Source organism: Sandaracinaceae bacterium (genome assembly GCA_016706685.1).
Taxonomy (GTDB): domain Bacteria; phylum Myxococcota_A; class Polyangia; order Polyangiales; family Houyiibacteriaceae; genus JADJJE01.
In genome coordinates, this window is record JADJJE010000008.1 from 111,654 (window position 1) to 223,038 (window position 111,385).

Here is a 111,385-nt window from a genome sequence, read left to right on the forward strand (position 1 = left end):
GTCTCGATGACCTTCTCATCGACGTAGATGTCGTGCCAGGGGTGCATGCGGTTGGTCTCGGTTAGGGAAGGGTCCCGCCGCGCACCTGGGTCCACCAGTAGATGGCAGCAGAGACGGTGAGCGATGCCACGGCCACCGCCCAGAGCCAACTGGGAGGCGCTTTGGTGCGCTTCTTCTTGCGCTGGCGCAGCTTGCCGGGGCGGGGATGGCTGGACGTGGTGCCCGCCGACACGCGGCCGCCGCGCGCGCGCTCGCTGTGGCGCGACAGGCCGCTGAGCGTGTCCGGGATGGTGGACGAGCGCCGGGCGCTGGTGGGCGCGGAGTCGAGCGCCACTTGCACGGTCTCCATGGACATGGAGCCGGTGTCGTCCATGCCCGTGGTGACCGCCACGCGCTCGGCCTCGCTGATGACCACCGCCGAGGACGACCCCGTGCGTGAGCGCACCGCGTCGCGGCGCTGCTCGTGGAACGACGCGGGCTCGGCGGGCAGTGCTTCGAGGGCGCGCAGCATGTCGCCGCCATCGGTGAAGCGGCGCGCCGGGTCTTTCTCGAGCGCGCGCAGGATGAGCTTCTCGAGATCCGGGTGCACGTAGAGCCCGGGGCGAATGCGCTCGATGCGCGGCACGGGCTCGAACAGGTGGGCGCGCAGCAGCTGCGAGCGGCGCTCGTAGGAGAAGGGGCGCTGGTCGGCGAGCATCTCGTAGAGCACCACGCCCGCCGCGTAGACGTCGGCGCGCACGTCCAGCGAGACCCCCGTGATCTGCTCGGGCGCCATGTAGGCCGGCGTGCCCACGATGCGGCCCTTGCGCGTGAGCGTGGCGTCCTGGCTGAGCTCGTCCACTTCGAGGAACTTGGCCAGGCCGAAGTCCAGCACCTTCACCACGTCGATGCCGCCGGCCACCTGGCGCAGGAAGATGTTGGCGGGCTTGAGGTCGCGGTGGACGATGCCGTTCTGGTGCGCGAACGCCACGCCCCGCATGGTCTGGAGCGCCACGCCCACGGCGCGCAGCGGGTCGATGGGCGCGCGCTGCAGCACGTCTTCGAGCGTCTCGCCGATGAGCAGCTCCATGGCGATGAACGTGATGTCGTGGTCCACGCCGAAGTCGGTGATGTGCACCACGTGCGGGTGCTTCAGCTTGGCGAGCGCGCGCGCCTCACGCTCGAAGCGCCGCTTGAGCGCGCTGATGTGCCCGAGGTTGTCGTTGAGCACCTTGATGGCGAGCGGGCGGCCCCCGTCGGTGGGGGTGGCCTGATAGACCACGCCCGTGGCCCCCGCTCCGAGACGCTTCTCGATGAGGTAGCCGCCAAGCTTGGTACCCACGAGAGGATCGTGGTCGGACGCGCGATCTCTCGACACTTCGTCAAGAATACACGATTTCGGTCGCCCGATAGCCACTGAACCCTATAACTGCGGGCTGATGTCGATCGTGGAGACCGCCCACTTCGAGGGGCCCGAGAAGAAGCTGAAGGTGACGTTCGCGAAGGACGCGCCCGGGCTCCGCTCGCTGCCGCGCACGGTGTGGGACCAGGTGCTGGGCGCGGCCGGGGCGGCCATCGTGTCGGCGGCCCACGACGAGTACTGGGACGCCTATGTGCTCAGCGAGTCGAGCCTGTTCGTGAGCGACCACTCGTTGACCCTGATCACCTGCGGCCAGACACGCCTGGTGGACGCCGTCGCGCCGTTGCTGTCCCACGCCCCACGAGCCGCGCTGTCGCAGCTGCTCTACGCCCGCAAGAGCGAGCACTTCCCACAGCACCAAGCCAGCACCTTCGACGCGGACGCAAAGCGCCTGCGCGCGCTGCTGGGGCCGAGTGGTCCGTGCGCGCAGCGGCGCCTCGGCGAGGGCGAGCACTTCGTGGACCTCTTCGATTCCGCTGCCAGTGGTCACGCGCGGCGCCCTGACGTCACGCTCGAGGTGCTCATGCACGGTCCGTCGGCCGCGGCCTGCGCGCGCTTCGAGCGCAGCCAGGCTCCCGCGGCGCGCGCTCTGGTGGCGTCACTGGCGCCCGGCTTCGCGCTGCACGAGCACTACTTCGACCCGCAGGGCTACTCCGTGAACGGCCTGGGCGACGGCGCGTACGTGACCCTGCACGTGACCCCCGAGCCGGTGGGCAGCTACGTGAGCTTCGAGCTGCAGGGCCCGCTCGAGCGCGTGTCCGCGGGCGACGCACAGCGCTGCGTGGCCGCGCTGGCCGCCGCGTTCGCGCCCCGCTCCATCGAGGTGCTGGCCTACCACCCGAGCGAGCCGTGGCTGACCGCCGCCGATCTGCGCGCCGCGGTTCGGGGCTACGTCGTGGCCGCGGGCGAGCCACTCCGCGCGGCGGACTACCACCTGGCCTTCACGCAGCTACGGCCGAGCACCGCGCTCTAGAGCGCTGCACCCGGCCGTGCCGAGGACGTGGGGGGCGGCGTGACCCGCCGGACGATCAGAAGGCCTGCGGACGCGGCCCCACCGAAGAACCCTGCGGGTCGGCCTCGCGAATGTGGGCGATGTTCACGGCCTCACCGCCGCGCGCCACGTACTCGCGGTACACGTGCGCGTAGTAGTTGGACATGATGATCATGGCCAGCGGGATGGTGAAGAACATGCCGATGCCGCACGCGATGACGCCCGCCAGGTAGAGCCCGAAGAACACGAAGCTGAGGATGAAGCCGCCCAGCAGCAGCTCCTTCCACATGGTCTTGCCCATGCGGAAGGCAGGCCCGAACTGGAGGCCGACGCTGATGTCGTCGGACAGCTGGGCGCGCACGCCGCCGGAGACCATGCCCAGGCTGAAGGGGATCATGCACGCGATCATCAAGAGACCGCCGAGGCCCGCGAGGACTCCGCTGATGAGGCTGCTCTCGAGCTGAGCGCCCAGGAACGCGCCCGCGCCGATGCAGCCGTAGCAGACCAGCATGATGGGCAGCAGGGCGAGGCCCCACACCAGCTGCACGATGAACACGCGGAAGCCCGAGCCCGCCAGCTTCATGAGGTAGTCGAGGTCGAACTCCATGCGCGGCAGGAGGTCTTCCTGGCCCCGTGCCGTCCGCTGCATCATGGCGGACAGGTAGCCGTTCAGCGCGAACTGACCGAAGAAGGGGATACACATGGCGGACAGCATGAGCACGCCGCAGAGGGCGATCTTCTTGGTCCAGTCGGGGTCGCGCTTGGCGAGTTCGAGGCCGCTCAGGTACTGCACGGTGACACCACTTCGGTTGGGGTTGAAGACACGAGCACGATACACGCGACATACGCGGTGTGGTGCGAAATCTTCCTTGTGGCAGGGCCCCGGCCGCCCGTCAGCGCGCGCGCGTCACACCCAGCTGACGCGATAGGCGATGACGGTGGGCGTCTGCAAGCCGGGCAGCTGCCGCGTGTAGACCTTGCGCGTGACCAGCTCGATGGTGCTCTCGAACATGCCCTCCCAGCCGGCGCGGAAGTAGGCGATGTCCGCGAAGGGCACGCCGTGGCACTCCACGCGCGCCTCCTTGGGACCTAGCCGGTAGACCGCCGACGAGCCCCCTTCCATGAGGCGGCCCCACGCGATGGGGAAGCGCTCGAGCAGCGCCCACACGCTGACCGTGCCGCTGGCCTTGAGCCCGCGGATGATGGTGCCCACGTAGGTGTTCTGGATGCGCTGCGCCACCAGCCGGCCGTTGTCGATCTGCTGCTCCGGCGTGTAGCCCACCGCGTCCATCGCGCGGTAGTGAGCCACCGCCACGTCCACCGGCACCCAGCTGGCCACCACCAGGTTCATGATGGCGTGGTGATACGCCGGGTCCAGCACCTGGTCGTAGCGCTCTTTCATGTGGCTCTCGTTGAGCGCGCGCAGCGAGCCGGCCAGCAGCGTCCCGCGCACGTGGGTGACGGGCGGCACCGCGTGGGGCTCGTGACCGAGGGCGACGACGACCGAGTCGGGCGACATTGGCGAAACCTATCAGGGACGGGACGCATCGGGGGAGTCCATGTCCCAACACACGGGCCCGAACATGGCGCCCAGGCGCTCTTCCATGTGCTCCACGAGCGCGCGCGGCACCACGCCGCCCAGCTTTCCGTAGACCACCAAGAGCTCGCGGTCGCCCACCACGTAGCTGGCCGTGAGCCCCGCGCCCACGCGCAGCTGCACGTGATCGCGCGCCCCGTCCACCAGGGCCGAGAACTCACTCACGCGCACGTCGGCCTCGGGCAGCATGGCCGCGTCGGCCACGGTCAGCGGGCGCGGCGCTTGATAGACCACGCGCAGCCGCGCCGCGCAGTCTCGTCCGAGGCGCGCACGCAGCCGGCCATGCGCTTCCACGTCATCACCCCACGCGCTCGACGCGGAAGCCGGTGACGGCGTCCCCCATCGCGGCGCTCGTGGTTGGCGTGGCCTGGTAGCTCACGTCCGCGCTGAAGACCTTGGTGTAGAAGTCGGCGTCCAGCGTGGGCGCGTCCTCGATGCCCGCCAGGTAGACCAGCGTCATGAGGCCCTCCACGCCGCCCTGCGCCAGGAACGACACGGGCCGCTCCGAGACGCCGTACATGGCGCGGTAGCCCACGCTCTCGTAGTCGTCGTGCAGCACGAACTCGGCGTCCGACTCCGACACGCTGACCACCTGCCAACGGCCCCAGCCGAAGGCGTTCAACACCGCCACCATGCCGTGCACCCAGTCCTCGCGCGAAGCGAGGCTCGGGCGAATGAGCGCGTTCCACTCGGTGGACTGCATGATGCCGCCGAACGTGTTGAACGCGCACACGCGGCCCGCTTCGACCAGCGTCTCGGACGCGGCGGCCAAGCCCTCTTCACCGTACTCGCGGCTCAAGCGGTGCAGGAACTCGAACGAGATGCGGTTGTAGTAGTTGGCGAAGTGCCGCGTGAGGTGCACCCCGAACGCGTCGATGGTGCCGTGCGCGTCGCCCACCAGCGGCAGCCCCGAGACGGCGCCGAGGATGCCGTCGTAGTCCACCGGCGTGGCTGGGATGGGGCGCGGCGCGTGGGTGGTCAGCGCTCCCACGCCTGGGCTCGCGTACAGCTCGTACCCGCCCGCAGCCGGCGTCAGCTCGAAGACACAGGCGGGCGCGTCGCACGCCATGCAGGCGCTGTGGGTCACCCTGAACGTTCCGTCGGGCAGGCCATGGATGGCCGCCAGTGCCCCCGCCAAGAAGCCGGAGGCAAAGAAGCAGACCGGCGCCTTCGACACCCCCTGCTTCGCGCGGCAGCCCAGCGCGTAGTGCGAGTGCTCGGTGCTGAGCCGCCCGCCCTCTGGCCCCAGCCCCGCGAGCGCCAGCGTGCCGAAGCCTGCCCAGCGATAGAGCTCTTCGGCCACCCGAGCGCGCTCTGCCGTGCCGGCCACGCCGCCCTGCGCGAAGAGGCTCGTCAGCTGGGCGTGCGCCACGCTGGCCGCCGCTCCCACCAGCACGGGCTCGAAGTCACCGTAGGCCGCGTCGATGAGGGCCTGCTGGAGCGCCAGATTGTAGTGGTGGCAGTGGAAGATGAGCGGCTCGGCGCCCACGATGCAGCGCCGATGATCCACGTCCACGTCCACCTGAAAGGGCGTCGTCATACTGGGCACTCCCGGCCAACGGTCTCGCGGATGGCGGCGCGAACAGCGCTCAGGTACTCCCGCGACACGGCGGTCTCGGGGGTGACTTTATCGAGAATGATACGCTCGCGCACCGTGAGTGGTAGGACGATGACACGGATGCGCTTGAGGGTGGTGACGTCGCCATTTCGCCGCGCCCACTCGAGCATCCGGAACAGCGTGCCTTCTTCGGTGGTCATCCTTCGGAGCTCCTTTCTATGAGGGACACAGTTCTTGGTCCTCACTGTATACGGAGCAGGTGGGGAGATCAGGCCGAAAATGTCAGACGCGCGTCTTCCGCCTCCACGGGTAAAACACTTCGCCAAGCTGGCGGGCGCTGCGCATGAGCTCGGCGTCGTCCAGCAGCAGCACCTGCAGGCTGACGGCGCCATGGTCGTGGGCGGTGGTCGTGGTGTGCGCCAAGATGACGTCCACGTTCTGGCGGAACGAGTCCAGCACACGCAGCCCCACCGCCGGCTTGGCCGAGCCTGCGCCACGCGCCGCGAGCGAGAACGTGGCCCACTCCACCTCGGGGTAGTCGCGCAGCACCTCGGTGAGCGCCGCCAGCAGGGCGTCGTCGGCAGGGCCGTTGAGCGCCCGGATCTCGATGGGCTCCTCGGCCGGCGGGGGCGGGGTGGCGGGGGCCTCTGGCAGGGCTGGCTGCGGAGGCACCGAGGCCGCGTGGGCGCCGGCCGCCGGGATCTCGGTGTCGGGACCCAGCGGATCGTCCAGGTCCAGCAGGGCTGCGGCCGGCCGCGAGGACATGCGCGGCCGCTCGGTGTCCACGTGGAAGTCGTCGAGCCCGGGCAGCTCGTCGAGCGGCCGGATGCTCACCTGGCTGGGGGGTGGCGCGCCCAGGTCCAGCACGTCCAGCGTGCCGAGGCCGGCGTTCAGATCCATGGCGGACGAGTCCTGACCCTGACGCGGACGCTGGCTGCTCCGCGCTACGGGAGGCGGTTGCGGCAGGTCCAGCTCGAGCGGACCATCGGGCGCCCACGAGCTGCGCCCCAGCTGCACCTCCACGGAGGGGGGTGGCCGCGACGAGCGCGCGAAGGACACCGTGGGGCGCCGCTGGGCGGGGCCACCGTCGTCGCGCGGCGGGGCGAAGGACGCACGGGTGACGCGCGCCGAGAGCTTGGGCGGCGTGGTGGCCGGCTCCACGGGCTGGCGCGTGATGCGCGGCGCCGGGATGGCAGGGCTCGACTGGCGCTCGGCGTCGGGCCGCGTGGCCTCGAGGATGGACGACGAGATGCGCCCCACCCCGGCATACGGCCCGAAGGTGTCGCTGCGGTTCTGGGTGCTGACCAGCGGCTTCAGCTCTTCCCGCGTGGCCTCGAGCGCGTGCGGTGCCACGGCGTCGATGACCATGAAGGCCGCGCCCTCGTTGAGCGCGTAGTGCACCGCGCGGCGCGCGCCCACCTCCTCGGCCAGCACGGTGCGGTCCTGCCGGCGCCAGCCGAACACGTCGGCCGCGGCGTCCAGCTGCTCCTGCGAGGTGAACACCGGCAGCGCCCAGTCCCCGTTTTCGTTCACCAGCGTGGCGAAACCATCGCTGCCATCCACCTTGCGGGGAACGTGCAGCGTGCGCTGCGACAACGCCAGAAGCGCATCGACCTTGGCCTGCCCCCCTGCACGTGCATGCAGCAGGAGCCGGACGAAGGCCGCGAGCGCATGGGTGGCGTTCGGGGTGCTCATCCCGAGATTGTCTCGACTCCTGAAGACGACTGCAAATTCCCGGACTTGACAGCGGGGCCACGGCGGCTAGATTCGCGTCTCGCTCCGGCCCGCCCAGATAGCTCAGTTGGTAGAGCAGTGGATTGAAAATCCACGTGTCGACGGTTCGATTCCGCCTCTGGGCACCTCAGAGACCCCCTGAAAACAGGGGGTTTCGTCATTTCTGGCGTCTGCCCAGCTACGGCGGGCGGCGGAACTGGACCGAACGCGCGAGCCCGCGGTAGCGCGCGGTGACCGTGGCGTGGCCGCGAAACGCGCGGGTCCACACGCCGTCGCCAGCGAGCCGCGCCTGCACCGACTGAACGCGGAAGGTCACGTCTCGGTTCGGCAGCGTCCAGCTCTGCCCGTCGGGGCAGCGCGCGTCCACGGTCAGCGTGCCACGGTAGCCCGGGATGAACCGGCCCTGCGTGAGGCTCACGTCCAGAAGCGCGGCGGGGCAGCGCGGCCCGAAGCCGAAGCGCAGCGCCCGTCGCATGCGGCCCCCCACTTGCTGGGCGGCGTGTGGGCGGCCGGGGGCCTCGTGGTAGCCGAGGGCGCCGCCCAGCTCGAACCCGCGATCGATCAGCACGTCGCGCAGCGCGCGAGCGTCCGAGACCATGGGCGGCACCGCAGCGCGAACGTCACTCTCGGCACCGCCCACGTCCACCCACCAGCGCCCCGGCAGCCGTGGGGCGTCCTGCACCGCACGCAACACGGCCTGCTCGTCGAACCAGAGGCTCGGAGAGTGCGCGAAAACCTGCGCGAAGCGCTGGGGGAACAGGAGACCAGCCCAGACCGCGGCGAGCCCGCCGTAGCTGAAGCCCAGGATGGCGCCCGCGTCACGGAGCGGGACGCGGAGTGCGACGGCGGGCAGCACCACGTCCACCAGGTACGCGGCGAACCCGCGCACGTTGGTGGGGTGGTCCGTGGGCGTGAACTCCTGCGAGCGAGCGACAGAGGGCACGGCGATGACCACGCACGGCTCCACGAGGCCTTCGTGAACGAGGGCCATCAGGTGCGTGTCCACCGCGAAGGTGGGTTCGAACGCCGACTGCCCGTCCATGACGAGGAGAAAGGGCCAGCCACCCTCCGGCGGTGCAACGCCGGTTGGGATGAGCAGCTGCACGTCACGAGGCGCGATCTCGGGTGCGGCGAGGCCCACGATGCGCTCGCGCGTCCAGTGCACCTCGGGGCGCGGGGGCCTCGGGGAGCGGACAGCGGACTGCTTGTCACCCGCGGCGTTGTCTGGCTGCACCTGCGAAGCCTCGCCGCACGCCACGACGGTCAACAAAGCCATCCATCCGCCGGTCATGCGCATCCCGACCGTGTGACGCCATGGGCCACCAGAAGTTCCCGCGACGACTTCGACCGCCTTCCCAGGCGCGCCGACCGCCGGAGACCGCTCTCACTCCGGCTTGCTGCCCAGCCCCGGAAGCACGAACACCGCCCCGCACCCGGGGCACTGGCGCATGCGGCGCATGCGGAGCCACATGGTCACGCCGATGAGGCCGCCCGAGACGGCGCCGACGTAGCTCTGGCCCATGCCGAGACCACCCGAGAGCACACCGAGGATCAGCGTGGTCGCGAAGGCGATGGCCCAGATCCGCCAGTCCTTGAGCAGCGCCTTGACGGACTCGCCGTACGAGGGAGGTGGGAGGGCCGACACCTCGTGGGTGGCGCTGCACTTGGGGCAGTTGAGTGTCTCCATGGGCGCGAGGATACCCACGTCGGGGGTGCCTGGACTACGAACGGCGCCTCTTGGGCTTCGGCTCCGGCTGCAGCGGACCTGTCGACGCGAGTTCGTCTGGCGCCAGCTGGGCGTAGAGTTCGTGGAGCTTCTGCCGAAGCAGCTCCTTCGCAGGCAGCATGATCTGATATTCGGCCACGAGCGTTGGCGACGTGGTGCGGGCCAACGCGTACTCGACGACCTCGTCGTCTCTGCTCGCGCAGAGGAGCACGCCAATCGAGGGGCGCTCGTGGTCCTTCTTCACGTCGCGATCGAGCGCCTCGACGTAGAAGCTGAGCTGGCCGAGGTCGGCGGGCTTGAACTTGTCGACCTTGAGCTCGAAGGCCACCAAGCACTGCAGCGCGCGATGGAAGAACAAGAGGTCGATCGCGAAGTCCTGGTTGCCGACTTGGACGGGGTATTCCGAGCCCACAAAGCAGAAGTCTCGCCCGAGCTCGGTGATGAAGCGGCCGAGGTTGCGGAGCAGCGCGCCATGGAGGTCGGCCTCGGAGTGGTCGCAGTGCAGGGACAGGAACTCGAGGTTGTAGGCGTTCTTCAGCTCATCGAGGGCCGTTGGGTGTGTTTGTGCCACCGCTGGTGACACTTTCTTGGTGCTCGGTGCGCTCCACAGAAGCGCACCAGACTGAATCTGTCGCTCGAGCTCGCGCTTGGGCCACCGCTCCTTGATGGCGGCGAGGACATAGAACTCGCGCTCCTCGACGCGTCGCGTTTGGCTCAGAATGATGATGTGATGGGTCCACGGCAATTGTGTCACCAGCGGTGACACTTTCTTGTGGTGCCGGTAGGCCTCGAAGAACTGCCGCATGCGAAAGAGGTTTCGCCGCGTGAAGCCACGCAAACCGGGGTAGCGGTGGGCAAGCGTCGCAGCCAACTCGTCAACGACGCCGTCGCCCCACTCGGCGTTGTCGATCTTCTCGTTGATGTACTCGCCCAGCTGCCAATAGAGGCCCACGAGTTCGGTGTTGATAGCCTGGTAGGCGCGGCTGCGTGCGGCCTCGATCAGCGTCAGCACCTCGGCGAACCGAGCGTCGCTGTCGTCGGGCGCGGAGACGATCCTGTTCGCCTTTGCTGGCGTTTGTCTCACCACCGCCGAGACTTTCTTGGACCGCGCCTTCGCGGGCTTCTTGCGGGGCTGTTTCGCCGTGGCCATGCGGACGACCCTGCCCCAGAACCCAGGACGAAGCCAAGGAAGTCGCGGGCGTTTCTTGCAGGGTTGCGCAAGCGCCCTCGCAGCCTCACCCCGGCACACGGAACCGCGCGCTGCTCCCGTTCACTCCCTTGCTCACCTCCAGCAGCACGTCCACGCGCTCGCGCAGCTCGGGCACGTGCGAGATGATGCCCACCATGCGGCCGGTGGACTGGAGGCGCAGCAGGGTCTCGATGACCAGGTCGAGGGTCTCGGGGTCGAGGCTGCCGAAGCCCTCGTCGATGAAGACGGTCTCGATGGGCACGCCGCCGAAGTGGGCGCGCACCACGTCGGCCAGGCCGAGCGCGAGGGCCAGCGCCGCCAGGAAGCCCTCGCCGCCGCTGAGGGTGGTGGAGGCGCGCGCCTCGCCGGTGTAGTGGTCGTGCACGTCCAGGTCCAGGCCCTGGGCGCGGCGCGCGTCGCCGCCGGCCGCGCGGCGCACCAGCTCGTAGCGGCCTTGGCTGGTGAGCTGGAGGTGCTGGTTGGCCTGCGTGAGGACCTCTTCCAGGAACGCCGCCAGCACGAAGCGGTGCAGGTTCATCTTGGCGGAGTTGTTGCCACTCGCCACGGCGCTCAGGTGCGCCACGGCGCGGTGCTCGGCTTCTTGGGCCTGGGACTCCGCGAGAGCGCGCTCGAGCTCTTGCACCAGCTCGCGGCCACGGCGGGCGCTGCTCTTCACGTTGGCCTGGTGCTTGGTGGCCGCTTCGTTCGCGGCGGTGGCCGCGGTGGCCGCCTGCTCGAGCGCGGTGAGGTCGGGTGGAACGCGCCCCGTGAGGGCCTCGAGGTGCGTGGCGATGCGCGCGGCCAGCGCGAGGCGCTGGTGGGCGTGCTGCTCCACGCTGGCTTCCAGCCGCGCCGTGTCCGCCGCGGGCAGGCGCGCGGCGGTGAACGTGGCCTCGTCTGGGAAGCTGCTGGCGGCGAGCTGGGCTGCCCACGCGGTGGCCGCTTGGTCACGGTGAGCGGTGGCGGTCTCGCGCTCTTGGGCCGCTGCGGCGGCGGCGCTAGTGGCCGCCGCGTGGGCCTGCTGGGCCTTGGCCAGCTGGGCGCTGGCGTGCTCGTGCGCGGCTTCGGCAGCCGCGATGTCTGACTTCAACGTGGCCGCGCGCGCCGCCGAGGCGTCCACGTCGGCGGGCTCGCCGCCCAGCGCTGCGAGGGCGAGCGCCTCTTCGCGCTTGGCCGCATCGTGATGCGCCGTGGCGTGTGCGTGTGCGTCGCGTGCGACGGTGAGCGCAGCCCCGGCGGCGCTCAGGCTGGCTTCCAGCGTGGCGTGCTGCGCATCGAGCGCGGTCTTGGTGTCCACGCGGGCCTTGGCCTCGGTGAGCGTGGCGCTGGCCAGGGTCACGCTCTGCTCCACCTGCCCGAGGGTCTCGGTGCCGAGCGGCTCGCGCTGCGCGTGCAGCTCGCTGCGCTTGGCGTCGCGCTTGGCCTCGGCCGCAGCCGCGCGTGTGGCCGCGCCCGCGTGCGCCTCTCGAGCCTTCACCGCGCTGCGCTCGGCCGCCGCGTGGGCCACCTCGGTGGGGGTGGACGCAAGGGTCTCCGCAGGCGCCGGGTGCTCGGCCGAGCCACACACGGGGCAGGGCTCGCCCTCGCGCAGCGCACGCGCCAGCACCGCCGCGTGGCCCGCGTGCATGGCGGCCTCGATGGCGCGCAGCGCGGCGCTCGCGTCATCGAGGGCGGCGGCAGCTTCGTGCTGTTGCTGCTGCGCGTTTGTGAGCTCGCCTTCCAGCACGTCGAGCTCGGCCGCGAGGCGCGCCACGTGGCGATGCAGCGCGAGGCGCCCCGTGGCCACGGCGAGATCGGCTTCCGCGCGCGCCAGCTGTGCTGCGGCCTCCGCCACCAGCACGCGCTGCGCGCCCAGCGCATCGAGGTCCTGCGTCATCGCCTGGTGCGCGCGCTCTCTCTCGGCACAAGCCTCCTGCGCACCGGTGCTCGCCACCTCGGCCGCTTCACGGGCCTTCCGGCGCGTGGCCCAGTCGCGCCCCGCCTGCGCCCGCGCCTCGGCGGCAGCCCGCTCGGCCTCACGCTCGGCGCGCAGCTGGTGCTGGGCGGCTGCCTCCCGCGCCGCCTCGGCCGCCTGCTGCTGCCGCGCGCCCACCTCGCGAAGCGCGTCTTGCGCCTGCGCCTCGGCCTCGGCGCGAACGCCAAGCTGCTCCGCCGCCCGCCGCGCGGCATCGAACACCGGCGCAATGGCCTCGGCCGCCCTGGCCTGCCCGAGCTTCACGCGCTCGTGCTGCACCGCCGGTTCACGCGCCTCGAGCTCCGCCTCCTGCGCACGCTCCGAGCGCAATGCCTCGAAGCGCTGCGCCAGCTGCCGCCCGTCCGCCAGGTGCGTCACAGCCTCCTGCGCGCGCTGGCCCGCCTCCTGCGCCTCGCGCGTGAGGTGCGGCAGGGCCCGCTCGTGGCCCTCCACCTTGGCCACCAGCACATCGACCGACGTCTCACCCTGGCTCGCGAGGAGCCCCGCGCGGCGCTGCTCGGCATCGCGGATCACGGAGCCCAGCTTCTTGGCCCGCAGCGCCAGCGCCTCTTCCACGCGCTTGAACGCCACGGTGTCGAACAGCTTCTCCAGCAGCTTCTCGCGCGCCTGGCTGTCAGCCGACAGCAGCTGGCGAAAGTCCCCCTGCGGCAGCACCACCACGCGCCGGAACTGCGCCGCCTCGAGCTTCACCAGGCCCAGCACGCGCGCGTCCACCTCGCGCACCTTGCGCTCGGCCAGCACCTCGGCCACCAGCGCGCCCGGCGCGTCACTGGCCAGCCGCCAGAGCGTGGCGCTCGCGGCCTGCTCCACGTAGCCCTCGCCACGCAGCTTCGCGCGCTGCTGCGCGGGCGTGCGCTCGATGCGGTAGGTGTGCTCGCCCACGCGGAAGTCGAGGCGCAGGGTGGTGGCCACCTTCGGGTCTGCGTGGTCGCTGCGCAGCTGCTGCACCGTGCGCTCGCCACCGGACGACTCGCCATAGAGCGCGGCGCACAGCCCGTCCAAGATGGCGCTCTTGCCGGAGCCCGTCTCGCCGCAGATCAAGAAGAGCTGCGCCGCGCCCAGCTCGCGGAAGTCGATGACCTGCGTGCCGGCAAACGGCCCGAAGGCGGTCATCTCGAGGCACAGCGGCCTCACGCCGGCTCCTCCTCGCGCAGCACCTCGTCGAACACCTCGGTGAGGATGGCGTGCTGCCCATCATCGAGAGTGCCCGCGCCCACCTCGCGGTAGAAGCTGGCAAAGAGTTCCACCCGCCCGCGGCGAATGGCGTCGCGCTGCGGCAGCGCTGGGTTCGCGCCCTGGCTCAGGAAGGTGCGGCGCAGGTCCATGATGTGCGGGTAGACCACGCGCAGCTTGGCGAGGGGGTCCAGCAGCGCGCCCTCGTCGGTGAGCTGCACCTGCACGTAGGCGCTGCGCGCGGAGGCCACCGGCTGGCTGAGCAACGCGTCCAGCGTGCCCTCGATGCGCATCAGGTCGCGGCGCGGCGTGATGGGCAGCGCGGTGACCTGCGCGCTTCCGTCGGCCCCCAGCTCCACCAGCTCCACGGCCTTCGCGTGGTCCAGCTCGGAGAACGAGTACTTGAGCAGCGACCCGCAGTACCGCACGGCCGCGCGCCCCACGGACTGCGGCCGGTGCAGGTGCCCGAGCGCCACGTAGTCGAAGCCGTCGAACACGGTGTGGTCCACCAGCCCGGTGCCGCCCACCGTGAGCGGGCGCTCGGACTCGGACTCGCTGCCGCCGTGCACGAAGGCATGCGCCACGCACACCGCGCGCGCCCCCGCGGGCTTGCTGCCCAGCGCGCGCGCCACCAACGCCTCGGTGGCCCGCTGGTGCGTGCGCGGGTCGTCATACGGGTGCGTGAGCTGGATGGTGGCCGGGTCCGCATACGGCAGCGGGCAGAACACCACCGGGCCGTGCGCGTCGTGCAGCGTGAGCGTGGGCAGCTGCGCGCTCATGGGCCCCGCGATGCACAGGCGGCGCTCGGCCATGAGGCGCGCGCCGAAGCCCAGCCGCTCGGCGCCGTCGTGGTTGCCGGCGATCATGACCACCGGCAACTGGAGGTCCAGCGACACGCGCGAGAGGAAGTCGTCCAACACGCGCACGGCGTCGGCGGGCGGCACCGAGCGGTCGTACACGTCCCCCGCGATGACCAGCGCGTCGGGCCGCGTGTCCACCAGGATCTGGAAGAGCTGCTCGAGCGCGTGCTGCTGGTCTTCGAGCAGCGAGTGCTGGTGCAGCACCTTCCCGAGGTGCCAGTCCGATGTGTGGATGAAGCGCATGGGGGCCGTGGCGAGGACACCTTCTCACGCGAGCCCCGGGTGTCCACCCGTCACACCCGTTCAGTGCGCCACAACGGGCCCACCAGTTGAGTCAGCGTGCCCCGCTAGGTTCGTGAGGCGACGCGGTCGGGCCGTTTGGAGGGGAGCGGCCCGACCGCTGAGCACTCCATTCACGCCGCGACCATGGCGGCCACCCCGCGCTGAAGCGACGTGGCTTGCACGCCGAAGCGCTGGCGGTAGGCGCTGTCGTCCACCAGGTACGGCTGCTCCCACTGCGGCAGCATCTCCACCAGGCCACCGGTGGACGCGTCGAACAGCCCGGCCAGGCGGAGCACGAAGCGCGGGGCCACGCGCGGCGCCACGCTCACCCCCAGCGCCTCGGTCAGCGCACCCACCAGCGCGCGAGGGCTCACGTGCACCACGGGGGCGTGGAACACACGGCCCTCCACGTCCGGCTCGGACAGGGCCAGCTGGATGAGCGCGTCCACCACGTCATCCCGGTACGCGAAGGCGTGCGGCGCGTCGGGGTTGCCCAGCAGCAGCGGGCGCTTGCCGGCGCGCAGCCCCGCCAGCACCTCGGTGGAGATGAGCGCGCTGCGCAGACCCGGGCCCCAGAAGTCCGGGGCGCGCAGCACGGTGGCGCGCAGGCCGGTGCTGCGCTGCGCCTCGCCCAGCATGTCGGCCAGCTGCTTGCGGATGGCGCCCTTCGCGGTGCTGGGCTCCTGCGGCGTGTCGGGTGCCAGCGGGCCGGCATCCATGCGGTAGAGGTAGAGCGCGTCCAAGAGCACCAGCCGGGTGCCCGCGCGGGCCACCCCCGCGAAGAGGCCGGCGTGCAAGGGCGGGAGCTCGCGCGCCCAGACCTTCGCGTCGTAGGTGGCGGGGTTCACCGCCGCGATCACGGCGTGGGCGCCGGCCACGGCCTCGGCGAGCGACCCGGCATCGCGAGCGTCGAGGGCCACGTGCTGCGCGCCCTCGGGCACCTGGGCAGGCCGCGTGCGGCTCAGCCAGGTGACGGGGTGCCCGAGCGCGGTGAGACGTGCCACCAGCGGCGCGCCGATCTGGCCGGCGCCCACCACCGCGATGGGGAGAGAAGCAGGGTTGGTGGAGTGCGTGTCGTGGGTCTGGGTCATGGGGCCTCGCTTTCACCCCCAGCATGGCGGCGCGGAGTACATGCCGAAAATCGATTGATTTGCTATGTGCCATGCATGAGCAACATGCTTTACCAGGCCCCCACCGAGCTGCTCCCAGCGCTGGCCGCGCTGCTCGAGACCGAGAGCGTCACGCTGGCCGCCCGCCGGCTGGGGGTGGGCCAGCCCGCCATGAGCCGCACCCTCGAGAAGCTACGCGAGGCCACGGGGGATGCGCTCCTGGTGCGCAGCGGCCGGCGCCTGGTGCGCACGCGGCGCGCCGCCGAGCTGCTGCCCGAGGTGAGCGGAGTGCTGGAGGGCGCCGCGCGCGTGCTGCGGCCTCAGGAGGCGTTCGTGCCGGCCGAGGCCACCGGCGTGGTGACCTTCGCGCTCGGAGACGACCAGCAAGCCATGCTCGCCAGCAGCCTGCTGGCGCGCGTGCGGACCGAGGCACCGGGTCTCGACCTGCGCGTTCGCCCACTCACGTTCGAGAGCGGCAGCGAGGCCCTGCGCGGCGTGGTGGACGTGGCGGTGCTGCCGGACATGCGCAGGCAGTACCCCATGCCGGACCTCGACGCGCTGGTCATGAGCCCCGAGTACACGCGCCGCTTCGTGTGTGTCTCGCGCCGGCGCAGGAAGCTCACCCTGGACACGTTCCTGGCCGCCGAGCACCTCTTGGTGTCACCCACCGGCACCGAGGGCGGCTACGTGGACGACGCGCTGCGGGCCCTCGGCAAGCGCCGCCGGGTGGCGGTCACGGTGCCCACCTTCCAGGCCGCGCTGGCCATCGTGGCCGAGACCGACCTGGTGGCCACGCTGCCCGAAGACGTCACGCGTGCGCTGGCGCCGCGCCTGCATCGCCAACCCTGCCCGGTGGCCACCCCCGAGCTGCCCATGTGCGTGGCGTGGGCCGCTCGCTTCACGCGTGACCCGCGGCACCGCTGGCTGCGGGGGCACGTGGCGGCCGCGCTGCGCGAGCGCGTGGGCCGAGCCAAGCGCTGAGGTTCAGAGGCGCGTGACCACGAAGCCAACAGCGGTCAGCTGCGCCAACAGCCCCTCGGGCCCGGGCAGGTGCGCGGCGCCCACGGCCACGAACGCGCCGCCGGCGTTGAACGCGCTGCGCAGGCGCGTCATCCACAGGGCGTTGCGCTGCGCGATGAGCATGGTGAAGAACGCCGAGGTGCTCTCGCCCGTGTTGAGCTGGTCCACCAGGGTGGTCATGGCCTCGAGGTCGCCCGCGCGGTAGGCCGTCACCAGCTGGCTCAGCTGCTCGGCGGCGGGGTCGGTGGCATCGGGCGAAACGGGCTCCGCGAACTCCGCGAGCATGGCCAGGTACACCGCCTCGTCCAGGCCCTCGAAGATGTCGGCCAGCTCGTTCATCTGCTCGAGGGGCTGTGGGGTGAGCTCGCGCGCGCGGGTCTGCTGCAAGATCACGGCGTCCATGGCGGGCGTGGCCGGGTCCGTGCCGGCCTCTCTGGCGTGCGCCTGCAGCGACTGTGTGAGGCGCACCGAGAGCACCACGAAGAACGCGGCCCACGGGCGCAGCGTGTCCAGCCGCTCGCGCGGGAACGTGGCCAGCTGCGCCACCAGCGCATCGAAGGTCTGGGCCCCCACCTTCTGGGACAGCGGCACCTCGCTCGGCTGCAGCATGCGCTGCGCGAACGCCATGAGCTGCGCCTGGTCGTCCACCAGCGACTCCACGTACACGGCCTCCGCGGTGCTCAGCAGCCCGTTGTGGGGCGCGGGCAGCGCCTCCTCGAGCGTGACCGCCCCGTGGATGGTCCCCATCAGGTGCGACACCTGCCCTTCGGGGCTCGTAACGCGCCACAAGAAGGGCGCGTGCGCGGGAGCGCTCAGAACGGTGCTGGGCTCGGCGGTGGCCGCCGTGCCACCACAGCCCGCGAGGGCCAGCAGCGCCGGGAGCAAGGTCAGGGTCACGGAGGTGGCGCGGAGCACCGGAGACAGAGAACGCATGCGCACAGGTTACGCCGGGGCCGAGCGGGAGTCCCCCTGCAGGCATGCGAAGGCAGCGCCGTCACCCACGGCCCGCGCGCCTCAGGCCTCGGGCGGACGCGACGCCCGGCTGGCCGCGATGTCCGCCGGGCCGGACACGAACGCCTCGTACAGAGCCTGGAGCGCGCGCTCGTAGTCCTCGGGCACCACGCCCACGATGATGTTCAGCTCGGACGCGCCCTGGTTGATGATGCGCACGTTCACCTTCGCGTCGCGCAGCGCGATGAACACCTTGGCCGCGATGCCGATGGTCTTCGACATGCCCTCGCCCACGATGGCGATGAGCGCGATGGACGGCACGAAGTCCACCTTGTCGGGCGCGAGCGAGCTGCGGATCTCGCCCAGCACCGCGTCGATCTTGTCTTCGATCTCGGTGGCGTCCACCACCACGCTCATGCTGTCGATGCTGGACGGGCAGTGCTCGAAGCTGATGCCGTGGCGCTCGAGGATGCCCAGCAGGCGGTAGCCGAAGCCCACCTCCTTGTTCATCAGGCTCTTCTCCACGCTGATCATGGAGAACGCCTTCTTGCCCGCGATGCCCGCGATCTCGGTGGTCTGCTCCACGTGCGGGCTGAGCGTGCTCACGATGCGCGTGCCGTCGTGCTCGGGCGCGTTGGTGTTGCGGATGTTGATGGGGATGCCCACCTCGCGCACCGGCGAGATGGCCTCGTCGTGCAGCACCGAGGCGCCCATGTAGGACAGCTCGCGGATCTCGGCGTAGGTGACCTCCTGCATGGGCTTCGGGTCCTTCACGATGCGCGGGTCCGCCATGAGCAGGCCCGACACGTCGGTCCAGTTCTCGTAGAGCTCGGCCATGACGGCGCGCGCCACGATGGCCCCCGAGATGTCCGAGCCGCCGCGCGAGAAGGTGCGCACGCGCCCCTTGGCGTCGCGCCCGTAGAAGCCGGGCACCACGTAGCGCTTGCTGGTGTCCGAGAGGCGCTCGCCCAGCAGCGGGTAGGTCTGCGGGTCCACGCTGCCGTTCGGCTGGATGATGATGAAGTGCTCCGGGTCCACGAACTCGGCGCCCAGGTAGGCCGCCAACAGCAGGCCGTTCAGGTACTCGCCGCGTGAGGCCACGAAGTCCTTGGTGACGCCCTCGCGCAGAGCCACCTCGAGCGCGTCGAGGTGCGCCGCCATGCCGCCGCTGAGGCCCAGGTCGCGCTCGATCTCGAGGAAGCGCTCGCGCACCTGCGTGAACGGCCCGCTGAAGTCCGAGCCCAGCGTGGCGCTGTGCTGACAGAGGTAGAGCAGGTCGGTCAGCTTCGCGTCGGTGGACGAGCGCTTGCCCGGCGCCGACGGCACCACGATGGAGCGACGCGCGTCGCTCTCGACGATGGCGCGCACGCGGCGGAACTGGTTGGCGTCAGCCAGGCTAGAGCCACCGAACTTGCAGACGATACGGGACATGCGGGTCTCCAGGCAGGCTCGCGGGGGCCGCCGAGGCGCAGTCTTGGCCCAGGATGGGCGGTTCCACAAGTGCGGAGGCTCGGTGGCGCCAACGAGGGGCCCGGCAGCATCGTGCGCCAGCGGGCGCGCCCGCCGAAACGTGGAATGACTCTGGGGTTGTTCCCCCCCGAACCGACCCCCGCAGCGTCACCGCCGCGCGCGCCCCGCGTGCCGGACTATGTGGTGTTCAGCACCGGCCACGGTTTCTCGTCCGTCGGCACCTGGATGCAGAAGACGGGCGTGGGCTGGCTGGCGTGGGAGCTCACGCACTCGCCCGCGTGGGTGGGCGCCATTGCGCTGAGCGACTTGTTCTCGGCGCTGTGGGTGGCGCCGCTGGCGGGCGCGGTGACCGACCGCAGCAACCCGTTTCGCCTGATCCTGCTCACGCAGGTGCTGCTCATCGGGCTCGCGCTGCTGCTGGCCGGGCTCACGTGGAGCGGGCAGCTGACCATCGGGCTGCTCTTCGCGTGGGCCGTGCTCGAGGCCAGCGTGCAGGGCTTCAACCTGCCGGTGCGCATGGTGGCCATCGGCTCGCTGGCCCGCCCCGAGACGATGTCGCAGGCCATCGCCACCAGCTCCATCGCGGTCAGCCTGGCGCGCAGCGTGGGCCCCGCCATCGCGGGCATCGTGATGGTGAGCGGGCACGTGGCGGGCGTGTTCGTGGTCAACGCGTTGTCGTACCTGGCCATGATCGCGGCCATCCTCTGGCTGCGGCGGCCGCTCGACCGACCGAGCCTATCTTCGCGCAAGGAGCGTCTGCTCACGGACATCGCCGCGGGCGTGGACTACATCCGCAACACCCCGCGCGTGGCCACCATCTTCCTGCTGGCGCTGGGCTTCGCGGTGCTGGCGCGGCCCTTCGTGGAGCTCTTCCCGGCCATCGCCGGCGACGTGCTGCGCGGCGGCCCCGAGACCCTCTCCATGCTCATGACGGCGCAGGGCCTCGGCGCGCTCTGCGGCGCGCTCTTCATGCTGAAGCCGAAGCCCATGGACCAGACGGTGCGCATCACGTTCGGCGCGGCGCTGGGCATCGCGCTCACGCTCATCGTCTTCTCGCTCACCACGCAGCTGCACACGGTGCTGCTGGCCATCGGCGTGGCGGGGGTCTTCCACGTGGTCTGCAACATCGGCATGCAGACCATGGCGCAGACCATGAGCGACCCGGCCATGAAGGGCCGCGTCATGTCGTCCTACGGGCTCATCTTCCGCGCCGCGCCGGCCATCGGCGCCACCGCGCTGGGCGCGTGTGCGGAGTGGGTGCCGCTGCAGTGGCTGCTGGGCGGCGCCGCCGCGCTGTTCGGCCTGCTGGTGCTCAGCAAGCTGGCCGAGGTGCGCCGAGTCTTCGCCGTGGATCAGAGCGCGTAAGGTCCACCTCGCCAGTGGGGGGTCCCCTTCATCGTTGTCGTTGTCGTTGTCGTGAGCGTTGTCGGCGACGGCGACGGCGACGGGTCCCTCCATACCTCCACCCCAACGGCGACACGGAGGCAGAGGGGCGTCCATGCGCACGAGAAGCTCCACCAAGGGGCTCTCGTCGCCGTCGCCGTCGCCGACAACGCCCACGCCCACGTTCACGTAGAGACCCCGTCGTGGAGATCCACCAAATCCCCACCTTTCGATCCCGCAGGCCGCGCCCGTCAGGGAGCGGACTTCCGCTCCTGCAGAGGCCAGGGATGCTGCCCCGGGTTTCAACCCGGTGTGCCAAATGACCCTTGAAACAAGCCACATTGCCGCACCACACTACCCGCATGTTCACCCAATCCCAGCCCCACCTGATGGCCCTCTACAACCGCTGGATGAACCAGCGCATGTATGCCGCGTGCGCCACCCTCACGGACGCCCAGCGCAGCGAAGACCTGGGGCTGTTCTGGAAGTCCATCGAGGCCACGCTCGAGCACCTGGTCTGGGCGGACTCCGCCTGGATGGCGCGCTTCGAGGGCGCACCCATCCCAGCGCCACCTGCCGCGGGCACCCCACCGCGCACCTTCAGCGAGCTGACTCAGGTTCGCGAGGCCCTCGACGAGCGCATCCTGGCGTGGACGACCACGCTGACCCCCGAGTGGCTGAGCGAGCCGAAGACGTGGACCAGCAAGCTCTACGGCTTCACCCAGACGCAGCCGCACTGGGTGCTGCTCACGCAGTTCGGAAACCACCAGACCCACCACCGTGGGCAGGTGCACGCCGCGCTCACGCGCCTGGGCGTCGACATGGGCCCCACCGACGTGCCGCTGCTGCCCGAGCTGCAGGACTGAGCTGCGCGGAGGGCAGCGAAGACAATATCCTGGCCGCTCGCGTCAACGACGGAGCGCGGGCTCCCGGGTAGATTCGCTGCATGGAACAGAAGCCCCTCGTCGCACGGTTTCGCAGCATCGATGACATCTCGCCGGGGGACATCCTGGCCATGCACGGGTTGTTCTCCGGCTACTACGAGAACACCGACATCGCCACCTTCATCGCCGACCTGTCCAAGAAGTCGGGTGCGATCTTGGTGCACGAAAAGGGCGGCGGTCCGCTGCGCGGGTTCTCCACCATCACCACGCTGCCGCTGCCGGAAGCCGGCGAGAACGCCATCGGCGTGTTCAGCGGCGACACCATCCTGCACCACGAATACTGGGGCGACCGCTCGCTGAAGGACGGCTTCGTGCGCTACATGCTGAAGCTGAAGCTGAGCAATCCCCTGCGGCGCGTGTACTGGCTGCTCATCTCGAAGGGCTACAAGACGTACCTGCTGATGGCGAAGAACTTCGTCGAGTACTACCCGCGTCACGACCGCCCGAACGACCCGAAGCTCGAGCGCTTGGTGCGCGCGTACTGCGACCAGCTCTTCCCGGGCAAGTACGACGCGAGTGGCAAGGTGCTGGACTTCGGCGACACGTCACAAAAGCTGCGCGGCGAGGTGGCCCCGATCACCACGCAGGACCGCCTGCGCGAGCCCGCCATCCGCTACTTCGAGGCGCGCAACCCCGAGTGGGAGCGCGGCGTAGAGCTGCCCTGCATCGGCGAGGTGTCGTTCTCCCTGCTGATGCCCTACCTCGACAAACAGCGCCGGCGCAGCAGCACGCCGCCCGCGCTCACCGAGTCGGAGTCCTACGCCGCGATGGCGCACATCCCGAGCGCCCAGCAAGACGCGCGCAGCGCGGAGCGGGTCTGGCCACGAGCCGGCGGCATGTCCTGACTTTGCCGCGGTCGCGTTCGGGAACGGACGCGGCCGCGGGTCCTTGCGGGTGTGTCACCGACGATTTCGAGCCTGATTCAAGGCACATTGGGCACCCCGGACTGAAGTCCGGGGCAGCATCCCAGGCATGGACACAAGCGGAAGTCCTCCCCCTTCGGAGGAGGACTGCGTTCACGAAAACCAGCGGCCTCTCGGGTCCACCCTCGAGTGGTCTGTGGACCATCGGTAGAACGCGGCGGGTCTTGCCAGCCACGCAGTCCTCGCCCGCAGGGGGAGGACTTCCGCTCCTGACAGGGCCTGGGATGCTGCCCCGGGTTTCAACCCGGGGTGCCAATTGCCCTTGTTTTCAAGGCGATTCGACCGCTCGCCCTCAGTTCACGGCAGCCATCTGGAACTCGCGCGGCGTCACGCCCATCCAGCGCTTGAACGCGCGGTGGAAGGCGGACGGCTCGGCGAAGCCGAGGGCGTAGGCGACCTCTTTGATGGAGCACTGCGGGCGCTGGAGCGCGTCGCACGCCAGCTCCTGGCGCGCCTCGTCCACCAGGTCGCTGAAGGTGCAGCCCAGCTCGGCCAGCCGGCGGCGCAGGGTGCGCGAGCTGAGGCCCAGCGTGGACGCCACCGCCTCGTTGTCGGGGCGGCCCAGCTGGATGTTGTACTTGAACGAGTCCTTCACGCGCAGGCGCAGCCGGTCCTCGGACTGACGCTCGCCCAGCAGGCGCTCGGCCTTCTCGCACATCATCTGACAGACCCAGGGGTCCGAGTGGCGCTGGCCCACGTCGAGCGCCTTCCGGTCGAAGACCAGCTCGTTGCGCGCGGCACCCCACTCGAGCGGCATGCCCATGAACTCCTGCAGGTCACACGCGTCGGCCGGCCGGGGGCCGCTCAGGCACAGCGTGCGGATGCGCGCGTCCGGACCGAAGAAGTGGGTGTTCAGGCGCGACGCCACGTACCCCAGCAGCAGCTCGGTGGCGAAGCGGCTGGCACCCGACTGCAGGTCGGGCTGCACGAAGCCGAAGCGCGCCTCGTCGGCGTCCTCGGTCAGCTCCCAGCTGGCACCGTCCACGACCAGGGACGCATAGCGCTGGAAGAGCGTGAGCGCGTCCCGCAGCGTGCGGCTGTTGACTAGCACGAAGCCCACCAGGTGCGCGGCACCGGCGGGGGCGTGGTAGCCCGCGTGCAGCCCGGCGGCCGGGTCGTCCAGCAGGTCGAGCGCCACCAGGATGAGCCGCTCGTAGTCGGCCAGCGCCAACTCGCCACGCGGGTCGTCGAAGCGGGAGGCGGGGAGTTCAGCGCGGTGCAGCAGCTGATCCACGGCTTTTCCGCGGCGTTCGACTTCACTGACAACGGCTCGGGCGAGTGCGATGGACACGTACATGGGTAAACCTCACCCCATCGATGCCGCCCGGGCGCCGAACCGGCTCAAAAAAAAAACTCCTCACAAAAAGTGAGCCGCTTTTGGGGCACCGCGTCATTAATCGAACGTGCTCTCTTCCGTGCCGCAGCTCCGCGTGGTTCCAGCGTCCCCAGGGGATGCGGGCTCCGCGCGCGCGCCGGACGACCCGCCGCAGGGGGACCTGGGGGCTCTCTACACCCGCTATGCCTCCTATGTGGGCGCCATCGCGCTGCGCCTGACCGGGCGCCCCGACGAGGTAGACGACCTGGTGCAGGACGTGTTCCTGGCGGCCCACAGCGGTCTCAAGCGGCGCGACAGTGACGCCGAGGTGAAGGGCTGGCTGGCCACGGTGACGGTGCGGATGTCGCAGCGGCGTCTGCGCCGGCTGCGGCTGCGGGGCTTCTTCGGGCAGGATGACGGGGCACGCTTCGACGACCTGGCCGCCCCTGGCGCCAGCCCGGAGCAGAAGGTGCTGGTGGCGCGCATCTACCGCGTGCTCGAGCGCGAGCCCGTCGCCAACCGGGTGGCGTGGATCTTGCGCCGAGTAGACGGACACAGTGTGACGGAGGTGGCGGCGCTGTGCGATTGCTCGCCCGCCACCGCCAAGCGGCGCATCGCAGCCGCATCGATCGCGATTGAGGAGGTGCTGGGCCGTGGCTGAAGCAAAGACGGACCTCACCGAGGCACTCGAGTGGGTACAGGAAGACTGGAGTGACGAGCGTCTGCGCCGTGGACGCGTGGCGCTCGAGCGCGCCGCAGACCGGCGTCGCAGGACGCGTCAGGCGGCGGCGGCCAGCGGTGCCGCGCTGCTCGCGGTGGCGGCCAGCGTGGTGGCGTTCACGTGGCCGCGGGAGCGTGGCGACCTGCTGGCGGGCTTCTCGCCCATCGGGATCATGACCACGAGCGCGGAACTGGACGCAGACGTCCCGGGGGCCTTGCGTTTCCATGATGGGTCCATGGCCATCCCGCTCGGCACCGACACGGCCATGGCCACCAGCCTGGACGAGCCCAACCGCGCGGGCCTCGAGCTGCTGGGCGGCTCGGCGCGCTTCGACGTGATCCCACGGCCGGCGCGGTCGTTCGACGTGCAGGTGGGCACCGTGCGCGTGAGCGTGCTGGGCACGCGCTTCGACGTGCGTCGGCAGGCGCGCCACGTGATGGTGCACGTCATGCGTGGGCGGGTGCGTGTGCAGTGGCTGGGCGGGGAGCGCATCCTCACGGCCAGCCAGAGCGGGCTGTTCCCGCTGGAGCTCCCGGGCGCTGGCGCGGGCGCAGACGCGGGGGTCACCAATTCCGAGGCGGCTGCTACTGCGCCGGAAGAGGTGGCGCCCGAGTCCGAAGAGTTCGACCTGGACTTCACGCTGGACCCCCCCGAGGAGCTGTTGGGTGCCGAGGGCGAGGCCAGCGCCACGGAGCGCGAGGGCGGCGCGGGCGCTCGTCCGGGGCCACGCGACTGGCGCACTCTCGCCCGTGCTGGCAGCTACGACGACGCCTACGAGGCTTCGCGTGGCGTCACGGTGGGTGACTCCATGACCGACCTGATGCTGGCGGCCGACACCGCGCGGCTCACGGGCCACCTGGGCGAGGCCGTCACGCACTTGGAGCGCGCCATTGGGCTGCATCCCAGTGACCGACGCGCCCATCTGGCAGCGTTCACGCTGGGTCGCGTGCGGCTCCAGCAGGGGCAGCCCGCCAACGCGGCACGCGCCTTCTTGCGTGCGCAGCAGCTGGACACTGGCGGGGTGATGCGCGAGGCCGCGCTCGCCCGCGAGGTCCAGGCGCACGCACGTGCAGGGAACCGTGACGCAGCGCGTCGTCGTGCCCAGGCCTACCTCACCCAATTTCCGACCGGACGACATGCCGGGAGTGTGAGAGCCTATGCCAACGTTCCGTGACGCCTCCCCCCGTGATGCCCTCGAGGCGAGCGCCGCTCGCTAGCCTCGTCATTGGCTTCCTGCTCATGCTGAGCATGCCCGCGTCTGCCCAGCCCGCGAGTTCACCGCGGGGTGAGACCGTGGACCTGCAGATCACGGTGGCGCCCTGTGTCGCGCACTTGGAGCAGCGCCTGCGAGAGATCATCGCCATCGAGCTGCGCACCACCGCCCGCGTGGACGAGCACGCCGCGCTGACGCGCTTTCACGCATGGGTGCGCTGCGTTAGCGGCGGTGTGCTGCTGGAGGTGCGGTCCGAAGACGGCGAGGCCGAGGCGGCCCAGCGGCTGAGCGCGGCGGCCATGCGTGGTCCCGACCCGGCGCGCACGATAGCGCTGTCGCTGGTAGAGCTGCTGGAGCCGGCGCTCACGGAGGCGGAGGCGGAAGCAGAAGCAGCGGGTCGCGCAGCCGCGGCGCGCGCGGCCGAGGCTCGTGCGGCCGAGGCAGCACGAGAAGCACAGCGCGAGGGCACCGGCGACCTCGAGTCGACCGACTCCGAGGCACATGGTCTCCGCACCTGGGGCCTCGCCGCCGAGCTGGCCTGGCGGCTGCCCTCGGCGAGCCACCCGCACATGGGCGGCGTGCGTGTGCGGGGGTTGCGGGCGCTCACGGAACGCGTCCGCGTGGAGTTTGGCGGCCAGCTCGAGCGCGGGAGGCAGCGCGTGTCGCTCGGTCGCGTGGCGGTCACTGCGCTCGCGCTCGACTCGAGCGTGCTGGTGTCGGTCGTGAGCGGCGGCGCGGCCACGTTCGCGCTGGGCGGGGGCGGTCGCCTGGGTGGGCTCTTCTGGCGTGGGTACCCGAACGCGGACGACGTCGCATCCACGCGGCTCCGGTCGGCCCACCTGGAGCTCTTCGCGCGCGCGGTGGTGGACTGGCACATGGCGCACCGCTGGGCCCTGCGCGTGGACCTCGAGGCGACTGGCGTGCTGGTGGGGAGCCGCGCGGTGGTGGTGGACAACGCGGTGTCCCGCGGCGTGACGGTCTCGGGCTTTCGCGCGGCGCTCGCGCTGGGGGTGGTCCATGCGTTCTGACCACCGTGCGGATGCGCGCGGGTCGCAGATGCTCAGCGCGCTCGTGCTGGTGGCGCTCGGCGTCGCGGGCTGCATCCAAGAGGGCGTCGTGCTCGAGCGCGGCAACGTGGACGGGGCCGTCACGGACCAGGGTGCACAAGACGGAGCCACCGACCAACCCCTCATGGACGGCGACGTCCTGGACACCGACGTCCCCGACACGAACGTGGCACCGGACGACGGGGTGGACGCGGGCCCCGCCGGGAACGTCACCATCCGCCTCACGGGCTTCAACGCCTACGCCGGCATGACCATCCGCGCGCGGCTCGGCGCGCTCTCCGGCACCGTCGTGAGCGCGGTCATCCAGGCTGACGGAACGGCCATCATCGTGCTGAACCAGATCTTCACCATCCTCAACTCCACGTACTTCGAGTCGTACGTGGACGTGGACGGCTCGGGCTCGTGCAACCCCGTGAGCGACCACCTGGCCGCCGCGAACGTGATCCTGGACCGCAACGGAGACGACTACGAGGTGGACCTCGACGAGTCGGACACCAACTCGGGGCTGCTGGGCTGCCTGGTGCTCAACTGATGGGTGAGCTCATCGTCATCTTGGCGATCCTCGCGTGCACCGCAGGGCCACTCGTGCTGGTAGCAGGGCTGATCGTCATTGGAGGACGGCGTCGTCGAGAGCGAGAGCGCGCCGCCGCACTCCGCCGGGGTGATGGAGACCACGCCAGCTGAGCGGATCGTCGGTCGATCTCATGGAAGGTCGAAGACGTCGGCGAGCGCGCACTCCGTCAGCCCAGCCTGACGCGTAGCGTAGCGGAGAATCGTGGCCTTCGATGAGCGATCCGCGCCAGGGAGCGCGCTGAGCGCGGCACGGGCGTGATGAGACCGAAGGCGGCAGAGGTAGTGGGCCATGACGCAGTCGAGCGTCGTCGCGTTGTCGCGCCCGTCATGAAAACAGGTAGGCACGGCGCTCGGCGCATCGCAGAGCAGCATCATGTCGTCGCGCAGATGAGTCCCTATCGAGCACCACGGCGGCTTCTGAGTAGTCACCGCTCGTGACGCTCTCGCTGCGTTGACTCGTTTCCTCCCTGCAGGCCGCAACCTCTTCGGGTGTGGCCGGGGTCAATGTGGCTGGAGGCGGCGCCACCGAGGTCGAGGCCTCCACTTCAGGCTCGCTCGTGACTGCCGCAGGCTCGGCTGCTTCCGGAGACGCACCACCGCAGCCGAGCCACGCGAGCGTCGAGAGCATGAGGAGCGAACCCCATTCGAAGCGCATGAGCGAGTGCTACCAAGCCTGACCTCCTTGAAGCAAGCGCGCTTCACTCGATGCCGCTGCACGGATTCTCCCAACGTCAGTGTCGAGATCGCAGCCCCACGGCTCCACTCTCCTCGAGTAAACGCCTCACGGGCAGATGGCCTGGGCGCAGGTGTTGCAGGTCACGGTGAAGCCACTCGGGGCGCAGCGGTCCTCACCGGGGAGGGGACAGGCTTCGCAGAGACAGGCCTCGAGGGCGGCCCCGTCGCACGGGTCGTCCACGCACACGTGCTGTTGGGCGCCGCCCTGGAAGATGGCGCAGATCTGTCCGTCCCCGCAGGCCACCCCGTCGCAGTCGACGGGGCATGGAACGGAGCTCACGTCCCAACGCGCGAGCGCACAGGTCGCGGTGACCGCGCCCGCCGCGTCGCAGCGCAGCCAGTGGCAGGACATGGGGCTCGAGCACGCGGCCCCGTCGGCAGGCGGGTCGACGGGGCAAGGCACCTGCGCCCCTGCGTCGGCCGGAGAGCTCGCCCCGCCGGTGCAGGCAACGATCGCCAGGTGGGACATCAACAAGAGCGCGCGGCAGCTGGATGGCATGGTGAGGACGACAGGGTAGCGGACGCAGCCATCGCCCCCCATCCCGAGTCGGCCTATGCTGCCGGCGCTATGCCCCGTCACCGCTTTACGCGACTCCTGCTCGCCTCCGCGCTCCTGCTCGCTCCCACGTTGACCGCGCTCGGGTGCGGTGGGGCGCGCGGCGCGGCCGGAGGGACCACCCAGGCCAGCCAGGTGAGCTCCACGCGGCCCTTGGCGCTCGAGAGCCTGGTCTCACCGGAGGCGTCGGCGATGGTGCGGGTGGACGCGCGCGCGTTCTTCGCGAGCCCGCTGGTGGTGCACGTCGAAGAGCGGCTCGCGTCGTGGTTCGCGGAGACCGAGCAACGCGGCGACTTCGAGGTCGCTCGCGACCTGGCGCACCGCACCGACGAGCTGGTGGTGGCGCTCTCGCGTGGACCCGAGGGCTCGGGGGACGAGATGCTGCTCCTCGTGCGCGGGCGCTTCTCACCCGCGGACCTCGGTGTGCTCGGCGAGGACCTCGCAGCCAGTGAGCACGCGGGGCATGCGCTGCGGGTGGAGCAGGGCTGGGGCCTCGCGCTGGTCGCGGACGACGTGCTGGCCGTGGGGCCAACACAGCTCCTGCACGACGCGTGCGACCGCTTCGACGGGCGGCTGCCCCGCGGCCCTGCCTCGCACCCCGCCCTCGTCGAGGCCCTCGCGCGGGCGGAGTACGGCCAGCACACCGTCACGTTCGGGGTAGTTGCGCCCGAGGGCTCCGGCGCGGCGTCCGAGGACCCCATGAGCGCGGTCGAGACGTTCGACGGCTACTGCGACGTGGTCGACGGCCTGCGGTGTGAGTTCGGCGCGCTGGTCTCGGGGCCTGCCCAGGTCGCGCCGCTCCGTGATCAGTGGCAGGGCGGCATCGACGAGATGCTCGCCCTGCCCGCCCCGATGGAGCTGCCGGGCTCGGTGAGGACTGCCCTCTCGAGCATCACCTTTCGCACGGAGCCCACGCGCGCTGGTGGCCGTGGTGGACTTCCCCGAGACCCTCGCGCGGGACGCGCTGGACGCGTTCGTGATGGGCTTGGCGAGCGCCGTGTTGAGTGGGATCGTGGGTGTCTCGGCACCGGCGCCCTCACTCCAGCCCTGAGGAGCGCCACCGACTCAGCCTCGCTTCACTCGACGCAGCCGCACGGGAAGTAGGTGCGGATGAATGGGCGGAACGAGAGCTCGCCGGAGCTCGTGGAGAAGCCACTGCCTGCGAAGGGCTCGGTCCAGGAGTAGGGCGCCGCGTAGCAATAGTCGGGGGCGCGAGCGAGCACGAGCACGTCCGTGGTGCGCTCGATGGGGATGCCCGTCACGGGGTGGCGCTCCACGCTCCATGGCGCCTGCGCCATTCGTGCACCGAACGGCTGGGCGTCGCGCGCGAGCCAGGCCCGCCCAGCTTGTTCTAGGACGGCGCGCTCGATGGCCGGCTCGGAGCTCCCCGCTGGCACGCAGAGGGCTGGGTTGTCGCGCTGGATGACCCCGGCGGGAGTGCGCAGGGTGAACGTCCCACGCGCCACCACGGGGCCCACCACCGGGTCTCCGGCAGCGCCGTCGGGCGGATTGACCATGGGGATGACGCTCATCGTGATGCGGTGCGTGCTGCCGGGCCGGAAGAGGCCCGCCGACCAACCGCGCGCGACCAGCTCGCGCAAGACCTCCGAGCCGGGAACCACCCCGGCCGCGGGCGTGGGGTTGATGAACTGCCCGCGCCAAGTCGTGTACATGTTCCGCTCCGACCACTCGCCGAACGGCAGGAAGGTGGTCTCGATGGCGCGTCCGTCGACCTCGAAGCGAGCGCGGTACTGGATCCCGGCGGCCACCTGCAGACGGTCGTTGCTGACCCCTGGGCGCCCCATCATCGCGTTGACGGCCGAGCGGTCCATGTACACGCGGAAGAACATCCCCGCCCCGAGATCGAAGGTGTCGGCCAGCGAGCTCGGCTGGATGGCGTGCACGGTGAAGTCCTGCCGCGTGAAGACCACCTCGCCCACGTGGGCGCGGTGCATCTCGTTCAGGATGCCTTGGTCTTGCGCCGGCAGACTCGACGTCGCCGGGGGGGGTTGGGAGGCCTGTGGGGGTGACGCGGCAGCGGCTTCACGCGCGTTGGCGCGCTCGCGATCCCGCGCGCTTGGCCCGGAGCGCTGACCGAGCGTCGGGAGCGCAGGAGAGGCGACTACGATACTGAGGAGCAGGGCTCCGAGGAGGCGATGACGTCGATTCATGCAGATGATTCCGAGGAGGGGCCCGCCCGAGGCGGGAGACGCTTCGCAGCCACTGGCTGCGTCTCCCGAGGTCAGTGGCCGCGCGACACGAATCGATCACCACCCGCGTGCGATTCGCGCAGACCGACGTAAGCTCCCGGCGCAGGTCCATGCGCACCCACACTCGCTTCTTCCTCGTGGACCAGTTCGCCGTCCCCATCGTCTTCAACTTCTTGCTCAACGGGTGGCTGGCGTCGCAGCTCTTCGCGCACCTCCCCGCCGTGCCGCTCTGGGGGGCCGAGAGCATCGGGCTCGACACGCTGGCGACCAGCTTCTTGCTGCCCTTCCTGACGTTCGTCATCACGGCTCGGGTGCTCGGCTTTCTCGTTCGCTGGGGCAAGGTGGAGCCCCTCGTCACCCTGCCGAGTGGGCACTTGCCGAGCCGGCTCGTCGACGCCCTCGCTCGTCAGCGCGCCTCCCTGTCGGGGGCAGGCTTCGGTCTGGCCTGTGCCGCCACGCTGGGGTCGCTGACGCTCGTCGTGTTCCGCGTGCTGCGCGTCGAGTCCCTCGAGCTGCGGGACTTCTTGTGGTTCAAGGCGGCGTACGCAGCGCTGCTGACAGCCTTCGTCTCGGTCATCATCGCCTGGGCGTGCCTCATCCGGATCTCACGGGAGGCCGGCGCCCATGCGCCCGTCTCGGACAACCACGCCGGCTGAGCTCCGCCGAGAGTGGCCCGGGCCCTGCCAACGGCTCGTGACTCCGCTAGGCTGTTGGCCTCATGCAACGCACTCTGCTCTCGCTGCTCTGCTCGCTCTCGCTTCTCCTCGGCTGCTCTGAAGCGCGCACGGAGCAGCAGGCGGAGGGCAGCGGCAGCGGTGGCGAGCAGCTCGCGACCAATGTGAACGACGAGGACGAGGAGGGGACGACCAGCAGCGGCGAGGAGGTCGCCTCCGAACCGGACACGGCGCGGTCACCGGGTGCGTGTCCTCGGTCCTACGGCGACCAGACCCCCACCTGCGCGGCAGACGACTTCCCCTCCGACTGCACATACCCCGAGGGAACGTGCGGCTGCCGTCAACCCACCTACTGCGGTGGCGCCGCTCCGCCGCCCATGCCGCGGACCTGGGTCTGCGAGGCTCCATCGGTGCCCTGCCCTGCGGCCGGCACCCCGTGCTCGGGCCCCGGGCGGTGCAGCAACCAACGGTGCGGCTGGCAGGGCGTGGCCTGTGAGAACGGCGTCTGGACCCCGTACTTTCAGTCGCCGCCCCCCTGACCTCACGGCGTGAAGAGGAACACGCGCAGCTGCCCGTCCGGCGCATCGTGCGTGGTCACCACCAGCACGCGGTCGCGGTAGGCGAACGCCCGCACGTGCGTGGACTCGAAGGGCAGCGTCAGCTCGCTCGCGGCCCACGTGTTGGTCTCCGTGTCGTACACCTCGATGGCGCGCGTGCTGGTGGCGTCCTGGCCGCTCACCACGCTGCCGCCCACCAGCACCAGGCGCTCGCCCAGGGCCACCAGCTGCGGGGAGAGGCGCGTCTCGCTGGGGCACGCCATGGGCGCGAAGTCGCGCGTGGTGAACGAGAACACCTCGCACTCGCTCACCAGCTGGAAGTTGTCGCGCATGCCGCCCACCAGGAAGAAGCGCTCGCCCAGCGCCTCGCCCCCGAAGGCCCGCCGCACACGCGGCAGCGCAAAGCCCGCGTCCGTGAACGCGGCGCCGTCCAGCGCGCGCTGCTCCACCGTGGTCAGGTGCTGGAACGCGGCCATGCCCTCACGTGACGGGTCGTAATTCAGGCCCCCCATGACCAGCAGCTCGCCGCTGGGCGCGCGCGTCAGCGCGAACTGCGTGCGCCCGAGTCCGAGCGCAGGCGCCGGGCTCCACGTGCCGGCCGTCACGTCGTAGACGAACGACTCGTTGTGCGCCACGGCCTCACCGCCCGCGTCGGGGATTCCGAAGCCGCCCACCGACACGAAGTGCGTGTCGTCGGTGGCGATCACCGCCATGGTCTGGCGGTTCTCGGGATACGGCTGCAGTGGCTCCCAGCGCAGCGTGGGCAGGTGCAGGCGGCGCGCGTCGTGGCTGAAGTTCTCGGGCGCGAAGTCGTGCTGGCCGTGGCTGGTGTTGCCGCCGAAGAGGTACAGCCAGTCGTCGAGGACCACCATGCCCTGGCGGTTCTTGGTGGGCCCCGTGTAGTCCACCGTCAGCAGCACCGGCTCGGGCGCCGGCCACACGCGCTCCACGTGCGGGATGCGGTCGTTCACGTCCATGCCGGCGGTCCCGCCAATGGCGAAGACCTGCCCGTTCACCGCCACGTTCTGGTGGAAGAAGCGCGGGAAGAGCACGCTGCCCGCGCTGCGCCAGGCCGCCTCGCCCGGCGTGAGCACGTGCACCACGCCGTCCATGCCGGTGACCACCACGTCGTTGCCCACGGCCGCCGCGGCCGCGCCGAAGGGCGACGCGGGCAGCTCGGGGCCACGCGTCCAGCCTGCGTCACGTGGGTTGAAGAGGTGCGTCACTCGCTGCGGCACGCCGATGGGGTCCATGCCGCCCACCACCACCAGCTGCCCGCTGGCCGCGGCCACGCCCACGCCGCGCAGCTGGAACGGCGCCTCGATGGAGCGCCAGCCCATGTCGGCGTTGCGCAGGTCCAGCGCTTCCACGGTGGTGGCCCAGCGCGCCGTGGCCGGGTCGTGGTCGAGATCCCAGCCCCCCGCCACGTACAGCACATGGTCCAGCACCGCGGCCATGTGGCTCGAGCGCGGCGTGGGCAGCGGAGGCAGGTTCGTCCAGCGGCCGCTCGCGATGTCGTAGCGCGCCACCTCGTTGGTGGAGCGCAGGCGGTCGGCTGCCTCGTCCGCGTCGTCCGGTGAGTGCTGCGCATAGAGGCCGCCCACGCGGATGAGCGTGCCCTCGTGGGCCACCAGCGCCGCGCTCTGCAGCCCGCGCTCGAGGCCGGCCAGCTCTTCCCACGCGCCGCTCGCCACGTGCAGGCGCCCGAGGCTCGCGCTCTGGCCCTCGGCCGTGTAGTGGTGCGACTCGCCGCGGTAGCCGCCCAGCACGTAGAGGTGCTCGCCCCACGCGGCCGCGCCGAAGCTGGTGACGGGCGCAGGCAGGAACGCGTGTGGGCCGGACAGAACGCGTGCGTGCTGCATGACGGGGCTCATGCGCACGGCACGCTGCGCGAGGTCTGCCGGGGTCTCGGCGCGAGGCGTGCTGGACGCACACCCTTGCGGCGCGAGCGCGAGCGAGAGCAGCAGCGCGGTGGTCTGGACGGCACGCAGCGGGGTCTTGTGGATCAGCGAGTGGGGAGAGTTCATGGGGGTCTTGCGTGAGTGGTCAGTGTTGCAGTGGGAGAGGGTCATGGCGTCACTCCTCGAGCCCCGCGTAGCGCAGGGTGGGATGCCCGGAGCCACCGGCTCCGTCGTAGTAGTCGTCGATGGCCAGCTTCACGAAGCCGCCCGCCGAGGTGCGCAGCACGAAGACGCGCGCTTTGGGCGAGAGCACGTGGGTGACCACGTCGTAGGCGTACCAGGGGTCGAGCCCGCCGGAGAACACGTAGTCGGGCAGCGCGTCTTCGTCTTCGCCGTCGGCCACGTCGGTCACGAATGCGGCCATGTCGGGCGCCTCCACCACGTCGAAGGGCTGTCCGTCCACCGCGGCCACCGTCACGCCGCCGCTGCCGCTCACCCCGCCGTTGACCACGATGTGGAAGCGTCGAAAAGCCACGTCCCAGACCGCGTCGTTCAGCGGGTCGGCTGGCATCACCTCGATGCGCGCGTCGAGGTCCACGTAGATCCACTCCTCCGTGTCCGAGGCGTCCACGCGCAACGTGCCGGCGGTGGCGCTGCGCTCCGTGAACGCCACGTGCAAAGAGACGAAGCCGCCGCCCAGGTCCACGCTGCCCAGGTCACCCGCGTCCAGCACGGGACCACCCGCGTCACCGTTGTTGCTGGGAGCGATGTCGCCGCACGCCGCGGCCCCCGCGAGCATGGCCATGAACAGGCCGCCGCCGACCAGAGACTCGAGGAAAGAAGTGGATGAGATCGGGGTCATGGTCACGCTCGCTCGTCAGTAGTCCACGCTCAGCCCCGCGTAGAAGCCGCGAGGACGAATGCTCAGGTAGCGGCCACCGGCGCCCGCCAGGTTGTCGGCGCCCACGAACAGGCCCACCAGGTCGCCCACGCGCTGCTCGAGGCGCACGTCCAGCGACAGGTACAGGTCGTCCATGACCTCCTGGTCGTCGCCGTTGGCGTCGGTCTCGTAGAACGGCCGCTGGCCCACCAGGGAGCCACGCACCGTGGCCGAGAAGCCTGCGTCCGCGTGGCTGTACCGCGCGCGGAAGGTGCCGCGATGTCGCGAGCGCCCCGTGAGCCAGCGGTCACGCTGGAGGTCACGCGCGTCCAAGAACACATAGGCCACCTGGAGATCCAGCCCCGGCACGGGACGCACTCGCAGCGACAGCTCGGTGCCCTGGGTGATGGCCGAGCTGGTGTTCACGTAGGTGTAGACGACGTTCGCCTGCGTCTCGTCGAGCGCCGTGTCGATCAGGTCGTCGATCTGATTGCGGTACAGCGACGCACGCACGGTGACCCGCGCGCTGGGAGTCCACTCGCCCTCGAGCTGCATGCTCCAGGACGTCTCGGGGCGCACGTCCGGGTTGCCCACCACGCGATAGCCCACGCTGGGGTTCTCGAACGTGAGGTACAGCTCCTTGAAGTTGGGCGCTCGAAAGCCCCGCCCCACGCTGGCCCGCAGCACCAGGCGCTCGTGCGGGTCGAGGCGCACCGCTAGCTTCGGCGACGGCACGGTGCCGAACTGCGAGTCCACGTCCACGCGGAAGCCCGGCGCAATGGTGAAGTTGAGCCCGCGGTGCACCAGCCACTGGTGCTGCGCGAAGGGCGACGTGCGCGTGCGCCGGCCCACGCGGCTCAACCGGTCGGCCACCAGCGACTCCTGCTGCACGTCGGCGCCCAGCGTCAGCGTGTGGCGCGAGTCATCGCTCACGAAGGTGTACTGCGAGCTCACCTCACCGAGGCGCTGGCGCGTGTCCTGGTCCAGGTCCTCTTGCGCGCTGCCACGCTGGTCCAGCACGAACTGGTCGACGAACTGCGTGAAGTACACCTGCGTGGCCAGCGTGCCCCGCGTGAACTCGGTGCTCAGCGTGCCCGCCACGCCCAGCTCGTCGATGCGGTTGTGGCGGTCGTACACGGCGCCCGTCGCGCTGGCATCGATGCCCAGCATGTCGCGCCGAGACACGCGCAGCCGCAGGCCGAGGTCGCTCTGCCGCACGCGCTGCGAGAGCCGCAGGCTCCCGTCGTACTGCGTGATCTCGCTGCCCGTCGTGGCCACATCGGAGCGGTCGAGGTCGTAGGCCCCCACGCGGTGCACGCTCGCGTCCATGCGCGCGCGAAAGCCTCCACGCCGCACGCCCACGCCGAGCCCACCGTCCAGCGTGGTGCCCGCGAGGGCATACGGCTCGTAGGTGCCGAGCGAGAGCCTCCCGTCCAGCGCGAGCGGCTGGCTGGCCCGTCGCGTGATGATGTTGATGACGCCGCCGTGCGCCGCGCTGCCGTACAGCGCCGAGCTGGCGCCGCGCACGATCTCGATGCGCTCCACGTCCTGCAGCGAGAGGCGCGTGAGATCGAGCGCGCCATCCGAGCGCCCGATGACGGGCTCACCGTCGATCAAGATGAGCGTGTGCTGCGGGTCGAGCCCCTGCATGCGCACCGTGGTGCCCTGCAGCGCCGGCACGATCTCGATGCCGGGCAGGTCCTCGAGCGCTTCGGCCACGTTCTCGGCGCCGCTCTCCACCAGCTGCGCACGCTCGATCACCTCGGTGCCCACCACCGCGTCGCTGCGCCGCTCTTCGCGGCGGCCGGCGGTGGTGACGGTGATCTCGTGAAACTCGTCCTCCTCGGGCACGGGCTGCTCCGCGGGCACCGTGGGCTCCTCCGGCGCACCAGCACCGCGTTGCGCAAGCACGGTTGGCGCGGGCGCGAGCCACGCTCCGCCACATGCCAGAAGGCACGTGGCACACGTCATGGGGAAGGAAGGACGCATGGCGAAGACCAGCTCTCAGAGCACCGGGGCGACGCTTCCGGCCGTGGTCGCCGCGGTCGTCGACATCCACAGGGTGGTCGCGTTGCCGCTGCCGAAACCGGGCGCGGCGCTGCGGTACAGGTAGATGTAGCTGGGCAGCGTGTGGTCGAGCGCACCCACCACGGGCTGCATGGCCCCGTCCTCGAACGCGTTCACGACGGCGAAGGCGTTGGCGGCGGTGAGGGTGGCGCTGTCCTCGCAGTCGGCCTCGTTCACCCCGTCACGCCACAGCACGAAGTAAGGCGGGGTGGCCTCTCCGCCATCGTGGATGTCGAAGCACACGGTGCTCGCCGTGGAGAGGAACGCGTAGTCCCCCGTGGCCTGCGTGGCCGCGCCGTGGAAGCCGACGTCGAGGCGCGGCCCGCCGATGTAGAACTGCGCGCGCAGCTGGCCAGCGCCCGGCCCCACAGGACCCACGCCCGTGTTCGCAGGGGCTGGATAGCCCACCAGGAACGACACGGTGCCGTGCATGGCCTCGGTCATCAGGCCAGTGATGCGCACGTGGCGGACCGGGGCGTCCAGCTCGCAGAGCGCGACGTAGCGCGCAGTCGGCGACGCGCTGAGGTCCGTCACCGTGCAGTCGGGCGGCGGCACATCTTCATAGGCCACGGCGGGTGTGTCGCTCAGCGTGACCACAGGGGTTTGGGTGCCACCGCTCTGGTAGAAGTAGACCCCGTCGTCGTCCAGCGCGCCGGAATTGGGCGCCCAGACGTGTCCGTAGCGATTGGCAAAGGTCAGCGTGCTGCGGTCTTCGCAATCGGCACCGTGTTGCCCGTCCAGCCACAGCACCACGGCGGCACGCGTGCTGGCAGAGCCCGGGTGCACGTCGAGGCAGATGGTCGAGACGGCGTTGATGAAGTCGTGCGGCCCCTCGAAGCCCACCGAGTCGGGCCCGAAGTAGGCGCCCAGGTCGGGCGGCGGCTGAGGCTGACCACCCCCGTAGAGCTGGAGCTTGAACTGCCCCGCCGTGAGCGCGGCCTGCGGTCCCGCCGCGTCGGTCAGCCCCAGGAACAGCTGCGTGGAGGCGTGCGCGCGAGCTGCGGTCAGCCCCACGATGCGCACGTGGCGCACGGAGTTCTCGAGCGGACAGATGGCCACGTTCTGAGCGCCGGCGCCCACCTGGCTGGCGACGCACACGGGCGCCGATGAATCTTCATCGATACCTTGGTCCTGCGGCAGGCCGTTGTCTGAAGTGATACCACCGTCGTCCGGAACCCCTTCATCGTCCGGGACGCCCCTGTCCGGCGGGGTACCCTGGTCGTGCGGTGTCATCCCCTGATCCGTGTTCGATGGGTGGTCGTTGCAGCCAGGCAGGGCGGCGCCAGCCAGCAGAAAGAGAAGGGCGAAGTGCTTCATACGGCCCCTTCGTGCCGTTAATGAAATTGAAAGTCAAACTCAATTTCAACTAATGTGTCTGAGAATTCGCTGTAACGCTCGGGGCTGGCGGGGACTCTACGTTCTCATGCACCCGCGCCCACACCGGCTGTGGACCTGGCTGGGTGGCGTTGCCCTGCTCGGGGCCGCCGTCGCCTGGTTTGCGCTGCTGGTGCAGGGGGTGTCGCTAGCGCCGTGGACGTGGGCTGCTGTCACCGCAGGCGCTGGCGCCGCGTTGGGTGCTTGGCTGCTCGCCGATCTGATCAGCGGTGTGGTGCACCTGGCCGCGGACGAGCTCGGCGACGAGCGCACTCCGCTGGTGGGGCGCAACGTGATCGCCCCGTTTCGAGAGCACCACGTGCACCCCACGGCGATGACCGAGCACGGCGTAATGGAGACCAACGGCGACAGCGCGCTCGCGGTGTTGCCCATCCTGCTCGCGGGCGTGTGGCTCGCCCCCAGCACGCCCACGGTCGCGACCTTTGCGCTCCACGTCGGGCTGCTGTCGTTCAGCGTCGCCATCTTGCTCACGAACCAGATCCACCAGTGGTCCCATGCCAGGCACGCGCCTTGCACAGTGCGTTGGTTGCAGCGGCACGGTCTGGTCCTCTCGCCCGCGCACCACGCGCAGCACCATCGCCGGCACGACCGCGCCTACTGCATCACGGGAGGCTGGTGCGATCCGCTCTTGGACCGGCTCCTCTCCTCTCGCCGCCACCCCCGGAGCTCGCCTTGAAAGAAGAACCGAAGAACACCTCCATCACTATCGCAGGGTGGGTCCATCAGAACATCACCAGCGACCCGCGTGCCCTCGCATGGTTCGACAACGCCGAGTGCGAGCCGCGCATCCGCCGCGCGTACCGTGACCTGCTGAGCGGCTACGAGGTGGACCCGGCGAGCGTGCTGAAGACCACGCGCACGCTGACGGAGCACGAGCCACGCGGCGTGGTGACGGTGTCGGACATCACGTTCTTCTCGATCTGCGCACACCACTTCCTGCCCTTCTTCGGGCACGCCAGCCTCGCGTACCTGCCGGGCAAGCGCATTCTGGGCCTCGGCAAGCTGCCGCGCCTGGTGGATGCCCTGGCGCGCCGCTTTATGATCCAGGAAGACCTCACGGCGCAGCTGGCGGAGACCCTGCTCACAGCGGGCGAGGCGCGCGGCGTGCGCGTGGTGACGGAGGCGCGCCACCTCTGCATGTGTGGGCGTGGGCCGGCGCAACCCGGCGCTAGCACGCGCGTCGAGGTGGCCCTCGGCGAGCAGTTCGCTTGAGCATGCGTGGTCCACGGCAGGCGGCACGCCGCGTGAGGCCGACCCACCCGATGCGCGGGGCGCTCGCCGTGATGATGGCGTTTGCGCTCGGATGGGTGGTGAGCTGCTCCGGGGAGGCCCCACCACGCGAAGGGGCCCAGGGAGCCACGGCACCCGCCACCGCACTGGGCATCCGCTTCGGCGCAAGCGACAGCGCTCCGGTGGACCTCTCCACCCACGGCGCGGGCCGCGTGACCGTGGCGGTGCACGACCCGTACGAAGACCACGTGGCACGCTTCGAGGCGCTGCCGGCCGTGGCGCTGTTCGACGAGCTGCTGGGAGCGGGCTGGCGCAGCGCCGACGAGCTGGTGTTCGAGTGCGCCGATGGCTACCGCGCCGCAGTGCCCGTGGCGCGGTTCCTCGAGCATCGGGCCTACCTGGCGTTTGCCCGGGCCGACGCCGACTTCGCCATCGACAAGCCGGTGGCCGGCGAAGTGGAGCGCACGTCGCTCGCGCCCGCCTACCTGGTCTGGGAGAACCTGCTGGACGCGCAAGTGCGCAGCGAGGGCGACTGGGGCTGGCCATATCAGATCGTGCGCGTGACGCTGGCCAGCGCGGCAGAGCGCTACGCGCGCATGGCCCCGCCCACGGGCGCGGACGAGCGCGTGGTGCACGGCTTCGCCACGTTCCGCCGCTACTGCTCGCGCTGCCACGCCATCAACGGCGAGGGCGGTGAGGTGGGCCCCGAGCTGAACTATCCGGCGAGCGTGACTGAGTACCTCGAGCCCACGTGGCTGCGTCGCTGGATCGACGCGCCGCTCACCGTGCGGCACGGCACCCCCATGCCGGGCCTGCCGCCGGGCATCCCCGAGCGGGAGGCGGCGCTCGACGACCTGATCGCGTATCTCACGGCGATGGCGGGGCGCAAGCTCGCACCCGAAGGAGTGCACTGACGTGTTCGAGGCCTTCTATCAGAGCGCGTGGCAGCACCCCGGGTTGCTCTTCGCCGCGTGTGCCCTCGGTGCGCTGGTCGTCTTCCAGCAGCGCGCGCGTGTTCACATGACCGTGCGGCACTACGCCATCGCGCTGGTGGTGCTGGCCGCGCTCGACGCGTGGCTCACGTCCACCGACATCCCGCTGATCGGCACGCTGCCCACTGCCAGCGGGCACAACCCAAACGTCGGGGCTGTGCTCGCCACGGCCATCCCGGTGGCCTTCGTGATCCTGGGCGACCTGCGCTACCTGCTGCTGGCCGAGGTCATGACCGACTCGGGCGAGCTGCGCTTCCCCGCCGCCGCCTTCGCGCGCGCCATGGCGTGGTCGCTGCTGGTCCCCGTGCTGGCCCAGCTGGTGGTGCGCTTCGTGCTGCACAGCACGGAGGGGCGCGTGCTGTTCCTCACCTACGAGACGCTGTTCTTCGCGCTGATCCTCGCGCGCCTGCCCTACACCCGCGCGCGCCTGGGCGAGGGCGCGGCGCTGCGCTGGCACCGCACGCTGGATGCGCTGGCGCTCGGCTGGTACGGCACGTGGATCCTCGCGGACGTGGTGATCCTGGGGCTCGACCTCGACGTGGGGTACCTCGCGCGGGTGGTGCCGAACGTGCTGTACTACGGGGCGCTGCCGGCCGTGTTGGTGCGTGCAGCGCCACCCCGGCCCGTTGCGCCATGAAGCCCACCCCCCGTCGCTCGCTGTCTTCCCGCTCGGCCTCGTTGGGGCTCGCAGGCGCGCTGCTGCTGGCCTGTGGGCTGCAAGTGGCCGGCACGCGCGCGCTCTACGGGGGCGCCGAGGTCACCCCCGAAGACGCCGGGTCGCTGGCGCTGCTGCGCTGGCGCAAGGGAAGCTGGTGGGGCACCTGCAGCGGCACACTCATCGCGCCCGATGCGGTGCTGACCGCGGCCCACTGCGTGCGCTCGGCCACCCTGGGCGACCTGAGCATCCGCAACGTGCAGGTGGGGCACCCCCGCGCGCGACCCGAGCGCATCAACGTGCTGCGCGTGGAGGTGCACCCGCAGTTCGACGCCCAGCACGCGGAGCTGGGCCGTGATCTCGCGGTGCTGCGCTTGGTGCGCCCAGCCACGCGCGCGCAGCCCATGCCCTCGCCGCGCTGAGCGGCAACGACATGCTAGCCGGCCCGCCCATCCGCATCCTGGGCTTCGGCGTCACGCGCAGCGGGGGCCGCGGCAGCGCGCGGCTGCAAGGCGCCACGCTCGAGTCCCTCTCGCCCTTCCACTGCTTCTCGGGCAACGTGCAGGGCATGGCGCAGACGCGCTTCTGCGCCGCGTCGCCCAGCGCGGGGGTCTGCCCAGGCGACTCGGGCGCGCCTGCGGTGTTGGGCGTGGGCGGCGTCCCGCACGTGGTGGGCGTGGTCAGCATGGCCGTGGACAACAGCTCGCGGTGTGTGGAGTCCGCCGCGGTGATCACGCGCGTGTCGGCATTCCGCGAGTGGATTGCATCCGTCTCTCGGTGAGGGGGATTCGTCGCCGTCGCCGTCGCCGTCAACGCTCAGGACAACGTCGACGGTGAGAAATCGTCGGCCCCTGCTACACACTCGGCGCGCCAGGTGCGTATCCTGAGAGCAGGCCCTCGCCTCGCCTGAAAGGACTCTTCCCATGCGCTACGTCCTCGGTCTCGCCCTCGCCACCCTGCTCGCACTGCCCGCTGCCCAGGCGGCAGCGGATGCCCCCGCAGCTCCGGTGGAGCACATCTTTCAGGACGCCGACCTGGTGACAGGCGGGCGTCCGAGCGCCACGGAAGGGGTCATCCGTGTGCGTCGTAATCCCGGCGCTAGCTCCCTCATTCGCGTGCGCGCCAGCTTCGTCCAGGAGCTGCTCAAGGACGCCGAAGACCTCTGAGCCCTTTCGGTCACGATGCGCTCCCGCGTGAACGCTGACCGTGCGTGACCTGCGCTGCTCCCTCAGTCCGGCTGCTGAACGCGCGGCTCGCTCGCGCGGATGGGCGTGTTCGCGCGCACCGGGATGCGGCGCACCGTGGGGGGCTCGCCCGAGTCTGGCGTGTGGCGCACCTCGAGCACTCCGTCTTCCGGGTTGGCCACCGTGACCGACCCAGGGCCCGTGGGGTGCGTGACGCGCACGCGCAGTAGCTCGTCGGGATTGGCCGGCTCTTCCACCACGCGCCCCTCGTACTCGCCGAGGTCGGTGGTGGCCTCCACGCCGTCGAGGTCGCGCACCACGGCCACCAGCTGCACGCGCTGCTCGTCCTCGGCGGGGTCGGTCAAGACGCGCAGGCCCACCGTCATGTGCGAGCCATACTGACTCTGGGGCGCCGACGTGTCCGGCGCGAAGGCGGGCGCGGGCCCCGCCCCGGCCGGCGTGCACCCGGTGAACGACGCAACCCCCAGCAAGAGGGCAAAGGACGGGAGGGAGAGGCGATGGCGTGACATAGTCTCAGCCTACCCCCTCGCCCATGGCCAAGCACCTCCCCGACCCCCGCGGCCGCATCCTAGACGCTGCGCTCGTGCTCTTCGCGCGCTTCGGCATCGAAGGCACCACCCTGTCCGACCTGGCGCTGCGGGCGCGCCTGGCCAAGACCACGCTCTATCACCACTTCCCGGATGGCAAGGCCACCATCTTCAAGGTGGCCGTGGAGCGCGTGCTCACCGCGCACTGGGACGACTTCGAAGCCACCGTGCGGCAGCAACCCTGCCCCGTGACGCAGCTGGCCTGCTACGCGCGGCGACGCATCCAGACCTTCGACCGCGAGATCGCGCGCTGGGGGCTCACGCAGGCCACGTGGGAGGCCATGAAGCCCGCCGTGAACGAGTCCATGCTGCCCTACTACGAGCGTGAGCTCGCGCTGCTCACCGAGCTGGTGCGCGAGGGCATGGCGCGCGGGCAGCTGCGCAGCGGGCGCCCGGATACCATCGCCGGCATCCTGCAGGCGGCCTTCCGCGGGTTGACCATCGACGGCAAGCTGGACACCACCGCGCGCGCCCGTGAGGCCGAGCTGGGTGAGCTGGCCGAGTTCGTGGCCGGCGGCCTGCTGGTGCCCGAGGCGCGCGAGCTGTGGCGCACGGCCATGAGCGCGCCGCTCGAGTGACGCGCAACCCTGGGTCCCATCATGGCGCCGATCGGCGGTCGATGCGGTTGACATGGCCCATCTTTCTGCCGGGCAGTATGGTCGACTTGCCGTAGAGGCGCAGCGAGGCGGCCGGATTTCCGAGGTGCAGCGACCAACGCTCCACCTCGTGTCCGATGAGGTTCTCCATGGTGACGTCGGAGTGCCGCGTGGTGGGGCCGAGCGGCCAGCCCGCCACGGCGCGGATGTGCTGCTCGAACTGGTCCACCTGACAGCCCGCCTCGGTCCAGTGCCCCGAGTTGTGCACGCGTGGCGCCACCTCGTTGACCAGTAGGCCACCGGGCGTGACGAAGAGCTCAACGCCCAGCACGCCAACGTAGTCGATGCCGGTGAGGATCCGTTCGGCGAGCCACGGCCTCTCGCGCTGGGCGCGGTCCGCGCGCTGGGACACGGAGTGGTGCGCAGGATCCCGTCGCGGTGACGTTCTCGCCAGGGTCGGACGTGGTCCGCGCGCCGTCAGACCACACGCGCCGCGATGACCGACACCTCGCGGTCGAAGCGCACGAAGCCCTCGGAGCTCACACACGGCTGCTGAGCCACGACGCGCGCCGCGTGAGGTCGTCGGGGCCCGTGACGCGCACCTGACCCTCCGTCGTAGCCGCGTGCCGCGTCTTCACGATGGCGGGCATGCCGATGCGCTCGAGGGCGCGCTCGAGCGCGTCGGGGGTGTCCAGCGGCTCGAACGGCGCAACGCGCAGGCCCAGCCCCTCGAGGAAGCGCTTCTCGCTCAGCCGGTCCTGCAGCACGCAGACGGCGTCGATTGGGGGCCGGATGGGCGGCGTTTCCTGCAGCGCGCGGAGCGCGCCCGTCGGCACGCTCTCCCACTCGAAGGTGATGGCGTCCACGCTGTCGGCGAAGCGCTCCATGGCGGCCACGTCATCGAAGCGCGCGACGGTCAGGCGCTTGGACACGTCGGCTGCGGGACACCCCGGATCGGGATCGAAGGTGTGCACGCGCAGCCCCAGGCGGGCGGCCGCGATGGCGAGCATGCGGCCCAGCTGGCCGCCTCCGAGAATGCCGATGGTCTGCCCGGGAACGAGGGCCCCGGGCGCGGAGACCGCCTCACTCATCGCGCGGGACCTCCTCCACGGCGAGCGACAAGCGCGCTCGCCATGCGTCCAGGCGCTGCGCCAGCGCAGGGTCGCCGAGGGCGAGGATGGACGCCGCCATCAGGCCCGCGTTGGCGGCACCGGCCGCCCCGATGGCCATGGTGGCCACGGGGTAGCCGCGCGGCATCTGGACGATGGAGTAGAGGCTGTCCACGCCCGCGAGCGCCTGGGTCTGGACAGGCACCCCGATGACCGGGAGGCGCCCTTCGACGCCATCATGCCGGGGAGATGCGCCGCCCGCCGGCGCCCGCGATGATGACGCGGAGCCCACGGCCCACCGCTTGGCGACCGTAGTCCCAGAGGCGCTGGGGCGTCCAGCGCCGACACGATGCGCGCCTCGAACGGGATCCGAGCCCTCGAGGATGACGGCCGCGCCCTTCATGGTCTTCCAGTACGACTGGCTGCCCATGATCACGCCCACGATGGGGTCAGACATGCTCGCTCCTCTCCCACCCGCGTGGGGTCCGCTGGTGGATCGCGCCGCCACCGGGCTCGATCGCGAAGACGAACAGCCACTCGTGGTCGACCAGGTTGCGGACCAGCGCGTGCTTGGCGATGACGGCGTCGATCGCGGTGCGCGGCGCCTCGAGGAACACGCTCAGGCGCTGGGGCACGTGGACCCAGTCGTCCCCGTCGTGCAGCGACTGGCGCGGGAGTCCGATGCGCAGGTCGCCTCCGGCTCCCTGGAACACGCCCACGGTGCCCCCGACCACGTTGTGGAGCACCTTGTTGCCGCTCCCGTAGCGGAGGTTGTCCACCGTCGACGCGTAGTACTGCATGTTGATGAAGTGGGCGACCACCATGGGGGCGCACATGATCTGCTCGAGGACGGCGAAGCCCGTGTCTTGCTCGGCGCGGTACTCGTGCAGGAACGCACGTCCATCGAGGTCGAGGTCCCGCGTGCGCTCGCGGGGCGCGACGATCAGCGCCGCATTGCGCGCGAGCCCCCACTCCGGACGCACCTCCGACCAGTCGCGTGACCGACGCCGCAGTCGGGCGCCGAGCGACTCGCGCGGTGCATCGCCGAGCCCCAAGCTCTTCGCGCGCTCTTCGCGTGCTCGCTGCGTGGCGGCCAGAAGCTCTTGCTGGAGCTGCGCCAGGTCGGGGCGGTGCGTGCTCGGCAACGTGGTGAGGTCGAAGAGCCGGAGCTCGTCGGTGGTGGTGTCGTGCACCCCGCCAAGGAAGTGGGTGCTCTCGGGGACGTCGATGCCCTCGCTCACGAGCGCGGCCCGCACCGCCGGGTCGTTGAGCAACGCCGCCAGGGGCGCGCGTTGACCTCACCCTGCCCGCCGCAAGCGCCGCACTGCAGTCCCGCAGCAAGCGGGTTGTTGTCACTCGTGGCCGTGTGCCCGAACAAGGCGACCAGCCGCGCGAAGCCACCGGTGAGGCTCATACCTCGCAGGATCCCCGCCGCGAGCCGCCCGGCGCTCGACGGGGAGCTCGAGGCCGTCTTCGCCCAGGAGCACTGGCCCGAGCTCATGCTCGTGCGGGTGGTGCCGGAGCGGGTCGGCACCGCCGTCGCCGAGAGCGCACGTGTCGCGCAGGAGCGACACCGCCGCGCCGAGGCCGAGGGTCTCCACCCACGAGAAGGTGGAGACCGGACTGCGGGCGAGCCCCTCCGTGGTCCCTGCCACAGAGGCCTCTCGAGAGGCCGCGCTCACTGCACGGGCGTGGTGCTCGCCGCGGTCCACGATGCGCAGGCTGGGGGCGAGGAGACCCGGGAGCTGAGCGCGGGCGCCCCCGCGCAGTGGCTGGTAGGCCACTGGCAGACCGAAGAAGCCCGCGAAGCCGAGCGTCTGGAGCTGCGGTCGCCCATGCTCGACGCAGCGGCGGATGACCTCGGAGCGCACGTCGATGCAGAACACCAGCTGCGCGCTGGGGTATGCGCTCGCGGCCACATGCTCGCGGCGGCCGAGGGCCGAGAGCAGCGGCTCCTGATAGGACAGCTCGAGCGCGCGCTGAGCCACCCAGTCCACCCGCGTGCGATCACGCTGGGAAGGGAGTCGCGTGGTCCACTCACGGCGAGCCGTTCGCCACCCGAGCCGGAGCTCCTCGCCCGCGACCCGCTGGTGGAGCAGCAGCTCCCACGGAGGCGAGCCGCCAGCAGGTGCACGATGGCGTCGTCGTCGCGCCCCACGAGGCGTGCGTCCCAGCGCGTGAAGGCGAAGGCCGACGCCCAACCGAGCACGCTCAGCAGCAGCGCGGTGAGGTAGTCCTCGTACTCCGAGGGAGCGAGCTTCATGGCAGAGAGGGCGTGCCCGATGAGGGCCCTCGGGTCTTCCGGCAGCTTCTTCGCCGCTGCGCCGAGCCCCGTCAGGCCGACCAGGAGCCGCGGGGACTCGTCGTCCACGAGCAGCGCCCGGAACGCGGCGTACAGCCCACCGTCGCGCGACACCGACCAGCTCGCCTGAGCGTCGTCTGCATACGCGGCGCAGGTCTGGCTGAGCTGGCGCGTGACCAGGTCATCGAAGGAGAGCTCGCGGTCGAGGTCACGGTGCGCGTCCAGCCAGTCGACCATGGACGGGTAGCGGGCGGTGGCCTGCTCCGGCTTCTCGAGCTCGTCGAGGACACCTTCGAGCGACAGCTCCGGGCCGCTCTCGCGCAGGGCCGCGAGCAGGTGCCGCTCCGCAAACTCACCCGCAGCGAAGCGCGCCCGGAACCCGCTGCGCGCCATGGTCAGGCGCGTCCCGGAGAGCGCGGTCAGGTGGGCGGCGGCGTCCTCGATGGGGCGGTCCACGAAGCCCCAGTAGGGGTTCACCGCGATCAGGCGATCGAGCGGCCAGGCCGGCGCGATGCGTGCGCAGGCGGCGTCGATGGCGGCGACGATCGCGAGCCGGAGCGGAGCCTCTCGGGCCGCCCGCGCGGACGAGGGCGTTGGCGTGTCGACGGTGAGGGAGGTCATGCGGCGCTCCTGACGATGGTGGTTCGGGAGATGGCGGAAGCGGGGCTGGCCGACTCGAGCGAGCGCGGCGGCCAGAGCGCGAAGGTGAGGCGCGTGAAGACCTCGTCGAGGTAGAAGCCGGCGAAGACCATGGGGAAGAGGCGCCGCGCCAGCGGTCCGGTGGGCGCTGCGGTGAGCCACGTGTGCACGGCGAAGCTCGCGCCGAAGAGACCCACGACCAGCGCTAGGCGCAGCAGGCTGGCCACGCCGGGAGCGCTGGGAGCGCTCGACGGGAACGCGAGCCCGAAGCCCGCATGCAAGCCGAGGTACAGCAGCAGCGCGGCCACGGCGGCCCCGACGAGGATGGCGTTGGCGCGGACGCCACGCTGAAGGTCCACTCGGGCCAGCAGAGGCGTGATCGCCAGCGCGGCGATGAAGCCGGCCGCCCAGCCGGCGTGGCTCGAGCCGAGGCCACCTCCCAGGAGCGCGTCGGCAGCGAACACGGTGGGCAGCGCGAGGCCGAGGGCCGCCATGGAGCGCGCGGGGCTAGCGGCGTCCTCGTGGTGCCGCATGCGCGCGGCCACGGAGGCCTGCACCACGCGTCCCGAGCCGAGGAACGCGTGAGCCTTGTAGAGCGAGTGCGCCACCAGGTGGAGCAGCGCGAGGTCGAAGGCGCCGAGCCCACACTCCACCAACATGAAGCCCATCTGGGCGCAGGTGGACCAGGCCAAACCGACCTTCACGCTCACCCGCGTGGTCATGACGAGCGCGGCGAGCGTTGCCGTCAGGGCGCCCCCGAGCACCAGCAGGGTCTGCGCCACCTCGAGGAGCGGGAGCAGCCCGCTCAGGCGGATGAGGACGAACCCGCCGATGTTGACGATGCCCGCGTGGAGCAGGGCGGACACGGGCGTGGGGGTCTCCATCACCTGGATCAGCCATCCGTGGAACGGGAGCTGGGCGGAGCGCAGCATGACTCCAGCCGCCAGCAGCGCGCCGGCCGCCTCGATGGACAGCGACTCGGGCATGCCCTGCTGCGCGCGCGCGGCGAGGACGTCGAGCTCGAGCGTGCCGAAGCCGTGGTGCAGCAGCAGCAGCGCGGTGAAGAGCGCAAGGTCCGCGATCCGGCTCATGAGGAACTTCTTGTGAGCGGCCACCAGCGCCTGCGGGCGGTCTGGGTAGAACGTCAGCAGCTGGTGGAGCGCGATGCTCGAGATGCTCCACGCAGCCGCCAGCACCAGCAGGTGGTTCGCGATGACCAGCAGGCTGACGGCCGCGAGGATGAGCAGGAGCGCGCGCAGGTAGCGCAGCTGGCCCGGCTCACCAGCCAGGTAGCGCTGCGAGAAGCGCATGATGACCAGCGCCACGAGGGTGACGAGGCCGAGCATGATCAGCGAGAGGCCGTCCCCTCGCACGCTCAGCGTGGCGGGAGCCCCACCGATGGCGTGGGCGAGGAGGCCTGCTCCGGGCAGCGACACGTGCACCACGTGGGCGCCAGACCCCATCAGGTGCGCGCATGCCGCGATGCCGGTGAGCAGCGGCGCGGTGTGTGCCGCCAGCTGGGCCACACGCCAGCGGCGGGGGAGGGTGAAGCGCGCAAAGGCGCCCGTGGTCGGCAGCGTGAGACAAAGCGCCGCGATGCCGAAGAGCAGGGGTACCGAGAGGAGGAAAGCGACGGTCATGGACATGGTTGAACTCCGTGTTCCCGGGAGATAGCCCGGCCCCTATGTTCCGTAAAATACAATGTGGTAAAACATACGTTCTCTATTTATGAACGTTTTGGGCGACGCCCAGGAGGGCGCGCGGAGCGCCGCAGGCTAGCGATCGGCCCGCCCGACGAGGCTCTCGCCGTAGCTCGTGAGGCCAGGGCGGGCGGCACCGACGAGACACGCCACGGTGCCGTGCAGCTTGTTCTCGTACATGAGCTGGTGCGCCTCCGGGATCTCTTCCCACGTGAACACGCGTGTCAGGACGGGCTTGACCTTGCCGTCTCGCATCAGCGCGTTGGCGCGCCGACACGAGTCGGCGTCGGCGAAGTGGGAGCCGATGATCTGCTTCTGCCGCATCCACAGGTGACGCACGTCGAACGTGAGCTGATAGCCGGTGGTGGCACCGCAGATGACGATTCGGCCATAGCGGTTGGCCAAGAAGACGCTGGCCGGGAAGGTGCTCTTGCCCACGTGCTCGAAGACCACGTCAGGGCCCGTGCGCTCTCCGAGGATCTGCCAGATGCGCTCTCCGAAGGCCCGGATCGCGCGCCCGTGCGCGGCCTGCTCGGCGGCGCTCATGTCGTCGCGGAAGTGCAGCGCGGGGAACTCCGCGCGGTTGATGACGCCCACCGCACCGAGGCGCAGGCAGAGCTCGGCCTTGTCGTCGCTCGACACCACGGCGATGGGACGCGCCCCCATCGCGGCGGCGAGCTGCACGGCGAACACCCCGAGGCCCCCTGCCGCACCCCACACGAGCACCACCTCGCCGGGCTGCACCTTGGCGCGGTCCACCAGCTGCGGTGCGCGGTGTAGTAGGTGAGGCCCGTAGCTGGCCGCCTCCTCCCCAGCTGAGCTGGGGCGGCTTCCGCAGCAGCTGCTGGCCTGCACGCGGGAACTGGCAAAGCCTCGGGCGTCCGTAGCCCCAGATCGTCTGCAGGTCGGACGCGCCGGGCTCGAGCAAGTGGTTGCAGCGCAGCACCACCTCGTCGCCCACCTTCCAGCCGGTGACGCCTTCTCCGATGGCCCACACCACACCGGACGCGTCGACCCGGAACGACGAGGTCGAGCCATGGTTGCGGAGATGTTCACCGGCTCCGAGCCCGCCAGATGCCGTTGAGCTGACGCCGCCGCCATGACCGCACCAGACCTACCGGGGCCGGACCCAGACGTCGATCACCTGGACGAACGACTGCGTGGGCACCGAAGCGCCTCGGGGGATGACGTAGGCGTGCATCTGGGGGGCAGCTCGCCCAGCGCCAGCGCCTGCCCGCACGGGGACGAGCTGCGATCCAGGTTCAGCGTGTTCGACCTCCTGTCTGCTGTGCGCGGAATTGCCCCCGCGTCTCGAGCGCGTCCATCACGAGCTTCACGGCCTCGTCGATGCGCATCTTGTCGAGGCCCACCGCCACGTCGGCGTTCTCCGGCCGCGTGAAGCCCGCGAAGTCGCCCTCGGGGCGGCGCTCAGAGCCGAGGTCGGTGTCCACGAACACCTGCCCACGCGGTCTCGCCGATGCGTGGCGCAGCGCTCGCGATCGCCCGGCGTGTAGGCCGGGAAAGCGCAGACGGTGACCAAGCCGGCGTCCGTGCACGCCTTGCACGCCGTGATCATGGTCTCGAGCGCGAGCGAGCCCATGTCCACCTTGAAGTGGAGATCCCGCACCTCGGCCCGCACGTACTGCGTGGTGTGCTTGATCAGGTAGCTCTTCTCGCGGTCGAGCGGCGTCTCGTTCATCCACACCACGTAGGCGTCGAAGGTGCGGCGCACGTGCGGGAGGTCGTGTGCGTGCCCAGCATGTCGCCGCGGCACGTCGATCCCGTCCTCGAGTCGGATGGTCACCGACTGCGGCGTGAACGCCTCGTCGAGCTCGCCCTCGTACACGTCGATGGCCTTGACCTTGGACGACCGGCCGACGGCAGCGACACCAGCGTGTCGCCCTTCTTCACCAGCCGCTGGCGATCCCCCCCCGCGAACCCGCGGTAGTCCAGGTTCGGGCGGATGACGTACTGCACCGGGAAGCGGAGTGCCGAGGTCGCGGTCCTGCGCCACCGGCACCGTCTCGAGGTGGGCGAGCACGCTCTGCCCCTGGTACCACGGCGTGGCCGGGCTCTTGGTGACGCAGTTGTCGCCGTTCTTCGCGCTCACCGGGAAGCACGTGATGGTCTTCGCCAGCTTCATGCTGGCCGCGTAGGCGTGGAAGTCGGCGCTGATCTGATCGAACACCTCTTCTGAGAAGTCCACCAGGTCCATCTTGTTGATGCACACGCGAGGTGGGATGCCCAGCAGCGAGGCCACGAACGCGTGCCGCCGCGACTGCTCGAGCACGCCCTTGCGCGCGTCGATCAAGATGAGCGCCACGTCCGCCGTGGACGCGCCGGTCACCATGTTGCGCGTGTACTGCACGTGCCCCGGCGTGTCGGCGATGATGAACTTGCGCTTCGGCGTGGCGAAGTAGCGGTAGGCCACGTCGATGGTGATGCCCTGCTCGCGCTCGGCCTTGAGGCCGTCGGTGAGCAACGAGAAGTCGATGCTGCCGTCGTCGAGGCGCTGCCCTTCTCGAGCGCCGCCAGCTGGTCCTCGAAGACCATGCCCGTGTCGTACAGCAGGCGCCCGATGAGCGTGGACTTGCCGTCGTCCACCGAGCCGATCGCGACGAAGGCGGCAGGCTCCTTGCCCCGATACTTCTCGAGGTAGCCCTCGATGTCCGCCGCGATCAGGTCCTTTTTTCGTGGAAGTCCGACATCAGAAGTAGCCTTCCTTCTTCTTCTTCTCCATCGAACCTTCTTCGTCCGTGTCGATCAAGCGCCCCTGTCGCTCGGAGAACTTGTTCAGCAGCATCTCCTGGATGACCTTGGGCAGCGTGTCGGCCTGTGAGTGCACCGCGCCGCTCAGCGGGTAGCAGCCGAGCGTGCGGAAGCGCACCACCTCGTCACGCGGCGTCTCGCCGGGCTCGAAGGGCATGCGGTCGTCGTCGATCATGATCATGGTCCCCTGCCGGTCCACCACCGGGCGCGGGGCCGCGAAGTACAGCGAGGGAACCGGGATCTTCTCGAGCCAGATGTAGAGCCAGACGTCCAGCTCGGTCCAGTTGGAGATCGAACACCCGCGTGCTCTCGCCCTGGTTGATCTTCCGTTGTAGGTTCCACAGCTCGGGGCGCTGGTTCTTCGGGTCCCACTGCTGGAACCGGTCGCGGAACGAGTAGACCCGCTCCTTGGCGCGCGACTTCTCCTCGTCGCGCCGCGCGCCACCGAACGCGCAGTCGAAGCCGTACTTGGTGAGGGCCTGCTTGAGCGCGTCGGTCTTCATGACGCCCGTGTACTTGTTGCTCCCGTGCGTGAACGGCGTGATCCCACCGTTGCCCCCGCCGGGTTCGTGCACGAGCAGGTCGTCGAGCGCCAGTCTGCGGAAACGCGATCATCCTGGAACTTCCACAGTGGTGTCGATGCGCAGCAGCGGGAAGATGCCCCGCGCGCGCCTTGAGGGCCAGGCGCAGCAGCACCGACGAGTCCTTGCCGATGCTGTACAGCATCACCGGCTTGTCGAACTCGGCCGCGGCCTCGCGGATGATCTGGATGCTCTCTCCGGCCTCGAGCTGCCTGGAGGTGACTGAGTGTTCACCCATGCTCATCCGTCATCCCCTCGGACTTTAGCGGGCGCTACCGACGCCCATGGCGAAGAACTGCGAACCGCCACTGTAGGCGTGGGCCGACGGCGATCTTGGCGCCGTCCACCTGGTGCCGCTCGGCGGTGCCGCGCCCCTGGCGGGCGGTCGCGGAAGTGGATCATGCTATGGCGGATGGGGTTGGTGCAGAGCACGCCGCCGCTCAGTTGAGGGGCAGCTGACCGCCAGCGGGTCCTGCCCTCCATGGTCCACTTCCAGCCCTCGCCCGCTCGCGAAGCCGAGGTTCTCGAGCCATGGGCTCGAACCAGAGAAGGCACGGATCTCGGCGCAGTCCACGTCCTTGCGGGGTCGACGCGCCTGGTCGTCGTCCCTGGCGCACATCTGGCCGGCCTTAGGTTGACCTGGTCGCGGCCCGCGAACGTGCGCCTCGGTGCGCACGCGCAGGATCCACGGTGCAGCCCTTGGCGTGCTTGTCGCTGGCCAGCACCATGGCGACGGCGCCGTCGGAGGGGCAGGCCCCGAGTAGCGGATCGGTCCCACAGCATGGGCGAGGCCTTCACCTCGCCGAGCGTCTGCTTGAGGTGCAGGTGCGCCTTGGGGGTCAAGAGGCCTGCTCGCGGTCCACGGCCACCATCCGCGTCGGGGTGCGCGTCGTGCCGCGCCAGTACCGCGGATGAGCGGCGCGGAAGTAGCCGCCGGCGCCGGCCACCAGCTGCGGCTGGAAGGGGATGGCGGGCGAGGCACATGGCGTTGCCTGCTCTGCTTCTCGAACGCGAGGGGTGAGCACCTGCTGGTGCACGCCGCCTGATCGTGGCTGGCCACCACCGCCGTCGAGCCGCCCACGGAGCCGGCGGTGTGCACGCGGAAGAGGGTTCCACGCGCAGCGCGTCGGCCATGAAGAGTCCGGCACCGCCCTCGAACACGTCGGGGCCGTGCCGATGACGATGGCGTCCCCGAGCGTGCGGTCGGCGTCCTCGAGGGGCGGAACAGCGCCTCCGCAGAGCCCAGGGAGCAGAGACGCCCTGGTCTCGCGGTGTTCGGTCTGGCCAATGCCGAGACGGCGCAACGTTCAGACATCACTCAGCCTCCGGCAACCAGGTTCTGCTGCAGGCACGGTCCGTCGCAGTGGGCCACGGCGCGGGCGCTGCGTCCACGATGCGGGCGGCGGCCTCTCCAAGCGGATGAGACCGGTGGTCATGACGAGCCGGCGCGAGCGCGCCCCCCAGGGTTGATGCGGACGCTCGGCCGCCCAGCGCTTCTTTCAAGATGATCTCCTGGTGCGCGAGGGGCGGCGCTCGGCCACGTCCACCTTGGCCTTCACCGGCCCGCCGGAGGGCGCCGAGGGGCTCGGAGGTCGCGCAGGCCGCGAGGGCCTCACGCGTGGTCGATGCCGCGGATGAACCGGGCGCTTGAGAGCGCGGGCCTTTGTCGCCGCTGGCCAGGATGACGCAGGCGGCGCCGTCGGTGACGGCGGGAAGCTCTTGCGCAGGCGAGCTGAGGTAGGGCCTCCTTCCAGGATCTTTCTTCGCGTCGAACTCGCCCTTCACCTGGCGTGGTTCGATGGCCGCCGGCTGCGCACCGCGATGTCCGCGAAGTCGCGCTCGGTGGCCTTGCCCGCGTCGATGAGCGCGCGCCAGGCCGCCGCGCTGGTCGAGCCCGACGCTGAACGAGAGGTCGTCAGGTTCATGATGTCCGGGATGGGCCCGAGCGAGCCGCGGCCGAACGAGAACACCAGCGCCACGTCGATGTCGCCGCGCAGCAGGCGCACCCACGCTTCGTAGAGCGCGAACGCGCCGTCCATCTCCACGTGCGACGCGGATGGGCGGCGACGCTGAGCCCGTCAGCCACGAACGAAAGGGCCGGCCGATGAGAGTCGCCCGCTCACGGTGACCCACGTCTCGGCGTGAGCCCACCGGGCAGGGCCGTTGACGATGGCCCCACCATCTGCCTGCAGGCGGCGCCTCGTTGGGGAGTTGATGGAAGGACTATGGCGATGTCACGCACCGAGGCGCTCCGAGTAGCTCCGGCGCGTCGGGTTCGCCGGTCGGTTCGAAATAGAGATCGACCGAGGTCTCCCACCGCTCACGCGGCTTCCCTTGGCCTTCACCCCAGCCCTGCGGACGTGCGTCACAGGACGCCGCTGATCAGGTGGTAGATGGGCAGGTCGGCCCCGTCCAAGACGATGGCGCCGAAGCTGTAGGGAGGCGTCAGCTTCTGACCCTCGAACGGGATGCGCACCACCGTGAACGTGGTGACCACGCCGGTGTGCGGCAGTCCACGCCTTCTTGGCTTGCCCACCGGGCTCGCACCGCGGCGGCCGGGCCCTTGCCGGGTCTGGCACTGCGCCGATGATCTTGCCCTCCCGGAAGGCCGCAGGTAGGCGCTCTGGTGTCGCCGGGCCCAGCTGAACCCGAGCCGCACCGGCCCGGCAGGATGGGCGACTCGGCTCGAAGCAGCGATGTCAGGATGTTGCCCTGCTTCGGCGCCGACGCACCCGCACCCGCATCCCGGGCAGCTCGCTCCGCTCTTCGCCGCGAGCATGGGATGCGTCCGCCCTCCCGCACGAGGCCGAACGCGAACGGCGCCTTGCGGGGGTGGGTGGGCCGCGGCTCGGCCACCCAGGTCCACGACTTGAGGACACCCGTGGGCCGCAGCGTCACGAACTCGTGGGGTCGCCCCTGGGGCGGGCAGAGCACCGGCCCCGGCGGTCTTGACGCCCTCGAGCCCAGCGCAGGCCCTCGAGGAAGCGCCCGATCACGGGGCCCATCGAGCGCCGGTACGTGTACTCGAGGACGTAGGGGGCGGAGAGAGGTTCTTCCATGGGCTGAACGTGGTCCGCCGATAACGTTCCGTAAAATACTGATTTCCAATCGAATCAATCTGTATTACGGAACTTTTATGACCGCGACGATCTCCCGCGCACCGCGCCTCAACTACCACCACCTGCACTTCTGGGCGGTGGCCCGTGAATCACCACGGGCCGCCCGGTTTTAGTGTCGTCGGCGCTCGACGCGGGATTCGGCAGCTCGAGGACTCCTCGGCCAACCGCTCTTCACGCGCGAGGGCCGGCGGCTGGTCTTGACCGAGACCGGGCGCATCGCCCTCGACTACGCCGACACCATCGCCACGGCCGGCAACGAGCTGGTGGCGACCGTGCGCGAAGGCAAGAAGCGCGACCAGCAGGTGCTCGCGGCGCGGTGGGGCACTCTCGCGCAACTTCCAGGGCGGCTCCCTGTCGCCGCTGCTGGGGAAACCGCCGTGCACCTCGTGCTGCACTCGGGCTCGCTCGATGAGCTGCTCGGTCGGCTGCGGGCTCACGTCCTCGACCTCGTGCTGTCCAACACCCGCGTGCAGGACGACGGCGACAACGCGTGGCGCTGCCGGCGCATCGCCCGTCAGCAGGTGAGCCTAGTGGGCCCACGGCGCAGCACCCCGTTTCGATTCCCGCAGGACCTGGATGACCTGCCCATGTTGCTGCCCAGCCGAGACAGCGAGCTGCGCAACGCGTTCGACCTGCTGTGCGAGCACCATGGCATCCGGGTGCGCATCGCGAGCGAAGCCGACGACATGGCCATGCTGCGCGTGCTCGCTCGCACGTCCGGCCTGGTCGCGCTGCTGCCGGCCGTCGTCGTGCAGGGCGAGCTCGTCAGTCACGAGCTCGAGGAGTACTGCGTGGTGCCCGACCTGTACGAGGCCTTCTACGCCATCCACGTGAAGCGCCAGCACCCGAACCCGCTGGTGCACCGCCTGCTGGACCGCACCGAGGACGAGATGCTGGCCATGGCGGCCCCGCGGAAGCCGGCCCCCGCGGCCAAGCGGCCAAAGCCCGAGAAAAAACCGTCTCGGGGTCGGTGAGCACGCGCGAGCACGAAGTCACCCGCGGTCGAGCTGTCAGCTTTTAATTCAAGCCCCCTGTGCGGGACTCTCGATCCTGCTCCGTGGATGGGGCATGCTGCGCACAGTCCAAACCGAACCTCAGTCGGTCCAGGCCAACCCGGCCTCACGGACCCTTGGAGTCAGCGCATGTCATCCCAGCCCGCCACCCAGCCCCGCGACTTCTACCGGGACGCCGACGCCGACGCGCGCGTGACGTCCACGCTCCGCTCGTACCTGCGCTTCTTCCGGGACGGGCAAGCCGGGCAAGACACCCGGGACGCGCAGCAGGCCCACGCCGAGCGGCACAGCGACTACGCCGCCATGGTCAACCAGTACTACGACCTGGCCACTGACTTCTACGAGCGTGGCTGGGGCAAGTCGTTCCACTTCGCGCCGCGCTTCGAGGGCGAGGCCTTCGCGGCGTCGCTAGCGCGTCACGAGCACTACCTGGCGCTGCGCCTGGGGCTCCGCGCGGGGCAGACCGCGCTCGACGTGGGCTGCGGCGTGGGCGGTCCCATGCGCGCCATCGCGCGCTTCTCGGGCGCCAACGTGGACGGCGTGAACAACAACGACTACCAGCTGGAGAAGCTGGCTCGTTACAACGTGGAGGCGCGCCTCGACCACCTGTGCCGCGGCATCAAGGGCGACTTCATGAAGATGCCGCTCGCCGACCAGAGCTACGACGCAGCCTATGCGGTGGAAGCCACGTGCCACGCGCCCGACCGCGTGGGCGTCTACAGCGAGATCGCGCGCGTGCTCAAGCCGGGCGCGCGCTTCGCGGTGTACGAGTGGTGCCTCACGGACCGCTACGATGGCAGCAACCCCACGCACCGCACCATCAAGCGCGACATCGAGTCGGGCGACAGCCTGCCCGACATGATCAGCACGCACGCCGTGCTGGACGCCGTGCGCAAGGCCGGCCTAGTGGTGGAAGACAGCACAGACCTGGCGCAGAGCGGCGACGCGAGCACGCCCTGGTACCTGCCGCTCGAGGGCGAGCGCGGGCTCAACTTCACGTCGGTGCGGCGCAGCGCGCCCGGGCGCTTCGTGAGCAACCGCATGATCGGCGTGTTCGAGCAGCTGAAGGTCATCCCCGAAGGCAGCAAGGCCGTCAGCGACATGCTCAACGTAGGCGCCGACGCGCTCATTCAAGGCGGCCGCACGGGCATCTTCACGCCGTGCTTCTTCGTGCTGGCTCGGAAGCCCGCGTGATCATCGGGGCGTTGCTCTCCGCGCTCGAGAAGCGTCGTGCACACCAGGCCAAGCGTGAGCGGCCCTCGCGCCTCGCGCCCACGCCAGAGGAGCGCGAGGCCCTCGACGCGGCGCGCGTGAGCTCGTATCCGGCGGTGTATCCCACGGGCTGGATCCCGCTGCTGCCCGACACGGAGCTGCGCAGGGAGCCGGTGGCGGTGCATGCGCTCGGCCGCTCGCTGGTGGTGTTCCGCGGCGAGAGCGGGGCCATCACGGTCATGGACGCCTTCTGCCCGCACCTGGGCGCGCACCTGGCGCTCGGCCACGTGTGCGGCGAGGCGCTGACGTGCCGCTTCCACGGCTGGCAGTTCGCGAACACCGGCGAGGTGGTCAGCGTGCCCTACGGCAAGCGCAGCCCGGCGCGGGTGGGCGTGCACCCGTCCGAGGTCTACTACGGGATGATCTGCGCCTACCTGGCGCCCACCGGCGTGAGCGCCGTGGCCCCGTATGCGCTCGGCCGCATGCCCGAGATCGACGACGGCCGCTTCACCTACCGTGGGGCCATGGACGCGCACGACGTGCGCATGAACCTGCTGGAGTTCGCCGAGAACAGCGCCGACGTGCAGCACTTCGCGCACCTGCACGACCGCTTCCGCATCCCGTGGACGCAGGTCCCGCTGCCCGGCGTGGGCCTCGAGCACAGCGCCACGTGGCGCAAGGACCCGAGCGAGCCGCACGTCTGCTGGTTCGAGAACGAGGCCACCGTCACGTTCCGCGGCAAGCGCGTGGAGGGCCGCGGCGGCAAGGCGCGCGTGCGCTTCGACGGCCCCGGCACGGTCATCCGCTTCGAGCTGGATCTCGGCGCGCGCGGCACCGTGGTGCTCTTCCAGTTCCACACGCCCAAGGGCCCGCTGCGCCAGCACGTGCGCTTCAGCTGGTTCGCCGAGCGGCACGTCCCCGACGGCCTCGCGCGCTTCGTGGTGGGCCACTGGGTCTCGCAGTGGGAGCAAGACCTCGAGATCTGGGAGACCAAGGCCTACCGCCCGCAGCCGGGCTTGGTGGCGGAAGACGGCCCGGTCATCGCGATGCGCCGCTGGGTGCAGCAGTTCTACGTGTGAGCGGGGCTACTCGCGCGTCAGCAGGTAAGCGCGGTTGCTGGACCTCACCGCGAGCCAGGTACCCGTACCCCCCATGGACACAGCCTCCCCCAGGGAGACGCCATCCGCCTTGATGAAGCCTACGGGCGTCCACACCGAGCCAACGAGCGAGAAGATGTAGACCGCTCCCGCGTTCGAGCGGTCGTCGTTGAATGGGTCACTATCGGGCAGGACACCCGCGGAGTCCTCGGCGGGCGCTCCCACCGCAATCCACTGTCCGTCGGAGGAGACCGAGACCGAGGCACCGAAGTTGTCATCCGCTCCGGCGTTCCAGGCCTTGAGGTAGGCCGTCTGGACCCACAGGTTCGGGTCCATCGAGTCGCGCTCGAACACGTAGGCGGCGCCCGCGTCCGTGGCCGCGTTGTTCGCGGCATCGCCGTTCACGGTGGTGGCGCTCGAGTCTTCACGCGGAGCGCCGACCACGATGCGCGACACGTCGCTGCTCACGGAGACCGCGTCTCCAAAGCCATCCCCCGAGCCGGAGACGACGGGCGAAAACGAGGCGGCTTGCGTCCAGGTGCCCGAGGTGTCGCGCCAGATCCGCACGATGTTGTCGCCGCCGAAGGCAAGAAGCGCCCCGTCCGAGCTGAGGCTCACCGACCGTGTCGGAACTGTGAGCGTCGCCGAGAGTCCCCACACGCCTCCGCTCTCTCGGTAGATCTGAGGGGTGGTCTGGCCACGCCGACCAAGAACGGCGACCTGGGCATTGGCAGACACTGCCATGAGGTCGGTGGAACTCGTCGCTCCTACCAACTGGTGTGCCACGCCGCTCGCGGACAGAGCACGAACCTGCGTGCTACTCGAGAACAGAGTCCACTCGCCCGCGCCGGAGACCGCCGTGGAAAACGGGTTGCTGCCCGAGACGCCGCTAAAAGCCCTCGCGTCCCAGTTCGACGCGATCTGCGCGTAGTCGTACACCCGGCAAGAACCAAGAAAGCAGAACCCTGCTGCCACGTGCAGCTCATCAACGGACATGGCAACCCCATGGATCTTGGTCCCCGACGAGGGTGCGAGCTCGAAAGTTGTGAAAACGACGCGCCATCCGCGATGAATGTCGACCGTGTACGCGCGAGACACGCCTCCCCGAGACACTTCGATGCTCACGGGATTCCAGCCGATGGCGAGCGGAATGGGCGCCGACATCCCTGCGCCCGGAACCTGGACGCCATCGACCAGGATCGTCGTGCTGGAGGCACATGCGACCGAAGGTGTGAGCTGGCAGCTGGTGCTCGCGAGACCAGCTTCCACGGTGTAATCCATGGTGAGCGGATCAAACTCCGGCACGAGCGCTCCGCACGTCGTCGTCAGACCCGTGAGGTCGATGGGCAGGTCATCGGGTTCCCCGTCGCAGTCATCATCCAGCCCGTTGCAGGACTCAGTCGCCGGCGCCACGCCGCTGCAGGGGGTCCAGCCCGTGCCGGTGCACGACTGCGTCCCGAACGTGCAGGCGCCCACATTCGTCCCGCACGCCTGGGTGGTGCCCATCTCGCACGTACACGATTCGTCGAACGTCCCGTCGCAGTTGTCGTCGAGTCCGTTGCAGATCTCGGCGGCACCTGGATGGACCGTCTCGCGCGCGTCGTCGCAGTCCAACGTGTTGCCAACGTGACCGAGTGGTGCACTGCACGCCAACACGGCCACTCCCGCACCAAAGCCATCCTCGTCGCTGTCCGGGTAGAATGCACTCGCCACTCCGTCGTCGGGTGCGCCGTCGCAGTCTTGGTCCAGACCGTCGCAGATTTCTGCGGCCGGCGGAGTTCCGGAACAGGCCCCCCACGTGCCACCCGTGCACGTCTGAGAGCCCACGGTGCAGAGGCCTTCATCCGTTCCGCACGGCTGCATCGCGCCGTCGGTGCACGTGCAGCCGTCGTCCAAGAGCGTGTCGCAGTCATGGTCGACCGCCCCGTCGCACACCTCCGTCGCCCCGGGGTGCACGGCGCCGAAGGTGTCGTTGCAGTCACCGTTCCGCGCGACGTGCCCCGCGGGGGCCGTGCATGCCTGGACGGGCATCCCGGCTCCCCACGTGTCGCCATCGGCGTCGGCGTAAAAGGGAAGCTGGACGCCGTCATCGGGCACGCCGTCGCAGTCGTCGTCGACGAGATTGCACGTTTCCAACGCCGTGGGCCGCACGGCGGCGTTCGCGTCGTTGCAGTCCAGGACCGCGCTGTTGGTGTAGCCCGCCGGACAGAAGCCGAAGCCGGGGCGAGATGAGTCGAGGCAGCGTGACGCAGGCGCACCGACGCCAAATCCGTCGGCGTCCGCGTCGGTGCGGCACGACGGGACCGTCAACGCTTCGTCGGTCGAGCCGTCACAGTCGTCGTCGAACCCATTGCACACCTCCGTCGAGCCTGTACCTGCAGTGCCAACGCACGTGAGGGTCACGCCCACACACGAGAACGCGCCTGGACTCTCGCAGATGCCCATGCCCACAGCGCAACTCCCACCCGCTCCGGGCACGTCATCGACCACCGTGTTGCAGTTGTCGTCCGCGCCATTGCAGACCTCGACACCGCCCGGGTTCCTGGTCCCCACGGTGTCGTCACAGTCTACCGGGACACCCTGGTTCGTGTAGCCGGCGGGGCAGTTGCCGACACTCGGACGCGAGAGGTCGGCGCAGCGCGTGGTGGACGTACCCGTCCCGTATCCGTCGGCGTCCATGTCGCGATAGCAACCGTCCACCGTCAGCCCCTCGTCGGTGTCTCCGTCGCAGTTGTCATCTACACCGTTGCAGGTCTCGGGGCTGGGACCCGAACCGTTGCACCCCGCCCACGCGCCCGCGATGCACGTCTGCTCGCCGATGGAACACGCCCCTTCGTCCATGCCACAGGCGCGCATCATCCCCATCTCGCATGAGCAGCCTTCGTCGACGGAGTTGTCGCAGTCTTCGTCGAGGACGCCTTCGCACGCCTCCGTGGAGCCGGGATGGGCGGTCGGAGCAGCGTCGTTGCAGTCGGTGTTCAGGGCGACGTGATCGCTTGGTGGACTGCATGCGTACACGGGCGCACCGGCGCCATAGCCGTCTTCATCGGCATCGGCGTAGAACGACAGCAGGACGCCTTCGTCCATGAAGCTGTCGCAGTCGTCGTCGCGGCCATTGCAGACTTCGGGGGCAGAGGTGTTGACCCCCGGTCGGGCGTCATCACAGTCGGTCCCGCAGGCGCGGTCGCCCGAGCCGTCGACGTTGCAGCAGAGCGCGTCGGCCTCCCCGTCGAGGTCCGCGTCGCGGAAGCCAAAGGTGCGGGGGTCGCAGTCTTCGTCCGCATCGCCCACATCGCAGACCTCCGGGTTGCCCGGAAAGCGGCCGGCGTTCGCGTCGTCGCAGTCGGCCCCGCCACAAGCGACGCTCTGCACACCATCACCATCCACGTCGCGGTTCGAGCCGCAGCCCGTCGTGCAGCGCCGGAGCGAGTCGTCGCACGTCTCCCCGCCGGTACAGGGCAATGCGCTGGCCGGGACGCAGCCTCGCGCGTCCGCGTTAGACGCGCTCGGCCGGCAGTCTTCGACCCCGTTGCAGAAGACACCATCGTCGCAGTCCGTCGTGGCGGCACAGGTGCTCCCAGCGTCGGTCGTGCCAGGGTTCGGCGACTCGCTACACGCCGTGAGCGCGAGCGACGCGGATAGGAGTATCCCCACCCCACTCCAGACACCAAACCCTCGGGTTGTCATAGACGGTCTCTCCTCCAAGCCACTGAATCGTGCAGCGAAGCTATCGTGGGATCCCCGCCCGTCACAAGCCCTAGCAGGCACAATCCCCCGTTTGGGGGATGCCTCTCACGCGTAGTCGCGCGCCCAGACCTCTTCGAGTTGCGCGCGCAGGCTCTCGCGCGCGGCGAACAGCGGGTGGCCTCGGGGTACGTCTTCGAGCAGTTCTCGGAACAGCTGCATCACCGGGCGGTACTTCTCGCGCAGCTTCGCGCGGCGCGCCGGGTCGCTCACGTTGGCGAGACACCAGGCGTTGGTGGAGAAGTCGGCCAGCTTGATGGCGGCCACCCACGGGTCCGCGCGCACGGCGTGAGCCACGTGCTCGGCGTAAAGCTGGGCCTTGCGCTCCGTCAGGTCGGCGGTGGAGAGGGTCCCGAAGCGCTCCTGCGGGAGGGCCTCGAAGTCGGGGTTGGTGAGCAGCTCGAGGCGCTGCGCCACCGTGGCGCCGAACGCGGAAGCGACCACCGCGAGCGCTTGCTCCCGCTCGGTGGGGGCCGTGTCCGGACCCCGTTCTGCCAGGCGCGCAGCTTGGTCCTCGATGGCGTCGTGCAGCAGCGCCGTGACCAGCGCGTCCGCGTCTGCGTCGGGACACCAGCGGAGCACCCGGCGCGCCACCTCCACCACGTGGGTGATGTAAGGCAGGCCGTCGGGGCGGCGCTGGCCAGCGTGGAGCTCCTCGGCCAGGGCGGCGGCCTGCATCACGCGGGCTTCGGCCGTGGGGTCGAGCCGCCCCTCGAGGAGCAGCAGCAGGTGATCGATGTGAGAGGTCATGCGTCCCTGCAAGATAACCGTCGGGAGAGCGCCGCGGCGTCAATCACCGCGTGGGCGAACGGACAACGATGGCGCCACGCTGTGATGGTCCAGCCCAGTGGGCGGCTGCTAGGCTCCGCCGCATGCAGGTGAACGGCACCCCCGCGAACCACGAGTCCACCGACACCCCGCGTCAGCAAGCGCTCGCCGCGCTCACCCGCTGGCGCGCGGAGCGCCCTTGGGCGAGGGTGGATCCGGCCACGCTGGACATCCACGACGTACAGGCCGTTGGCCCCACGCAGGTGATCCTGACGTCCACCTTCGAGCGCCGCGGGGTGGAGTACGAGATCGTTCACGCCAACACCGCGCCCGACGTGCAGGACCCCGGGCCCGATCCGTGGAGCGTCCCGCTGCAGCACCCCGAGGGACTGCCGCTGGGCAGCAGCGTGCGTTCGCGTCTGCCGGGCACGAAGGTGCACATGGACTGCGGGCTGTGCTCGCGCATGGGAGAGACGCAGTGCCCCACCTGCCACGGCGACGGACAAGTGCAGCACGGCGAACGCACGTCCCGGTGCGGCACGTGCAACGGACGCGGCCAGGTGCGGTGCGACAGCTGCAACGGCTCGGGCGGCGTGATGGGCACGCCCACGGTGTGGTCCGCCATCGAGCTGCACCGCGAGCTGCGGGTGATCGAGGCGAGCGAGCTGCCGCTCGACCTGTTCCTGGCGCTGCAGAACACCACCAGCGACAGCGTGGTGGTGCACACCCAGGAGGACCAGCGCATCGACGGGCTGCGGCGCAGCCAGGGCTACCGCGACGACGCCATGCAGGGGACCGATGCGCGCTTGCACAGCGTGGTGAGTGCGCTGGCGGCAGCGCCCGGGGTGGACCCGGGTGACCGCATCGTGAGGCAGCGGCTCGAGGTGCGGCAGGTGCCGGTGTTCCGGCTGCTGCTCACCCGGAGCGAGCCCATCTTCGTGTACGGCGACCCGCCGCGCATCCTCCCCGAGGACGCGTTGGTGTCCGTGGGCGGCAAGGTGGCGCGCGTGGCCCCATGGTTGGCGGCGTTGGCCACCGCCGTAGCTGGCACACTCTGGGCCTGGTCGCGCTGAGCGCGGATCGCTCACCTCTCCGTGACGCTGCACGCCGCAGCCTGCGTGGTGCGCTGCATCATGCGTCCGTCGGGCACCATGTCGAAGCCCATGGGCGTGTACAGCCCGTGCGCGTCGCGCGTGCCCAGCATGACCCGGCGCAGGCCCGCGAGCCGCGGGTGGTCCACCAGGTTGCGCACCAGCACCTTCGAGATGCCGCGCCCACGATAGTCGCGGTGCACGAACACGTCGGCCAGCCACGCAAAGGTGGCGCTGTCGGTCACCACGCGCCCAAAGGCCACCATCCGACCGTCGGGCGCGTAGGCGGCCATCGTGTACGAGCCCACCACCGCGCGCACCAGCGTGTCTGCCGTGAGGTCGGTGGCCCAGTACGATTCGTCGCGCAGCCAGCCCAGCAAGCGCGGCAGGTCGAGGCGCGTCGCGTCGCCAGAAAATGTCACCTCGGCGTGCATCAGGAAGGGCTCGAGGTGCGGCGCGCGCCGCAGCCGGGCGGCCACCACCGAGGGGGGCGGCGTGGGCGTGCCCACCGGATGCGCGGCGTCGGGCTCGGGCGCCAGGGTGGCCTCCACCAGCGGCAGCACACCCGCCCAGTGGGGCAGCGGCAGGTCGTCTTCGTCGTCCACCGGCCCGGCGCTCCGGATCTTGACGGAGGCCTCCGTGAGCGACAGCGCCACCACGCGCGTCACGCGCAGCTCGGCGTCACTGGCCGGCCGGCACTCTTCCGCGCGGCCCGGCAAGGCGTGGTCCACGATGGCGTCGAGCGCGGCGCGCTTCTCGGCGTCGGTGTCCACCTCGCGCAGCCGCCCAAAGACCACGGCGCTGCGGTAGTTCATGGAGTGGTGCATGGCCGAGCGCGCCAGCACCAGCCCGTCCACGCGCGTGGCCACCAAGCACACCTCGGTGTCCTCGGCGCGGCCGCCGCGCAGCAGCGCGTTGCCCACGGCGCCGTGCAGGTAGAGCGTGTCGTCGATGCGCGCGAACACCATGGGCAGCGCCATGGGCGCCGGCGTGGCCACGTGCACGTGGGTGCAGTCGCCGAGGAGATCGTAGAGCGCCTCACGGTCGGTCACGGCCCGCATGGCCCGACGGTGCAGCGTGGTGCGGGGCGTGGGCGAGAGCGGAGCGAGCTTTGGGGCGATGTCTTCCATGCGGCTGAACGTGCCGCACAGCTGGTACTCTCGAAAGAGCCAGATCGGAGAACTGGACTAGACCAGTTGGGCCAGCTCCCGCTGCGCCCTCATGCGGCGCGCACACTCACCCAGCGCGGGATGGCCGGGAGCGACACCAGCAGCATGCCCAGCGCCAGCCCCGCCACGCTGCCATACCCGAGACAGCGGCAGCCCAGCGCCCCGGTGGCCACGATGAGCGGAAAGCCCGCCACGAAGAACAGCAGCGGGTCGCGGTCACGCTCGGCCCGGCGGGCGAAGGCCACCCCGATGAGCAAGCCAGTGGCCGCGCAGGCGGGCATGCACCACGACATGCAGGCCCCGGCCACGCACACGTGCCCGAACGACTGCACCACGTGGGTGACCGCGAAGGGCAGCGCGCCGTAGACCAGCGCGGGCAGCACGGCCCGGCCGAAAGCGCCGCCCAGGAACACGGCGAGAGTGCCCGCCAGGAACGCCGCCATGCCGAACCACACGGCACGCGGGTCCGAGCCGGCCAGGAGCGCGACCGCCGTGTAGGCCAGTGCCGGGGCGGCATGCGTGAGCGCCAGCTTGGCGCGGCCACGCTGGTAGGCGCTATGGGCGGCGGTGATGGCGTGCGGGTCAGGTGCCATGGACATCCTTCAGGAAGGCGCGCAGGCGCGTCATGGCGCGCTCGCGCCGCTTCCGAAACGTGGCGTCGCTGGGGTGGGACTCCGTGAGCACCTGCTCGATGACCTGGCGGTCCCCGGGCGACAAGAGCGCGATCGCCTCGCGCAAGTGCTGCAGCTCGCCCCTCTGGATGGCGTCCTCTTCGGGGGACGCGTGCCCGCTCGCGTGGGCCTGCGCGGCATCGAGCGGCGCGCTGCGGTCGCGCCGCGCGCGGGTGTGGGCGCTGCGCAGCTCCCAGCCGGTGAGGGTCAAGGCCCAGGCGTAGGCATCGCGCGCCGGGTCGTAGCGCGGCGCCTCCGCGAACAGCTTGAGCAACGCCGCCTGGGTCACGTCGTCGGCCTCGTGCTCGCGTGCGGGTCCGAGAGCGCGGCCCACGAAGGCGCGCAGCGCAGGCCACAGCAGTCGATACGCTGGGTCGATCGCGCCACGATCGCCATCGGCGAGCCGCACGAAGAGCGCGTTGAGCTCCGTGCGGAGCTCAGGCGGCAGGGTCCAGGCGGAGGGAGACGACAAGGCCCAGGATCATGGGGCGTTGTGGTCACAGCCGCCAGCGCAGGCGCTGCAGTCACCGCCGCCATCGCACACATCGCACGCACAGGTCGAGCCGCAGCCGCAGTCCGACGCGTTCGCGCGGAGGGCATAGCCCGTCGCGCCAGCAATGGGCAGGGCGAGGATGGCGAGGAACGTGAGGAACTTCTTCTTGGTGGTCATGCCTGTATGGGCCGCAGGAGGCCCAGGCGTGACAGCCCCCGCCCGAATTCGTTACGCTGAGGCATGGCACGAGGCGGACGAAGCAAGCGCAAGAAGCGCGAGGCCAGTGAGGAAGGCGAGCCCAAGCACGCAGTCGGACGGCTGCACGCCGCGTTGGTGGGCGGCCTGGTGGGTGCCGGTGCGGGCGCGGTGTTCGCCGCCGAGTGGCTGGAGGATCTAGAGCTGCTGGTGCCGCTCGCCGCGGGTGGCGCGCTGGTCACGGCGGTGCTGGCAGCGGTGATGGGCGACAAGGTCTGGGAGACCATCACGGACTGGCTGTAGCGGGGATGCGCGCGCCGGCCAGCATGCTGGGCTGGGCTACTCGGTCGGCTCGGTGAACCCGAAGTTCTGCACCCAGTGGAAGTCGTGCAGCCCGATGCCGATCTCGTTGGAGCCGGTGGACAGGATGTTGTTGCGGTGGCCGGGGGAGTTCATCCACGAGTCCATGACGGACTCGGCCGACTGCTGGCCCGCTGCGATGTTCTCGCCACGTGGGCTGCCGTCGTAGTTGGCGTCGACGGCGCGGTCGCCGAACTCGCGGCCGTCCAGCGAGGTGTGGCTGAAGTAGTCCTGCGCCACCATGTCCTCGGCGTGCCGCTGCGAGGCCACGGCGAGCTCGCTGCTCCAACCGTACGGTGCGAGGCCACGCGACACACGCTCTTGGTTCACGAGCTGGAACACGGCGCACACCTCGGCCTCCATGTCCGCCGTGCAGTCCGGGACGGCGGTGGCGTCACTGCACGCGAGGGACGTCGTCATCAGAGCCAGCACCAGGAGCAGCAGGGCACGTGGGGTCGGTCGCATGGGCACACCTCTCTATCTGGGGAGCGCGCAGCGTAGCAAGCTGCGCTAGCGTCTGGCTATGCACTCGCTCCCCCCAGCGCCTCGGCAGACCGTCTCGTTGTTGTCGCTCGCCCTCGCGGGCGCCACGTTCGCGGCACCCGCGCGCACGCTCGCCCAGGACTGCGACTGCGACCACACGGTGGCCCTCGGCGTGACCGAGGTGGACGGCGACGCGCTGGGCTACGCGCCCGGAGACCGGGTGTGCGTCACGTCCGGTGAGCGTGAGTTCCTGCGCTTCCAGCACCTCACGGGCAGTGAGAGCGAGCCCATCATCATTCTCAACTGCGGTGGCCTCGTGCGCATCCACAACACCACGCGCGCCTACGCGCTGGTCTTCGAGGACGACTCGCGCTTCTTCCACCTGACGGGCACGGGGGACCCGGCGCTGACCTACGGCTTCGAGATCTCGGCGCCCGATCGCGATCCGTGGCCCGGCGTGGGGCTGTGGCTCAACGGCCGCTCCACCAACTACGAGGTGGACCACGTGGAGGTGCACGACACGGGCTTCGCGGGGGTCATGTCGAAGACCGATCCGTTCTGCGACGGAAGCGCCGACCAAGGCACGTTCACGCAGCGCGACGTGTGGTTCCACCACCTCTACGTGCACGACACCGTGGGCGAGGGCTTCTACATCGGGAGCACGCAGGCCAACGGCCACACCATCACGTGTGACGGCGCACAAGAGGTGCACCAGCCGCACTTCCTCGAGGGCATCGCGCTGACCGACTCGCGCATCGAGCGCACGGGCTGGGACGGCGCGCAGATCGGCATGGCGCGCAGCGACTGCGTGGTGGCGCGCAACGTGATCGTGGACGTGGGCAGCGAAGACGTGGAGTTCCAGCAGCAGGGGCTGCAGATTGGCAGCTTCTCAGCCTGCGAGATCGCAGCGAACGTGCTGGCAGAGGGCCCCACCAACGGCATCTTCGTGCTGGAGGCCGACGACACGTGGGTGCACGACAACGTGGTCTCGAACTTCGCAGGCGACGGCATCTACGCGAACGTGCGCGACCGCTTCACGGGCGTGAGCTACCGCTTCCACTTCAACACCATCGTGAACTCGGGCGGCGCCGCCATGCGCGTGTTCGGGCCAACGCTGGGGCCGAGCGAAGCGCGCTCCAACCTGGCGGTGGGGGCTGGCGGTGGCATCAGCGCAGGCGGCGACGTGAGCTGGACGGCCGAGGGCAACGTGACCCTGGCCAGCACCGCGCTCGCGCGCTTCGTGAGCGGCACGGACTTCCATCTCGAGGCCGACTCGCCCGCGCGTGGGGCCGGCGTGGCGGTGACTGGGCTCGAGTACGACGCCGAGGGCTACCCGCGCGCCACACCCCCTGCAGCAGGCGCGTACGAGTATCGCGACCCGAGCGTGGACGCGGGCGTGACGCTGCGCGACGCGGGCTCACCCTTCCCTTCGGGTGGCGGCGGTGGTGGCTGCGGCTGTCGCATCGCGCGCGCATCCCACGACACGCGCGCATCGCATGCGGCGCTCGTGCTGCTGGGTCTCGCGCTCGCTCGCCGCGTGCGTCGTTCCCGTCGCTGAGCCCACGCGCGTCGCTCTGCGTTCACGAACTCGACACGCACGCCACGCGCAGCATCAGGGCGTCACGGAGAACTCCGCGAGCACACAGCGTGCGTCGTGAGCGAACCGCAGCAAGAGCGCGGGCCCACCGCGTTCCGTGCCTTGTGGCAAGCGGTAGAACGCGTAGTAGACGTCCTCGTCGCGCTGACACGGCGGAGGCGTGGGCACGTCGTCCGCCACGCAGAACGCGGGCTCGCCGTAGCAGTGGGTGCGCTGCTGCAGCACACACTCTCGGGGCGCACCGAGCGCCGCCACGATCACGGCGCGCGTAACGCCCACGAGCGCGCTCACGTCCAGCGGCGTCGCATCGATGGGCGCGTTCGCGCTCGTGTTCTCGACGGCGTGGAGGCGTGTGCGCAGCTGAGCGAGCAGCTCCTCGCGAGTGGGCGCTGCCGCGCGCGCCGTGGTCACTCCACGCGCGTCGCCACGGTGTTCCGTGTCGGGCTCCGCGCGCCCTGCGCAGCCCGCGAAGAGCCACAGCAGCAGCCACCAGCGTCGAGCGAGTCTCATGGTCCTCTCGGAGGTACGCGCTCCATCCCAGAAGATCACTCGCTTTTTTGAATTGCACCAGGTGGCGCAAGGCGCTCAGTGCTTCAAACATGAGACTTACCGGGCCCAACCCGATGGTGCTATAGGTCACGTCCAGTGCCCATGAAGCGCATCGCGATCTGCCTGGCTCTCTCGGCGCTGCCTGGCTGCGGAGGAGACGCCACCGACACATCGGCCGCTGTGGCAGCAGGGTCCGGGGAGTCGCACGAGAACTCGGGGGCAGACCCTCAAGAGGGCTCGCACGCGGACGAGAACGACGAGCCCACCAACGCGGAAGCCGCGGCCGCCGTGGCCGGTGAAGCCGCCGCCGAGGCGGACTTCGCGACCACCGACAGTGGCCCGTCGCGCCACGGCGCGCTCGAGTTGCACCCTGGATTCATGCCAGATCCGGTGATCACGGAGGGCCTCGCGGGGGGCACGCAGCATGCGCGCACGCTGAACGAGAGCTGCACCGGCTGGGTGGAGGACGTGCCCAACCACGTGCTCGTCACCACCGGCGCCATGGCCGAGCTGCGCGTGGTCGCGCACGCGGAGGAGGACATCACGCTGGTGATCCGCCGCCCCGACGGCAGCTTCGTGTGCAACGACGACGCAGAGGGCACCCGTGGCACCGACCCGATGGTGCGCGCCGAGATGCCGAGCGGCGAGCACCAGATCTGGGTGGGCGCCAACCGTGAGGGCGAGCACCCCAGCTACCGGCTGGGCTTCTCCGAGCTGCCCAACGTCATGCCGGCCAGCCTGATCGTCGAGCCACCCCCCGCGCAACGTTGACCCCTTCGGGCCGAACGCCTACCGTGATCGGTGCGGCGCGAGATGCCTCGAAGGATGACGCATGAGTGAAACGATGATGGAGCCGGTTCAGGGCCAGGACCCCCGCATCGGCATGGTGCTGCAGGATCGCTATCGCATCGTGCGCGTGCTCGGCGAAGGCGGCATGGGCACCGTGTACGAGGGCGAGCACATCGTCATCAAGCGACGTGTCGCGATCAAGGCGCTGCATGCGCAGTTCGCACAGAACCCCGAGATCGTGGCGCGCTTCCATCGCGAAGCGCTCGCCGCCACGAGCGTGGGTCACGCGAACATCGTCGAGGTCACCGACATGGGGCAGTTCCCCGATGGATCGGTGTTCATGGTCCTCGAGTTCTTGGAGGGACGCGACTGGTCCGACGACATCGAGAAGCAGGGTCCGCAGCCTGCAGCAAAGACGATCCGCATTCTCTCGCAGGTCTGCGACGCGCTCGACGCGGCCCACGCGAAGGGCATCGTGCACCGCGACCTGAAGCCCGAGAACATCTTCTTGATCACGCGCGGCGACAACGCGGACTTCGCGAAGGTCGTGGACTTCGGCATCTCGAAGTTTCACGACAGCACCGACAAGTCGATGACGAAGACGGGCACCGCGATGGGAACGCCCTACTACATGGCGCCGGAGCAAGCGCAGGGGAAGAAGGACGTCGGCAAGAGCGCAGACATCTACTCGCTCGGCGTCATCCTCTTCCAAGCGCTGACGGGACAGTTCCCCTTCGACGACGAGTCGTATCCCATGCTGGTCCTCAAGATCTGCACGGAGCCGGCGCCGGAGCTCGGGCTCTATCGCCCCGACCTGCCACGCGAGCTCTCGGACATCGTCGGGCGTTGCCTGCGCAAGGATCCGAACCAGCGCTTCGCGTCGTGTGGTGATCTCAAGGCCGCGCTCGCGCCGTACCGCAACCTCGAAGACGACCCGAGCGTGAGCGCAGACGCGCCGCCCACCTCCAGCCTCGCCGCCAGCGCGTTGCGTTCGGGCATCGCGCTCGCCGGCACCATGGCAGCAACCCCCGCCGGCCTAGACGCCGCTCCGCACATCGTCGCAAAGACGAACCCGGGCGTGACGCCTCCCTCGAGCCCCGCCGTGCGAGCCACGGGAGCAGGCACGCTCGCGGATGAAGACGCCGCGCTGCCTGTGAGCAAGTCGCGCGCGCCGCTGTGGGGCGCCATCGCGGGCCTCGGGGTGGTGTTCGCAGGCGTGGCTGCGATGGTGGCGTTCCAGAGTTCGGACGGAGAGGCCGCGGCCGTGGTGGCCGCCGCACCCACCGAGGCCACCACTCCACCCCCCAGCACAGCACCAGACCCGGCCACCAACCCTGCGACCAACACGGTGGTGACCCCGCCGGTGGGCACGGGCGCGAGCGTCACCGTGCAGATCACCACCATCCCCGAAGACGCCGAGGTCTACCTCGACGGCCACCGCATCCCCAACCCCTTCGACGGTGAGCTGCCGCAGACCGAGGTGCCCCGCACGCTCGAGGTGCGCGCCGCGGGGTACACCACCAAGGCACAAGATCTGGTGCTCTCGTTCCCGCAGCGCGTGCGCGTCCGCCTCGACGCCGGCGAGGGCGTGGACGACCGCTCCACGCGGGCCACGCGCGAGGGTGGCACCACGGGCAGCAGCACCATGCGCGCCAACACGCCCACCAGCGACATGGCCGGCACGAGCGGGAGCGAGCTGCCGCCTCCACCCACAGTGCGCGACACCCCGCCCGCCACCGTGGTGCGTGAGACACCGCCCACACCGCCGACGCCCGAGCCCGACACCAGCATGGGCCTCAAGCAGATCCGCTTCTGATGGAGAACCCCCCCCTCACGGAAGAAGCATGGGAGACGCGCTGGGCCACGGGTGACGTGCCGTGGGATGCGGGCGCACCCGAGCCGGGCCTCTTGGCGTGGCTCGCGAAGCAGGGCGACGCTGCACCCACTGGGCGCGTGCTGGTGCCAGGCTGCGGTGCGGGCTACTCCGCGGCTGCGCTCGCCAGCCCTGCGCGGCTCGTGGTGGGCCTCGACCTCGCGCCGTCGTCTGCCGCGCGCTTCGCCGAGGTGGCCGCGCACGCGGGCGTGCAGCGCTTCGTGACCCACGTGGTGGGCGACTTCTTCGAGGCCCCGCTGGGCGCACCGTTCGAGCTGATCTACGACTACACCTTCCTGTGTGCGCTGCCGCTCGCGCTGCGTCCGCGCTGGGCCGCGCGCATGGCCGCGCTGATGCGCCCGGGCGGCACGCTGCTGTGCATGGTCTTCCCCATCATCACACCGCCCCCGGGCTACGAGGGCCCGCCATGGCCGCTCACCATCGCCGACGTGCGCGCGCTGCTCGCGGCAGACTTCGACGTTGTGAGCGAGACTCCCTCCGAGCACACGCACCCCGGCCGCGAAGGCAAAGAGTGCCTGCTCGAGCTGGTGCGCAAGGGCTGAGCCGTGGCCAAGAAGCCCACCAACCCCACGTCTCCGTTCGCCGTCCTCAAGGACGTGCAGCTGGCGCCCCCGAAGCCTGCGGCCACACCCACACGCGCCCAGAGCGCCAAGGCCTCGGCGAGCGCCGCGAAGGCGAGCGCCGCGAAGCAGGCCGCGAAGAGCTCCGGCCCGACCGCAGAGGCGGCACCCGATCCCGCCGCCCGGGCCCGCGACTACGACGAGCGCATGGCCATCAAGCGCGCCTATGCGGGCGTGCGTCTCATGAACGAGCCCGGCGCGCCGAAGGTGGTGCAGCCCGTGGTGCGCAGCGCCGAAGACGTGGCCGACCAAGCACAGCGCGACGCCGAGGCGCGCGCCCGGCTCGACGCGTTCGTGGGGCAGGCCAAGCGCTTCGTGGTGGAGCGTGACGGCGACGAGGTGCGCGGGCGGCGCGACGACCTCTCGTCCGCCCAAGCCGCGCAGCTGTTCCTGCGCGTGCCCGCCCCCGAGCAGAAGCTGGACCTGCACGGCCTGCGCGGAGAAGACGCGGGCCGCCAGGTGGTGGCCTTCGTGCGCAGCGCCCAGCGCGCCGGCAAGCGCGTGGTGCTCATCGTGCACGGCCGTGGGCAACACAGCGCAGGCGGCGTGGGCGTGCTGGCCGAGGTGGTGCTCGAGACCCTCTCGCGCGGCGGCGCCGCCCCCGTGGTGCGCGCCTTCATGAGCGCCCCCAGCGCCAGGGCGGCAGCGGCGCGCTGGTGGTGTTCTTGACCGACCACTGACCTGGGGCCGGCCAGAATCTCGCCCGCTCCGCCAGAGAGTGGTACCCGGCAAGCACGCCATGAGCGCCAACCGTCCCGGCCCCACCGACCGAGCGTCCCCGCTCGAGCGCGCGCTGCGTGTGTTCAGCGACGTCCGCGCGGGCGAGGGCACGCTGTTGCTCGTGATGACGCTCAACGTGTTCGTCGTGATGGTGGGCTACTACATCCTCAAGACGGTGCGCGAGCCGCTGATCCTCGCGTCGGGGGGCGAGAGCAGGCTGCCCTTCCCGGTCAGCGGGTCGGAGGGCAAGGCCTACGCCGCGTCGGCCCAGGCGCTGTGCTTGGTGCTGGCCTCGAGCGCCTACGCCCGGCTCGCGGCGCGCTGGTCGGTGCGGCGCCTGATCAGCCGCGTGATCCTGTTCTTCGTGGCCTGCCTGCTGCTGTTCTATGCGGCCGCACGCGCAGAGCTCCCGCACCTCGGCTTCGTGTTCTACGTGTGGGTGGGCGTCTTCAACGTGGCGGTCATCGCGCAGTTCTGGGCGTTCGCCAACGACGTGTATCCGCGCGTGAGCGGCGAGCGCATCTTCCCCATCATCATGCTGGGCATGGGCGTGGGCGGCTGGCTGGGGTCGAAGCTCGCCGCTGGGCTCTACCGCTGGGGCGTGGGCAGCTTCGAGATGATGCTGGTGGCTGCGGCGCTGCTGCTGCTGCACGCGGGCCTCTACCGGGTGGTGCACCGCATGCGCGACCGCGGTGGGCTCGACGCCCCGCGCGACAGCCACCCGGAGCCGGCCCCCTTCAGCATGCGCGGCGCCTTCGCGCTGCTGGCCGAGAGCCGCTACCTGCAGCTCATCGCGGCCATGCTGATCGCCGCCAACCTGGTGAACACCACGGGCGAGTATCTGCTGAGCGTGGCCGTGAAGGCCGCGGCCGAGAGTGCCCCGGACGAGCGCGCCTTCATCGGCGCGTTCTATGGGGACTTCCACGCGCACGTGAACCTGGGCGTGCTGCTGGTGCAGGGGCTGCTCACCTCGCGGCTGGTGCGCCACGGCGGCATCCGCGCGGTCGTCTTCGCGCTGCCGCTGGTGGCGCTCTCGGCCTACTCGCTGATCGCCGTGGGAGCGACCTTCGCCATCATCCGCTGGGCCAAGGTGGCCGAGAACACCACCGACTACTCGGTCATGGGCACCGCCAAGGCGCTGCTGTTCCTGCCCACCACGCGCGAGGAGAAGTACAAGGCCAAGGTCGCCATCGACACGGTCTTCGTGCGCATCGGCGACGTGCTGGCCAGCGGGCTGGTGGCGCTCGGGCTGCACGTGTTCGCGCTGAACACGCGCGGCTTTGCGCTGGTCAACGTGGCGGTCATCGCCGTGTGGCTGCTGTTGGCGCTCGGCATCTCGCGCCGCTACCGGGCGCTGTCTCTCGAGCGGGAGCGCTTCTCGAACCCGCCGGAGGCGTAGTGCTCGAGGACGGGTGGTCGGCGCGGCGGACTGCTAGGCTCCCGGCATGTTCGGAAACCTGATTCACCTCGCCATCTCCTGGGTGGTCCTCACCATCGCATTCCTCGCCGCCGCCGCCATCGTTCCCGGCTTCGAGATCAAGGACGCCAAGTCCGGCTTCTGGGTCGCGGCGCTCTTTGCCGTGGTCAACGTGCTGGTAGGCTGGCTGATCGCGCTCTTGTTCGGCGTGGCCACGCTGGGCATCGCGTGCCTGCTGCCCGGGCTGGTGCGCTTCGTGGTCACCGTGGTGGTGATCAAGATCGTGGCAGGCCTGACCAGCGCGCTGAAGGTGAAGGGCATCTTCCCCGCCGCGCTGGCCGCCGTGGTCATGAGCTTGGTGGCCGCATTGCTCGAGTACGGCCTCAAAATGATGGGGTGACCTAGAACTCCTCGGCGGCGTCCTCGTCGGTCCAGTCGTCGCCGTCGCCGTCGTCGTCGTCGTCGCCGTCGAAGTCGTCGTCCAGCTCGTCCTCGTCGTCGGCCAAGACCTCGTCTTCTTCTTCTTCGTCGTCCGCGGCCACGGGGACCTCGTCGTCATCCGGGTCCCAGACCGTGACGGCCAGGTAAGACTCCTCAATGGCCGCGCCGTCCAGCTCGCCTAGGGCGACCTCGGCCTCCCACTGCTCCGAGTACTCCACCCACGCACGGCGTCCGGTGCGGGTGTTGGCCAGGAAGCCCGTGGCGGTGACCTCACCAAACTCTTCGCACAGCTCGAGCAGCTCGTCTTCGTCGAAGTCGAGCGGCAGGCCGCGGATCATGATCTTCAAGGACATGGGAACCTCCTCGACGCCGAGTGCGCCACGTTCAGAGCCACTGAGCGGAGCTGCCAGCAAGGCACGTGCCACTTGTTGCGAGCGCCACCTTCTGCTCGATGGCCGGCCCGGGAGCGGACATGGGCACCCACGGCTGAAGCCGTGGGCAGCAAACCTGGCCTGGACATACCGAAAGTCCGCCCAAGGGGCGGACTACGCGATCGACAACGGGGTGTGTTCTACCAAGGGTGGCCGGACGCAGTGTCCGAGTACCCTGGGTAGGGCAAACCCTGCTGGCAGCCACCTAGTCCGCCGCCGATAGGCGGGGGACTTTAGGCAGTACGATCACTTGGTTTGCTGCCCACGGCTTCAGCCGTGGGTGCCCATCGCAGCTTGCAGCACATCGAATCGCCCTCCGCGCGCAACTTCTGCACTCGCCTGCGTGCCAAAGCTGCACTCGACCTGCGCTTGCGCAACGATTGCGGGTGTCAACGCAGAGGGGCGCTGGTATGTGTAGCGGAGGTCCCGTGCCTGGACAGCTGCTCATCGTCGAACCGGAGCCCCGTTCCGCGACCGCGCTCGCCACGCTGGCGCGCGGCCTGGGCTATGACGCGCTGGTCACCCCCGACCCCGTCGCCGCACTCGAGCAGGTGGCCACCGGGCACCTGGACGCCGTGCTGGTGCGCATCGACGCAGTCTCCTTCGACGCCGGCCAGTTCGTGGCGGATGCTCGGCGCGCGCAGGCCGAGACGTCCATCGTGGCGCTGACGCCCGACGGCGATCTCGAGCGCGCGGTGGAAGCCATGAAGCGCGGCGCCGATCACTGTCTCACGCTGCCCGCCCGCCCAGAGGCCGCCCGCGCCGTGCTCCTGCGCGCCATGCAGCGGCCCCAGCAGGCGCGGGCCACACAGGCTGCCGAGGAGCGCGGAGGCCGTGTGGACCCCACGCAGGTGGGCGAGATCGTGGGCAACCACCCGTCCATGCAGGCGCTGCTGGCCAAGGTGGCGCAGGCCGCGCGGAGCCGGGCCACGGTGCTGATCCACGGCGAGACGGGTACCGGCAAGGAGCTGGTGGCCGCCGCGCTGCACCAGAATTCACGGCGCGCGGGTGGGCCCTTCGTGAAGGTGAATTGCGCGGCCCTGGCGGAGTCCATGCTGGAGTCCGAGCTGTTCGGGCACGAGCGTGGCTCGTTCACGGGCGCGGCGGCGCGGCGCAAGGGGCGCTTCGAGCGCGCGGCGGGCGGCACGCTGTTCCTGGACGAGGTCAGCGAGATCCCGCGGTCGGTCCAGGTGAAGCTCCTGCGCTTCCTGCAGGAGCGGGAATTCGAGCGCGTGGGCGGCGACGAGACGCTGCGGGTGGACGTGCGGATCGTGGCGGCCACCAACCGTGACCTGCGCTCCATGGTCACCGACGGGCTCTTCCGCGAGGACCTCTACTACCGGCTCAACGTCATTCGCCTCGAGGTGCCGCCGCTGCGCATGCGCCCGAGCGACATCACCCTGCTGGCCGAGGAATTCCTGCGCCGCTTTGCGGCCTCCGAAGACAAAGACGTGCGCGGCTTCGACGAGGCGGCCCACGCCCAGCTGCTGACCTACCCCTGGCCAGGCAACGTGCGCGAGCTGCAGAACGCCGTGGAGCAGGCCGTGGTGCTCGCCAGCGGGCCGCTGGTCACCGCGCAAGATCTGCCCATCGCCCCCATGAACGAGCGCGGCGTGGACCCGCTGAGCATGATCATCCCGGGCGTCACGCTGGCCGAGCTCGAGCGCTACGCCATCTTGAAGACGCTGGAGTCGGTGGACGGCTCCCCGGCGCGCGCCGCCGAGATCCTGGGGATCAGCCGGCGCACCATCCACTACCGCCTCAACGAGTGGGGCCTGGGCCGCGGGCGCGCGTAGGCTGGCCGGGGCTGGACTGCCGCTGCCGGCTCTCCACCACCCCGCTGGGCGTGTCGAGCGAGAGCAGCTCCACCAGCGCCCCCACGCTGCCGTCGTAGGCTTCGAACAGCTCCACCAGGGCCCGCAGCTCCTCGCTGGGTGGCTGCTCCGCGCACAGCTTCTCGAGGGCCCGCTGCACCAGCACGCGCCGCACCTTGAGCTGCCCGAGGAGCTCGGGCGACACCAGATCGGTGGCGTCCACGGTGGAGCGGGGCTTGGCGCGGCGGGTCACGGGGCTGCAAGGAGCAAGGTCCGTGCCGGTGGGCTGCGTGTGGTCCTCGTCTATGAGGCGCCCCGAGGAACGACCGTGATGCTCGCGCTGACGCCGGCCAGCGCGGGATCGATTCCTGCGACGGCTGAAGCACGTTGATGACTGGTGACTGCTAGTCGTCCGCGGGGATGGGCGTGAGCGTCCCGAGCTCGCGTCGCAGCCGCTCGAGGTAGTCGCCAGCGACGAACGCGAGCACGTAGCCGCAGTCGAGGCACACGCGCGCCGACGTGATCCCGTAGGCCTTCATGCCGGTGTCGGCCCACGACTTGTCGGGCCCCTGGAACCTCACCTCGAGGCTCTTGTTGGTGCTCTGCGTCTTGTAGAGCGTGACCGGCGTGAGGTTCGATCCGGTGCACACCGGGCAGTGGAGATCGTGCGTCATGCACTCGAGGCTACACGACGGCGGGGTCCACGTTTGCAGCGCAGCGCCGATCCGAGCGAGCATGGACGCGCCGCACGAGGAGTGTTCACGTGACCAGCGCCCAGACCGAGCTCGACCGTTCGCCGCCCGAGGTTCCGGACTTCGATGCTCCGCCCACCGTCACCGAGAACCCCCTGGATGCGCAGGGTGCACCAACCGGCCGCTGGGTCGTGGCCCGCGGCGACTCGGTGTTCGTGGCCACCTACCAGGACGGTCGCGCGTCGGGGCGGTTCGTGCGGTTCGTGGATGCGCGCCGGTTCGAAGTGGGACAGCTGGTCCCGCGGCCCGACCTCCTGCCGAACGTGCTTCCGCTCGAGACCGCCACCGACGGACACGTGGACGGGGCCGCGTTCTGGGGCCGCGCGGGATCGGTGTGTGTCGGGCGGTGGATCGTGCTGCACCCGGGCGGCGCCGTGCTTAGGGCCATCGAGTTCGACGACAGCGGCCTCCCGCATGGACTCTGGCGCGAGTGGGACGCTGCGGGTCAGCTCGTGCGGCACGAGACCCACGAGCGGGGATTCCTCACCGGGCGGGCGTGGCGCTGGACGGGCAAGAAGCTCGTGGCCACCGAGTATCGGCATGGGGCACCGGTGCTGGCTGCGCGCTCGCTCGGCCCCGTGCTGCGTTCGCTGTTCTCGGCCCGGGACGTGGCAGATGTCGGCGCCGTGGTCGAGCCTCGTGGCGGCCCGCGGCTGCTCTGGGTGCTCGCCGGGCAGGGGCTGCTGCAGCCGCTGTCGCGGCACGTGTGCGACCACCTCCGGCTGTATGGCGAGCCTCGCCAGGCCGAGGTGGCCGCCTTCCTGCTGCGCTTGCCGGACGGGGTGAGCGCACACGACCTGAAGCGCGCTGGGCTAGGGGGCGCCGTGGGGAGGCACGTGACGTCGTGGACCGCAGGACGCAGGGCAGCACTCGCGGCGCGCCTATCGGGTGGGGCGCGCCAGCTCTTCGACGAGCTTCGCAAGACCTGCAGCGACGCCCTCGACCAGCTGGGGGAGCCCGTGGAAGACGCGTGGCTCGACGCGGCGCTCGAGGACACGGCCCCACCAGCGGAGGCCACTGCAGAAGCAGGCCGGTAGGCTCAGTCCGACTCGAGGATGGTTGCGACGCCCGCCACGACCCCACTACGCGCGCACGGGTTCGTACTCGGGCACGGCTCCCACGGCGAGCTTCTTGCGCACGTCCTCGAGGGGTTGCTCCAGCAGTGAGACCCAGTCCGTGACGGGCAGCCAGCGCGCGCGCAGGCCGCGAACGAAGCCGCCGAGGATGATGGCGCGGTTCTGGAAGACGCGTGGATCCACCAGCCCCGACGCGCCCGGCCGCCCACCCGCGAGGGCACTGCCGGCCAGCCCCGTCAGGATCAAGAAAGCAACCCCCAGGTTGCCCATCTGCGCGAAACCGAAGGCAAGAAGCGAGAGCTCTCCCACGATGTCACCCTTGTAGCCGGTGAGCGTGTGCCAGAGATCGTGCGTGTCGCGCATGTACTCGCGCAGGAACGCCAGCTCCGGGGACGTGACGTGCTCCGTGATGCGCCCCTCTTGCGAGGCCTCCACCAGCCCGTCGGCGCTGATGCCCTCGGCCTCCACGAAGGCCAGGTACGCGCGCCCGAGGCTACCATCGGGCATCTGCCGGAGCCGCTCACGGTCGGTCAGCGCCTCCACCACGGGCGGCCGCTTGGCGAAGAGCGCGCGGCCCTCTTCGGACTCGATGAAGTGGCCCACCTGCCGCACCTCGATGGGCCCGATCATGGACTCGAAGAGCGTGAACACGTGCCGCGTGTCCTTCGGGTCTTCCATGATGCCCTTGAGCCCGCCCGCGATGCGGCTGGGGTGGAACATGGGCATGCCCGCGCGGTGCATGAGCCGCGCCGTGCGCACAAACAAACTCGCCTCGTCGCGCAGTGCCATGCCCACCAGCCTACCACGGCAGCCAAGCACACCGAACCCGGACCAACTCCCGCTATGATGCCCGGATGAACCTCAGGCTGCTCGCACTGCTAGGGCTCCAACTCGGGTGCTCCGGGTCCGCCACCCCCGCCACCGCCCCGTCAGCGCCCGAGGTGCCGACCCCGGCCGCGAGCGGCGCCTACTTCACCGAGGACGACCCGCCTGCCCAGGGAGAGACCCTGGCCGACCGTTCGCCATCGGCCGAGGCGCTGGTGGCGCAGCGCAGGCCGACGGTGGTGGTGGACCTCGTGTTCACCGGCCGCGATGGTGTCGCCGTGCTCGATGACGATGGGGACGTCTCGCTGCTGGATCTCACCGGGGAGACTCGCGCCTACTGGTCGGGGGCTGGCAGCCCGCCGCTGAGGGTCTCCGGCGCGCTCCTCACCGCGCCGGGGTTTGCTGGCGCGCTCCACAGCGGAGAGGCCTGGGTGCCACGGGTGCGTGGCGCTCGAGTCGGTACCAGCTCCGCCGTGGTTTCTCCGCGCGGCGATCGCATGGTGGCCCGCGGCGCCGGCGATCGTCACGGAAGCGTGCTGCTGGCCTCGTTCCCCGAAGGCGCGCTGGTGACCTCGCTGCCGCTCGAGCAAGAAACCTCGCCCGATCTCCAGTGGGCACCGAGTGGCCGCCACTTCGCGCTGTGCGACCGGCGTGGGGTCACGCTTCACGCGGCCGAGGATGGAGCGTTGGCGGGTCGCTACGCCGCCCCTGACGCAACGACCGTGGAGGACTGCGCGTTTCGACCCGTGGGAGGTGCGCTCGCGGTGCTCCTGTCCAACGGCGTCGCCGCGTTCCTGGACACGCGCAGCCTCGCGCCCCACGGCACGACGCCGGCCGCGAATGCAGGACGCCCAGACCGCCTCGCGTGGTCGAGCGACGGCTCGTTCATCGCGACCTGGAAGCGCGGCGACGGCCAGGTGGTGATCCACGATGCCGTGCGCGGCGCCGTCGTCCGGACGGTGGCCACGAACCTCCCCGCATCTTCCGTGGCGGTCGCAGCAGGCGGGCGCTGGCTGCTGGTGGGGAGCGTCGCGGGCGAGGTGCAGGCGTACGATCTCTCGAGCGGCACGCCTCGCCAGCTCTGGGAGCCCGGCGGCGATCGCGCTGTCGTCGTCATCGATCCCACGGGGACCCGCGCCGCATTCGTGAGCGGTGGCGACGTCCGCTACGCGGAGCTCCCTGCGGAGGCGCCGGTGTCCGTAACGCCCGTCGCGCGGCCGACACCGCGACACTCGCTGGTGTTCGGCGATGAGCAGCGCCCCTTTGCCTTCGTCCTCGCAGGTGGATTGTTCCGCTTTAGCGCCGAGGGGCTAGCGCCGGTGGCGCGCCATATCCTCAACGGCGAGCCGCTCTTCATGTCGGATCGCGGTCGCTTCATCACCAACGACGGAAACGTGCTGGAAGCCGACGGGAGCAAGCTGCTCCCGTTGCCCGACGAACGCGTGGTGCTCGAGTCGGGTGACGGACGGACGTTCGTGCTGCGCCGGAACGACACGCTGGTGGTCCGCGACCATGCGGGGACCGAGCGCGCCACGCTAGCGCTCGACACCGATGAGACCGTGCCTTGCCGCGGCCAGGGCTGTCCGCTGCCACTCGCCATCGCGCCCAATGGCGCCCGTGTCGCGATGCTGCGGGACCGCCGCCTGCGGATCTTCGACACCACCAGCGGAGCGGTCGTGGGCCAACGTCAGGTCGGCGCGCGCACCATCCAGGACAGTTTCGAGATCGACCGCACGGGCACCTGGCTGCGGCACTTCGATGAGACCGGGAAGCTCGAGATCCTCGCGGTCGATGGCCTTCGGACGGGGTTTCGAGCGCCGGTGCCGGGCGAGGGCTCGGCCATGGCGTTCTCGGGCGATGGGCGCTTCCACGCCCACACCGAGGCGGGCGTGCTGGTCATCACGGCCTTGCCGTCACGCGGTCGCCCCCGCCGAGTGGAAGCGCCCGGCGAGACCGAAGCGCTCTACGCCGCGGGCGAGCACTGGCTGATCCGCGAGACCCTCGACGAAGTGTCCCTGTTCGACGCCGAGACCGGCGCACTGCTCGCTCGGGTGAGCGCTGCAGCCATCCGTCTCGTGCTCCCACCGCGCGGGGGCTCGACGGCGGCGCCCGGAGCCCAGCCGGCCGAGCCGCAGGGCGCGGGTGCCGTGGAGCTCTCGGTGGTGGAGTGCACGGACGGCGCGCTCGTGCTCCGCTCGTCCGTTGGCCCGCTGCGCTCGTTGGGCACCTGCACCCTCGCGAACGACTTCACGCTCGTCGGCCCCGAGCACATGGCGTTCACGGACGTTGGGGCGGCCCGCGTCGTCCGGCTGGCGGACGGCGCCTCGCTGCGCCTCGATGCGTTCACCTCCCGCGGCGGAACGAGGATGCTGGTCGCCATCGATGAAGAGGGCCACCTCGAGGGCACCGCCGCCGAAGAGCGGCACTACCTCGTGCGAGCCGCGGGGCCGGTGCTGTCCGCCGCGCTCACGCCCGCCCACGCGCGAGCGCGCGCTGGCCTGTCCGCCGCGTTCGTGGCGCGGTGAGGAGCGTGGGCTGCTACGGCACGATCTCGATGGCCGCGTCGGAGACCACCCCGCGGTAGAGCTGCTCGGCCTCGGGGGACGACACCGCGATGCAGCCCTCGGTCCAGCCCACCTCGCGGCTGAACGGGATCAACGCTGCCCACGCGGGTGTCCCGTGCACGCCGATGTCGCCGCCGATGCCCACGCCGCGCGGGATGGTTCCGTCACGGCGCCCCTCGCGGTAGCGCGCGCGGTCCTGGGTGTTGGGATACGACACGTGCAGGAAGCGGTGGAACTGCCGGCTGCGGTGCCGGCTGTCGATGAGGTAGCTGCCCTCGGGCGTGCGCCCGTCGCCCTCCATGCGCTTGGGCCCGAGGCCGCCGCGCCCCATCGCTGCGCGGAACGTGGTGACCAGCGCGGTGCCCGAGAACGCTTGCAAGACGCCCTCGGACTTGGAGACGCGCAGCCGGTCGATGGGTGTGTGCGCGGGGATGCTGCCCCCGAGCTCTTGGGCGCGCCCCACGTAGACCACGCCTCCAACCACGCACACGACGCAAGCCGCGACCAGCGCGCTGGCGCCGAGCCGTCGGCCGAGACGTGTTCGTGGGGCGATTCGCATTCTGCCGTTCAACGCCAGCGTAGCGGTCATTCTTCCGGCGGGGAGACCGGCGGCACGGGCTCGCCGCCCCACCAGGCCTGCAGCTCCTCGCGCGTGGTGCACCTCCGCGCGGGGGGGAGGCTCGCCAGGAACACCTTGCCGTAGCCCTTCTGCACCACGCGGCCGTCCAGCACGGCCACCACGCCGCGGTCGCGCTGCGTGCGGATCAAGCGCCCGAAGCCCTGCTGCAGCGTGAGCGCCGCGGCCGGCACCAGGTAGCGCATGAAGGGGCTCTCGCCCTGCTCCTCGAGGGCCCGGCAGCGTGCGGCGATGAGCGGGTCGCTCGGCACCGAGAAGGGCAGCTTGTCGAGGATCACGAGGCGCAGCGCGTCACCCGGCACGTCCACGCCCTCCCAGAAGCTGAGCGTGGCGAACAGCACCGCGTGGTGCGCCTCGCGGAAGCGCTCGAGCAGCGTGCCCTTGGGGGCCTCGCCCTGCACGAACACCGGCTGCGTGATCACGCGCGCGCAGCGCTCGGCCAAGAGCCGCATGGCGCGCACCGAGGTGCACAGCACGAAGGCCCCGCCGCCGGTCATGGACACCAGCTGCGTGATCTCGTCCACGGCCCGCTCGAGATACGCCGGGGCGCGCGGGTCGGGCATGTCGCTCGGCAGGTAGAGCGCCGCCTGCTGGGCGTAGTCGAAGGGCGACGACACGCGCTCTTCCAGGATGTCGAAGTCGATGCCCAGCCGCTGCCGGATGAACTTGAAGTCGCCCCCGGTGGAGAGTGTGGCGCTGGTGAGCACCACCGAACCCACGCGCTGCCAGACCTCGCTGCGCAAGAGATCGCTCACGTCCACGGGCCGCGAGCCGATCACGCGCCCGCGCCCGCGCGCCTCGCTGTAGGCCACGCGCTGGCCGGCGTCGGGGGTCTCGGCGATCTGGATGAGCTGGTGGCGCTGCTCCGCCGCCCGCCGCGCCAGCTGGGCCAGGCGGTCGCTCTCGTGCGCGCGCTGGCTGAGGTGCTCCTCCACGCGGCCGAGCGCATCGTCGAGCGCGAACAGGGCGTCCTCCACGTGCCCGGCGAACATCCCTCGCGACAGGTGCGCGCGCCCCACGCCCGGGTCGGGCAGCGCCCCGAAGAAGCGCCCGGCGGCCACCACCAGCGCGTCGCTCATCTCGCGCGCGGCCTTGCCCTCGTCAGCGATGGCGCGGGCGAGCTCGTCGGCCAGGCGCTCCACCCCCGCGGTGCTCACCTCGTGCCCGAAGAACAGCGTGGCCACGTCTTCGATCTGGTGCGCCTCGTCGAAGATCACCGCGTCGTAGTCGGGCAAGAGCCCGCCGCTGTGCGGCCCGCGCACCGCCAGGTCCGAGAAGAACAGGTGGTGGTTCACGACCACGATCTGCGCCTCGCGCGCGCGCTCGCGCATCTGCGTGATGAAGCAGCTGTCGAAGTAGCGGCAGCCCTTGCCCACGCGCGTGTCGGAGCCGCTCACGATGTGCGGCCAGATGGGGTGGTCCTCGGCCAGCGCCGTGAGCGCCGCGCGGTCGCCGGTGACGCTCTGCTCCTGGAACTCCTGCAGCACGGGCAGCGCGGCGCGGAAGCGGGGCTCCACCGCGCGCGGGCTGGCCACGAACTCGGCGAAGCGCCGCCGGCACACGTAGTTGGCGAGGCCCTTCATGGCGCTGGCCCGCACGGGCACACCCAGGTGCTTCCGCAAGAGCGGCAGGTCGTGGTCCAGGATCTGGTCCTGCAACGTGCGCGTCCCGGTGGAGATGACCACCTTCTGGCCGCTCAAGATGGCGGGCAGCAGATAGGCCAGCGTCTTGCCCGTGCCGGTGCCGGCCTCCACCAGCAGCATGCGGCGGTCCTCGAGGGAGCGCTGCACGGCCTCGGCCATGCGCATCTGCCCCTCACGGTGCTCGTAGCCCGGGATGACGCGCGCGAGCGGACCCGTGGGCCCGAGCAGGTCCGCGGCGCGCATCAGAACAGCTGGGACGTGAACAGGGCCGCCTGGGCCGCCTGGTCGAACGCGCCCGGGGTCAGCGAGAAGCGCACGCGCACGCCGCTCTCCTCGCGCTCCACGAACACCAGGATGGGCGCGGGCGGGGTGTCCTGCGTGAGTGCGTTGCCGAGCGCCCGCACGGCCGGGAAGGCCAGCAGGCCCACGGCGCGGCCCAGGTGGCCAGGCATCACCACCCACGCCGAGAGCACGCGCGGCGAGGCGCTGTCGAGCGCGCGCGCCACGTCCGGCTGCGAGCCGAGAGCGCGCGGGGAGCTGGCGTCCGCGGGGGCAGCCAGGTCGGTGAAGAGCACCGCCGGCAGCGGGTGCACCGTGGCGTCATTGGCCGTCTGGGTGAGCGCCAGCACCGAGTGGGTGTCATCGGCCTGGTGGTGCAGCGCGGGCACGGGGGGCGTGGCGCGGGTGCAGACCGGCACGCGCGCGGCCAGCGCCAGGTTGCGGCGCGGCTCGGCGTTGGGGCAGCCCAAGAGGTCGCCCAACAGCGCGCGCACGTAGGGCGTGGCCAGCGCCCCGTTGAGCGCGGCCGGGTCGGCGCCGGGGCCCGTGGGCGTGGCCAGCAGCGCGAAGCCGCCGTCCTCGGTGGCGCCCAGGCTGAACATCAGCACGCCGCCCGAGCGCTCGCGCTGCGACGCCGAAAGTGCGGCCAGCGCGGCCTGGTCTTCCGGGCGCACGCGGCCACCGCCCACCTCGGCCAGCGCCGAGAGCAGGCCCTGGTCCTGAGGCGCTGGCGAGAGGACGCCACCGATGCTGGTGCCCTGCGGCAGCCGGCCGAGCGCGGCCGTGGGCACCTCGGGGAGCGCCGCGAGCGTGCGGGCGGCGGGCGAGCCCGGCGTCAGCTCGGTCTCGAAGGTGACCCCCAGGCCGTGCGCCGTGGGACCCACCCACACCGTGGCGGACACCACGTCGGGCATGTAGGCCGTCAGGCCGCGCAGCGCGGTGGACACGGTCTGGATGAAAGCCTCCGGGTCGCCCAGGGTGGGCGGGGTCTCGCGGGCGGCACGCTCGGCGCGCACCTGGGCGAGGGCGGCGGCCACGTACTCGTCCAGCGCGGCATCCATCTCCGTGCGCGCGCGCCGCGCAATGACCCCCTCGGCGCTGCGGATGTGCAGCCCGGGCGCCCCAAGCTCGGCGCTACGCACGCGCGACACCAGGTAGCCCAGCGCCGCCTCCAGCTGCGCGGGGTCACGCGCCATCAGCAGCACGTCCTCGTACAGCACCACGAACGGCTCGCCCGGGACCGGCGCGCGGCCGACGAACCGGCTGCCCGCGGGCCCGCCGGACACCATGGGGATGGTGGCGCCGAACGGGCTGGTGCCCCCGTCGAGGGTCGCCAATGCCGCCACCACTTGGGCATCCTCCACGCGCACCGCCACCAGCGGGGCGTCGTCACGCACACGAGCGCGCAGGTTCTCGGGGATGGGCGAAAAGCGCTCGTAGAGCTCGCCCATGGTGGCGGGCAGCATGGTGCGCAGCGCCTCGGCGCGGACCTGATCGCGCACACCGGTGAGCGCCTCACGGCCACCCGCGAACCAGATCTCGATGCTCAGCCCAGCGGGTGGCGTGGGGTCGAGGGCGGGCGCCACGGGGGGCGTGGGCTCGGTGGTGGCAGCATCGCCACCGCTGCACGCGGGGGCAGCCAGCACGGACAACAGGAGCGACAGCGAGCCGAGCAAGACACGGGGGGAGCGGGGGGAGCTCTTGCGCATGGCCTACGCTAGCAGCGTGCTGCCCACCTGGCGATCCGCTGCATCAGGCCTGCTCGCCCTGGGAGAGCGGGGGCAACAGGGGGTCCCGCAGGGCGCGGTAGCGTCCCGTGAGGCCCGCTCGCAGTGGGGTGTCCGGCAGGCCCTCGAGCGCGCGCTCCAGACGCTCGGCCACGTTGCGGTTGTGGGCGCCCAGCGGGTGGCGCTCCAGGTAGTCCAGCAGGAAGGTGACCCGCGCCCCGGGCAGGGCGCGCCCAAGGCGCTGTAGCGTCAGGAGGTAGAAGTCATTCTCGGCGTGCACCGCATCGTCACCGACGGCCATGGGTGGGTGTACGCCCGTCCCCGGGGGGATCCTTCCCTCACAAAATGTCCGTAAATGTGGGCAAGCGGGGGCTCAGGGACACTCTTCGAGGGTGGCCGCCCACAGCCGCACGGCGCGCACCCCACCCGCGTAGTCCGGCAGCGTGCGGCCGAGCGGGGGCATGCGGCGCAGCGGGTCGGTGGACTCCATGCGCTGCACCACGAAGCTGTTGTCCGGGTCGCCTGGGGCGATGCGCCGGGTGCCGGCGGGCGCGAAGAACTGTGCCTCGTCGCACAGGTGGGTCTCCGCCAGCGTGCGCTCGATGCGCATGTCCAGCGTGAGCGCGGGCGAAGACTGGCCCAGCGGGCGGTGGCAGTGACTGCAGTTGGCGTGCAGGTACGCGCGCGCGCGGTCCTCGGGCTGCTCGCCCTCGTTGGTGGGGTCCACCATGGCCGGGTAGGCGGCCGGGTCCAGCTCCTCGCCCACGGGCACGTCCAGGCCCGCGAACACACCCACGCTGTTCAGCGCCACCAGCTGGTTCTCGATGACCCCGGTGTAGTTGAAGAGCCCGTTCAGCTGGTCGATGCGGAAGCCGAGCGAGCGCTCGGTGGCTGCGCTGTGGCAGGTGGCGCACTCGGCGCGGCTAGGGAAGTGGTACGGAAAGGTCTCCACCACGGCGTCGCGGCGCACGCGCAGCTCTTCGTCGGCGCCGGTGGCCAGCAGCTGCGCGTCCGCGCCGTCTTCGTCGTAGCGGTAGGTGAAGAAGCCCCAGTCGGTCTGTCCGCGCACCACGAAGCGCGTCTCGAGCCGCCGGAAGCTGCTGGCGCGGCGGTCGTCCAGCAACATGGCGAACTCCTTCACCAGCACGGTGCCCACCGGGAAGTCGAGCGTGCCGTCGGGCAGGCGTGTGACCACCTCGAAGGGCGGAAGCACCAGGTAGCGCGCCTTGGCGGCCCCGTCGGTCCACAGGGGGGAGTTCACGCCGAAGGGGATCAGGTCCGCCGCCGGTGTGCCCTCGGCCACGTCGGTGAAGCACTGCGTGGCGCTCAACTGCGTGGGCATGGGTGCGAGCGAGCCGAGCGTGAGGTCCACGCCCGCGAGGCAGGTGCGCGTGCTGGGCCGAGGCGGCAGGGCGGGCCCTTCGCGCGGGGGCACGCCCGAGTCCCGCTCGAAGCGCACGGGCTCGGCGCAGGCGGGCAGGCTGGTGGCCAGTAGCGTGAGCCCCAGGGCGAGCACGGGGCCGAGCGCGAGCCAGCGCCGTGACGCGGGGGAGAGTTCCACACGGGCGGGATAGCAAACGGGGGTGGGCAAAGCTAGACAGCAAGAAGCGGAGTGCGGTCACCTTCACCGGCGCGCCACGCTGCTGCTCATGACCCACGAAGCCACGGACACTGCCGTTCTCAGCCAGCCGGTCGCCGCAGCGCGAACTCCCGCACGCGTGGCGCGCTTGTGCCGCTTGATCGAAGCAGCCGAGGACGCCCCGCCCTCGCTGGCGGAGCTGTCCGCCGCGGTGGGCCTCAGCCCCAGTCACACGCAGCGCATGTTCACGCAGGCCCTCGGGCTCAGCCCGCATGCCTACGCCGCCGCCTGTCGTGAGCGTCGCGTCCGCGACCTGTTGGCCTCGCAGGCGAGCGTGACCGAGGCCATCTACGGCGCCGGGTACGGCTCGAGTGGCCGCTTCTACGAGCGCTCCACGCAGCTGCTGGGCATGACGCCGAGCGCCTATCGGAAGCAGGGGCCCGACGTGGCCATCCGCTTCGCGGTGGGGCAGTGCTCGCTGGGCGCCATCTTGGTGGCCAGAACGGAGCGCGGGGTGTGTGCGGTGGACCTGGGCGACGAGCCCGAGCCGTTGGTGCGCGACCTGGAGCAGCGCTTCGCGCGCGCAACGCTGGTGGGCGCGGACCCGGCCTTCGAGGCGCTGGTGGCACAGGTGGTGGGCCTGATCGAGCAGCCCCGTGTGGACGTGCGCCTGCCGCTCGACGTGCGGGGCACGGCGTTCCAGCAGCGCGTGTGGACGGCGCTCACGAAGATCCCCGCCGGCGAGACGCGCACGTACACGCAGCTGGCGGTGGAGCTGGGTGCGCCCAAGGGGGCCCGGGCCGTGGCGCGGGCGTGCGCCAGCAACCCGGTGGCCGTGGCCATCCCGTGCCACCGCGTGGTGCGCGCCGACAGCAACCTGGCGGGCTACCGCTGGGGCATCGAGCGCAAGCGCGAGCTGCTGGCCCGCGAAGCAGAGCGGTGACCGGAGAGGGCGCGCCGCGGGTTGCGGCCTGGAACCCGAGTTGAATCCGAACTTTTGCTCGGATTACCTTGAGGTCATGACCACCGCTTCCATGACTCGGCTCGACGGCGCCGCCGTGGGCATCCCCGCGCGCCACATCGCCTTCCCCGTCGCGGACAGCACCGCCACGCACGCGTTCTACGACGGCAACGTGCTCGCCAGCAGCTTGCTGGTGGTGTTCTCGGCCATCTTCCCGCCCGGCGAGCGCTTCTTCATGGAGTCCGTGCGGCGCTTCCGCGACGACCCGCGCGTGAAGGACGACCCGGTGCTCGCGGCGCGCGTGGCCGGCTTCTTGGTGCAGGAGGCGCTGCACGGCAGAGCCCACGAAGACCTGAACGAGTTCTTCGGGTCACGTGGCAAGAGCGTCGCCACGTCGGAGCGCACCATCCGCGCCAGCCTCGGGCTGCTAGAGCGCCTCTCGCCGCGGCAGCAGCTGGCGTGCACCACGTTCATGGAGCACTTCACCGCGCTCTTGGCCGAGGCCTGGCTCACCGACGAGGGCTTTCGCACGAGCTCGGACCCGGAGATGCTGAAGCTCTGGCAGTGGCACGCGCTCGAAGAGCTGGAGCACAAGTCCGTGGCCTACGACGTGCTCGAGCGCGTGGGCGGCACGCACCGCGAGCGCCAGTTGGCCATCCCGCTCACGGTGGTCGCGCTGCTGCCCGGCATCCTCTACAGCTGGGCCAAGCTGGTGGCGCAGGACCCCGCGCGCTGGGAGCTGCGTGAGCACCGCCGCGGGCTCGCACGCCTGCTGGGCCCAGGGGGCTTCTTCCGGCCGGTCCTCGCGCACGTGGGCGCGTTTGCGCTGCGTGACTTCCACCCCGACGAGCACGACACGCGGGCGCTCGAGAACGCTTGGCGCGAAAAGCTGTTCGGGGACGCGGGCATGCTGCGCAAGCAGCTGAAGGGCCGCAGCGCGCGGGCGCTCAGTCACTGAGGAGCTATACAGGACGCCATGAGCGCCGTGAGTGATGTCTGGGAGCGTGAGGTGCTGTCGCGCGTGCTGGAGTACGGCATGCGCGGGGTGGACCCGGTGCGTCACGAGGTGCTGGCCCCCGTGCAGGGCCGCGTGCTGGAGCTTGGCTTCGGCACCGGCGCGTCGCTGCCGCACTACGGTCCCGGGGTCACCGAGCTGGTGGCCGTGGAGCCCGCCATCCAGCTGGCGGCCATCGGTCGCGCGCGGCTCGAGCGCTTCGCCGCGGAGCGCAGCGTCCCGGCCTCGCTGCTCACGGCGTCGGCCACGCGCCCGCTGGGGCTCGACGCGGGCTCGTTCGACACGGTGGTGATCCTCTTCGTGCTCTGCTCCATCAAGCACGTGGACGAGGCGCTGGCCCAGGCCCACCAGCTGCTGCGGCCCGGTGGCTCGCTGGTGCTGGCCGAGCACGTGGCCGCCGGCACGGACACGGCCCCCGAGCGGGCGCGAGGGCAGGTGCAGCGGCTGGTGAGCCCCGCGTGGAAGCTGGCCCTCGCCGGCTGTGATCCGCACAAGTCGCTGGACGGCACGCTCGAGCGCCACGGCTTCGACGTGGCTGGCCTCGAGCACCGCGAGCTGGGCTTGCCGTGGGTGGTGCGGTCGGGGCTGGTGGGGAGCGCGGTGCGACGCTGAGGGCAGTGTTGTCAGGCGAGTGCTGGCGGCCCCACCGACGGGATGACTAGGTTCCGCGCGCGAAGGTGTCCGCGACAGCACGCCGCGCCGAGTACCCATCGAGTAAGGGTTGGGGTAGTCTCATCGACATGAATGGCATGGCGAGGGGACTGTTCCGGAGCGGGCTGGTGATCTGTGCCCTGGGCGCAGGCTGTACGGAACCACCAGCATCCCCGTACATCGACCTGGGGGGCAACGGTCAGGATATTGGCACCGTTGTGGACAGTGGGACGCCTCGCGACGCGACCGTTCGCGACACGAGCGTCGCCGACATGAACGTCCTCGCCGACAGCGCCACCGCGGACGAAGGCACCGTTGGTCCGGGACCCGGAGCATTCGATCCGGACCGGGTCTACATCTTCCGGTGGGTCCCCTACCAGACCACGTCCGTCCCGGTCATCGAGGACTTCGACAGCGCCACCCAATCCATCCCTGGGTTCGAGGGCGTGACCTCGATTCAGGGCGTGATTCGCCCCTCCGACGGACGCATCGTCTTCGGAGATCTCATCGGGGTGAACGTCTTCGTGGAGGACGCCTGGTCGAGTGACGAGGGACAGCCCGTCTACCCCGCTGATCCGGACGCGAACGATACCGCGGTGAGCACTCCTCAGTGCAATTCGATCGAGGTCGTCAGCGTGGAGCCCGACACCGGTGCCATTCTGTACGAATGCTTCGTGTGTGTCCCTGGAGACTCGTCTTGCTACGGCAAGGTGTTCCGGAGCGGCGGCGGCGAGTACCTCGCGGTGGGTGCAACGTCGTGGTGGGCGCCGGGCCACAACGGGACCACGCTGTACGGGCAGGACAACGCCCTCAAGCTGCGTGCTGGTGGCCAGACCACCACGATCTCCACGCAGATTGCCGCTCTAGAAAACGTGGTCGCGGTTCGCGCCACGCCCGAAGGGTTTCTCGTGGTGTCGAGCGAAGCCTCGAGCCTGGACGTCTCCTGATCGACACGGACGACGCGTTCGTGTCCCCAGAGGGCTCGTACCCGTTCCTCGCGGGCTACGACCGTGTGAGTGAGTACCGGCTCGCGGCCAACGGCGATCTCTATGTCATTGCGCAAACGATCGGGAACCTCGGACCGAGTCGAGTGGTCCTGCGCCTCGTCGTCGGCGCTGCCGACCCCGCCCTCTTGTCGAGCGGGGCGGACTATCGGAGTGCGCTGATCTCGGGCCCCTGACCCCGCCGCAACGCTCACCGCCGAGGCCGCTGCTTCATCCCCGCGCGCCCGCCCCGCCCGGCCTTCTCCGCGGCCTTCTCGGGGTTCGCGGCATCCCGCTGGTCGCGCTTGTCCTGCTTGCGCTGGCTCTGCTCGAGCGCCTTCAGCTTGTCGCGCAACGCGGCGGCCCGCTCGAACTCGAGGCTCTCCGCGGCCAGCAGCATCTCGCTGCGCAGCTCCTCGATGCGGTCCTCCATGCTCTGCGCGTCGTCGTCGGCTTCGCTGGCGCGCAGCACCGGGATGACCACGTAGTCGCCCTGGCCGCTGGACGCGTCCATCTCGTAGAAGGCGCGGCGCGTGGACTCCGGCGTGATGCCGTGTTCCACGTTGTAGGCGGTCTGCAGCTCGCGCCGGCGCGCGGTCTCGTCGATGGCGTACTGCATGCTGTCGGTGACGCGGTCGCCGTACAAGATGGCCTGGCCGCGCAGGTTGCGGGCCGCGCGCCCGATGGTCTGGATGAGCGAGCGCTTGCTGCGCAGGAAGCCCTGCTTGTCCGCGTCCAGGATGGCCACGAGGCTCACCTCGGGCAGGTCGAGGCCTTCGCGCAGGAGGTTGATGCCCACCAGCACGTCGAACTCGCCGCGCCGCAGGTCGCGCAGGATCTCCACGCGCTCGAGCGTGTCGATGTCCGAGTGCAGGTAGCGCACGCGCACGCCCAGCTCCGAGTAGTACTCGGTGAGGTCCTCGGCCATGCGCTTGGTGAGCGTGGTGACCAGCACGCGCTCGTCGCGCTCCACGCGCACGCGGATCTCGGCCAAGAGGTCGTCGATCTGGTTGCCCACGGGCCGCACGATCACTTCGGGGTCGATGAGCCCCGTGGGCCGGATGAGCTGCTCCACGAACACGCCCTGCGACTGCTCGAGCTCCCATTCACCCGGCGTGGCGCTCACGTGCAGCACCTGCGTCACGCGCTCTTCCCACTCCTCGAAGCGCAGCGGCCGGTTGTCGAGCGCGCTGGGCAGGCGGAAGCCGTGCGCCACCAGCGTCTCTTTGCGGGCGCGATCGCCTTTGTACATGGACCCGATCTGCGGGACCGTGACGTGGCTCTCGTCGAGCACCACCAGGTAGTCGCTCGGGAAGTAGTCGAGCAGCGTGGGCGGCGCCTGGCCCGCCTCGCGGTTGCTCAGGTGCCGGCTGTAGTTCTCGATGCCGTGGCAGAAGCCCATCTGCTCCAGCAGCTCGAGGTCGTACATGGTGCGCTGTTCCAAGCGCTGGCGCTCCAGCAGCTTGCCCTCGGCCTCGAGGCGCGGGAGCGTCTCGCGCAGCTCCTCGCGGATGGAGTTGATGGCCTTCTTGCGCTGCTCCTCGGGCGTGACGTAGTGGCTGCCCGGGAAGATGGCGGCGGTCTTCAGCTCGCGCAGCACCTTGCCGCGCAGCGGGTCCACCTCGCAGATGCGCTCGATCTCGTCGCCCCAGTACTCGATGCGCAGGGCCACGTCCTCGGCGTGCACCGGGAACACCTCCACCACGTCGCCGCGCACGCGGAAGGTGCCGCGGTGGAAGTCGATGTCGTTGCGCGCGTACTGGATGTCCACCAGCCGGCGCAGCAGCTCGTCGCGGCGCAGCTCCTCGCCCACGTTCAGCTCCACCAGCATGCCGCGGTACCACTCGGCCGAGCCGATGCCGTAGATGCACGACACGCTCGCCACGATGATGACGTCCCGCCGCGACAAGAGCGCGCGCGTGGCCGAGTGCCGCATCCGGTCGATGCGGTCGTTCACGATGGCGTCCTTCTCGATGTACGTGTCGGACGACGGGATGTAGGCCTCGGGCTGGTAGTAGTCGTAGTAGCTGACGAAGTACTCCACCGCGTTGTCCGGGAAGAGCTCGCGCAGCTCGCTGTACAGCTGCGCCGCCAGCGTCTTGTTGGGCGCCATCACCAGCGCCGGCCGGTTCACCTGCTGGATGACGTTGGCCACCGTGAAGGTCTTGCCGCTGCCGGTGATGCCGAGGAGCACCTGGTGGGCTTCGCCCGCTTGGAGACCTGCGACCAGCTCGGCGATGGCGCGGGGCTGATCGCCGCGCGGCTGCATGGTGGAGACGAGGCTGAAGTCGGACATGACGGAGGCAGCGTAGCAGGGGCGGGTGTCAGGGGCTGTCAGGAGCGTTTGCGCAGCACTGTCGAAGCGCGACTTCGAGAGTGACCTGATCCGGGCGGCGGCTGCAGCTGGGGCGCCGACACTCACGCAAGCCCGAGTTCGGCCTCCACTTCCGACAGCCACCTAGCCCGCTCAAACAAAGCCGACTGCACGTCAGCGCGCATCAAGAGGGGTTCTAGACGAGCGAATCGTTTCTCACATTGGACGAGCGCGAACGCGTTGGCGGCAGTCGCCACCTCACGGAAGTCCGAATAGACCTCCCGTTTCCATCCTCCAGCACGGTTGTGCTTCGCACCGGGCTGAAAGTGGTCTTCCTTGACCACCAACACGAACTTCGAACGCTCCATTGTTACGGCCGGCGATCCCGCGTGAGCTAGATGGTGGTTCCGTAGATTCAACATCCCTGAGTGAACGACGGCTTGGTCAAAATGAAGCGAAGCAATGAACTTCGCGGAGTCGAGGCCTGATGCGCGCGTCTTGGACTCGTTGAAGCAGCGGCCGTATCTGAGCAGCGCACTCCACCAGATCGCCTCTTCCACTTCAACGTCGAAGTCCTCCTTCTCAAGTCTCAGGAGGAGACTTCCGACTACATCCAGGTCGCGACGGATGGCAGATAGGTCGCGCACTTGCTCGATAATGTGCCCAGACGCGGGGTCGAGGGGCGCAAGGACCTCCTTGAGTGCGACCTCGTCAACACACATGTCGGACCCGAGAGAAGAGATTGCGTTTGGCATGCCTCCCCGAACCTACGGAAGAAGTGTGGACACGCAAGGCCGAGACCCCTCTGACTCCCGGGTTAGGCGCTATTTCTGCTTCAACGCCATGCTGCGGAAGCGGTGCAACACCACCGTAGCGAGTTCCCGGCGGCCATTGGCTTGTGGTAGGTGTCCAAGGGTGTGGCGCACGAGTGGCCCGGGCGGGCCGACTCCCGATGCGATCGGCATGGGCAGCTCGCCGTTCGTCTGAGCCCACATAGCAAGGGTTCCTGAAAGGAACGCCCTGAGGTCCGCGTCAGCCCGTGCGACCTGCTCCACGACGTCGTCGGTGGCGGCCACTACCGTGACGATGTCTTCGATGTCATGGCTCGCTTCGAAGTCACCTCCACCACGACCGAGGAACGCCTCGGTCTTGGTCGCCAAGAAATAGGGCACCGTAAGCACACGAATCAGGAGCCCAGGCTTCAGCTCGAACGACGTCGCGGTGGCCAGCGCGCGGGGGTACCAGCGGTTGCTGAAGCCGAAGCCAGCGTCGACGGGCGTCATCACATCTGCGAGCCCGGCATCGGGGTGAACCCAACGACACCGGGGCGCGCGGTCGGACGCATCCTCGCGCCAGCCCAGTTCGCGGAGCGGTCGTGCGACGTCCAACTCGTAGTCGGTCGGAGACTCGCCGGGCGCGATCAGGTCAACGTCGTCCGTCGGGCGGATGTCGATGTTGGGGACCAGGAGACCGGTGACGCTGCCGCCGACGAACGCGACCTTGGGGAGCAACTCCCCGAGACGTTCGGCAACGCGGATCAGCCGCTCTCGGTTGGGGTCTCGCGTCACCCGAAGGCCCCAATGGCGTTGAGCTGACGAGAGAGGAAGTCCGTGGCCACGCGGCGCTCACGGGCGGGCTCCATGCGCAACGCGTCGACCGCCGCCAGGACGCGGCGGAGGTCTGGGCGCTGTTTGGCCAGACGGGGCACCTCGCTGACCACCGGAGTCACGGGGTAGCCCTCATCGGGACCGCCCTTGAGTTCCCACACGACCGGCGTGCGATCGGGCGAGAACTCGTCGACGAGTGGAGCCACATACGACCCGGTACGGAGGCCGCGCACCACTCGCGCGCGGTCGGGTCGGGCGGGCATCAGGAACTTCGGCACGTGCTGGAAGAACTCGAGAGCGAGGGACCCGTCGACACCATCCCCGTCGATGAGGCCCGCTTGTCGGAGACGGCCCAGGCTGCGCTGTAGGGTGCTGGGGGGAAGCTCCAGCTGCTCGCCGAGCGTGCGCGCGGACGGCTTGCTGCCATCGGCGGCGAGCTGCGCGAGCACGAGGATATCGAGGGCTTGCATGGTCGAAACAGCGTGTGCCATATTTTGGCACAGGTCAAGCGCATGCAAGTCGGGGGCGTGGCGCCCAGTCCCACCCCCCGCGCGGCCCTCGCCCAGCTGCTCCAGTCACCGGACTTCCCGCGCTTCGAAGCCGAGCTCGCCCGCGTGTCGGCGTTCCACGTGCTGGGCATCGACCAGCGTGAGCTGAGCCTGCTGAGATCTTCGCCACCGACATGCGGGGGCGTGAGTCGGTGACGCTCTACCGATGCCGCTACGGTGGTCGTTTGCCAATCTTTGCCATACCGGTATCGTGATGGGATGAGCACGATGAACATCTCGCTACCGCCGACGCTCAAGGAGTTCGTCGACGATCAGGTTCAGCGGGGGGAGTACGCCAGCAGCAGCGAGTACGTGCGAGAGCTGATCCGGAAGGACCAGCAGCGAACTCAGCTCCGCGCGCTGCTGGTGGCGGGCGTGACCAGCGAGGCCGCAGCTCCGGCAACCCCCGAGTACTTCGCCGCGCTGCGTACAAGGGTGAGCAAGGCGGCGAAGTCGGCCAAGCGCCGATGAAGCGCAAGCCCGTCGTTCCACGCCAGCTCGCGATCGACGATGTCGAACAGGCGATCGACTGGTACTTGGCAGAGGGCGCGGCGGACGCGGCGCTGGGGTTCATCGACGAGCTCGAGAGAGCCTACGACCACATCGCCCGTCACCCTGCTACCGGGTCGTCGCGATACGAGAGCGAGCTGGGACTGCCCGGCCTCCGGGTGTGGCCTGTTTCGCGCTTTCCGTACCTCGCGTTCTACGTGGAGCGAGGAGACCACGTCGACGTCTGGCGCGTACTGCACGCCGAGCGAGACGTCGCCGCATGGCTTCGCGATCCGGAGCCGTATTGAGAGACCCGGCTCGGGCCGGCATCTCGATGGCGGCGGTGGCGGACACGCGCGCGGCCATCTAGATTCCGCCCATGCATCGCGCGCGGTATCGAGGGCTGGTGAGGGTGCTCTGGGCGCACCAAGCACGCCGTGAACCGCGCACTGGGCAGCACAACTCTGCGCATCCGCGTTGCCGGAGCGTCGACAAGCGCACTGCCACTCGGCCGCTGACAGTGTCCAGCGGGCGGTCCCGCTCAGCTCGGGCGTCCGGCGACGACCGCGTCATCTTCGTGAGCACCTTTTAGGGACCGCTTTGACCAGGACACGCGCGGCATGATCGTTTGCGCCTTCGTGCTGCCCGCCCCCGGCATTGACGGGCTGGCCGACGATGTGGAGGCGCGCGTGACGGGCCTGGCCGGAGAGTTCGCGGCCACAGCGGAGCGCGTGCGCGAGCTGGGGGATGCGCTCACGGGGTGGACGGCGGTGTTCCGGGGCGCAGGGGGGACCCGCACGGGCTCGTGTAGGCGCGCTCACGCCTGGCACGGTGGTGCGTGGCCCGGACGTCACCCGTCTGTGGCGTCCGGCATCGGCACTAGATAGGTCAGAAACCGGAGGCGGAACATTCCCGGCGGGTCGGACCACACAGACAAGTACCGTCCACAGCACGTCGGGCAATGCTGCACGAACGCTGTCCACAGATCTGGGTCTCCTTCCCAATCCCTCCAACGCCCCAACGTGTCCACGTCCCCACGGCGTGCGGCGTCATGAAACGCGTCCACGTCGGGCGAGTCCGTGAAGATCATCCCGACCGGTTGCTTCGGCGGCGACAGCGCAGACCCGCAACCAGGGCAACACCCAGTGTCCTCCTTTGGGGTGGCGTTCGCCGTCGACAGCGCGGCCCATAGCCTGCTGGTGATGCGCTTCAGGGGGTTCATCCGTGTTTCCAGAGAGGTACACCAACCGTGGCGCACGGCGCCAGGCGGCCACACCGGCGACACTTCATGCGCCATGGGGTGAACGCCCCCACACCGGCGTGGCGTATGGCTCGAAGCCGGTCGAGCAGCGCGACGAAGAGCGCTAGTCGGTCATCGCGTGCGACGCAGCCCGCGCAGTCCCTCGTCCAACGCGTCAACGAGGTCGTCGTCGTCGCACTCCGTAGCGGACCCCTGGGAAAAGCACGCCACGAACCGCCCCGTCCCTGCTAGGTAGACGGGGCCGTCTTCGAGACGGTGCAGCACCACGTCAAAGCGAGGCACGCCCCCCTCGTCGACAACCTCGCAGCGAGCGATGAGCTCTCCCATCGCGGGGTCGGCACGCCACGCGGCGAGCCTCCCGCCGAGCTGCTCGGCGAAGAGGCCGTCCACGGCTTCAAGCGGGATCCTGGGGAGCAGGCGAAAGTGGAGCTTCATCATTGGATCAATCACTCGCGATTCGATGTCGCTGACCGACGCCAGTTCAGAACGGGGTTCGGCCCCGCTGTTTCTCCTCACGCCGCTCGCGGAACGCGGCGGTCAGGAGCCCGATGAGCACAGGCACGGCGGCCGGGAAAGCACAGCAGAAGAAGCAGCCCGATCCTGGAAAGGACCCCGAGCGCCCGACCGCCGTGCACAGCTCGCGGACCTGGGCCGAAGCGTGGCGACCCGGTCGACTCGCGACGCCGCCCGTCGCTCGGTCCGGCTCGAGGTAGCTCGCAACGGAGCCTTCGGCGCACAGCACGAGCTCTAGCTCGTCGTCGTCGTCCGCGTTGAGGCCACCGAAGAACCCAACGGGGCCTCCGGCGATCATCGGGTCGTACACAGGGTACTCATCATCCAAGACAAGCGAATGGCCGTGGAACACCCTCACACAGTGTAGGGCCCCGTACGCCGACAACATCGAGCCCTCGCGCACGTGCTCGATTCGGTACCCGTCCCAGCGCACGTCACCGGCGGGCGTGAGCTGAGCCAGAGAGCGTGCGCTCCACCAGCGCATCGCCCCCATGGTTGACACCGTGAGGGCCGCGACGACGATGAAGGCCAGGAGATATGAGCGACTCCTCACCACAGCGACTGTAGCCCAAGGTGTGGGGTTCATGCGCCGTGCTCAACACCTCCATTGACACGCATCAGTGCACAGCATATTCGAACCTCTCGATGACTCGAGAGGGCGTTCACGGATCCTGGGGCTCGCGCGTTGTGCATCACTCGCGCCCTGAACCGTGGCGGCGAGCATGAGCGACACGTCATCCAACGAAGCACAATGGGTGCAGTACCCCTACTGCATCTCCATCTGCGTCCTGACGCTTCGGCGCAACTCGGCCCCGCAGCTCATCCATCCCGGACAGAGCCGCGTGCTCGCCGGGCTGCCTTTCCTTTTCATCAGCCTCTTCTGCGGATGGTGGGGCTTTCCGTTTGGCCTGATCTATACGCCGCTGTGCATTGTCGGCGTGCTGAGTGGTGGACAAGTCGTTGGTGGCGTGGGGATACCGGGCACAGCGGGTGCAGCCAACAACGGGTGTGCGCAATGCAGGTCGCTCGACGTGGTCTTCGCTCTTGGCCAGACTCGCTGCCGAGCGTGCGGGCATCGCTCCTGAATGCTCGAGCCGCCCACCCCTGGGTCCGCACCCATGGCACGCTGGCCGGCATGTCACCTTCCCCCACCGACACGAGCATCCTCGAGTATCGCGTGCGTGTGCTCGCGCCCGGCGTGGTCCAGGCCACGTACATCAGCGAGGCAGAGGTCGAGGGCGTCATCGAGCGGGCGCGGCGGAGCTCGATCTGGTCCTGCATCGACGGCACGTGGCAGCTCCGCTTTCATCAGGGCACGCCCATTGACTGAGCGCAGCGGTGGTCGACACTCGGGCTGTGCGGAGGCTCGGCGATGAAGGATGAGTACGGGGTAGTCGATGTGCTCAGTGCGCTCGACCGAATCGAGGCCAAGCTGCTGCGGATGGGCGCTTCGTTCGAGCGCACTGCCACGTCGCGTGGACCACGCAGCACGTCGTCGACGGCGCGTGGCACGACGACAGCAACACCGGGTGGTTGCTGACGCCCTTCTGGCTCCCGAAGCGCCAGGTGTTCAAGCAGAATCACATGATCACAGGCCAGTGAGGGAGAAAGCGCAGTGCGCTACCCTGCTAGAGTGAACGTCGACGTCATCTACTGCGAGCTCTGCAACAACCCGTACCGGCGAGCCGCCGGGGCCTGTGACAACTGCGGGCAGTCCGGCGGCGTGGACTGGGACGCGCTCGCTGACGAAGCGCGCTCGCTGCGGGTGTATGTGATTGGGGGCTTCGGGCTGGCGCTGCTCGGACTCGTCATCACCTTCACGGTGACGCGTGGCGCGATGCTGCTGCTCGTCTTGCCGATCGGGTTCGGCGGCGTCCACCTCCAGCGACTGCTCGCCATCCAGCGCCTGCTCAAGAAGCGCACGAAGCCTGAGGTCTTCTGAGCGAACCGCTGGCCTCCCGCTCCAGCCGTGGAACCACCTCGTCCGCCCAAGACTGCTCGATCTCACCAGGAGTGCGACCGAGACTCGTGAGCAGAGCGTTGGCGAGGACTCGCGCTCGTGATCGGAGAGGGAGAGGGCGTCTTCGAGAATCTTCTCGGCCGTGGAAGTCACGCACGAACTGGAGGGAGCGGACGAAGCGTCGGCCAATCCCTGTGGCCTCGGCGAGGCGGCAGACGGCTGCACGACCTGGGCACCGTCTGGCCCGATCACCTCCAGTCCCCCACTGGCCGCCACCATGCGTCCCTACCACGTGAGTTGGAGCGTCGCGCCCCCCGTGTTCCCCTGCGAAGAGAACGACGCCACAGGGGTCATGGTCAGCGCACCAATGCGCCGTCGCGCAGTCTGGCGCCGCGCCCCTGACGTGATGAGGCTCGGGACACCGGCGAAGAGCCACAGACCGCCCAAGCTCATGACCGCCATACCCAAGCCGCCCACCCCAGGGCGGAACCCACGTTCGCAATCGCTGCAGAACAGCGGCGAGTACTCTGCGGCGAGGAACAAGCCTCCCACAATGAGTGCCACAGACCCCACCATGCCGAGGCCGTATCCCCTCAAGCGGCGCGTCAGCACCGCATCGCGAGCTTCCAGTTCGGTGATGCTGTTGAGGCTCCTGAGCGAGGCCAGCCGATACGACGCCGGCTCTGCCGGGTGCGCTGGAGGGTGCACGAGCGACTGAGCATTGACGCCGCTCGCAGGCAGCGCACACGCGAGACCGAGAGCGATGAGCACCGCGGCGAAGACACGGGAGATTGCAGTCATGTCGCGGGTTTTGCAGCACCCGTGCCATGCCAGATGTTCGACTTTTCTGACCACTCGACCGGTTTTCGTCGCCCGGTGTGCGCGACGGGCACACGGGCTGTGACTGCACGGCACAGACGCGAAGTCCGCGCCGAAGTGCTCGCCGAGGAGACTTCGACGGCCTTCGTCCGCATCGCGGGTCGGGGTCATCAGGGTGCTCTGGCGCAAGTCTATGGCGTCTTTGCGCACGACGACGGAGCCTGGGGCCACGTGGTCATCGGTGGCGCCGACGCGGCGTTGGGTTCGGTCTACCGCTGGCCGACTTGCGGCGCCTGGGCCGCATGTTCCATAATGCATACACTCACGCTCATATGATTGCGTAACGGAACATGACCTCTGACCTCGTCGCTGCATTTGGCAAAGGCATCCTGCGCACTCGCGACCTCGAGGCTCGCGGCTTCGCCCGGGCTCAGCTCAGCCGCTGGGTAGCGTCAGGCGAGCTGGTGCGTGTCGCGCGCGGTCTCTATGCGCTCCCGGAGCGCGAGATCGGCGAGCACGAAGCGGTGGTGCAAGTGGCGGCTCGCGTGGATGGCGCCATCATTTGCCTCCTGTCCGCGCTGCGGATTCACGAGCTCACCACACAGAACCCTTCCGAGGTTTGGCTGGCGCTGCCTCGGAGCGCGCGCACGCCTCGCCTGGAGTGGCCGCCGCTGCGCGTCGTGCGGTGGTCTGGGGCGGCGCTGACTGCGGGTGTGGTGGTGCGGGACATCGACGGAGTCGCGGTTTGGCTGACCACGCCCGCGCGCACCGTGGCCGACTGCTTCAAGCACCGCAGCGCGGTCGGCGTGGATGTCGCGATCGAAGCACTTCGGGACTACCGGCGCAGGCGCGCGGGCTCTATCGATGAGCTGATGGATGCGGCCGAGGTGTGTCGGGTCCGCCGAGTCATGCAGCCATACGTGGAAGCCATCACATGAAGCGCAGCAAGGGGGAGCCTCCCAAGAACGTTCCGGCCTCCATCAAGGGCCGCCTGCTCGCACTCGCGCGCAGTCAGAACGAAGACTTCAACGCCATCCTGACGCGCTACGTCCTCGAGCGACTCCTGCATCGCCTCGCCGCATCGGTGCATGGCCCGAGCTTCGTGCTGAAGGGGGCGACGCTCTTCGTGGTGTGGTCTGGCAAGCCCCATCGAGCGACCCGAGACGTCGACCTGCTCGGCTTCGGGAGTCCCGACCTCGGCCGCCTAGCGATGGTGTTTCGGGAGATCTGCGAAGCGGCGGTCGAAGACGACGGCCTGCGCTTCGACGGCGACTCGATCCAAGCAGCCCCCATCCGAGCGGATGCGGTCTACGACGGCGTGCGGGTGACGTTCCTGGTGTACCTCGGGTCCGCTCGTGTCCCGGTGCAGGTCGATGTCGGCTTCGGTGACGCAGCGCTGCCCTCGCCGGTACTCGTGGAGCTTCCCACGCTGCTCGCGCACCCCCGCCCCACACTCCGGGCGTATCGCCGCGAGGTCGCCATCGCGGAGAAGCTGCACGCCATGGTGGACCTCGGTGTCGCCAACAGCCGCATGAAGGACTACTTCGACGTATGGTTCCTCTCGCGGCACTTCGAGATCGACGGAGCTGATCTCGCCCTCGCGATTCAGTCCACGTTCGAGCGGCGCGAGACGCCGATCCCGTCCGGCATTCCCGTGGGACTTCGCAGTGAGTTCAGCGAGTCCGTGGCGAAGCTGGCTCAGTGGAAGGCGTTCGTCCGGCGAACGCGGCTGGCCGTCGAGGCTCCGTCACTTCCAGAAGCGGTGGCGGCGGTAGGCGCCCTGGCGCTGCCCGTGCTGCACGAGCTGGCAGAGGCCCGACCGTTCACCGGTACGTGGAACGCATCAGGCAACACACGGTGGGTCCGCGAGGAGGCGTGACCGTCCGAACCCAGGACGCGCGACCAAAGGTGCCATGCCCCGACGACGTGCCGCACGCGACGCTGGCCCGCCGCGAAAGAGCGTTGCCTGTGGTAGAACCACGGCATGCCGTTCTCTCCCGAGATGAGCCACGCCTCTCTTGGCTTGGTGATGACGCTGACGGCGCTCTCAACCCTCGGCTGCGGAGCTGGCGGTGAGCACGTCGACCGCGAGAACGGCCATGTGGCGACAAGCCAGTGTGAGGAGGCTCGGTCGACTGGGCTCCGTGTCGTCGACTATGCAGGAGGTCGCATGGTGCGCGTGCGAACCCAGTTCACTGGCGCACCTGCGCGAGATACGACCCTCGAATACGAGGGCCCACGGCTGGTCGAGATCCATCAAGAAATTGGCGGAGCGCCGGCCTTTGAGGTCGTGTTGGCATACCGCTCCGATGGCCGCGTCGAGTCGGCGAGTGCCTACATGATGGAGGGTACGAGTCGGGGTCCTGAACAAGGCCGTCTAGTCTACCGATACGACGACATGGGTCGTCTAGTCCGCCGTGACCACGTGACGAACGGCGCTGTGACGGCGCGTTGCAGCATCGCCTACGACACGCGTGGGAGCATCTCCACCCTAACCTGCGACCGTGTGCCGCCCGAAGACGGCGAGCCCGCGGACGTCACAACATTCCAGTACGACCCAGCAGGACGCGTCATGTCGTACGCGCGCGATGCAGAGACACACACGCTGACGTACGACTCGCAGGGTCGACTCGCGTCCCACACGATCGAGGCCTTTGGCGAGGAGGATACAACGTTGTTCGAGCGTGACACGGCAGGGCGTCTGCTTGCTCGCCGTGCACGGGGCGCGAGGGACGCGATCTCACTCGAGGGCGAGTTTCCCGCCGACTTTGAGTGCGGCGTGGGTCCACCCACACCAGCGGGGATGCCTCCCTCCTACGTCCTCGACTGGCTGAACGCTCCCCTCTAACGAGCTCGCACTCAGCCACCACCCGCCTGGTACTTCTCCATCGCCAGGTGCCGCCCGTAGTAGTCCCCGAAGGTCGCGAGGAAGTTCTCCTTCTCGTACAGCTCGTGGACCTTGATCGAGCGCTTGCCGCCGATCAGCCCGCCGCCTCGTAGCTTCAGGTCCAGGTACTTGCCGAAGCGCCGGTCCTCGACACGCGCGTCCACGATCTGGCCGTAGGGCAGCGGGTCTTCGCCGTGGATGCGCACCTCGGCGTAGGTGAGGGTGACCTCCACGCCGCTTCCGTCGAAGGTCACGTCGGGGAAGAAGCGCAGCACGTGGGCCTCCTCTTCGGGCGTGTCCGGGCGGTAGCGGTAGGCGAGCTGGTGCTCGTGCACCTGCTTGAAGCGCGCCTCGTACGTCTCCCACATGGCCTGCTCGAGCTCGCGGCCGCCTTCGACCTCGTCGAGCCACGTGGACTCGGTGTGCGGCTGCAGCACCTCCGCGACGCTGGCTGGGTCGGTGGGGACGCCCACCGCGGCGAGGCGCTCCTGCAGCGGCGGGTGCGAGTCATAGGGGTGGGGCACGGTCAGCGCGTCGAGCTCGGCGCGAAACTCGGAGGTCTGCACGAAGGGCAGGAAGCCAGTGGCCACGCGCTGGGCGATGCCGAGGTCCGCGTGCGTGCCGCTGGCCGAGAACAGGTTGTTCTCCACGCGCGTGCGGTACTGCGAGTACGCGGCGAGGCGCACGAGCGCGTGCCCGATGCCCTCGGCGCTGGTCTGCTCTGCGGCGAGGCGGTCTGCCCGGAACTCGTCTTCGCGCTGCTTCTGCGCCACCGCGAGCCCGACGAGGTCGCGGAACGCCCCCATGAACACGCCGATGGGGATGCTCAGCACTCCCTCGTAGAGGGCCCCGATGTACTGGTCGAAGCGCGACAGCAGCAGGCCTCGCTTGCGCGAGTGCTGGGTGTCCCCGCCCGCGAAGTGCGCCATCTCGTGGGCCAGCACGGCGCTCGCCTCCGCGCGGGTCATGGTGTCCAGGAGCGGCAGGCTCACGTAGAGCGTGCGTCCTTCGAGCAGCTCGCTTCCGGTCTCGAGCGGGTGCTCGGTGACGAAGAAGTTGTCGTCGATGCCCGCCACGATCTGGTCGGGAGGCTCGGTGCCGAGCGCCTCGCAGAGCTGGTTCACGTGCGTGCGCAGGCCGCCGCACTGCTCTTCGTCGAGCCGCCGTCCCGAAACGAAGCCCGGCTGCGAGACGCGCCGGAAGATGGCCTGCACCACCTTCCACACCGCCATCGCCGCGAGCGCTCCGACCACGAGCATGAGCTTGATGAAGTATCTCTCGGTGAGGATGGCCGTCACCCAGAACGACAGCCAGACCGCCAAGCCCGCCTGCAGGATGACCTCGGCCGCGCACAGCAGGCGGAGTCCCTCCCACCCGACGCGCAGCGCCAGCGCCTCGGCGGTGCGCGAGAGAAACGCCGCGAGCGCGCAGGCGAGCGCCAAGAGCAGCGCCAAGAGCGAGACCCCCAACGCCACGTACGCGGCCGTGCGAGCCCCCGCGAACTGGGCGTAGTCCGCGCACACCTCGTCGGCGAGCACGGGGTCGGGCCCCGCGCAGAAGCCCCCGTGGCGCAGCGCTTCGAGCTGGGGAGCCAACGTGGCCGCGTCGGGCGCCTCGGGGTCTCCGGCGGCGTCCGCGAGGATCGCCTCGATCACCTGGTCGTCGTAGTCGGTCTCGGCGTACCCCGCGAAGAAGAGTGCGAACGCGGGCAGTGCCGCAAGCGCCACCACAGACAAGCCCCAGCGCAGTGCCAGCGGGCGAACCAGACGTTGTCCCGTCTCCATGGGCGCACGATGGCACGTTCCCGCAGGCCGGCTCAACCCCGCGCATCGGCGAGCACGACGCCCGCCGCCCGGCTACCGCCCGCTGGGCAGCGTGACCTCCGGGCGAATCGCCCCTGTCGCCAGCGAACCGGCCAGGTCGAGGTCCCAGCGGAGCCCGAGCGACACCACGGGCAGCTGGAAGCCCCCTTGGGCGCTCACGAGCAGGCTCGCGCGTGGGGCGACGCGCACCTGGAGCTCGAGCCAGGCGTAGAGGTCCACCAGCGTGCCGCCCCACGTCGCGAACGTCCACGCCTGGACGCGCGTGCCGTGCAGCGCTGGGCCGATGCGCGCGCCTCCGGCCACTCCGAGCGCCACGTAGCCGCGCGTAAACGAGAACGACGCCCCGCCGGCGAGGATGCGCGCGTCCCACAGGAACCCATCCGTGGAGCCGAGCTGGATGACGGGGTGAACCACGTGCCGTGGACGACCGGGCTCGATGCGCACGAAGCCAAAGGGGAAGGCCCGGAACGCGTCCACCTGCTGACCGCGACCCGTGGCGAGCGTCAGGCCGACGCCCGCGCGGATCACCACGTTGTCGCCCAGCAGCGTGACCGTGGGAGCGAGAGAGAGAGCCTGGTAGCGATCCGAGTAGGCTCCGTAGCGCGCGTAGTCTTCCTCGATGTGGGGGACCCAGCCCGAGGCCGTGGCGGCGATGCCACCCAGCACGGCGCGCTTTCGGACGCGGAGCTGGACGTCGGCCGACGCACCCGCGACGCCGGCGCGGTGTTCGCCCACGCGCTGGCCGTCTCGGTCGAACTGGACGTTCTCGGTGGCCCCGGCGTGCAAGCGCAGGTCGGCGTGCCCGGCCCACGCCTGCCCACCGCAGCCCGAGACGGCGACGAGCGTCATCGCTCCTGCGAGCGGCAACGAACGCCGGCGCACGAGCTCCGCGAGACGCACACCCCGCATGGCGAGCGCGGGCAGGATCGCGAGCGGCGTCACCAGCGCGTCGGTCGGGTCCATCGTGTGGGCCGCGAGCACGGGATAGGACGACCACCCCACCGCGTACTGCACGGTCCCGAGCGCCCACTGGTAGGCGTGGGCGACGCCGTGTTGGAACTGGATCGCGGCGAGCAAGAGGGCCGTGCCCAGCGCGGCAGCGTCCACCAGGTGGCGCTCGTCCACGCGCAGGCGCCGTGCGAGGGGCGCGAAGGTGGCGGCGACGAGGATGGGGAACACCACCATCGACGCCGCGTCGCCGAGCTTGCCGCTCAGCACCCCGGGCGCGATGCGTCGCAGCACGTGGTCGTTGAACGCCCACGCCGTCAGAGTAACGAGGAAGAGGGGCGTGAGCAGCAGGTCCGAGGCACGACGGGTCAAGGTTGCGTCTCCACCAACGTGACGCTGGCTTCGCCGGGGAGAGCGCCCGGCTCGGCGTCGACCACGACAACGAGCTGGAGAGCCAGCGGCTCGAGCCGCCCGGGGTCCGGGGGAGGCGTGGCGCTCGGGTCCCCGAGGTCCACCAGCGTGATCGCGAGGCGCCCGCCGCAGGGGTCCTGCGTGCAAGTGAGCTCTGCGCACGCGTCGAGGTCCCACGTGGTGATCTCTCCGCTCGCCACCTCCGTCAGGGACGTCGCCCGAGGCACCAGCGCGACGTCCGGGTCGAGAGTGACCGCCTCCATGGTGACGCCGATATCGGAGAGGCGGCCATCCGGGTCCGCACCGTCCGAGACGAACGCGCAGACGAACTTCCTCTGACCGATGAACGCGCCCAAGACCGCGACCTCGATCACGGCGGTGCTCGGCGCGGCGGGCCCAACTGCGAGCGTCACGTCCACAGAGGCCGTCTCCACGGGCTCGGGCGGGAGGGCTGGTGGCGATGGTGACGGCCCACCCCGCGGCGATCAGGAGGAGGCGCGGCATCGAGCGGCCGCGAGGGGAGACGAGCGTCATCATCGTGGCAGAGAGCACGATTCGTTCCGTCCGCCGGTGGCACAGTGCGGCACAGCGCGAGCCACAGGGCTCGCGGTGGACACGACCCATCGTGCACGCGCCGACCCCGAAGCCGAGGGGGAGACCTGCCTAGAGTGCGAGGGCGAGCTGTCCTACGCCGGTCTCAGCGAAGCGTGCTCCGTCGTGCTCTCTGCGCGGGCGGCTCTGACGGCTCGCTGCCCCAACAGGGTCGTCGCGAGCCCGACCGATCCACCCGAGGGACAGGAGCTCGCGACCAGGTCGATCCTGCAGCGCGACTTGGATCAAACGCTGAGACGGTCTCGCGTGCGCGCGTGCCAGGAGCCCGCCAACGCCACGCTGGACGAGGCCCTCGCCCAGCTCCGAGAGAACGCGGCGTCGATGCGCGGAGTCCTGGACGCTCTCGGCGAATCCGAGTGAGGCGTCCGCGGTGTGGAACCAGCTCGCCGCCGTGGAGACCAGCACGCCCAGCTCGGCGCCGAGCCCGGAGCGGCCATTGGACACGCCGCTCGACCTGCCGCCCACCTACCTCGCGCTGAGCCGCACAGAGGCGAGCATCGCCTTCCCCGACTCGCGGGTCCGAGTGCTGGTGCATCCGCACGCGGGCTGACCGCCAAAGGGCCACCTGCGTAGGTCTGTGAGACCGTCACGGCGTGAGGGCCGTGATGCCATCGACGGTCACACGGAACAGTGTGCTGGTCAGCGGCACCGGCGACGCAGCGCCCACTCCCCCGGCGATCGCGCTGAGCGCCACCCTCGACTCGGCGCCGCAGTCTTGGCCGATGAGCACCGTGTCATAGGCCGGCAGCGCGACGAGCACCGGCGCGGTGGTGGTGGTGGTGGTGGCGCGGCCGGAGATGGCCAGCAAGCGCGTGGACTCGTAGTAGTAGCCGTTCTGGATGGCCATCACCGAGCCACAAGCGGGCGGCACCGAGCCCGGCAGCAGGGTGAGCTCGGCCAGGGTGTTCTCGAGCGCCACCGCGTACACCGTGTCGGCGGGCAGACCCAAGGCCTCGGCGTCCGCAGCACCAAAGCCGCGCGCCGTGCGCGGTGAGTCCACCATCACGACGGCGACCAGGTCCCCCGCCACGGGGCGAATGATCGGCCCATCCGTGAGCCGGGCGACCTGCTCACCATAGGCGCGCGTACGGATGGCCAAGCGGAGCTGGCCGCGTGTGACCGTGGCCGCCTGCTCCGCATGGGTCCCGCTGCGCGAAGGGTCGGATGTGCCGCCCGCACCGGTACCCTGCGAGCAACCCAGGCCGTGCGCGATCACGAGAGCCAAGACGACGCGCGCGGTGACGTGCATGCAGCGCATCCTACACCGTCGGCGCCGGTCGCGAGGTAGGCTGGGCGGTCATGGGCGCGTACTCCACCCTCTGTGCGTTCGACGTGGATCGCCTGCGTGCGCACGCCGCGCCCGCCATCCGAGCGGAGCTCGCGGCAGAAGCGGACGTCCACCTCGAGCGGGACTGCGCGCTGCTGGACGACACGCTCGGCATCGCCGCGGCGTCGCCGGCCGCAATGGCGCTAGTGATCCCGCTCCTGAACGGCGCCTGCAGCTCGGAATCCTGCGCGGTGAGCGCGCGCTGCCCCATGCACGTGTCTCAATCGGCGCGGGTGTCCGCCGAGGTGTTCGGCGCGCGCGTCAAAGCAGCCGTGCTCGCGTGCTGCGCGCCCCAGCCCGCCGACGTGGTGCTCGGCCGCTACGGCACGGCCTTCCACTTGGCGTGCTTCCACGAGCGCGCGCACGGGCGCGACGACCCGGACGCGTTCCTCGCGCGCGACGTCCCATTCGTGCAGCTGGCCACGCGCCTCACGCGCCGAGCCGCCGCGTGGGGCTGGGGCGACGGGGGCCACGGGGAAGGCGTGCTCGGCTGGCTCGACGCGGAAGAAGCGCGCTCGCTGGCGGGCGAGGTGGACGCGCTGCTGGCCCTGAGCGAAGGAGCGCCCTCGCTCGACGGCGACAGTGCGTATGACGAGGCGCTCCGGACCATGGCGTGCAGCCTGCGCGACCAAGCCGTGCGCTGCGCCTCCGCCGGGCTGGGCGTGCTGCTGCGCCGCGACTGACGCCGTGGCCCGCTACGCCCCAGCCGAGAGCGACGCCACGGCCGCTGGGCTCTTGCGCAGCACCGCACGCGCGTCCTTCGCGCCCTCGCGTTCGAGGCGAACGAGCCACGCTTCACGCTGAGCGGCCGACAGGCTGCGCAGGCCATAGACGGTGGACTCGTGCACCGGCCCGAAGCCCGAGAAGCGCAGGGTGCCCTGCGTGAACGCCTGGTGCAGCGCCCTGCGCCGGAAGAAGCGGTAGTACCAACCAGGCGAGTCCATGGTGGCGACCACGCGCGCCGAGCGGCCACG

General features: G+C 70.3%; 111 protein-coding genes, 1 tRNA gene and 4 pseudogenes (2 of these 116 only partly in view). 51 read left to right on the plus strand and 65 right to left on the minus strand.

All coding sequences use genetic code 11. The annotated features are described in order from the left end of the window. Window positions 1–47 carry the start of an inorganic diphosphatase gene (locus IPI43_11940; protein ID MBK7774826.1) on the minus strand. Its footprint begins 505 nt before the window's first position, so the window shows 47 of its 552 coding nt (coding positions 1–47); it begins with the start codon at window positions 45–47; the stop codon falls past the left edge of the window. A gap of 14 nt (window positions 48–61) precedes the next feature. Next, window positions 62–1,321 (minus strand): serine/threonine protein kinase, encoded by a 1,260-nt coding sequence (locus IPI43_11945; GenBank protein ID MBK7774827.1) that lies wholly within the window; start codon window positions 1,319–1,321, stop codon window positions 62–64. 97 nt (window positions 1,322–1,418) lie between these two features. Here IPI43_11945 and IPI43_11950 point away from each other — a divergent pair, with 97 nt between their 5' ends. Further along, window positions 1,419–2,372, plus strand: coding sequence for a hypothetical protein (locus tag IPI43_11950; protein ID MBK7774828.1), 954 nt, complete (start codon window positions 1,419–1,421; stop codon window positions 2,370–2,372). Between the two features lie 55 nt (window positions 2,373–2,427). Here the strand turns inward: IPI43_11950 and IPI43_11955 are convergent, their stop codons facing one another. The 6 genes from IPI43_11955 to IPI43_11980 form a co-directional block, all read right to left on the minus strand. Then, on the minus strand, window positions 2,428–3,183 hold the full coding sequence (locus tag IPI43_11955; protein MBK7774829.1) for a DUF4013 domain-containing protein: 756 nt from the start codon (window positions 3,181–3,183) through the stop codon (window positions 2,428–2,430). A 114-nt stretch (window positions 3,184–3,297) separates the two neighbouring features. Next, window positions 3,298–3,909, minus strand: coding sequence for a hypothetical protein (locus IPI43_11960; protein ID MBK7774830.1), 612 nt, complete (start codon window positions 3,907–3,909; stop codon window positions 3,298–3,300). Window positions 3,910–3,921: 12 nt separating this feature from the next. Continuing rightward, window positions 3,922–4,281 carry a hypothetical protein gene (locus IPI43_11965; protein MBK7774831.1) on the minus strand — a complete coding sequence of 120 codons (360 nt, stop codon included), beginning with the start codon at window positions 4,279–4,281 and terminating at the stop codon, window positions 3,922–3,924. Between the two features lie 4 nt (window positions 4,282–4,285). Next, window positions 4,286–5,527, minus strand: a complete 1,242-nt coding sequence (locus tag IPI43_11970; GenBank protein MBK7774832.1) for a hypothetical protein — start codon at window positions 5,525–5,527, stop codon at window positions 4,286–4,288. Further along, the gene (locus tag IPI43_11975) at window positions 5,524–5,745 is read right to left on the minus strand and encodes a hypothetical protein (protein ID MBK7774833.1); all 222 of its coding nucleotides are present in this window, start codon (window positions 5,743–5,745) and stop codon (window positions 5,524–5,526) included. Before IPI43_11975 ends, IPI43_11970 begins: the two co-directional genes overlap by 4 nt. An 82-nt stretch (window positions 5,746–5,827) precedes the next feature. Beyond that, window positions 5,828–7,240, minus strand: coding sequence for an SseB family protein (locus tag IPI43_11980; GenBank protein MBK7774834.1), 1,413 nt, complete (start codon window positions 7,238–7,240; stop codon window positions 5,828–5,830). Between the two features lie 91 nt (window positions 7,241–7,331). Between IPI43_11980 and IPI43_11985 the strand changes: the two genes are divergently transcribed. After that, window positions 7,332–7,404: transfer RNA gene (locus IPI43_11985), tRNA-Phe, on the plus strand. 53 nt (window positions 7,405–7,457) lie between these two features. Here the strand turns inward: IPI43_11985 and IPI43_11990 are convergent. From IPI43_11990 to IPI43_12015, 6 genes are all read right to left on the minus strand, one after another. Further along, a complete protein-coding gene (locus IPI43_11990; protein MBK7774835.1) occupies window positions 7,458–8,513 on the minus strand; it encodes a hypothetical protein in 1,056 nt (351 codons plus the stop codon). A gap of 150 nt (window positions 8,514–8,663) precedes the next feature. Then, window positions 8,664–8,966, minus strand: coding sequence for a hypothetical protein (locus tag IPI43_11995; protein MBK7774836.1), 303 nt, complete (start codon window positions 8,964–8,966; stop codon window positions 8,664–8,666). A gap of 34 nt (window positions 8,967–9,000) precedes the next feature. Continuing rightward, a complete protein-coding gene (locus IPI43_12000; GenBank protein MBK7774837.1) occupies window positions 9,001–10,155 on the minus strand; it encodes a DUF1016 family protein in 1,155 nt (384 codons plus the stop codon). Window positions 10,156–10,240: 85 nt separating this feature from the next. Further along, complete coding sequence (locus IPI43_12005) at window positions 10,241–13,303, minus strand: AAA family ATPase (protein ID MBK7774838.1); 3,063 nt, start codon at window positions 13,301–13,303, stop codon at window positions 10,241–10,243. After that, window positions 13,300–14,445: an exonuclease SbcCD subunit D gene (locus tag IPI43_12010; GenBank protein MBK7774839.1), complete on the minus strand. Its 1,146-nt coding sequence runs from the start codon at window positions 14,443–14,445 to the stop codon at window positions 13,300–13,302. Before IPI43_12010 ends, IPI43_12005 begins: the two co-directional genes overlap by 4 nt. 170 nt (window positions 14,446–14,615) lie before the next feature. Then, entirely contained in the window at window positions 14,616–15,575 is a 960-nt protein-coding gene (locus IPI43_12015) for an NAD(P)H-binding protein (protein MBK7774840.1), read from the minus strand. Window positions 15,576–15,650: 75 nt separating this feature from the next. Between IPI43_12015 and IPI43_12020 the strand changes: the two genes are divergently transcribed. After that, window positions 15,651–16,574, plus strand: coding sequence for a LysR family transcriptional regulator (locus IPI43_12020; GenBank protein MBK7774841.1), 924 nt, complete (start codon window positions 15,651–15,653; stop codon window positions 16,572–16,574). A gap of 3 nt (window positions 16,575–16,577) precedes the next feature. Here the strand turns inward: IPI43_12020 and IPI43_12025 are convergent, their stop codons facing one another. Together IPI43_12025 and IPI43_12030 are read right to left on the minus strand one after the other, a co-directional pair. Further along, window positions 16,578–17,546: a TraB/GumN family protein gene (locus IPI43_12025; protein ID MBK7774842.1), complete on the minus strand. Its 969-nt coding sequence runs from the start codon at window positions 17,544–17,546 to the stop codon at window positions 16,578–16,580. An 81-nt stretch (window positions 17,547–17,627) separates the two neighbouring features. Beyond that, window positions 17,628–18,995 (minus strand): aspartate kinase, encoded by a 1,368-nt coding sequence (locus IPI43_12030; protein MBK7774843.1) that lies wholly within the window; start codon window positions 18,993–18,995, stop codon window positions 17,628–17,630. 156 nt (window positions 18,996–19,151) lie between these two features. Between IPI43_12030 and IPI43_12035 the strand changes: the two genes are divergently transcribed. The 3 genes from IPI43_12035 to IPI43_12045 all read left to right on the plus strand — a co-directional run bounded on the left by IPI43_12035 (window position 19,152) and on the right by IPI43_12045 (window position 22,206). Continuing rightward, on the plus strand, window positions 19,152–20,399 hold the full coding sequence (locus tag IPI43_12035) for an MFS transporter (protein ID MBK7774844.1): 1,248 nt from the start codon (window positions 19,152–19,154) through the stop codon (window positions 20,397–20,399). 407 nt (window positions 20,400–20,806) lie between these two features. Continuing rightward, complete coding sequence (locus tag IPI43_12040) at window positions 20,807–21,283, plus strand: DinB family protein (GenBank protein ID MBK7774845.1); 477 nt, start codon at window positions 20,807–20,809, stop codon at window positions 21,281–21,283. Window positions 21,284–21,363: 80 nt separating this feature from the next. Beyond that, a complete protein-coding gene (locus IPI43_12045) occupies window positions 21,364–22,206 on the plus strand; it encodes a hypothetical protein (GenBank protein ID MBK7774846.1) in 843 nt (280 codons plus the stop codon). A gap of 370 nt (window positions 22,207–22,576) precedes the next feature. Here the strand turns inward: IPI43_12045 and IPI43_12050 are convergent, their stop codons facing one another. After that, the gene (locus tag IPI43_12050) at window positions 22,577–23,518 is read right to left on the minus strand and encodes an AraC family transcriptional regulator (GenBank protein ID MBK7774847.1); all 942 of its coding nucleotides are present in this window, start codon (window positions 23,516–23,518) and stop codon (window positions 22,577–22,579) included. A gap of 169 nt (window positions 23,519–23,687) precedes the next feature. Between IPI43_12050 and IPI43_12055 the strand changes: the two genes are divergently transcribed. Genes IPI43_12055 through IPI43_12070 form a run of 4 tightly spaced genes read left to right on the plus strand, consistent with a single transcriptional unit; the run spans window position 23,688 to window position 27,132 of the window. After that, a complete protein-coding gene (locus IPI43_12055; GenBank protein ID MBK7774848.1) occupies window positions 23,688–24,260 on the plus strand; it encodes a sigma-70 family RNA polymerase sigma factor in 573 nt (190 codons plus the stop codon). Further along, a complete protein-coding gene (locus IPI43_12060; GenBank protein ID MBK7774849.1) occupies window positions 24,253–25,494 on the plus strand; it encodes a FecR domain-containing protein in 1,242 nt (413 codons plus the stop codon). Before IPI43_12055 ends, IPI43_12060 begins: the two co-directional genes overlap by 8 nt. Beyond that, window positions 25,491–26,561: a hypothetical protein gene (locus IPI43_12065; GenBank protein ID MBK7774850.1), complete on the plus strand. Its 1,071-nt coding sequence runs from the start codon at window positions 25,491–25,493 to the stop codon at window positions 26,559–26,561. The genes IPI43_12060 and IPI43_12065 overlap by 4 nt, the downstream gene beginning before the upstream one ends. After that, on the plus strand, window positions 26,551–27,132 hold the full coding sequence (locus IPI43_12070) for a hypothetical protein (GenBank protein MBK7774851.1): 582 nt from the start codon (window positions 26,551–26,553) through the stop codon (window positions 27,130–27,132). Before IPI43_12065 ends, IPI43_12070 begins: the two co-directional genes overlap by 11 nt. Window positions 27,133–27,954: 822 nt before the next feature. Here IPI43_12070 and IPI43_12075 read toward each other — a convergent pair. After that, window positions 27,955–28,407 (minus strand): hypothetical protein, encoded by a 453-nt coding sequence (locus IPI43_12075; protein MBK7774852.1) that lies wholly within the window; start codon window positions 28,405–28,407, stop codon window positions 27,955–27,957. 69 nt (window positions 28,408–28,476) lie between these two features. Here IPI43_12075 and IPI43_12080 point away from each other — a divergent pair, with 69 nt between their 5' ends. Continuing rightward, on the plus strand, window positions 28,477–29,568 hold the full coding sequence (locus IPI43_12080) for a hypothetical protein (protein ID MBK7774853.1): 1,092 nt from the start codon (window positions 28,477–28,479) through the stop codon (window positions 29,566–29,568). Here the strand turns inward: IPI43_12080 and IPI43_12085 are convergent. Further along, window positions 29,541–30,419, minus strand: coding sequence for a hypothetical protein (locus tag IPI43_12085; protein MBK7774854.1), 879 nt, complete (start codon window positions 30,417–30,419; stop codon window positions 29,541–29,543). The two genes, IPI43_12080 and IPI43_12085, sit on opposite strands and share 28 nt — an antisense overlap. Before the next feature lie 365 nt (window positions 30,420–30,784). Here IPI43_12085 and IPI43_12090 point away from each other — a divergent pair, with 365 nt between their 5' ends. After that, the gene (locus IPI43_12090; protein MBK7774855.1) at window positions 30,785–31,330 is read left to right on the plus strand and encodes a hypothetical protein; all 546 of its coding nucleotides are present in this window, start codon (window positions 30,785–30,787) and stop codon (window positions 31,328–31,330) included. 62 nt (window positions 31,331–31,392) lie between these two features. Further along, window positions 31,393–31,887 carry a hypothetical protein gene (locus tag IPI43_12095; GenBank protein MBK7774856.1) on the plus strand — a complete coding sequence of 165 codons (495 nt, stop codon included), beginning with the start codon at window positions 31,393–31,395 and terminating at the stop codon, window positions 31,885–31,887. Between the two features lie 2 nt (window positions 31,888–31,889). Here the strand turns inward: IPI43_12095 and IPI43_12100 are convergent, their stop codons facing one another. The 4 genes from IPI43_12100 to IPI43_12115 all read right to left on the minus strand — a co-directional run bounded on the left by IPI43_12100 (window position 31,890) and on the right by IPI43_12115 (window position 37,851). Beyond that, window positions 31,890–33,977: a hypothetical protein gene (locus tag IPI43_12100; protein ID MBK7774857.1), complete on the minus strand. Its 2,088-nt coding sequence runs from the start codon at window positions 33,975–33,977 to the stop codon at window positions 31,890–31,892. A gap of 4 nt (window positions 33,978–33,981) precedes the next feature. Then, window positions 33,982–34,668, minus strand: coding sequence for an HmuY family protein (locus tag IPI43_12105; protein MBK7774858.1), 687 nt, complete (start codon window positions 34,666–34,668; stop codon window positions 33,982–33,984). Window positions 34,669–34,683: 15 nt separating this feature from the next. Beyond that, on the minus strand, window positions 34,684–36,555 hold the full coding sequence (locus IPI43_12110; GenBank protein MBK7774859.1) for a TonB-dependent receptor: 1,872 nt from the start codon (window positions 36,553–36,555) through the stop codon (window positions 34,684–34,686). Window positions 36,556–36,690: 135 nt separating this feature from the next. Then, on the minus strand, window positions 36,691–37,851 hold the full coding sequence (locus tag IPI43_12115; protein MBK7774860.1) for a hypothetical protein: 1,161 nt from the start codon (window positions 37,849–37,851) through the stop codon (window positions 36,691–36,693). Between the two features lie 325 nt (window positions 37,852–38,176). Between IPI43_12115 and IPI43_12120 the strand changes: the two genes are divergently transcribed. From IPI43_12120 to IPI43_12150, 7 genes are all read left to right on the plus strand, one after another. Then, a complete protein-coding gene (locus tag IPI43_12120; GenBank protein MBK7774861.1) occupies window positions 38,177–38,824 on the plus strand; it encodes a hypothetical protein in 648 nt (215 codons plus the stop codon). Then, window positions 38,821–39,360, plus strand: a complete 540-nt coding sequence (locus IPI43_12125; GenBank protein ID MBK7774862.1) for a GTP cyclohydrolase I — start codon at window positions 38,821–38,823, stop codon at window positions 39,358–39,360. The genes IPI43_12120 and IPI43_12125 overlap by 4 nt, the downstream gene beginning before the upstream one ends. A gap of 50 nt (window positions 39,361–39,410) precedes the next feature. Then, a complete protein-coding gene (locus IPI43_12130; GenBank protein MBK7774863.1) occupies window positions 39,411–40,292 on the plus strand; it encodes a cytochrome c in 882 nt (293 codons plus the stop codon). A 1-nt stretch (window position 40,293) separates the two neighbouring features. Beyond that, window positions 40,294–41,007 carry a hypothetical protein gene (locus IPI43_12135; GenBank protein ID MBK7774864.1) on the plus strand — a complete coding sequence of 238 codons (714 nt, stop codon included), beginning with the start codon at window positions 40,294–40,296 and terminating at the stop codon, window positions 41,005–41,007. After that, window positions 41,004–41,447, plus strand: a complete 444-nt coding sequence (locus IPI43_12140; GenBank protein ID MBK7774865.1) for a trypsin-like serine protease — start codon at window positions 41,004–41,006, stop codon at window positions 41,445–41,447. The genes IPI43_12135 and IPI43_12140 overlap by 4 nt, the downstream gene beginning before the upstream one ends. Before the next feature lie 11 nt (window positions 41,448–41,458). After that, a complete protein-coding gene (locus tag IPI43_12145; GenBank protein ID MBK7774866.1) occupies window positions 41,459–41,806 on the plus strand; it encodes a trypsin-like serine protease in 348 nt (115 codons plus the stop codon). A 142-nt stretch (window positions 41,807–41,948) separates the two neighbouring features. Further along, window positions 41,949–42,191: a hypothetical protein gene (locus IPI43_12150; protein MBK7774867.1), complete on the plus strand. Its 243-nt coding sequence runs from the start codon at window positions 41,949–41,951 to the stop codon at window positions 42,189–42,191. A 62-nt stretch (window positions 42,192–42,253) separates the two neighbouring features. On the opposite strand, the gene IPI43_12155 is transcribed toward IPI43_12150, so the two are convergent. Further along, window positions 42,254–42,739: a hypothetical protein gene (locus IPI43_12155; protein MBK7774868.1), complete on the minus strand. Its 486-nt coding sequence runs from the start codon at window positions 42,737–42,739 to the stop codon at window positions 42,254–42,256. Between the two features lie 23 nt (window positions 42,740–42,762). On the opposite strand from IPI43_12155, the gene IPI43_12160 reads away from it, so the two are divergent. Further along, entirely contained in the window at window positions 42,763–43,395 is a 633-nt protein-coding gene (locus tag IPI43_12160) for a TetR/AcrR family transcriptional regulator (protein ID MBK7774869.1), read from the plus strand. A gap of 19 nt (window positions 43,396–43,414) precedes the next feature. On the opposite strand, the pseudogene IPI43_12165 reads toward IPI43_12160, so the two are convergent. The 12 genes and pseudogenes from IPI43_12165 to IPI43_12220 all read right to left on the minus strand — a co-directional run bounded on the left by IPI43_12165 (window position 43,415) and on the right by IPI43_12220 (window position 55,172). Beyond that, window positions 43,415–44,504 (minus strand): annotated as a pseudogene (locus IPI43_12165) (5-(carboxyamino)imidazole ribonucleotide synthase). Next, window positions 44,497–44,979: an AIR carboxylase family protein gene (locus IPI43_12170; protein ID MBK7774870.1), complete on the minus strand. Its 483-nt coding sequence runs from the start codon at window positions 44,977–44,979 to the stop codon at window positions 44,497–44,499. The pseudogene IPI43_12165 and the gene IPI43_12170 overlap by 8 nt, the downstream one beginning before the upstream one ends. Further along, on the minus strand, window positions 44,972–45,796 hold the full coding sequence (locus IPI43_12175) for a DUF2309 family protein (protein MBK7774871.1): 825 nt from the start codon (window positions 45,794–45,796) through the stop codon (window positions 44,972–44,974). Before IPI43_12175 ends, IPI43_12170 begins: the two co-directional genes overlap by 8 nt. Next, complete coding sequence (locus tag IPI43_12180) at window positions 45,760–46,023, minus strand: DUF2309 family protein (protein ID MBK7774872.1); 264 nt, start codon at window positions 46,021–46,023, stop codon at window positions 45,760–45,762. Before IPI43_12180 ends, IPI43_12175 begins: the two co-directional genes overlap by 37 nt. A 177-nt stretch (window positions 46,024–46,200) precedes the next feature. Further along, window positions 46,201–47,445, minus strand: a complete 1,245-nt coding sequence (locus IPI43_12185) for a DUF2309 family protein (GenBank protein MBK7774873.1) — start codon at window positions 47,443–47,445, stop codon at window positions 46,201–46,203. Further along, window positions 47,442–49,109 carry an NADH-quinone oxidoreductase subunit L gene (locus tag IPI43_12190; protein MBK7774874.1) on the minus strand — a complete coding sequence of 556 codons (1,668 nt, stop codon included), beginning with the start codon at window positions 49,107–49,109 and terminating at the stop codon, window positions 47,442–47,444. Before IPI43_12190 ends, IPI43_12185 begins: the two co-directional genes overlap by 4 nt. Window positions 49,110–49,238: 129 nt before the next feature. Continuing rightward, window positions 49,239–49,922 carry a zinc-binding dehydrogenase gene (locus IPI43_12195; protein MBK7774875.1) on the minus strand — a complete coding sequence of 228 codons (684 nt, stop codon included), beginning with the start codon at window positions 49,920–49,922 and terminating at the stop codon, window positions 49,239–49,241. A gap of 574 nt (window positions 49,923–50,496) precedes the next feature. Further along, window positions 50,497–51,645, minus strand: coding sequence for a sulfate adenylyltransferase (locus tag IPI43_12200; GenBank protein ID MBK7774876.1), 1,149 nt, complete (start codon window positions 51,643–51,645; stop codon window positions 50,497–50,499). A 225-nt stretch (window positions 51,646–51,870) separates the two neighbouring features. Continuing rightward, window positions 51,871–52,751, minus strand: a pseudogene (locus IPI43_12205) (sulfate adenylyltransferase subunit 2). 24 nt (window positions 52,752–52,775) lie between these two features. Beyond that, window positions 52,776–53,817: pseudogene (locus IPI43_12210) on the minus strand (thiolase domain-containing protein). A gap of 477 nt (window positions 53,818–54,294) precedes the next feature. Further along, a complete protein-coding gene (locus IPI43_12215) occupies window positions 54,295–54,552 on the minus strand; it encodes a hypothetical protein (GenBank protein MBK7774877.1) in 258 nt (85 codons plus the stop codon). Window positions 54,553–54,878: 326 nt separating this feature from the next. Continuing rightward, window positions 54,879–55,172, minus strand: coding sequence for an OB-fold domain-containing protein (locus IPI43_12220; protein ID MBK7774878.1), 294 nt, complete (start codon window positions 55,170–55,172; stop codon window positions 54,879–54,881). Between the two features lie 477 nt (window positions 55,173–55,649). On the opposite strand from IPI43_12220, the pseudogene IPI43_12225 reads away from it, so the two are divergent. From IPI43_12225 to IPI43_12235, 3 genes and pseudogenes are all read left to right on the plus strand, one after another. Beyond that, a pseudogene (locus IPI43_12225) lies at window positions 55,650–56,606 on the plus strand (LysR family transcriptional regulator). A gap of 168 nt (window positions 56,607–56,774) precedes the next feature. Continuing rightward, window positions 56,775–57,839 carry a methyltransferase domain-containing protein gene (locus tag IPI43_12230; GenBank protein MBK7774879.1) on the plus strand — a complete coding sequence of 355 codons (1,065 nt, stop codon included), beginning with the start codon at window positions 56,775–56,777 and terminating at the stop codon, window positions 57,837–57,839. Continuing rightward, entirely contained in the window at window positions 57,806–58,936 is a 1,131-nt protein-coding gene (locus IPI43_12235; GenBank protein MBK7774880.1) for a Rieske 2Fe-2S domain-containing protein, read from the plus strand. Before IPI43_12230 ends, IPI43_12235 begins: the two co-directional genes overlap by 34 nt. Before the next feature lie 6 nt (window positions 58,937–58,942). Here IPI43_12235 and IPI43_12240 read toward each other — a convergent pair whose 3' ends face one another. Both IPI43_12240 and IPI43_12245 read right to left on the minus strand, forming a co-directional pair. After that, window positions 58,943–62,326 carry a cadherin-like beta sandwich domain-containing protein gene (locus IPI43_12240; GenBank protein ID MBK7774881.1) on the minus strand — a complete coding sequence of 1,128 codons (3,384 nt, stop codon included), beginning with the start codon at window positions 62,324–62,326 and terminating at the stop codon, window positions 58,943–58,945. 420 nt (window positions 62,327–62,746) lie between these two features. Then, window positions 62,747–63,448, minus strand: coding sequence for a bifunctional (p)ppGpp synthetase/guanosine-3',5'-bis(diphosphate) 3'-pyrophosphohydrolase (locus IPI43_12245; protein ID MBK7774882.1), 702 nt, complete (start codon window positions 63,446–63,448; stop codon window positions 62,747–62,749). Window positions 63,449–63,570: 122 nt separating this feature from the next. Here IPI43_12245 and IPI43_12250 point away from each other — a divergent pair, with 122 nt between their 5' ends. Beyond that, window positions 63,571–64,539, plus strand: coding sequence for a hypothetical protein (locus tag IPI43_12250; GenBank protein MBK7774883.1), 969 nt, complete (start codon window positions 63,571–63,573; stop codon window positions 64,537–64,539). Between the two features lie 11 nt (window positions 64,540–64,550). Here IPI43_12250 and IPI43_12255 read toward each other — a convergent pair whose 3' ends face one another. From IPI43_12255 to IPI43_12270, 4 genes are all read right to left on the minus strand, one after another. Then, window positions 64,551–65,687, minus strand: a complete 1,137-nt coding sequence (locus IPI43_12255) for a GNAT family N-acetyltransferase (GenBank protein MBK7774884.1) — start codon at window positions 65,685–65,687, stop codon at window positions 64,551–64,553. 89 nt (window positions 65,688–65,776) lie between these two features. Continuing rightward, window positions 65,777–66,319 (minus strand): hypothetical protein, encoded by a 543-nt coding sequence (locus IPI43_12260; protein ID MBK7774885.1) that lies wholly within the window; start codon window positions 66,317–66,319, stop codon window positions 65,777–65,779. After that, the gene (locus IPI43_12265) at window positions 66,309–66,869 is read right to left on the minus strand and encodes a sigma-70 family RNA polymerase sigma factor (protein ID MBK7774886.1); all 561 of its coding nucleotides are present in this window, start codon (window positions 66,867–66,869) and stop codon (window positions 66,309–66,311) included. The genes IPI43_12260 and IPI43_12265 overlap by 11 nt, the downstream gene beginning before the upstream one ends. 9 nt (window positions 66,870–66,878) lie before the next feature. Further along, window positions 66,879–67,067 carry a hypothetical protein gene (locus tag IPI43_12270; protein ID MBK7774887.1) on the minus strand — a complete coding sequence of 63 codons (189 nt, stop codon included), beginning with the start codon at window positions 67,065–67,067 and terminating at the stop codon, window positions 66,879–66,881. A gap of 63 nt (window positions 67,068–67,130) precedes the next feature. Between IPI43_12270 and IPI43_12275 the strand changes: the two genes are divergently transcribed. Next, complete coding sequence (locus IPI43_12275; protein MBK7774888.1) at window positions 67,131–67,388, plus strand: hypothetical protein; 258 nt, start codon at window positions 67,131–67,133, stop codon at window positions 67,386–67,388. A gap of 36 nt (window positions 67,389–67,424) precedes the next feature. Here the strand turns inward: IPI43_12275 and IPI43_12280 are convergent, their stop codons facing one another. Further along, window positions 67,425–67,910 carry a CAP domain-containing protein gene (locus IPI43_12280; protein MBK7774889.1) on the minus strand — a complete coding sequence of 162 codons (486 nt, stop codon included), beginning with the start codon at window positions 67,908–67,910 and terminating at the stop codon, window positions 67,425–67,427. 58 nt (window positions 67,911–67,968) lie between these two features. On the opposite strand from IPI43_12280, the gene IPI43_12285 reads away from it, so the two are divergent. Then, the gene (locus IPI43_12285) at window positions 67,969–69,486 is read left to right on the plus strand and encodes a right-handed parallel beta-helix repeat-containing protein (protein MBK7774890.1); all 1,518 of its coding nucleotides are present in this window, start codon (window positions 67,969–67,971) and stop codon (window positions 69,484–69,486) included. Between the two features lie 54 nt (window positions 69,487–69,540). On the opposite strand, the gene IPI43_12290 is transcribed toward IPI43_12285, so the two are convergent. Beyond that, entirely contained in the window at window positions 69,541–70,035 is a 495-nt protein-coding gene (locus IPI43_12290) for a hypothetical protein (protein MBK7774891.1), read from the minus strand. A 141-nt stretch (window positions 70,036–70,176) separates the two neighbouring features. Here IPI43_12290 and IPI43_12295 point away from each other — a divergent pair, with 141 nt between their 5' ends. The 6 genes from IPI43_12295 (at window position 70,177) to IPI43_12320 (ending at window position 75,914) form a co-directional block, all read left to right on the plus strand. Continuing rightward, complete coding sequence (locus tag IPI43_12295) at window positions 70,177–70,845, plus strand: hypothetical protein (protein ID MBK7774892.1); 669 nt, start codon at window positions 70,177–70,179, stop codon at window positions 70,843–70,845. A gap of 61 nt (window positions 70,846–70,906) precedes the next feature. Then, on the plus strand, window positions 70,907–72,679 hold the full coding sequence (locus IPI43_12300) for a protein kinase (protein MBK7774893.1): 1,773 nt from the start codon (window positions 70,907–70,909) through the stop codon (window positions 72,677–72,679). Continuing rightward, window positions 72,679–73,299 (plus strand): methyltransferase domain-containing protein, encoded by a 621-nt coding sequence (locus IPI43_12305; protein MBK7774894.1) that lies wholly within the window; start codon window positions 72,679–72,681, stop codon window positions 73,297–73,299. The genes IPI43_12300 and IPI43_12305 overlap by 1 nt, the downstream gene beginning before the upstream one ends. A 3-nt stretch (window positions 73,300–73,302) precedes the next feature. Further along, entirely contained in the window at window positions 73,303–74,046 is a 744-nt protein-coding gene (locus IPI43_12310) for a Smr/MutS family protein (GenBank protein MBK7774895.1), read from the plus strand. Window positions 74,047–74,116: 70 nt separating this feature from the next. Continuing rightward, window positions 74,117–75,496, plus strand: coding sequence for a translocase (locus IPI43_12315; GenBank protein ID MBK7774896.1), 1,380 nt, complete (start codon window positions 74,117–74,119; stop codon window positions 75,494–75,496). 46 nt (window positions 75,497–75,542) lie between these two features. Then, the gene (locus IPI43_12320) at window positions 75,543–75,914 is read left to right on the plus strand and encodes a phage holin family protein (protein MBK7774897.1); all 372 of its coding nucleotides are present in this window, start codon (window positions 75,543–75,545) and stop codon (window positions 75,912–75,914) included. Between the two features lies 1 nt (window position 75,915). Here IPI43_12320 and IPI43_12325 read toward each other — a convergent pair whose 3' ends face one another. After that, window positions 75,916–76,308, minus strand: a complete 393-nt coding sequence (locus IPI43_12325) for a hypothetical protein (protein ID MBK7774898.1) — start codon at window positions 76,306–76,308, stop codon at window positions 75,916–75,918. Between the two features lie 506 nt (window positions 76,309–76,814). Between IPI43_12325 and IPI43_12330 the strand changes: the two genes are divergently transcribed. After that, entirely contained in the window at window positions 76,815–78,182 is a 1,368-nt protein-coding gene (locus tag IPI43_12330) for a sigma-54-dependent Fis family transcriptional regulator (protein MBK7774899.1), read from the plus strand. Here IPI43_12330 and IPI43_12335 read toward each other — a convergent pair. Beyond that, entirely contained in the window at window positions 78,148–78,453 is a 306-nt protein-coding gene (locus tag IPI43_12335) for a hypothetical protein (GenBank protein ID MBK7774900.1), read from the minus strand. The two genes, IPI43_12330 and IPI43_12335, sit on opposite strands and share 35 nt — an antisense overlap. A 151-nt stretch (window positions 78,454–78,604) precedes the next feature. Next, on the minus strand, window positions 78,605–78,874 hold the full coding sequence (locus IPI43_12340) for a hypothetical protein (GenBank protein MBK7774901.1): 270 nt from the start codon (window positions 78,872–78,874) through the stop codon (window positions 78,605–78,607). Window positions 78,875–78,963: 89 nt separating this feature from the next. On the opposite strand from IPI43_12340, the gene IPI43_12345 reads away from it, so the two are divergent. Continuing rightward, window positions 78,964–79,989 carry a hypothetical protein gene (locus IPI43_12345; GenBank protein ID MBK7774902.1) on the plus strand — a complete coding sequence of 342 codons (1,026 nt, stop codon included), beginning with the start codon at window positions 78,964–78,966 and terminating at the stop codon, window positions 79,987–79,989. Between the two features lie 45 nt (window positions 79,990–80,034). On the opposite strand, the gene IPI43_12350 is transcribed toward IPI43_12345, so the two are convergent. After that, window positions 80,035–80,817 (minus strand): hypothetical protein, encoded by a 783-nt coding sequence (locus IPI43_12350; GenBank protein ID MBK7774903.1) that lies wholly within the window; start codon window positions 80,815–80,817, stop codon window positions 80,035–80,037. Between the two features lie 65 nt (window positions 80,818–80,882). Here IPI43_12350 and IPI43_12355 point away from each other — a divergent pair, with 65 nt between their 5' ends. After that, window positions 80,883–83,378, plus strand: coding sequence for a WD40 repeat domain-containing protein (locus IPI43_12355; protein MBK7774904.1), 2,496 nt, complete (start codon window positions 80,883–80,885; stop codon window positions 83,376–83,378). Between the two features lie 13 nt (window positions 83,379–83,391). On the opposite strand, the gene IPI43_12360 is transcribed toward IPI43_12355, so the two are convergent. The 5 genes from IPI43_12360 to IPI43_12380 form a co-directional block, all read right to left on the minus strand. Beyond that, window positions 83,392–83,907: a L,D-transpeptidase family protein gene (locus IPI43_12360; GenBank protein ID MBK7774905.1), complete on the minus strand. Its 516-nt coding sequence runs from the start codon at window positions 83,905–83,907 to the stop codon at window positions 83,392–83,394. Between the two features lie 95 nt (window positions 83,908–84,002). After that, a complete protein-coding gene (locus IPI43_12365) occupies window positions 84,003–85,940 on the minus strand; it encodes an ATP-dependent DNA helicase (GenBank protein ID MBK7774906.1) in 1,938 nt (645 codons plus the stop codon). After that, entirely contained in the window at window positions 85,940–87,685 is a 1,746-nt protein-coding gene (locus tag IPI43_12370; protein MBK7774907.1) for a hypothetical protein, read from the minus strand. Before IPI43_12370 ends, IPI43_12365 begins: the two co-directional genes overlap by 1 nt. A 43-nt stretch (window positions 87,686–87,728) precedes the next feature. Beyond that, window positions 87,729–88,004 carry a hypothetical protein gene (locus IPI43_12375; GenBank protein ID MBK7774908.1) on the minus strand — a complete coding sequence of 92 codons (276 nt, stop codon included), beginning with the start codon at window positions 88,002–88,004 and terminating at the stop codon, window positions 87,729–87,731. Window positions 88,005–88,076: 72 nt separating this feature from the next. Next, a complete protein-coding gene (locus IPI43_12380) occupies window positions 88,077–89,264 on the minus strand; it encodes a hypothetical protein (protein MBK7774909.1) in 1,188 nt (395 codons plus the stop codon). An 88-nt stretch (window positions 89,265–89,352) separates the two neighbouring features. On the opposite strand from IPI43_12380, the gene IPI43_12385 reads away from it, so the two are divergent. The 4 genes from IPI43_12385 (at window position 89,353) to IPI43_12400 (ending at window position 92,856) form a co-directional block, all read left to right on the plus strand. Continuing rightward, entirely contained in the window at window positions 89,353–90,225 is an 873-nt protein-coding gene (locus tag IPI43_12385; GenBank protein MBK7774910.1) for a methylated-DNA--[protein]-cysteine S-methyltransferase, read from the plus strand. Between the two features lie 76 nt (window positions 90,226–90,301). Next, window positions 90,302–91,201 (plus strand): metal-dependent hydrolase, encoded by a 900-nt coding sequence (locus tag IPI43_12390; GenBank protein MBK7774911.1) that lies wholly within the window; start codon window positions 90,302–90,304, stop codon window positions 91,199–91,201. Window positions 91,202–91,219: 18 nt separating this feature from the next. Next, window positions 91,220–91,870, plus strand: a complete 651-nt coding sequence (locus tag IPI43_12395; GenBank protein ID MBK7774912.1) for a class I SAM-dependent methyltransferase — start codon at window positions 91,220–91,222, stop codon at window positions 91,868–91,870. Between the two features lie 128 nt (window positions 91,871–91,998). Continuing rightward, a complete protein-coding gene (locus tag IPI43_12400) occupies window positions 91,999–92,856 on the plus strand; it encodes a hypothetical protein (GenBank protein ID MBK7774913.1) in 858 nt (285 codons plus the stop codon). 247 nt (window positions 92,857–93,103) lie between these two features. Here the strand turns inward: IPI43_12400 and uvrB are convergent, their stop codons facing one another. The 4 genes from uvrB to IPI43_12420 all read right to left on the minus strand — a co-directional run bounded on the left by uvrB (window position 93,104) and on the right by IPI43_12420 (window position 97,283). Further along, window positions 93,104–95,188, minus strand: a complete 2,085-nt coding sequence (gene uvrB / locus IPI43_12405) for an excinuclease ABC subunit UvrB (GenBank protein MBK7774914.1) — start codon at window positions 95,186–95,188, stop codon at window positions 93,104–93,106. A 122-nt stretch (window positions 95,189–95,310) separates the two neighbouring features. Then, window positions 95,311–95,961, minus strand: coding sequence for a hypothetical protein (locus tag IPI43_12410; protein ID MBK7774915.1), 651 nt, complete (start codon window positions 95,959–95,961; stop codon window positions 95,311–95,313). A 69-nt stretch (window positions 95,962–96,030) separates the two neighbouring features. Beyond that, the gene (locus IPI43_12415; protein ID MBK7774916.1) at window positions 96,031–96,774 is read right to left on the minus strand and encodes a hypothetical protein; all 744 of its coding nucleotides are present in this window, start codon (window positions 96,772–96,774) and stop codon (window positions 96,031–96,033) included. After that, window positions 96,771–97,283: a hypothetical protein gene (locus IPI43_12420; GenBank protein MBK7774917.1), complete on the minus strand. Its 513-nt coding sequence runs from the start codon at window positions 97,281–97,283 to the stop codon at window positions 96,771–96,773. Before IPI43_12420 ends, IPI43_12415 begins: the two co-directional genes overlap by 4 nt. Before the next feature lie 57 nt (window positions 97,284–97,340). On the opposite strand from IPI43_12420, the gene IPI43_12425 reads away from it, so the two are divergent. From IPI43_12425 to IPI43_12435, 3 genes are all read left to right on the plus strand, one after another. Beyond that, window positions 97,341–97,517: a hypothetical protein gene (locus tag IPI43_12425; protein ID MBK7774918.1), complete on the plus strand. Its 177-nt coding sequence runs from the start codon at window positions 97,341–97,343 to the stop codon at window positions 97,515–97,517. Window positions 97,518–97,580: 63 nt separating this feature from the next. Then, complete coding sequence (locus IPI43_12430) at window positions 97,581–97,832, plus strand: type II toxin-antitoxin system ParD family antitoxin (GenBank protein ID MBK7774919.1); 252 nt, start codon at window positions 97,581–97,583, stop codon at window positions 97,830–97,832. Continuing rightward, window positions 97,829–98,158 carry a type II toxin-antitoxin system RelE/ParE family toxin gene (locus IPI43_12435; GenBank protein ID MBK7774920.1) on the plus strand — a complete coding sequence of 110 codons (330 nt, stop codon included), beginning with the start codon at window positions 97,829–97,831 and terminating at the stop codon, window positions 98,156–98,158. The genes IPI43_12430 and IPI43_12435 overlap by 4 nt, the downstream gene beginning before the upstream one ends. A 1,064-nt stretch (window positions 98,159–99,222) precedes the next feature. Here the strand turns inward: IPI43_12435 and IPI43_12440 are convergent. Beyond that, on the minus strand, window positions 99,223–99,549 hold the full coding sequence (locus IPI43_12440) for a hypothetical protein (GenBank protein ID MBK7774921.1): 327 nt from the start codon (window positions 99,547–99,549) through the stop codon (window positions 99,223–99,225). 43 nt (window positions 99,550–99,592) lie between these two features. After that, a complete protein-coding gene (locus tag IPI43_12445; protein MBK7774922.1) occupies window positions 99,593–100,210 on the minus strand; it encodes a hypothetical protein in 618 nt (205 codons plus the stop codon). Between the two features lie 136 nt (window positions 100,211–100,346). Between IPI43_12445 and IPI43_12450 the strand changes: the two genes are divergently transcribed. From IPI43_12450 to IPI43_12460, 3 genes are all read left to right on the plus strand, one after another. After that, window positions 100,347–100,709, plus strand: a complete 363-nt coding sequence (locus tag IPI43_12450; protein MBK7774923.1) for a hypothetical protein — start codon at window positions 100,347–100,349, stop codon at window positions 100,707–100,709. Between the two features lie 50 nt (window positions 100,710–100,759). Further along, a complete protein-coding gene (locus IPI43_12455; protein MBK7774924.1) occupies window positions 100,760–100,954 on the plus strand; it encodes a hypothetical protein in 195 nt (64 codons plus the stop codon). A gap of 303 nt (window positions 100,955–101,257) precedes the next feature. Then, window positions 101,258–101,566, plus strand: coding sequence for a hypothetical protein (locus tag IPI43_12460; protein ID MBK7774925.1), 309 nt, complete (start codon window positions 101,258–101,260; stop codon window positions 101,564–101,566). Window positions 101,567–101,869: 303 nt separating this feature from the next. Here IPI43_12460 and IPI43_12465 read toward each other — a convergent pair whose 3' ends face one another. After that, window positions 101,870–102,613, minus strand: a complete 744-nt coding sequence (locus tag IPI43_12465; GenBank protein MBK7774926.1) for a hypothetical protein — start codon at window positions 102,611–102,613, stop codon at window positions 101,870–101,872. Window positions 102,614–102,753: 140 nt separating this feature from the next. Between IPI43_12465 and IPI43_12470 the strand changes: the two genes are divergently transcribed. The 3 genes from IPI43_12470 (at window position 102,754) to IPI43_12480 (ending at window position 105,251) form a co-directional block, all read left to right on the plus strand. Continuing rightward, window positions 102,754–103,341 (plus strand): type IV toxin-antitoxin system AbiEi family antitoxin domain-containing protein, encoded by a 588-nt coding sequence (locus tag IPI43_12470; GenBank protein ID MBK7774927.1) that lies wholly within the window; start codon window positions 102,754–102,756, stop codon window positions 103,339–103,341. Further along, window positions 103,338–104,282 carry a nucleotidyl transferase AbiEii/AbiGii toxin family protein gene (locus IPI43_12475; GenBank protein ID MBK7774928.1) on the plus strand — a complete coding sequence of 315 codons (945 nt, stop codon included), beginning with the start codon at window positions 103,338–103,340 and terminating at the stop codon, window positions 104,280–104,282. Before IPI43_12470 ends, IPI43_12475 begins: the two co-directional genes overlap by 4 nt. 105 nt (window positions 104,283–104,387) lie before the next feature. Next, the gene (locus IPI43_12480) at window positions 104,388–105,251 is read left to right on the plus strand and encodes a hypothetical protein (GenBank protein ID MBK7774929.1); all 864 of its coding nucleotides are present in this window, start codon (window positions 104,388–104,390) and stop codon (window positions 105,249–105,251) included. 11 nt (window positions 105,252–105,262) lie between these two features. Here the strand turns inward: IPI43_12480 and IPI43_12485 are convergent, their stop codons facing one another. From IPI43_12485 to IPI43_12495, 3 genes are all read right to left on the minus strand, one after another. Continuing rightward, the gene (locus IPI43_12485) at window positions 105,263–107,074 is read right to left on the minus strand and encodes a M48 family metallopeptidase (protein ID MBK7774930.1); all 1,812 of its coding nucleotides are present in this window, start codon (window positions 107,072–107,074) and stop codon (window positions 105,263–105,265) included. A gap of 72 nt (window positions 107,075–107,146) precedes the next feature. Then, window positions 107,147–108,433: a hypothetical protein gene (locus IPI43_12490; protein MBK7774931.1), complete on the minus strand. Its 1,287-nt coding sequence runs from the start codon at window positions 108,431–108,433 to the stop codon at window positions 107,147–107,149. Next, a complete protein-coding gene (locus tag IPI43_12495) occupies window positions 108,430–108,885 on the minus strand; it encodes a hypothetical protein (GenBank protein MBK7774932.1) in 456 nt (151 codons plus the stop codon). Before IPI43_12495 ends, IPI43_12490 begins: the two co-directional genes overlap by 4 nt. A gap of 569 nt (window positions 108,886–109,454) precedes the next feature. Between IPI43_12495 and IPI43_12500 the strand changes: the two genes are divergently transcribed. Continuing rightward, entirely contained in the window at window positions 109,455–109,634 is a 180-nt protein-coding gene (locus tag IPI43_12500; GenBank protein ID MBK7774933.1) for a hypothetical protein, read from the plus strand. A gap of 36 nt (window positions 109,635–109,670) precedes the next feature. Here the strand turns inward: IPI43_12500 and IPI43_12505 are convergent, their stop codons facing one another. After that, window positions 109,671–110,333, minus strand: coding sequence for a hypothetical protein (locus tag IPI43_12505; protein ID MBK7774934.1), 663 nt, complete (start codon window positions 110,331–110,333; stop codon window positions 109,671–109,673). Between the two features lie 50 nt (window positions 110,334–110,383). On the opposite strand from IPI43_12505, the gene IPI43_12510 reads away from it, so the two are divergent. Further along, window positions 110,384–111,094: a hypothetical protein gene (locus IPI43_12510; GenBank protein ID MBK7774935.1), complete on the plus strand. Its 711-nt coding sequence runs from the start codon at window positions 110,384–110,386 to the stop codon at window positions 111,092–111,094. A 12-nt stretch (window positions 111,095–111,106) separates the two neighbouring features. On the opposite strand, the gene IPI43_12515 is transcribed toward IPI43_12510, so the two are convergent. Beyond that, on the minus strand, window positions 111,107–111,385 hold the end of the coding sequence (locus tag IPI43_12515; GenBank protein MBK7774936.1) for an NAD(P)H-dependent oxidoreductase. Its footprint extends 354 nt past the window's final position; only the last 279 of its 633 coding nucleotides appear in the window; the start codon falls outside the window, past its right edge; it ends in the stop codon at window positions 111,107–111,109.

Coding starts and splice junctions, on each gene's coding strand:
- IPI43_11980 (MBK7774834.1), bottom strand. CDS start 7,240: ATGAGCACCCCGAACGCCACCCATGCGCTCGCGGCCTTCGTCCGGCTC.
- IPI43_12350 (MBK7774903.1), bottom strand. CDS start 80,817: ATGGCACTGCGCGACGAGGCGAGTTTGTTTGTGCGCACGGCGCGGCTC.
- IPI43_12255 (MBK7774884.1), bottom strand. CDS start 65,687: ATGGAAGACATCGCCCCAAAGCTCGCTCCGCTCTCGCCCACGCCCCGC.
- IPI43_12300 (MBK7774893.1), top strand. CDS start 70,907: ATGAGTGAAACGATGATGGAGCCGGTTCAGGGCCAGGACCCCCGCATC.
- IPI43_12215 (MBK7774877.1), bottom strand. CDS start 54,552: ATGGACGGCGCGTTCGCGCTCTACGAAGCGTGGGTGCGCCTGCTGCGC.
- IPI43_12480 (MBK7774929.1), top strand. CDS start 104,388: ATGCCGTTCTCTCCCGAGATGAGCCACGCCTCTCTTGGCTTGGTGATG.
- IPI43_12395 (MBK7774912.1), top strand. CDS start 91,220: ATGAGCGCCGTGAGTGATGTCTGGGAGCGTGAGGTGCTGTCGCGCGTG.
- IPI43_12170 (MBK7774870.1), bottom strand. CDS start 44,979: ATGTCTGACCCCATCGTGGGCGTGATCATGGGCAGCCAGTCGTACTGG.
- IPI43_11995 (MBK7774836.1), bottom strand. CDS start 8,966: ATGGAGACACTCAACTGCCCCAAGTGCAGCGCCACCCACGAGGTGTCG.
- IPI43_12180 (MBK7774872.1), bottom strand. CDS start 46,023: ATGAGCTCGGGCCAGTGCTCCTGGGCGAAGACGGCCTCGAGCTCCCCG.
- IPI43_12455 (MBK7774924.1), top strand. CDS start 100,760: ATGTCACCTTCCCCCACCGACACGAGCATCCTCGAGTATCGCGTGCGT.
- IPI43_12040 (MBK7774845.1), top strand. CDS start 20,807: ATGGCCCTCTACAACCGCTGGATGAACCAGCGCATGTATGCCGCGTGC.
- IPI43_12485 (MBK7774930.1), bottom strand. CDS start 107,074: ATGGAGACGGGACAACGTCTGGTTCGCCCGCTGGCACTGCGCTGGGGC.
- IPI43_12245 (MBK7774882.1), bottom strand. CDS start 63,448: ATGACCTCTCACATCGATCACCTGCTGCTGCTCCTCGAGGGGCGGCTC.
- IPI43_12185 (MBK7774873.1), bottom strand. CDS start 47,445: ATGACCTCCCTCACCGTCGACACGCCAACGCCCTCGTCCGCGCGGGCG.
- IPI43_12440 (MBK7774921.1), bottom strand. CDS start 99,549: ATGATGAAGCTCCACTTTCGCCTGCTCCCCAGGATCCCGCTTGAAGCC.
- IPI43_12270 (MBK7774887.1), bottom strand. CDS start 67,067: ATGACCACCAAGAAGAAGTTCCTCACGTTCCTCGCCATCCTCGCCCTG.
- IPI43_12280 (MBK7774889.1), bottom strand. CDS start 67,910: ATGCGACCGACCCCACGTGCCCTGCTGCTCCTGGTGCTGGCTCTGATG.
- IPI43_12305 (MBK7774894.1), top strand. CDS start 72,679: ATGGAGAACCCCCCCCTCACGGAAGAAGCATGGGAGACGCGCTGGGCC.
- IPI43_12155 (MBK7774868.1), bottom strand. CDS start 42,739: ATGTCACGCCATCGCCTCTCCCTCCCGTCCTTTGCCCTCTTGCTGGGG.
- IPI43_12020 (MBK7774841.1), top strand. CDS start 15,651: ATGAGCAACATGCTTTACCAGGCCCCCACCGAGCTGCTCCCAGCGCTG.
- IPI43_12470 (MBK7774927.1), top strand. CDS start 102,754: ATGACCTCTGACCTCGTCGCTGCATTTGGCAAAGGCATCCTGCGCACT.
- IPI43_12510 (MBK7774935.1), top strand. CDS start 110,384: ATGGGCGCGTACTCCACCCTCTGTGCGTTCGACGTGGATCGCCTGCGT.
- IPI43_12010 (MBK7774839.1), bottom strand. CDS start 14,445: ATGCGCTTCATCCACACATCGGACTGGCACCTCGGGAAGGTGCTGCAC.
- IPI43_12160 (MBK7774869.1), top strand. CDS start 42,763: ATGGCCAAGCACCTCCCCGACCCCCGCGGCCGCATCCTAGACGCTGCG.
- IPI43_12070 (MBK7774851.1), top strand. CDS start 26,551: ATGCGTTCTGACCACCGTGCGGATGCGCGCGGGTCGCAGATGCTCAGC.
- IPI43_12320 (MBK7774897.1), top strand. CDS start 75,543: ATGTTCGGAAACCTGATTCACCTCGCCATCTCCTGGGTGGTCCTCACC.
- IPI43_12015 (MBK7774840.1), bottom strand. CDS start 15,575: ATGACCCAGACCCACGACACGCACTCCACCAACCCTGCTTCTCTCCCC.
- IPI43_12250 (MBK7774883.1), top strand. CDS start 63,571: ATGCAGGTGAACGGCACCCCCGCGAACCACGAGTCCACCGACACCCCG.
- IPI43_12090 (MBK7774855.1), top strand. CDS start 30,785: ATGCGCACCCACACTCGCTTCTTCCTCGTGGACCAGTTCGCCGTCCCC.
- IPI43_12355 (MBK7774904.1), top strand. CDS start 80,883: ATGAACCTCAGGCTGCTCGCACTGCTAGGGCTCCAACTCGGGTGCTCC.
- IPI43_11960 (MBK7774830.1), bottom strand. CDS start 3,909: ATGTCGCCCGACTCGGTCGTCGTCGCCCTCGGTCACGAGCCCCACGCG.
- IPI43_12120 (MBK7774861.1), top strand. CDS start 38,177: ATGCACCCGCGCCCACACCGGCTGTGGACCTGGCTGGGTGGCGTTGCC.
- IPI43_12095 (MBK7774856.1), top strand. CDS start 31,393: ATGCAACGCACTCTGCTCTCGCTGCTCTGCTCGCTCTCGCTTCTCCTC.
- IPI43_12230 (MBK7774879.1), top strand. CDS start 56,775: ATGTCATCCCAGCCCGCCACCCAGCCCCGCGACTTCTACCGGGACGCC.
- IPI43_12075 (MBK7774852.1), bottom strand. CDS start 28,407: ATGCCATCCAGCTGCCGCGCGCTCTTGTTGATGTCCCACCTGGCGATC.
- IPI43_12430 (MBK7774919.1), top strand. CDS start 97,581: ATGAGCACGATGAACATCTCGCTACCGCCGACGCTCAAGGAGTTCGTC.
- IPI43_12150 (MBK7774867.1), top strand. CDS start 41,949: ATGCGCTACGTCCTCGGTCTCGCCCTCGCCACCCTGCTCGCACTGCCC.
- IPI43_12285 (MBK7774890.1), top strand. CDS start 67,969: ATGCACTCGCTCCCCCCAGCGCCTCGGCAGACCGTCTCGTTGTTGTCG.
- IPI43_12400 (MBK7774913.1), top strand. CDS start 91,999: ATGAATGGCATGGCGAGGGGACTGTTCCGGAGCGGGCTGGTGATCTGT.
- IPI43_12190 (MBK7774874.1), bottom strand. CDS start 49,109: ATGTCCATGACCGTCGCTTTCCTCCTCTCGGTACCCCTGCTCTTCGGC.
- IPI43_12315 (MBK7774896.1), top strand. CDS start 74,117: ATGAGCGCCAACCGTCCCGGCCCCACCGACCGAGCGTCCCCGCTCGAG.
- IPI43_12260 (MBK7774885.1), bottom strand. CDS start 66,319: ATGGCACCTGACCCGCACGCCATCACCGCCGCCCATAGCGCCTACCAG.
- IPI43_12385 (MBK7774910.1), top strand. CDS start 89,353: ATGACCCACGAAGCCACGGACACTGCCGTTCTCAGCCAGCCGGTCGCC.
- IPI43_12475 (MBK7774928.1), top strand. CDS start 103,338: ATGAAGCGCAGCAAGGGGGAGCCTCCCAAGAACGTTCCGGCCTCCATC.
- IPI43_12375 (MBK7774908.1), bottom strand. CDS start 88,004: ATGGCCGTCGGTGACGATGCGGTGCACGCCGAGAATGACTTCTACCTC.
- IPI43_12145 (MBK7774866.1), top strand. CDS start 41,459: ATGCTAGCCGGCCCGCCCATCCGCATCCTGGGCTTCGGCGTCACGCGC.
- IPI43_11970 (MBK7774832.1), bottom strand. CDS start 5,527: ATGACGACGCCCTTTCAGGTGGACGTGGACGTGGATCATCGGCGCTGC.
- IPI43_12100 (MBK7774857.1), bottom strand. CDS start 33,977: ATGACCCTCTCCCACTGCAACACTGACCACTCACGCAAGACCCCCATG.
- IPI43_12080 (MBK7774853.1), top strand. CDS start 28,477: ATGCCCCGTCACCGCTTTACGCGACTCCTGCTCGCCTCCGCGCTCCTG.
- IPI43_12025 (MBK7774842.1), bottom strand. CDS start 17,546: ATGCGTTCTCTGTCTCCGGTGCTCCGCGCCACCTCCGTGACCCTGACC.
- uvrB (MBK7774914.1), bottom strand. CDS start 95,188: ATGTCCGACTTCAGCCTCGTCTCCACCATGCAGCCGCGCGGCGATCAG.
- IPI43_12130 (MBK7774863.1), top strand. CDS start 39,411: ATGCGCGGGGCGCTCGCCGTGATGATGGCGTTTGCGCTCGGATGGGTG.
- IPI43_12410 (MBK7774915.1), bottom strand. CDS start 95,961: ATGCCAAACGCAATCTCTTCTCTCGGGTCCGACATGTGTGTTGACGAG.
- IPI43_12435 (MBK7774920.1), top strand. CDS start 97,829: ATGAAGCGCAAGCCCGTCGTTCCACGCCAGCTCGCGATCGACGATGTC.
- IPI43_12445 (MBK7774922.1), bottom strand. CDS start 100,210: ATGAACCCCACACCTTGGGCTACAGTCGCTGTGGTGAGGAGTCGCTCA.
- IPI43_12340 (MBK7774901.1), bottom strand. CDS start 78,874: ATGACGCACGATCTCCACTGCCCGGTGTGCACCGGATCGAACCTCACG.
- IPI43_12505 (MBK7774934.1), bottom strand. CDS start 110,333: ATGCACGTCACCGCGCGCGTCGTCTTGGCTCTCGTGATCGCGCACGGC.
- IPI43_12450 (MBK7774923.1), top strand. CDS start 100,347: ATGAGCGACACGTCATCCAACGAAGCACAATGGGTGCAGTACCCCTAC.
- IPI43_12045 (MBK7774846.1), top strand. CDS start 21,364: ATGGAACAGAAGCCCCTCGTCGCACGGTTTCGCAGCATCGATGACATC.
- IPI43_12275 (MBK7774888.1), top strand. CDS start 67,131: ATGGCACGAGGCGGACGAAGCAAGCGCAAGAAGCGCGAGGCCAGTGAG.
- IPI43_12325 (MBK7774898.1), bottom strand. CDS start 76,308: ATGTCCTTGAAGATCATGATCCGCGGCCTGCCGCTCGACTTCGACGAA.
- IPI43_11950 (MBK7774828.1), top strand. CDS start 1,419: ATGTCGATCGTGGAGACCGCCCACTTCGAGGGGCCCGAGAAGAAGCTG.
- IPI43_12000 (MBK7774837.1), bottom strand. CDS start 10,155: ATGGCCACGGCGAAACAGCCCCGCAAGAAGCCCGCGAAGGCGCGGTCC.
- IPI43_12370 (MBK7774907.1), bottom strand. CDS start 87,685: ATGCGCAAGAGCTCCCCCCGCTCCCCCCGTGTCTTGCTCGGCTCGCTG.
- IPI43_12365 (MBK7774906.1), bottom strand. CDS start 85,940: ATGCGCGCCGCGGACCTGCTCGGGCCCACGGGTCCGCTCGCGCGCGTC.
- IPI43_12030 (MBK7774843.1), bottom strand. CDS start 18,995: ATGTCCCGTATCGTCTGCAAGTTCGGTGGCTCTAGCCTGGCTGACGCC.
- IPI43_12290 (MBK7774891.1), bottom strand. CDS start 70,035: ATGAGACTCGCTCGACGCTGGTGGCTGCTGCTGTGGCTCTTCGCGGGC.
- IPI43_12105 (MBK7774858.1), bottom strand. CDS start 34,668: ATGACCCCGATCTCATCCACTTCTTTCCTCGAGTCTCTGGTCGGCGGC.
- IPI43_12295 (MBK7774892.1), top strand. CDS start 70,177: ATGAAGCGCATCGCGATCTGCCTGGCTCTCTCGGCGCTGCCTGGCTGC.
- IPI43_12085 (MBK7774854.1), bottom strand. CDS start 30,419: ATGCACCGCGCCCACGTGGGCGAGGTGGTCTTCACGCGGCAGGACTTC.
- IPI43_11975 (MBK7774833.1), bottom strand. CDS start 5,745: ATGACCACCGAAGAAGGCACGCTGTTCCGGATGCTCGAGTGGGCGCGG.
- IPI43_12390 (MBK7774911.1), top strand. CDS start 90,302: ATGACCACCGCTTCCATGACTCGGCTCGACGGCGCCGCCGTGGGCATC.
- IPI43_12420 (MBK7774917.1), bottom strand. CDS start 97,283: ATGCAAGCCCTCGATATCCTCGTGCTCGCGCAGCTCGCCGCCGATGGC.
- IPI43_12140 (MBK7774865.1), top strand. CDS start 41,004: ATGAAGCCCACCCCCCGTCGCTCGCTGTCTTCCCGCTCGGCCTCGTTG.